Source organism: Phaeocystidibacter marisrubri (genome assembly GCF_008933165.1).
Lineage (GTDB): Bacteria > Bacteroidota > Bacteroidia > Flavobacteriales > Schleiferiaceae > Phaeocystidibacter > Phaeocystidibacter marisrubri.
Genome location: NZ_WBVQ01000003.1, coordinates 173,014 through 288,356, shown reverse-complemented (window position 1 = coordinate 288,356; position 115,343 = coordinate 173,014). Strand labels below are relative to the sequence as shown.

The window sequence follows — 115,343 nt, the reverse complement described above, 5'->3', positions numbered from 1 at the left end:
GACCGACAGAAATACATCGTTACCATCCGGGTTAACTATACCGATTTAAGTGCTATCATTGCCTCCTTTCGCAGATACGATTACACCATCGTTGACGCATGGCATGAAAACCGTTATGAACGCGACCTCAAACAAAAGTTTGATCAGTTCATGAACTATCTGAACATGTGAGTATGAAAATCGCTGTATACGGCAAATTAATTAGCCCCGAGGCTCGACCTTACATCGAGAAACTCTACCACATGCTCAAGGCCGAAGGAGTAGAACTCATCTTCTACGCTCCTTTCCATCAGCACTTAGTAGATCATTGTGATATTGAAATTGACTACCCCACCTATAGCAGTAGCATCGAATTGATTGCAAGTCAGTCTGACGTCATGCTTTCCATTGGTGGCGACGGTACAATTCTCGATGCGGCCACCTTGGTGCGCAACAGCGGCATTCCCATCTTAGGAGTCAACACGGGCCGACTTGGATTCTTGGCTGATGTGGCTAGAGAAGAAGTCAACAAAGCCGCCAAGGCACTTCTCAAGGGCAAGTACACCGTACAGAACAGGAATTTGATTTCCGTGAGCACCAGTTCACCCGATATCATTCCCGATCCGAATTTTGCATTGAATGAGATTGCCGTGAGCCGAAAGGACACCACGTCTATGATCACAGTTCACACCTGGATCAACGACGAATACCTTAATTCATATTGGGCAGACGGTTTGATCATCGCCACTCCAACGGGTTCCACGGGATACTCACTGAGTTGTGGTGGCCCCATCATCATGCCCGGAAGTGAAAACTTTGTAATCACCCCTATAGCTCCGCATAATTTGACTGTTCGACCGTTTGTAATTCCAAACCATTATAAAATACGGCTGAAGGTTGAAACTAGAGAAGATCGCTTCCTTACTTCGGTAGATTCTAGAATCTACGCTTGCGACAGTGAGGTTGAAATTTTCTTGGAAAGAGCGGACTTTAAAATCGGAACGATTCAAACCGAAGTTCAAAACTTCCCTAGCACATTACGCAACAAGCTGTTATGGGGCTTAGACAGAAGGAATTGAATCCCTCTCTTTCCACTTAGAAACACTATATTTGCGGCCGTCCAAAAGAGATGCATCAAAATGCGTAAACTAGCGCTATACGTATTGATTACACTTGGGCTTACTGCTCAAGCTCAACGCCACAATGGTTCCAATGAATTGGGACTCTTTATTGGTGGGACAAACTTTATCGGTGATGTGGGTAATTATGGCATTCACATTCCGAAAGGAGGAGTAATTGGCGTAAACTATCGACACCAGTTTGATATGCACTATTCCATTCGAGGCATGTTCAATTTTGGCTCCATTGCCAACGAAGATGCATCGAGTACAATGGAAGCACGTCAATTCAGGAATCTCAGCTTTAAGTCGAACCTCTACGAAGGAGGAATAATTGGAGAAGTGAACTTCTTGGAATACCGTCCGGGTAGCCGTAAATACAGTCACACTCCTTACATCTTCGCCGGATTCGCACTCACTTGGTTTAACCCTCGCGCAGAATACGAAGGTGAATGGTACGATCTTCAACCCTTGGGAACCGAAGGTCAACGTACAAGTGCCAACCCATCCAACTACTACCCGCTTGCCACCTGGTCAATTCCTTTTGGAATGGGCTACCGCTGGAATGTTGGCGACAGTTGGTCGATGGCCATTGAATGTGGCTTCCGCAGAACTTTCACGGACTACATGGACGACGTTAGTGGAACCTATGTAAATCCGGACATCATTCGAGCTGAACACGGCGATATAGCCGCAGCTCTCAGTAACCGAACCGACCGTCCTTACGAACTGATCGACTACGCACGTGGCAATGATCAAACCGACGACTGGTACGTTTTCACAGGCGTTCACCTCTATTTCGAGCTCACACCGTTTGTGGAAAAATGTGCAAATTTTTTAACTAGATGAGTTTGATCCCCGCGGATATCGACCAAAAGAACATTCCTACCCATGTGGCTATCATCATGGATGGCAATGGTCGCTGGGCTAAAAAGCAAGGATTTTTAACCCGTATGCGCGGACACGAAATTGGTGTAGAAGCACTGCGCAATATCGCAACTGCTAGTGCTGAATTGGGGATTAAGTACCTCACCGTATACGCCTTTTCGACGGAGAACTGGAACCGTCCAAAAGCTGAAGTAGGCGCGTTGATGCAACTCCTCGTTTCTACCTTAGGGAAGGAACTCGACACCCTTCAGAAAAATGAAATTCGCCTGAACGCCATTGGAAGAATTGAAGACCTTCCAGGCAAGTGCCATTCCGAACTTTTAGAAGTAATGGAAGCCACTAAGGGCAATAAGCAAATGACACTCACGTTAGCCCTCAATTACAGTGCTAAATCCGAGATTGTGTCAGCCGTTCAAACCATATCCGACAAAGTAGCTGCCGGAGAATTGAAAAGTGAAGAAATCAATGACCATGTCATTGACCAGCATATGTTTACAGCCGGAATTCCCGACCCTGACCTACTCATCAGAACCAGTGGTGAATTCCGCATTAGTAATTATCTCCTCTGGCAAATTGCCTACTCCGAACTCTACTTTACGCCGGTCCTTTGGCCCGAATTCAAAAAAGAAGACCTTTACGACGCTATTCGGAATTACCAAACCCGAGAACGTAGATTTGGTAAAACTAGCGAGCAGATCCAGAGCACTTGATGTACATGATTAAGAAAAGCCTCTCCCTCTTTATTGCCCTCATCGCCTTCACGGTGAACCTATCCGCCCAAATTGGAAATTCTGGTGACATTCAGTTGTTTCCAGGAACTAGGTATGAGATTGGAGGAATCACCGTAACAGGTGCAGACAACTTAGACCCAACCGTTATTCAACTTCTATCGGGACTTACCGTTGGAGATAAAATCACGATTCCGGGGAACGAACTCAGTGATGCGGTAAAAAAACTCTGGGATCAAAAACTCTTTGCAGATGTCCGCATTGTGGTGGTTCAGAAAACGGGTTCCGTTATCTTCTTGGAAATTCGTTTGATGGAACTCCCTCGACTCTCGCGCTTCTACTTTGTGGGGGTGAAAAAGAGCAAGCAAGATGACCTTCGGGAAGAATTGAAACTCTCCAGGGGAACCATCATCACCGACAACCTTATCATTACCTCGGAAAACCGCATTAACAAGTTGTTCCGGGACAAAGGGTACCTCAATGTCACTTCAAACATCGAAGTTGAATTGGATTCCAGCACCGTTGGAACCGCTACACTTCGCATCGAAGTCAATCCTGGGGAGCGCATCAAAATTGCGAACATCAACTTCTTCGGAAATGAGCACTTTGACGATGGTGATCTTCGTGGAGAAATGGAAGAGACCAAGCGCTATGCATGGTTCAACGTGTTCCGTTCTTCGAAGTTTATTCGTCATGATTACCAAGCCGACCTAAGAGCGGTTGTTGACTTTTACAACGCACAAGGGTACCGCGATGCCCGTGTGGTTACTGATTCCGTCTACCAGATTTCTCCAGATCGCGTCATGATTGACGTGACCATCGAGGAAGGTCCGAAATACTACTTCCGCAACATCACTTTCCTTGGAAACTCCAAGTATCCAACGGAACTCTTACGACGCGTTCTTCAGATTGAAAAAGGTGACGTTTACGATTCCGAGCGATTGAACGAACGCGTTTCATTTGACCCTGATGGAAACGACTTAGCGAGTATTTACCTCGACAATGGGTATCTCTTCTCGAATGTAACTCCAGTTGAAGTTCGCATCGAAAACGACTCTATCGATATCGAAATTCGAATTCGTGAAGGAAGACAAGCCACCATCAATTCCGTAAAAGTTTCGGGGAACGATCGCACGAATGACCATGTAATTTACCGCGAGCTCCGCACTCGTCCAGGTGACCTCTTCTCGCGTTCTGACATTCAGCGTACCATTCGAGAATTGGCGCAGCTAGGATACTTTGATGCACGATCTATCGGGGTAAACCCTGTTCCCGACCCACAGACAGGAACGGTAGACTTGGAATATACCGTTGTTGAACAGAGCACCTCTCAACTCGAACTTCAAGGAGGTTGGGGTGCTGGTCAAATTGTAGGTACCCTAGGTTTGAGCTTCAACAACTTCTCCGCTAGAAACATGTTCAAAGCGGATGAATGGGCTCCCCTTCCATCTGGTGACGGACAAACCATCAACCTAAGAGCACAAGCTTCGGGTAGATACTTCCAGAGCTACAGTGCCAGCTTTACTGAACCGTGGCTAGGCGGACAGAAGCCGAGATCACTTACGACCTCTATTTATCACAACATCAACCAGAGCATTGCGGTTGGTGGATACAAAATCAGTATTACCGGTGTAAACGTAGGAATGGGTACCCGCCTAAAATGGCCAGATGATTACTTCACAGCCTACGTGGGAGCAGAAATGCGAATCTTCAATTCCAGACAATACAACTTGCTGCCCGACGGTATTTCTAGAAACTTCAACATGAGCTTTACGTTGAAGCGTGACAACCGCGACATTCCTATCTTCCCTACTCGTGGTTCCAGCTTCAGCTTTACCTTAGAAGCAACTCCTTGGTTTAAATCTACCGAAGCAGGAATTGCAGATCAACCGGCAAGCGAGAAGTACGACTGGATTGAGTACCACAAGTGGAAATTCAATGCCGATTGGTACACAGAAATTGCCAAGAACACAGTATTCCGCGGGTATGCAGAATTCGGATTCTTGGGATCGTACACCGACGACTATGGCCTCTCTCCATTTGAACGCTTCTTTGTAGGGGGTGATGGACTCCAAAACTTCTCCATTGACGGTAGAGAAATTGTGGGCTTGAGAGGTTATCCAAACTTGTCGTTGAGCAGCTCTGGTGGTGATCCTCTCTTCAATAAGTTCACCTTCGAACTTCGTTATCTCATCTCTCCAAACCCAAGTGCACAGATTTTTGCATTGTCTTTCTTGGAAGCAGGTAACAGCTTTAGCAATTTTGAGGAATTCCGACCGTTCAATCTCAAGCGATCTGCAGGTGTGGGTGTTCGCATCTTCATGCCTATGTTTGGCCTCTTGGGTGTAGACCTCGGTTATGGATTTGACCCCGTTGGCAACGTAGGTTCACCTAGTGGATGGCAAACTCACTTTGTGATTGGTCAACAGTTCTAAAATTCCCTAAATTCGCCGGGCTTATGCGCACCAAATTATTGATACTGTTTTTCGCTTTGTTTACTGCCGTTTCGGCATACGGACAACGCTTTGGCTATGTGGACACCCAGTACATACTGGAACAGATCCCAGAATACGGTCAAGCACAGCGTGAAATTGATCGCCTTTCTACGCAATGGGCTGGTGAAATCGAAGCGCTTCAATCTGAAGCTGACGGTCTTCAGCAGGCTTTTGAAGCGGAACGCATTCTTTTAACTGAAGAAATGCAAACCGAAAGACAGGCGAACATCGATGCCAAACGAAAAGAGGCACGCGAATTGCAAATCAAGTATTTCGGTCCACAGGGTGAACTGTTTAAGAAGAGAGCTGAACTCGTTAAACCCATCCAAGACCAAGTGTATAATGCAGTAAGAGAGGTTTCCAGAAGGAGAAAATTAGACTTCATGTTCGACAAGAACGGATCGGTTACCATGCTCTACGCAAATGATGATAATGATTTCAGCGATGATGTGCTGAGAGAACTAGGCTACTAAAAAAAGAGAAAAATGAAACGCATTTTCAAAATGTTCGCTGTTGCGGCAATGTTCCTATCTACCACTGCAGTTTTCGGACAAGCCAAAATTGGACATTGTAACACAGACTCGCTAATTGTACTTATGCCCGAGTACAAAACAGCTATGGAGACTTTAGAAACTCAACAAGCTCAATATGAGTCGGAGTTGAAGCAAATGCAAACAGAGCTAACACAACTTAGCCAAACCTTCGAAGCTCAAAAGGCTACCTACAGCCAGCTTCGATTGGAGCGCGATTCACAAGACCTACAGAACCGCTACCAAAGAATGCAAGAGTTTGCACAAGACGCTCAGAAGAGATTGTCTGAACAAGAGCAACAGCTCCTTCTTCCTGTTATTGAGAAATTGCAAGAAGCTATCAATCAAGTAGCAAAAGACAAAGGATTAGACTACGTTCTAGATAGCTCACGCCGCAATGGTGTTGTCATCTTTAAGAACGATTCTAAAGATATCTCTACTGCTGTAAAGACAAAGTTGGGTCTAATCTAATTCGACACCACTACTTCTAGAAAACCTCGGTTCTACCGGGGTTTTTTTATGCACCATTTCCTCGTGCAATTAGCTATTCGCTATCTTTCCCAAGTGAAACAACCCATAGGAATATTCGACTCTGGAGTAGGCGGACTTACCGTTACTCGTGCCATTCGGCAATTGCTGCCCAATGAAGACTTGCTCTATTTTGGTGACACGGCACACCTCCCTTACGGAGAGAAATCACCTGAAGCCATCCGTAGTTATTCCAGAGGGATTGTTCAGTTTCTGCTAGAGCACAAAGCCAAGGCCATCGTGATTGCATGTAATTCGGCCAGCTCGGTAGCCACAGATATGCTCATAGAAATGGTAGGGGATAGAATTCCTATCATCAACGTGATTGATCCCATTGTTCAATCCATACCACTCGAATCGAAACACGTAGGGATCATCGGTACAAGAGCCACTATTTCATCCGGAGTATATCAAGAAAAGATCGCTGATCAATTCCCGCAGAAGTCCATCAGTGCTCTGGCAACACCGCTTTTGGTGCCCATCATTGAAGAAGGATTGGAAGAGACGGTCATTTCTGAAAATGCAGCTGTTCATTATTTATCTCTTCCCGAAATGAAAGAGATTGACACGTTAATTCCAGGCTGTACTCACTACCCTTTGCTCACGAAGCTGTTCTCTCAGATTTTGGGGGAAGATGTCGCCATACTCAACACACCACAAATTGTAGCATTGAATACGCAGCAGCGTTTGGGCGATTTAAATCTTCTAGAAAAGGGCACCAAACCTGGTATAGCGAAGTTCTACGTGAGTGATTACACTCCCACATTTGAACGCATTGCCAAACACTTCTTTGGAGCCGACATCTCCTTATCGGAATTGGATATCTGGAAGTGATCTACAGGTGGCTATTCTCCTTAAACCAACCTGAATACATTACGTAATTATTCGCAATTCGCTCCACTTCACCTTTGGTCAGTTCAGGAGTGATTTCCTTGATCTTGCGCGCAGGAATACCAGCGTAGATACTGCCCGAAGTTACATGCGTGCCCTCCGTGAGCACCGCTCCCGCAGCGATGATAGAATTGCTCTCTACCACACAGTTATCCATTACAATTGATCCCATACCGATTAGCACATTGTCGTGAATAGTACAACCGTGCACAATGGCATTATGACCAATACTCACGTTGTTTCCAATGGTAGTAGGTGCTTTCTGATAGGTGCAGTGAATCACCGCATTATCTTGAACATTCACCTTATCTCCCATGCGTATGGCATTCACATCACCTCGGACAACTGCATTAAACCAAATGCTACATTGATCCCCCATTTCCACATCTCCAATCAAGGTTGATGTTTCTGCGAGGTAGCAATCCGTTCCCATTTTTGGGTGCTTTCCGAGTACGTCTTTGATCAAGGCCATAGTTAGAATCTATTGAAAGTGGTCAACTTTATGTGGACAGTCAATGGTGTAACAAAGGTCGTGAATATCGACTATCTTTGCGGCAAACTAAGCTTCAAAAATGAGCACAGAAAAGGTTCCTGTAGAGATCTATGCTGAAATGACGCCCAATCCGGCTGTTATGAAGTTTGTTGCCAACATGAGATTGATTGATGGTGATAGCGTAGAATTTCACAATATAGAAGAGGCGAAGCCTTCACCCCTTGCTTCGCAGTTGTTCCACTTCCCCTTTGTAAAAGAGGTTTTTATCTCCACTAATTTCGTGGCGATTTCGAAGTTCGACATCATCGAATGGGAAGAGGTTACCCAAGAGATTAGAGGCTTCATTACTGAGTACGTTCGCGATGGTAAGCCCATCCTAACCGAAACAGTGGCTATTAAAGAGACTGCGCAAGAAACAGCTTCGAACATTACTCCAGATGTGAATCCAGAAGACTTGAACGAAGTAGAAACGCGCATCGTTGAAATCTTAGAAGAGTACGTTAAACCAGCCGTGGCACAAGACGGTGGAAATATTCGCTACGCGGGATACGACAATAAAATTGTACGTGTGCAACTCCAAGGTGCATGCTCCGGTTGTCCATCTTCTACCATGACCTTGAAAAACGGTATTCTGAGCCTTTTACAAAAAATGCTACCGACTCTGGTAGATGATGTAGAAGCAATTAATGGATAACAAAAAAAGCCGAATCTTGAGATTCGGCTTTTTTTTTTCGCTTCTGGCTGAAGCCTTCAGTCTAGCTTCAAGCCTAGTTTTCGGTTCTCGCGGCTAACCTCCGACTACTATCGTCTAGCTCACTCCCTGCTAAACCTCATCACATACTCTTCATCTCCTTTCACCACTCGTAGAGTGTAGGTTCCGGTTGGGAGTTCGTGAATTGTGATGACTTCATCTTTATAGGTCATAGATTTTCGCATCACTCCTGCGATATCAATGATCTCTACGCGAGCATCACTTAAGTCGACATCCTCGGATGACAGTTGAATGAAGTCCTTTGCTGGGTTGGGATACAGAACCAAATACTTCTTTCTCTCTTCTACACCGGCAGTAGGACAGAGCGAATTTCCATCAAGGGTATCTCGAGTGATTGCAGATTCACATCCTTTGAAATACTCAATGGTTACTATGTAATTACTCTTCAACGTATAGCCAACGGTGTCTATAAACGAAGAGGAATGAGTCCCATTCCCAAAATCAATGTATATACTATCCGCATTCTGTGTTCCGCGGCAATCTACCACCACGTAGCATGTGGTAGGAGTAGAATGACTGACGTACCAATTCATTTGAGGCACGATAGAGGTCGTGTCAATTCGCCAAGTAGAAACACTATCAAATACCGTCGTTTCAACCTGCGCTTGGATAAAGGCAACGTCCGCAGCACTCAAACCACTGGGCGACCACGCACCGACGGGACTCTTATGAAACATACTGGCATAGAAAGTACAAGCTGAAAGATAAGAACCTGCCAAGCTTGGGTGACTCTCATCTGAGGTATACAATTCTATAGCACTTGCTCCGCGCGTTTCTCTCCAAACGGCTCCAACTGGACTCACAGCGGCGTTGTTTTGCTGCGCCATGATCAAATAGGAACTGCGCAAGCGCGCTTGCATTCCTGCATACGTACAAAGCGGTGGATAGTTAGGACAATTGTTAGCATCGCCATTCTTACGCCCCCAAGTCATGTAGAACAAAGGGGTTACACAAGAGCTATATTCCCGTGCTGTATCCACCAACATCTCTGCATAAGGCAATACTGCGCTCGCTACTTGTGCAGGTGAAAAAGAAGGTCGCTGACTCTGTTCTTGTAGGACCACATAGTCCCATCCTCCGGCTCTCAGCTTTGTTTGGGTATTAGCATTCGTGGTGTGCGATTGCAGTGTATACCCCCCAGGCGTACTGCTCTCTGTATACAAACTGTCGCCCATCGACCTCGCGATGGAAGACACCATATTCGGCATGTTGTTGTAATACGTATAACTGTTTCCAATGAAAAGAGCACGCGCAGTGTCTTGGCCAAAAGACGCCATCGACGAGATCAATAACAGGAGAGTAAGAATACGTGTCATAGTAACCGATTTTGGTAAATATACGGTCTTTGTTATCAGGTGTTAGGCATCATAATCAGACTTCAGATTGTTGACCTCAGACTCCAAACACCAAACACCAACCCCCTAAAACTCCTCAAACTCCTCAAACTCCTCAAACTCCTCAAACTCCTAAAACTCCTAAAACTCCTAAAACCCCTAAAACGCCTAAAACATCTAAAACCCCTAAAACTCCCCCCAACAACCTCAAAACCCCAAAACCAATCCTAAGATCCGTTTTGGGGTTTATATAGGTGAGGCTGGCTTAATGCCGGTGCCTGATGTCTAGTGACTGATGTCAGTAGCCTAAGCTACCGCTGGAGCCTTGCCCATTTGGTTCAAGAACTTAATGTGAGCAATAATTGCTTCCAACATATAGGAGTGCTTGTGGTAAGGAAGTCCATGTTCTTTCGCCGTAGCTTCAACAATCTTAGAAAGTGCGGGATAGTGAACGTGGCTTACGTGTGGGAACAAGTGGTGTTCAACTTGGTGATTCAATCCACCTAAACTCCAAGTGATGATTGGATTCTTCATTGCGAAGTTAGAAGTGGTCAACAAGTTGTTAACCTGCCATGCGCCAGGTCCTGTAATCTCTTCTCCTACTGGGTGCTCTACTTCTGGAACTACGTGTGCCAATTGGAAGACGAAGCTCAAAACGAAACCAGCTAAGAAATGCATAATCACAAAGCCCAAGAGAACTTGATACCAAGGCAATCCCACGGCAATTGGGGTGATGATAAACACCGCAATGTAAATCGCTTTGATGAATGCGAGTTTGGTAAGCTCTTTCTTCACTTTCGTTTGGAACTTAGTGAGTAACCCCATCTTGTTATAGCGGGCAACCTGACTAAAGTCTTTAACCAAGACCCAATTCAAGGTGAGTAGGCCGTAAATAAACGGACCGTAGAACGCCTGATACTTGTGCATCTTCTTCCACTTATCACCTGGGTGCAAACGCAACAAACCACGTGTTTCAAGATCTTCATCTTGTCCGAGGTGATTTGTGTGATTGTGGTGAAGGTGATTGTGTTGAATCTGCCAAGTGAGAACATATCCACTCAACAAATACATACTTGCACCAAACAATTTATTCACTCCTGATTTCGGACTTACCGAACCATGGTTTGCGTCATGCATTACATTCATTCCAATTCCGGCCATGCCAAATCCCATAAGAATCCAAGCAATCCAGAACATAGGTGCTCCACCAATTCCCGCAAGCATTAATGCGAACGGAACCCAATAGAGTCCGGCCATAACTACAGCTTTGAAATAATATCTGAAGTCGGCATACTTTGATTTACCATCTTTATTAAGATAGTCGTGAACCCTTCTGTTTAGGTCCGAAGCGAAGGCTTTATTCCTTTCGGCAATAGAAGCCATTGTGTCTTTTGTCATACTCATCGCGCCAAAGTTAGTGATTCGACCAAAGGAAGTCGTTAACTTTGAGGTTCAATCTTCCAATTAGATGCTAGAAAGAACTGTACCTACCGAAACACAAGCGTGGAAAAAACTCGAGCAACACGCTCGTGAAATGCGCAGTTTCTCTATTCTTGAGAGTTTTAAAGCTCAATCAAACCGCTTTGAAAACATGTCGATTCAACATCCAAAAATGTTGGCTGACTTCTCTAAAAACAAGTGGACGGAAGAAACGATTTCCCTCTTTAAGCAACTTTTTGAAGAGGTCAATCTCTCAAAAGCTATCGATGCTCAATTCTCTGGTGACATCATTAATGAAACGGAGAAAAGAGCGGTTTTGCATACCGCCCTACGTCGCCCTTCTACCGATGAAGTGAAAGTAGACGGTATGAATGTGATTCCTGAGATTCACAAGGTACTCGCTAGTATGTACGCCTTTGCCAATAAAGTAAGAGGTGGTCAATGGAAGGGCTACACTGGAAAAAGCATCCAGCATGTGGTAAATATCGGAATTGGCGGATCAGACTTGGGGCCGAGAATGGTTTATGAAGCATTGGAACCCTTCTCTCGTCCTGATCTCACTTTCCACTTTGTATCGAATGTAGATGGAGCCGACATCTCTCACGTGCTTCGTGAAATAGATCCTTCTCGAACGTTGTTTATCATTGAATCGAAAACGTTCACTACCCAAGAGACCATGACCAACGCCCATACGGCGAGAACATGGTTCTTGACGTATGCGAAAGATGAGGCTCATATCGCAAAGCATTTCGTAGCCGTAAGCACCAATCATGAGAAAGTCACCGAATTCGGAATTGACGCCCAAAATATGTTTGGCTTCTGGGATTGGGTAGGTGGTAGATATTCTGTGTGGAGTGCTATTGGGCTTCCTGTTTGTCTCGCCATTGGTGAAGAGCACTTCGCTGCATTTTTGAAAGGGGCTCACGACATGGATGAGCACTTCCGAACGGCTCCATTTGAAGAAAACATCCCTCAATTGATGGCTGCTGCAGGAATATGGTACCGCAACTTCTTAGGTGCAGATAGCATGGCCGTATTGCCGTACAATCAAAAATTGAGTCGCTTTGCCGCTTACTTGCAGCAGGCAGACATGGAGAGCAACGGAAAGAGCATAGACAGAAATGGCAAGAACGTTGACTATATGACGGGGCCCATTGTTTGGGGAGAGCCCGGAACCAATGGTCAGCATGCCTTTTATCAGCTCATCCACCAGGGGACTTCACTTATCCCTTGTGATTTTATAGCCAGTGTAGAACCTCAGCACGCATTGAGCGATCATCACAGAAAACTACTTTCTAACTTCTTTGCTCAAACCGAAGCTTTGATGGCTGGAAAATCGGAAGCCGTTGTTCGGGCAGAATTGGAAAAAGCGGGGAAATCGGAGGATGAAATCAATCGTTTGACACCTTTCAAGATTTTTGAAGGCAACAAACCCACTACATCCTTCCTACTCAAAACCCTCGATCCAGAAACAATGGGTGCTCTCATCGCCATGTACGAACAAAAAATCTTCGCTCAAGGCGTAGTTTGGAACATCTTCAGTTTTGATCAATGGGGAGTAGAATTAGGCAAGCAATTGGCTAACGTCATTCTACCTGAATTGGAAAGTGGAAACGTAGGTCAGCACGACGAATCTACCGTAGGACTGATCAACTACTACTTAGAAAACAGAGCTTAACCTCTCATTTTATCGAGTAATTCACTGAGTTGAGCTGCCTCTTCGTCGGTGAGTCTATCGTTCATAGGATTGTACAAAGCAACTTCCTTTGCTCGGATGCGCTCAACGAGATCTCGCCCCTTCTCGGTAATCACCACTTTGACCAGTCTGCGATCATCTTTGTTTCGCTCTTTTGCCACCTTGCCGCATTTCTCCAAACGATCAACTAATCGAGATGCATCACTCATCTTATCGAGCATTCGTTCGCGAATTTCTCCGGTCGTAATACCATTGGGATACTGACCATTCAAGATGCGGAGCACGTTGAACTGTTGCGCCGTAATACCAAACTCCTTAATAAAGGAGGCGAACTCCTCTTTAAACCAGTTGTGAGTGAAGATTAAATTGATCACCGCCTTCTGCTGGTTGGTCTCAAATTTCTCCTGTTTTATCTCGTCACCGATTTTCATGTCTCTCTAAATTAGGGTGTAAATATATCATTGTTCTAACATAGGTGCGACATTTAAGGTTCATTACGTTTCAAAACATGATAAAAGTCATGTTGCGAAGTGATGGTAGTCATACATACAGCAAATAGCTCATGGTAGATTTGTTTCGGTATTAAGGACCACATATACCTTATGGAAATCATCTACCTACTCATCACAGTCAGTTTGCTTGTTGCTCTGGTATTCTTAGGTGCCTTCATCTGGTCGGTAAAATCCGGTCAGTTTGACGACTCCTATGGATCATCTGTGCGTTTGCTACACGACGATGATGAAGATCCCAAATCCCAATCCTAATGGAACTAGAGAAATTCCACTACGACAACCGCATCGTGCGGGACTTCACCTTCGCCACAATTGTATGGGCCATCGTGGCCTTCCTTGTGGGAATTACTATTGCCTCGCAGCTCTTTGCTCCGAGCTTAAATGCCAATTTGGAGTTCTTGACATTTGGTCGACTTCGCGCCATTCACACGAATGCTGCGATTTTTGCCTTTGTAGGTAACGCCATTTTTGCCGGTGTTTACTACTCGCTTCCGCGTTTGCTTAAAACGCCAATGGCCAGCAAAACACTTAGCAAAATTCACTTTTGGGGTTGGCAGTTAATCATCTTATTAGCGGCAGTTACGCTAGCGATGGGTCTCACTTCATCCAAAGAGTACGCCGAATTGGAATGGCCTATTGACATCTTGATTACGCTAATTTGGGTAGTCTTCGGTGTGAATATGTTCTGGACCATTCTCAAGAGAAGAGAGCGCCACTTGTATGTAGCCATTTGGTTCTACATCGCAACCTGGGTAACGGTAGCGGTTCTTCACATCGTAAACAACTTGGAAGTTCCAGTTGGTATGTGGAAGAGCTACTCGGTATTCGCTGGTGTTCAAGATGCTCTTGTTCAATGGTGGTATGGCCACAATGCGGTAGCCTTCTTCCTTACAACGCCTGTGCTCGGTTTGATGTACTACTTCGTACCGAAGGCAGTAAATCGTCCGGTTTATTCTTACCGCCTGTCCATCATCCACTTCTGGGCTCTTATCTTCATCTACATCTGGGCAGGTCCACACCACTTATTGTACACCTCATTGCCAGACTGGGCTCAGAGCTTAGGTACTGTCTTCTCTATTATGTTGATCGCTCCAAGCTGGGGTGGTATGTTGAACGGTCTACTCACCATGCGTGGTGCGTGGGATAGAGTTCGCGACTCTGCCATCTTGAAGTTCTTTGTAGTTGCCATTACTGCTTACGGTATGGCTACCTTGGAAGGTCCACTACTCTCTTTGAAAAACGTAAACGCCATTGCGCACTTTACCGATTGGATTCCAGCACACGTACACGTTGGAACACTCGGATGGAACGGCTTCATCATCTTCGGTATGATTTACTACCTCATTCCGAAGCTTTACAAAACCAAACTATACAGTGAGTCATTAGCGAATACTCACTTCTGGATTGGCACCCTAGGTATCTTGTTCTGGGCTATCCCAATGTACATTGCCGGTTTCACTCAAAGTTTGATGTGGAAACAGTTTGATGCCGATGGAGGTTTGGTTTACAACTTCCTCGATACAGTGACTGAGATCATGCCGTTCTACATCATGCGTGCTATTGGTGGTACACTTTACCTAATTGGTGCACTTCTAATGGTAGTGAACGTTTGGAAAACGGTTGCTACAGGTAAGCTGGAAGCGAATGAAGAAGCTGAAGCCGCTCCGCTACCTAAAGAATACAAGAAGCACAAAGGCGAATACTGGCACCGTTGGATCGAGCGTCGTCCAGTTCAATTGCTCATCTTCAGTACCGTTGTCATTCTCATCGGCGGTTTGGTGGAATTGGTTCCTACCATCTTGTCTAAAGGCGGTGTTGAGAACCACGATTACGTAAAACCATACACTGCTTTGGAATTGGAAGGTCGCGACCTCTACATACGCGAAGGTTGTAATGCTTGTCACTCTCAAATGGTAAGACCATTCCGTTCTGAAGTGGTACGTTACTCAACGGTAAGTCAGGAATACTCTAAGGCCAGCGAATTTGTGTACGATCACCCGTTCCTTTGGGGATCTAAACGAACAGGACCGGATCTACACCGCATTGGCGAACGTATGCCTGGCGCCTCTGGTGCAGCATGGCACTACAACCACATGTGGGATCCAGCAGCAACTTCTCCAGGTTCTATCATGCCGCGTTACCCTTGGCTATTTAGCTTGAGTGGAAACGACGCAACCCTTGATCGTTCACAAACCAAAGCTAAGCTTGAAGCAATGCAAGGTTTAGGTGTTCCATACACCGACGAATACATCGAAAACTGGGAAGCCGAAATGGATGCCCAAGCGAATGAGATTGCCGAAATGTTGAACAGTGATGCGAACATTGACGGCGTAGGTGCAGAAGAAGAAATCGTTGCCTTGATTGCATACTTGCAAAAGTTAGGTACCGATATCTCAAGAGATGAAACGGCTACAAACGAGTAATCATGATTAAGTTTCTAAAAGGCCCAATGGAAGCCATCGAGAACGTAGAGATCTTTCCGATCATCAGCTTCTTGATCTTCTTCACCTTCTTTATCGGCTTGTTGATTTACGTCATTCGCCAACCGAAGAAAACCATGGATGAAATAAGCTCCATCCCCCTAGAAAACGATGATGAACCATCTGTAAACTCAGCATCATGAACGTGAACCTATTCCTATCAACAACCACAGGTCAAGAGGAAGATCTATTCCAAGGCCTGTTCACCGATCCAGTTTTTTGGATGGCTCTATTCGTAGGTGTCTTCCTCCTCATCACCCTTTCTGTGGTAAACAACGCACTGAATGTGATGAAGGAAGTAAGCCTAAAAGCACAAGGCAGATGGAAGGAAGCTGAAGAAGCCGAAGAAAGTCCGAGTGCCCTATTACAAGCGCTTACTGCAGCCGTACCTGTAAGTCAGGAAGATGAGATCATGACCGATCACGATTACGATGGTATTCGCGAGTTGGACAACCGTTTACCGCCATGGTGGCTATGGGGATTCTATGCTTCTATCGTATTTGCTGTGGTTTACATCTTCCGCTTCCACATTTCTGAATCTGCTCCGTTGAGCGATGAAGAATACGCGATAGAAGTTCAAATGGCAGAAGAGGCCATCGCAGCACGCCAAAAAGCATCGGGAGGCCCTACCATTGACGAAAGCAATGTAACCTACCTCAGCGACGCAACCAGCTTGGCGGCAGGTGCTGAAGTTTACGCTTCTCGTTGTATCGCTTGTCACGCTGAAGGCGCTGCGGGTATGACCGGTCCAAACCTTACCGACGAGTATTGGATTAATGGCGGCGGCATTAAAAATGTGTTCAACACCATTAAAAATGGGGGGCGAAAAGGAACGGCAATGATTCCTTGGAAAACACAACTCTCCGCAGAGAAAATGCAGCAAGTAGCGAGTTACATCATCTCCCTACAGGGCACCAATCCACCGAATGCAAAAGAAGCAGAGGGCGATCTATGGGTAGAAGAAGCTGCGGCTGAAGAACCCGTAACAGATGAAATCACTGAAGAATCTGAAGAGGTAAGTTCCGAAGAATGAAAACCTATTCCCCCATGGATGATAAATTCCGCGATTCCATCGGCACAGTAGATGCCGATGGAAAGCGGAAATTCTTAAACCCAAAACGCATCACCGGTTATTGGATGAAGAGGCGTACATGGGTTGCCATGGGGCTTTTGGTGTTTTTCTTCGCCATTCCTTGGATTGAAATTGGCGGAAAACCCTTCCTTCTTCTAGATGTCTTAGGTAGAAAATTTGTGATTTTCGGATCTACTTTCTGGCCGCAAGACTCCTACCTCCTCGTTCTAGCCATGATTAGCGGGGTACTCTTTGTAGTGCTCTTCACCGTGGTATACGGACGAATTTTTTGTGGTTGGATCTGCCCTCAGACCATCTTTATGGAACACGTCTTCCGGCGAATTGAATACTGGATAGATGGAGATAGAGGTCAGCAAATACGATTGCGCAAACTCCCTTGGACTTCTTGGGAGAAAATCTGGAAAAGACTTCTAAAGAATACCCTCTTCTGGGGAATTTCTTTCCTCATTGGGAATACTTTCCTAATGATTCTCATCGGAACTGACCGTTGGTGGATCATGGTAGAACAAGGTCCAACCCAACACTGGGGGAACTTCATCAGTTTGGTGATATTCACCACTGTATTCTACCTTGTCTTTGCATGGTTCCGAGAACAAGTATGCTTAATGGTTTGTCCTTACGGCCGACTTCAAGGGGCCATGATTGATCGCAAGAGTATTGTGATTGCCTACGACAAAGTGCGCGGGGAACCACGAGGAAAGTTCAAGAAAAACGAAGACCGCGAAGAAGCGGGCAAAGGCGACTGCATCGATTGTAACCAGTGTGTGGACGTGTGTCCTACGGGTATTGATATTCGCAATGGGACGCAACTCGAGTGTATCAATTGTACGGCTTGTATCGATGCCTGTGATGTGATCATGGACAAAATCGAAAAGCCACGCGGACTCATCCGCTTTGCTTCGGAAGAAGAAATCACTTCTGGTGAAAAGTGGAAATTCACCACCAGAGCCAAAGCGTATACCGCCGTACTCGGTATCCTACTTATTGTCATGGGCTTCTTGGTGTCAGAACGCCCAATTGCCGAAGTAAAACTCTTCCGTGCGAAGGGACAACTCTTCACCCACGACAAAGCTACTGGTGAAGTTCAAAACGTGTTGAAGTACACGATTATCAACAAAGCAAATGAAACGCTCGACTTAGACATCGAGCTCGTTGAACCCGAAGGAACCGTTGTCTACATCGGAGCAGAACCAGACTCCATTGCCGTTGGAAGTTTTGTGGAGGGCATCCTCCTCGTCAAAATTCCAGCGAGCGAGTTGGTCACTGATCGCGATAAGGTTCACTTCCAGTTTAAGATCAACGGTGAAGTATTGGACGATCAAGACTTTACCTTCCTAGGACCACGTAAATAAAAGATTATGAAATTCAATTGGGGACACGGAATCACGCTAACGCTGATTGCCTTCATCGGTTTCATCGCATTCTTGGTGCGAGGAACCTTCATGGAGCGTGTGGACTTAACATCCGAAGACTATTACCAGCGTGAGGTAGATTTTGAAGATGAACGTCATGAACTCATGGCTGCCGACAAGCTCGGTGAAGTAACTCTAGAAGACAATGGTGAGTCCATTCAACTCAACATACCTGGCGAAAATTGGAATGATGTAAAAGTGAACTTCTACAGAAATGACAATGCCGAAATGGACTTTGAAATTGTATCCACTCCTGAAAATGGAAGTATCCACTTGGATAAACCCGATTCAGGAATGTGGAGTATTGAGATTATTGCGAACCGCGATAGCGAAGTGTATCGCTGGAAATTCTCACAATTTATCTGATGGACTTTTTACTACCCGGAATTATTATAGGCCTAATGGGCAGCTTACACTGTGCCGTCATGTGTGGTCCGATAGCACTGGCGCTGCCCATTGGCCGTTCGGGTAAATATACGAGTCATCTTTTGCACCAAGGTGGAAGAGTTATGACTTATGCGATTTTAGGGGCCATTGTGGGAACCTTGGGGGCGGGAATCTCCTTTGCGGGATGGCAGCAACCTTTGAGTATAGCCGTAGGCGTCATGCTCATTGCCGGACTACTCAGCAAGTGGCCTACGCTCCTCAACTGGAAACCTTATCGCAGGTTCTACGGCTCCCTCCAGAAAAACTTTACCACCAAATTGAAAGGAGCCAAAGCTCATCGCTTCTTGCTTACCGGTATGATCAATGGACTTCTTCCTTGTGGACTCGTTTACGCCGCATTGATTAGTTCTCTGGGAACAGGTAGCACCACAGATGGAGTCATGATGATGATCGGCTTTGGTTTGGGAACAGGACCACTTTTGCTCGTAATTGGATGGAGCGGTTCTTTCATTGTTGATAAATTGCGCGGCCATGTTCGTTTTGCTATTCCAGTAGTAGTGGGCGTAATGGCGACCTTCTTCATTTTGAGAGGAATGGGTTTGAGTATTCCATATATCAGTCCTGGTGACGATGCTCTTCAAACCGAAATGGTTTCAGAAAATCCTCCAAGCTGTCACTAAAACCCGCGGAAACACCCACGGCATTTCGTATCTTTAGTGTAATCAATGACCACATCATGAAACGCATCATATTCCCTACCGACTTTTCTGAAGCAGCTGATAAAGCGCTTGAGTTTGCTATTGAAATTTGCAAAAGAGCCAATCTGGAAATGCTCATTGTAAATGCTTACGACTTGCCTTACGCACAAAATGTAATGAGCACTTCTCTCATTGACATCATGCGTGAAAACAGCGAAAACAGCTTAAAAGAAATTGCGGATAAAGTGAAAGCAGCAGGAATTCCATGCAGCACCAGAAGCTTAATGGGGAACCCTATTCGCGTCATCAAGGAAATCACTAAAAAAGATCCAGAATCTGGTGTAGTGATGGGTACAAAAGGCGCGAGTGGAATTGAAGAAGTTCTCATTGGTTCCAATGCCGCAAGCGTTCTTCAGAGCATTGATGTGCCAGTATTGGCCATTCCATATAAGGCTGAATTCCGCAATATCAAGCGTATTGTTTATTGCACCGACTTCCGATCTAACAAAAACGATAGAGCACTTCGTCGCCTTGCTACTCTTGCAGGATTCTTTGGTGCTGAAATCATGATTCTACATGTTCAGTTAGAAGGACAGGCCGACCTTGCCACTGAGCAACGTCACAAATTCGACCATCACTTGAAGGATATTCCATACAGCTTCCACATCCTCAAGTCTAATAATGTAGAGCAGGCCATCTTGGATTTCACCAAGGAAAAAGACGCAGATATGCTGGCTCTTCTCACAAGGAAGTACGGTGTAATCCGCGGATTGTTCCACTCTAGTTTAACGAACAAAGTGGCCTTCCACAGTCAACTTCCAATTCTTGCACTACACGAATCCGAGTAATTCGAGGATTTATTTGCTTTTTCATTCGAAAGGTTCGAACTTCTAGTTCCTCTCTAGAGGGCTTTACACACGTACTATGAATGAAAGGGTCTCAGCTCTGAACGCAACCGATGTTGTGTTCCACAGAGTATCATTATATATCTCCAAAATTGGTTTCGCGCTCTTGGAACAACGAGGTGATCAATCCCAGAACAATGTGGGATGGAACATTGAGCGAAAACGTATTGAAGGTAGATGGGTTGAAGGGCAGGTGGGAGAATTCCGCTTGACCTTCGACCCTATCGACTATGAACTGAAGTGGGAAAATAGAAGTCGGCAGTTAGTAGACCGCATTGGCTTGAAGAATACCAGCATTGCCGACGTTGACCACTGGTGGCTTACAAGCACACATGCCATTTGTGGGGTGGAACTACACGAATTTAACTTCAGTAATCACACCCGTGATATCCACTTTGGATTTGACGTATTCCCCATCCTTCACCGCCAGGCAATACTCGACTGGATTCAGTTGCGAAGCAGAGGAGAACGTGCCTTACTTCAATTGAACAACCTCTTCACCGAAACAGTAAGAGTTCGTATTTGGCCGAACAATTTCCATTCTGAAATAACGGGACAAGTGGATGAATTCCTCTCTCTCAAAGGAGGAATAGCGCTCGCTGATGATCTAAACCGATCCCCCTACCTCTATTTAAATGGATACATCGCCAATCAACCTAAAGCCCTTCCAAAAATAGAAGCAAGCTTTGGACATTGGCTACAGGGCTCTCCATCGGGATACATCATTCCATTTGAAGAATACCTCAATGCACCTTTCCAACAGATTGTGGATTCCATTCTGAATGCGGCTGATCAAATTGTTAATAGTTAAGTGGAAATCGTTACCAAGAGTAAGGTGGCCTTATGCCCAAATTATTTATTTTGGAAGTAACTATTAATCCTTGCCGACTGTGTCTTTTTCTACCAACGACGAATTAAGCCGAATTAAACACGCTTTGAACAGTGTAAGTGTGGGGATTTGGCAATGGGATATCACAACCGGCAACGAGTGGTGGACAGACACATTCTTCACCATGTTAGGTTATGAAGTTGGCGACCTAGAACCCAGCTACCAAACTTTCATCAATGAACTGGCTCACCCGGATCACGTAGAACGTATCGAAAAGGCCATCGCCGCACATCTGGAACATGGAGTTGAATACCGACTCTCATTTCAAATGAAGAAGAAGTCGGGAGATTACCTCTGGGTACTTGCCTCTGGAGAAGCCATTCGAGATAAGTCGGGGAAGCCTGTATTCATGGCGGGAAGCAATGTCGACATTGAAAGAGAAGTTCAAATCCAACAAGAACTAGAGAAAAACCAGCTCTTCCTAGAGGAAACCGGAAGTCTTGCAAAAGTGGGTGGATGGGAAGTCGACCTCCAAAACATGACCACACAATGGTCGAAGGCGGTTTATGATATTCACGAAGTTCCCTATGACGAAGTAGTTCCAGTAGAGGATGCCATTAATTTCTTTCACGATGACGACAAAGAGCGCATTTCGACCGCTTTTGGCAAGGCCGTTAGTGAAAAGCTTCCCTACAGTGACACCTTTAGAATCATCACGAGAAGCAATAAAGAAGTTTATGTGCATGCCGTTGGAATCCCGGTTATGAATGAAGCCGGAGAGGTGGTTTCAGTGAGAGGCGTATTTCAAGACATTGACGATAGAGTTCGATCACAGTTGCTCACCGAAGACGCTCTTGCCACTTCAACTGAACAGAACCAACGGTTGGTCAACTTTGCGCACATTGTGAGTCACAACCTAAGGAATCATACCGGCAACCTGGAAATGTTGCTCTCTTTCCTAAAAGATTCCAAGGATGAACAAGATCGCGAAGACCTCATTGAAAAACTTCAAAATGTGGTTGAGAACTTATCCAATACACTCACCGATCTACACGACATCATCACAGTTCAGAATCAACAAGTGACCGACGTTGACGAAGTAGATTTCACCTCTATCGCTCACAAAATTGTCCAAATTTTAGCAGGAGATATTGATCGATTAGACGTTGATGTCCAAATCGATCTACCCCCTCAATTGTTGGGTAGGTTTTCCCAAATCTACGCCGATAGTGTCATGCTCAATTTGGTGAGCAATGCTATTCGCTACAGAAGTCCATCTAGGCGATTAGTCATTCATATTTACCATGATATCGATGAAAAATACATCAATATTCATGTGAAAGACAATGGATTAGGTATTGATCTAGAATTGCATAAAAATCGTATTTTTAGAATGTATGGAACCATACACACTCATCCGGATTCGAGAGGTGTGGGATTGTTCCTTATTAAGAACCAATTGGAATCTTCTGGAGGAGCAATCTCAGTGGAAAGCACTCCTGATGAAGGAACCACTTTTACCATTCATATTCCACGCACATGAGTGTAGTTGATTTAGCATATTTAATTGATGACGACGATATCTACGTATTCGGGATGAAACGTATGATTAAAGCAAATCAACTCTGCGATGAACTCTTGACCTTCACCAATGGAGCTGACGCAATTGATTTTATCAACGAAAGAATAGCTTCAAAGTCTTCTCTTCCCAAGGTCATCTTAATAGACATCAACATGCCCGTAATGGACGGATGGGGATTTATAGATGAATTCGCTAAAATTCCAGCGGAATTTACAGACGGCGTTACGGTTTATATGATTAGTTCGTCTGTACAAGAGGAAGATCGCATGAAAGCGGAATCCATCAATCTGATCAAGAGTTATCACGTCAAACCCATTGACAAAGAAGAATTGATCAGTATGTTTCAAGTTGCATAAATTAAAAAAGCCCCTTCACCAATTTTGGTAAGGGGCTTTTTTAATGCTGTATCCTATTAGATCTTCATGATATCCTCTTCCTTCTTGATGAGGTGATCATCTACTTTCTTATTGTAAGCGTTGGTAAGCTCTTGAATTTCATTTTCGAGATCCTTCGCTGTATCTTCCGGCAAGCCGTCTTTTTCGAGCTTCTTAATCTCGTCGTTGGCGTCCTTGCGAGCGCTGCGGATACCCACTCTACAGTCTTCCGCTTCGGCTTTGGCCATTTTCACCAAATCACGTCGACGTTCTTCGGTAAGAGGTGGAATATTGATAATAACCGCTTCGCCGTTATTCTGAGGGTTCAAACCAAGGTTAGCCACCATAATGGCGCGCTCGATGTCTTGAATAATAGACTTCTCCCAAGGTTGAACAGAAAGTGTACGCGCATCTGGAGTAGAGATATTACTCACCTGCGAAAGTGGAGTCATTGCACCGTAGTACTCAACTTTTACACTTTCCAACATCGCAGGATTGGCTCTACCCGCACGGATTTTCAATAGTTCTTTCTCCAAGTGAGTAATGCTGCGTTGCATACTCTCTTTGGCTGTATCCAGAATGAATTGTATCTCGTCTTCCATGGCGTGAAAATACTTCTTTTTCACATTTGTTGCTTTCAATATGAGAGAGAGTTATCTCGATATGATAATCTTTTCACTTCGTCGATCACCGTCAATGCTCGTAATCTCACAAATCCAAACGCCTGGCTCTAGTCTTGAAACATCGAGTATTACCCTATTTCCACGATCAGCCTTCACCATGACGGTTCTTCCCAAAACACTATACAGTCGAACATGTGAAATCCGTTGATATTCAGACTCTATGACAACTTCGTATGTGGCTGGATTGGGGAAAATCTTAAAATGAGGAATCTGTTCTTCAAGAGATACCTCTCGGTACGGGTAGCAATCTGAAGTATCCGTGCAATTACCCATAGTGATGATAACGGCATAAACGCCATTTGATGTAGGTCTAAAAGTTGAACTTGTTTGCCCCACGACAATGGGTATTCCGCTAGAATTACATCTAATCCATTGATAAGTGGCAGATGGCATGCTAGGAACGGTTAATGTTCCATTGATATTCAACAAGGAGGACTCCAAGTTATATGCATATAGAATTCCGATAGAATCAAGTCCAGAGCTACTAATCGCTTCCTCCCTATACACCCCTTGCTCGAAATAGGTATCGCCCCACCATTGAACCGAATCACAAAGCAGTACAGAATCAATTACTATGATAGCCCCTTCCGTAGCACCTATATCACGGACGCCAAGAATGGGACCATCCTGACAATGCGATGTATCATTGGGATTCCCAACGTCAATTAATACGCTCGATTTGCTCGGTCTCATTGTAGGAGTATTGCCTGAGCTTAATACGAGGGGATTCAAAGCGGCATCCTGCTTGGTCACACCTGTCCTATCTGATGCAACACCGAAGGAAGGAACTCCCTCAAAAGCATTAAACCCTACGGAGCTCATATATCCATTGGAAACCACTCCCGGCCCGAACTGGGACGTATTCTCCACAAACAAACACCCTGACAAATTTGACATTAAGGTTTGATGGAGATATAGAGCAGCGGCCGTAGAATCTGAATGATTCTCGTAAAACGTACAGTTAGTTATGTTAAGACTTTCATTAGCACCATAATTATCATATCCTCCTAAAGCTCCACCCACAACTGCAGAATTGCGAGTGAAAGTGCAGTTTCTTACTTGAGAATCATATCCGGTAATTCGGAAATATGCTCCGCCTCCCATCCATCCAGCAGTATTATTCTCAAACGTCGAGTTTGTGATATCAATACCGCCGAAGATCCACATAGCCCCACCTAATTCTGCGTTATTATTCGCGAAGTACAGTGACTCACATGTGAGTCGGCGAGTGTGACTAACTATTGCCCCACCTTCAGAAAAGTCGGAAGGATCTTGAGGGTGAAATTCTGCAACAACATTATCTATAAATCTCGTATTACTGATATAAGCAGAGTCTGAGACAATGAGTAAAGCCCCCCCATACGCAAAGTGCTTATGGTCAATCGTATTGGATATGTTTCTAAGGAAAGAACAATTCTCAATAGAAACATCAGCATCTCCACTTTGAGATTGAGAAACGTTTACAGCACCTCCAGCAAAAAGGGCTTCATTCTCGATGAAATCACATCCTTTAATAACGATACTGTCCGAAGCACCTACATGGAGCGCACCACCATTTGCCGCTCGGCATCCCACAAAACGACAATCTTCTATTCTCGAAGTAACACTCTCTCGAATGAACAATGCCCCTCCATTAATAAAAAACCGTTGATTCTGTTCTACGAAAGAATCCACCTTGCAGCTCACAAATGTGCACGACTCCACTACGACCTCACCTTCGGAAATCAAATAGATAGCTCCACCAAATCTCCCACCGTTGTTGCAGTTCAGAACACTCAGGTTCTTTAAATAATACGATCTAGGATAGGAATACGACCATGTATTGTACAAGAAGGAACTGTTTCCACCACCATCGATATGGATGGTATCTGTTGCGTTCATTGCACCGATAATAGTCAGGCTGTATCCAGCCTCAATGGGAGAATATAAGTGAATTGTATCACTACCATTCCATAGCAATTGAGGAGATAAAGCAACGGTATCACCATCACTGCTTTGGGCAATCATATACCGCAGACTCCCTGGTCCGGAATCATGGGTATTGGTCACCACGTAGGTATTGGCAAAAGAGCCAAGCGATAAGAAAAGAAAAAGGATGAGGAGGATATACCGCATGAGAGAGTGAATTACCCTCTCAAGTTAGTAAAAATGAAAAGCTTACTTCTCTACAAGTGTACCGATGTTCTCTCCTTTCACCACTCTCACCAAGTTACCACGTGTATTCATATCGAATACAACGATAGGTAGATTGTTCTCTTTAGAGAGTGTGAAAGCCGTAAGGTCCATCACATTCAGACCTCGTTTATACACCTCTTCAAACGAAAGCGTATCGAACTTGGTAGCTGTGCTATCCTTTTCAGGATCGGCCGTATAAATACCATCAACACGGGTACCTTTTAGGATCACATCGGCTTCAATCTCGATAGCGCGGAGAGTCGCTGCAGTATCAGTTGTAAAATAGGGGTTACCCGTTCCACCACCAAAGATGACTACTCGTCCTTTCTCCAGATGACGCACCGCTCTTCTGCGAATGAACGGTTCGGCAATTTGATCCATCTTGATTGCAGATTGCAGTCGCGTATAAACGCCTACTTCCTCCAAGGCCGACTGAAGTGCCAAACCGTTGATCATGGTTGCTAGCATCCCCATGTGGTCGCCTTGAACGCGATCCATACCCTCACTTGCTCCTTGAACACCACGGAAGATATTTCCTCCACCAATTACAATCCCAACTTGAGCACCAGCTTCTACCACTTCCTTCACTTCCATCGCATATTCGCGTATACGATCGCCAGAAATGCCATACTGTTGATCACCCATGAGGGCTTCACCGCTTAACTTGAGTAGAATTCGTTGGTACTTCATGGAGTCTATTTGTAGAGTTGGGCAAATATAGCAAGGATGCCCGAACGAAAGCAGATAAAAAACCCTTCTTTGCAATGATTTTTGCAGACTTCAGTCCAATGAGTGTTGACATTAGACAAAAGCAAAAAACCCCTCCAACTTTCGTCGGAGGGGTTTCTATATCGAGGCATTCAGAATTACATACCCAAACCTACGCGCTTGAATCCAGTCACAGTAAGACCTTTTTCAACGCCGTCCAAGTACTTAGATACTGAAAGCTTGCTGTCTTTGATGAAGTCTTGGTCAACCAACGTGTTCTCTTTAAAGAACTTGTTCAATTTACCTTGAGCAATCTTCTCAACCATATCCTCAGGCTTACCTTCTTGACGAATTTGATCGCGGATGATATCCATTTCACGGTCAATCGCCTCTTGAGTAACGCTTGAGCGGTCAAGAGCAACTGGGTTCATTGCAGCAGCTTGCATGGCTACGTCTTTAGCAGCTTCAGCAGCTTCGCCAGACAATGAAACAACAGAAGCAAGTTTGTTACCTGCGTGGATGTAAGAACCGATGAATTCACCTTCGATCTTCTCGAAAGCACCCAATTCAAGTTTCTCACCAATCACACCAGTTTGTTCTGTCAACTTATCAGCAACAGTCATAGAACCGTCGAAAGTTGAAGACAAAAGATCTTCCAAGGTAGCAGGGAAGTTCTCAAGTGCGATATCGGCCATTCTGTTAGCCAATTCAACGAAAGAATCGTTTTTAGCAACGAAGTCAGTTTCGCAATTCAAGCTGATGATAACACCACGCTTGTTATCGGCAGAAGCCTTAGCGATAACTGCACCTTCAGTAGCTTCGCGGTCAGCACGCTTAGCAGCGATTTTTTGACCTTTTTTGCGAAGGATGTCGATAGCTGCTTCGAAGTCACCGTTTGCTTCAACGAGTGCGTTCTTACAATCCATCATACCTGCGCCAGTCTGCTTGCGCAATTTATTTACGTCTGCGGCAGTGATTTTAGACATTTCTCAGAAATTTAAATCGGTCTTGAAACAAAAGTAGAGAAGAGACGAATCTCGGTTCATCTCTTCTCTTTTCATTCATCTGATTGTAAAGCTTCGGTAAAGCTTAGTCGTTGCTAGCTACTTTAGCAGCTTTCTTCGCAACTTTCTCGTTACCTGCCTTTTCTTTATCATTCTTGCGTTGTGCCAAACCGCCTTTGATAGCAGTAGTCACTTCAGACATGATGATAGAGATAGACTTAGAAGCGTCATCGTTTGCAGGGATAGGGAAGTCCACAAGAAGTGGGTCGCTATTTGTATCCACCATTGCGAAAACAGGGATATTCAATTTGCGAGCTTCCTCAACTGCGATGTGCTCACGAAGAACGTCAACAACAAAGATTGCTGCTGGAAGACGGCTCATATCTGCGATAGAACCCAAAGTCTTCTCAAGTTTAGCACGTTGACGATCCACTTGTAAGCGCTCACGCTTAGAAAGGGTGTTGAACGTACCGTCAGCCTTCATCTTGTCGATGTTAGACATCTTCTTGATGGCTTTGCGGATGGTTACGAAGTTCGTAAGCATACCACCAGCCCAACGCTCGGTAATGTATGGCATGTTCGCTTCTTTCGCGAATTCAGCCACAATGTCTTTACCTTGCTTCTTCGTAGCTACGAAGAGAATTTTACGACCTGAAGCAGCAATCTTGGCAAGAGCAGCATTTGCTTCGTCCAATTTTGCCTGGGTCTTTTGCAGGTCAATGATGTGGATACCATTGCGCTCCATAAAAATATAAGGAGCCATGTTTGGATGCCATTTTCTGGTCAGGTGACCAAAATGCACGCCGGCATCGAGCAGTGCTTTAACTTTATCTTGTGCCATATTATGGTTCGTTTACATTCGCTGAATGCAACTTTTAAGTAGCGGCTAGCGATCTTAAAAGTTTGGATCCTAAACGAAAAATTAGCGCTTGGAGAACTGGAACTTCTTGCGGGCTTTCTTTTGACCAAACTTCTTGCGTTCCACCATACGTGGGTCGCGAGTCAAAAGTCCTTCCGGCTTCAAAGCCGTTCTGTGCTCCGGATTGATTTCACAAAGTGCACGAGACAAACCAAGACGAATTGCTTCAGCTTGACCGGTGATACCACCGCCGTCAACGTTCACTTTCACGTCGTACTGACCTGTAGTTTCCGTAAGAGCAAATGCTTGCTCAATCTTGTAAACCAAGGTTGATACGGTGAAGTACTCTTTGTAGTCTTTACCATTAATAGTAATGGCGCCAGTACCTTCTTTAAGGTATACGCGGGCAACAGACGTCTTTCTTCTTCCGATTGTGTGCGTTACTGCCATGATCACTTAAATTCATTGAGGTTGATCACCGTAGGCTGCTGAGCTTCGTGCACGTGCTCTGAACCTTCGTATACATAAAGGTTTTTGAACATTGCACGTCCCAAGCGGTTCTTAGGAAGCATACCACGAACGGCATTCTCCACCAAACGGCGGACATTCTTTTCTTTAAGGTCGTTATAGCTGATACGGCGCTGTCCACCAGGGTAACCAGTGTACCAAATATGGTCACGGTCGGCACCCTTGTTACCAGACATTACTACTTTCTCAGCGTTGATGATGATAACGTTATCACCACAATCAACGTGAGGAGTAAAGTTTGGCTTGTGTTTGCCGCGGATCAGTTTAGCAACCTTGGAGGCGAGGCGACCCAGTGCCTGGCCTTCAGCATCAACAACAACCCACTGCTTGTCTACAGTAGCTGCGTTTGCTGAAACGGTTTTGTAACTCAAAGTATCCACAACTTTGTCAACTTTAATTATTGAATAAAACATACCCCTCCCAAAAGGGGCTGCGAAGTTACAATGTTTTTTGGAGTTTTAGCAAAACAAGGGTAACAATTTGAATTAAAAGCTATTGGTTTCATTATCTTTGACCCCCTGCCAACTATTTGAACGACTAACCTCGTATTATTTCGAACGACTAACCTCGTCTATATACTATAATCTAAAGGATGATTAAATGAGGTACTTGGCTATTTTAGCAATCGCTACACTTCTGAGCAATAACGCTCAATCACAACATCAACACGAGTCCCACTTCTGTGGATCGGACATCTACTTTGAACAACAAGCTCAGGCTCACCCTGAACTTCTCCTTCAACGAGAACGCGAAGTTAATGACTTCGTGGAGAACCCAAACATGTACGAATACAATTCGGAAAGTGCTATTCACACTATTCCCGTTGTTGTACACGTGATGTACTACAACTTTGAAGACAGCATCAGCGTAGCTCAGATTGAAGACGCTATTGATGTGGTCAACGAAGATTACAGTTTGACAAACTCAGACGCGGGTAATCTCCGCGCTCAATTCCAAAGCGTACAAGCGAACATGGAGTTCCGCTTTGAACTCGCTAAAGTTGACCCAAATGGAAAGGCAACAAATGGTATTACCTACCACCAAAGCGACCGCTCTTTAGGCGCCAACGACGCGATCAAAACGGAGTACAGCTGGAACAATACGAAGTACCTCAACATTTGGGTGGTTAACGCCATCGACCTTGGACTCCCCCCTTCTCAAGGAACCATCCTAGGGTATGCCGCATTCCCATACCAAGGTCAACCTGTTAACGATGATGGCATTGTGATTCGTCATGACCAAATGGGTAGAATCGGAACGGCACGTTCTAACGGTAGAACACTCACCCACGAAATTGGTCACTGGATTAACCTCCTCCACCCGTTTAACTATGGTTGTTCTAATGGTGGTGACCTCGTTGGCGACACGCCACCTGTAGCTAGTGCATCGTATGGATGTGACTTGAACAAAGTGAGTTGTGGTCAAACTACCATGATCGAGAATTTCATGGATTACGCAGATGATGTTTGTGCCAACACGTTTACCGCAGGCCAAAAAGCACGAGCAAAAGCATGTATGAACAATACTGCTTTTAACCGCGACAATATCGCTGCACCCGCTAACTTGATAGCTACCGGCGTGAACGGAGCAACGGTTACTGCCGCACCTACGGCTAACTTCACATTGGATCAACACATGGTTTGTGTGAATGATGCAGTTGACTTTACCAACTTGTCGGTTAGCTACATCAACGCCACTTACAACTGGTCTTTCTCTTCAGGTGGCACAACGGTAACTTCAACTCAAGAGAACCCAAGCATGACGTTCACTACCCCAGGAACGTATTCGGTTACTCTTACTGTGACGAATAGCTCTGGCACAGACACCAAGACGAAAACCGCGTACTTCCGAGTGGTTGATCCAAATGCTACTCCGTACGACAATAACTTCACAGCGACGTTTGAGAACAACATCCCGAACTTTACCTGGATGGTGATTGACGACGGTGACGGTAGACATTGGCAAACGACTACTCTCGCTTCTTATGGAGGAAGCAAATCAGCCCAAATGCCAACTTTCCTTTCTCTTGCTGGTGGAACGGATATCCTTCAAAGCACTCCAATGATGATGGATCAAACCGCTTCAGCAACACTTTCATTCCGTTACGCTTGGGCGAAAAGAGATAATTCCAACCAAGACCGACTCACCGTAACGGTCTCCACCGACTGTGGCGCAACTTGGTCTGTGGCTCGAATCTTCTCCTCATTCAGTTTGAACACCATCGGAAGCGGAGTGGCTACTTCTAACTTTGTTCCGAACAGCTCCCAATGGGCAGAGGGTACAGTCAACTTGAACAACTTCATCGGCGCTGATCCCATCATGATTCGTTTCAACTATATCTCTGACGGAGGTAACAACTTGTACTTGGACGAAATCAGAACGGCAGTTACTGTTGGTGTGGCAGAGAATGAGAACGGAATTCTTCGCGTTTACCCGAACCCAGCGAATGACTTGGTAACGGTAGACATGACTTCTGCCAACGAAGCAGATTGGACACTGATCAATATGAATGGCCAAACCGTAAAAGTGGGCAAACTTGAAAACGGAACAGGTACTATTGATATCACTGAACTGCCAAGCGGCATGTACATGCTACATCTCGTATCTAACGGAAAGACAACTACAGAAAGAGTCGTTGTTGAATAAGTTCGATATCTCTTATAAATAGAAAGGGCGTCCATAGTGGACGCCCTTTCTTATTTTAATCACTCTTGAATATTCATTCCTTCCAAGGGTTTAAAGAGCGGCAACTCCCTTTCTCTTATGTAGGTTTCAAACGCCTTCCAATCTTCTTCAAAAAAGGATTGGCCTTTGGCTAGAACACTTTCCGATGAAGATTCAAACAGTGCGGCCACGTTTCGCATATTGCCAGCAACGCGACCTCTATTCATCCATTTGTAATACCCTAGCATCCCCATTTTGAACGTCCAAGTGTTGGATTCATCGATGTAGCCTTCCGCATTTTCGGGACCGAATATGGCAGCGCGAACAACTTCTAACGAATCACTTACTGCCTTTATCTTCTCTTTCATTTCCGCTACCACACTATCGCCAAGTTCATCTTCTTGCATTTCCATGATTTTTTGAACCAGGGCGATGGATTTCTTCGCATCTCTCAAATTAGAGGACAGATTCGATACGGCTTCCACATACGGCATAGACTCTTTCATAAAGGCATAGTTCTCCTCCAAATCTGCTCGGCTTAAATTCAAGCGAGGATCTTGATCTACCTTTATCTGAACGTTAGATATGTAATCTGCTATTCGTAAATGAACGGTATACATGCCAGGCAGAACTGGAATAGACCCCGGATCAGAATGCTCTTGTTTAGGATTGGGTTCACTCATACTCGGCGCGCGCACCCCCTTCTCCATCATATCCCATGAAACGCGATTTAACCCATCCGTATACTCGCGCTCAATGTGACGAATGGTATCTCCGTTTGCGTCCACGATATCCCACTTGATGCGCTCATTCTTAGAAAAGGCCTCGTCTGTACTATCCACATTCACCCAGTATGAAAAGCGTGCATTATCGGTTCGGTTTTCTCCTGAATACACGGTTGATCCGGCAAAGCGGATTCCCAGCGCCTGACGATTAACCACGCGAAAGGCATCGGGAGCTTGAAAAGCGGTGAGAGGATCATCGCCAACCGTATTCCCTTCGGTAGCTAGAACTCGCAAAGGTCGAATGTCATCCAAAACCCAAGCTGAACGACCAAATGTTCCCAGCACCAAATCTCCATCTCTCTCTTGTATAGCCATGTCTGCTACAGGCACGGTTGGAAGGTCTTCTCCCCACTTCTGCCAATTCTCACCCGCATCAAACGATACGTATAACCCATTCTCCGTTCCCGCAAACACCAAACGCGGTTGAACCGGATCTGGCATCACAGACAAGACGTAGCCATCTACATCTTCCTCATCAATCACACGCGTAAAGGATGAACCATAATCAGTCGTGTGATAGAGGTACGGTGTCCAGTTATTGCGACGATAATCGTTCACTACAACATAAGCCTCACCCGCATTGGTAGGGCTTGAAACAACTTGAGGGATCCAAGCCCCTTTTGGCATTTCCTTTAGCTTCTTCTCCAGTGACTTACAATTTGCACCTCCATCAGTTGTAATAGAAAGTCGGCCATCGTCTGTACTTACCCAAATGACCTTTTCATTCACAGAACTGGGCTCGATGGCCAAAATGGTGGTGTAATTTTCAGCTCCGGTAACATCCATGGTTAAGCCACCACTGGTCTTTGCCTTTTGAAAGGCAGTGTCATTTGTGGTTAGGTCGGGAGAAATAATGGTCCAAGAATCTCCCATGTCGTCTGACTTATGGACGTATTGCGAACCGAAATAGATGGAGCTTGGATTGAACGGATTCTGTGCGATAGCGGCATTCCAATTGAAGCGCAATTCTTCTTGTTCGGGATGAACCGGACGAATAAACACGTTGTAGCCTGTCTCTAAATCGATTCTAGTCACATATCCCTCTTGCGCCATGGCGTAGGCAATAGTGGGATCGGTGGGATGGGGAACCACATCAAAACCATCTCCAAAGAAAAGCTCCTCCCATAGATCGTTTCGAATGCCTCCCGCTCTGTATGTATAAGCTGGCCCCATCCATGAGCCATTGTCCTGCATACCTCCATAGATATGGTAAGGCATTTCGTTATCCACATTAATATGATAGAACTGCGCAAGTGGCAGATTATCTACAAACCTCCAAGTAATTCCACCGTCGTAGGAAATATTCAGGCCGCCATCATTTCCGTCAATCACGTGGTCTGGGTTCTTTGGATTGATCCAAAAAGCGTGGTGATCTGGATGAATGAAACTGTATGGGCCTATGGTTTTCCACGACTTCCCTCCATCGTCTGAACGCGTAAGCACCGACCAAAGTGAGTAGATACGATCTGGTCGTTGAGGATCCACATAAATATCAGCGTAGTAAAAGGGACGATTGCCTATCTCATCGCCATCACTCACTTTATGCCAATTTCTCCCTCCATCTTCCGAGCGATACAGCGCATTCTTTTCGGTCGATTCTACCAGTGAGTACACAATGTTGGGGTCGCTTGCCGAAATCGCCAATCCACATCGTCCCAAATTCCCTTTAGGCAGGCCGTCTTCATCTGTCCGTTGCGTCCAATTTTCCCCACCGTCGTACGTCACATAAATACCACTGCCTTCTCCTCCACTTTTCAATTCCCATGGCCAGCGGCGATACTCCCACATAGCCACAATGAGTTTGTTGGGATTCTGAGGATCCATCACCATATCAGCCACACCTGTTCGGTTGTTCACATAGAGAATCTTCTCCCAAGTAGCACCTCCATCGGTAGTTTTGTACAAACCTCGCTCTTCACTATCTCCCCAAGCAACACCAATAGCGGCAACATAAACGGTATTCGGATGGGTGGGGTCAATAATCACACGATGGATATTCTTGGTTGCTTCTAAACCCAAATGCATCCAGGTCTCACCTCCGTCAATACTCTTAAAAACACCGTCGCCCGAACTTTGAGAATTGCGAGGATTTCCCTCGCCTGTTCCTACCCAAATCACGTCTGGATTGGTAGGATCAACCGCCACCGCTCCGATGGATGACGTGGACTCATGCTCAAAAATCGGTTTCCAAGATTGTCCGAAGTTTTCACTCTCCCACAAGCCACCTGAAGCGGACCCCACGTAAAGGGTATTGGTCAGCAAATCCATATCAATCGTCGTAATGCGCCCCGACATTCCAGCCGGACCTACATTTCGAAACTTCATGTTTTCAAGATCTTTCGGATCCACGGATTGAGCAGAAAGAGTCGCGGAAAAGAGCAAACTCGCCACGGCAAGTAGGTAGATTTTCATCAATGGTCAATTTTGAAGAGTGAATACCGAAAATACTAATCTGAATCAGTTTATCAGGGATTTGGTGATTCATAAGTTTGATTCAACATCAATTCGAGGAACCATGGAAACTCTAAAAACCAGTCTTTTAACCATTCATATCATATCTGGAACCCTGGCATTAATTGCCGGAACGATGGCTGCATTTGCCAGAAAGAGAAGAGGACTTCATTCCACTTTGGGAACCCTATTCACCAAGACCATGTACGCTGTAGGATTCACAGGATTGCCCATGGCTTTCTTCATGCACTCGTACTTTCTCCTCGGCCTGTCGGTATTTACTCTATTCATGGTTTACACAGGCAGCAGGGCCTTTGTAGGAATCAAAAAAGACAATCGCATAATTCTGTCTATTATCGGATTCATTGCCGCACTTTCACTTATAGCGATTGGCGCGCTAGCCCTGCGAAATTCCAACATGATGGGCATTGCCTCCCTTGTCTTTGGCGGAATTCTCTTCTCCATGAGTCTGCGTGAATGGGCCACTGGAAGGGGGAAAATAGCACACAATCCACTCGTTGTTCACATCAACCATATGGGAGGTTCACTCATCGCGGCTTACACCGCCTTCTTCACCATTGGCGCTCAAAGGATGTTTGATGCCATGAGCTTAGATGTCTCTCAGATCAGCATTGTTTTTTGGATGCTGCCAACCATTGTAGGTAGCATCTTTCTCACTATAGCAAATTTGAGAATTCGAAAACCCTGATCAACATCATGTTTTTGTGTGACTTAGATCATTGAAGCTCCCAATTGCATGTTAGAACTTTGAAGTAGAGAAAAACTCGTAAAACTGCTCTGCTATGAAATCTAACATGTCCAATATCGATCGATTGATCCGCTTGATTGCGGCAGTCGCAATGGCATACGCCGTATTCACTAACGCCGTAACTGGCACATTGTCTATTGTGTTCTTGATACTTGCCGCGGTGTTTGCACTCACAGCACTGGTTAAATTCTGTCCGCTTTATTTGCCGTTCGGAATTCACACCAACAAGAGAAAGAAAGCCGCTTAATCTGGTTCTTGAATCATTAACTTATTGCCATGAATTCATCATGGCTAATTGCTGCACTACTGGCTTGGGTAGGAGGATTGGGAATCCCAATGGGTGGGTTTCTCAATTCTTCTATTTCTGCAGTACTGAAGAAAAACAGAACCGTCTTTAATCACTTCATGACCGCCCTAGGTGGAGGAGCACTTCTTTCAGCTGTGGCTTTGGTCTTAGTGCCCGACGGGATGGAAAAACAGAACGATTACGTCGGAGTTTCAACCTTCGTACTCGGTGGATTCCTCTTCCTTCTGCTCGATCGCCGAATGGCACGTTCCAAAGGCGGCGGCCCCCAAGTGGTAGCCATGGTAAGTGACTTCATCCCCGAAGCGATAGCACTTGGCGCTGTCTTTTTGCAATCGGTTGAACAGGCGTATCTGCTAGCAGGCATTATGATGATTCAGAACATTCCAGAAGGATATAACGCATTTGACGAATTCCCGAGCGAAGGCTCCAAAAAACGACGAAATAAACACACCCTAAAAGTCTTCATAGCCATTAGCATCCTTGGACCGATTTGCGCCATGGTAGGTGCGCTTGCCTTAGCAGAGCACGAATCGCTTTTAGGCGCCCTGATGACCACCTCTGCCGGCGGGATCACCTACTTAATTTTCCGAGATATTGCGCCTGCTGCTAACCTGAGAAACAACTTCTACCCTTCTTTCGGCAGTATTCTAGGTTTTGCTGTTGGCCTATTGGGATGGAGTTTAGTTCATTAGTCGTACGGTTGTTGATGGGAATGAGAGGTCAGAGTGTTCGTTAAAACGCGGAGTATTCCCGATATTTGCAACCCTTATAGACTCAGAAAACATGACGACCCGTTTGAATCGCCACTGGAAGAAACTCACTCACGAAGAAATCTCAGATCGCGTGTTTGGGGCTTTGGAAAAGAACATAGACTACAGAAGTCGCAAAGCACTTGGCGTTCCGGCATCACACCTAGACGAAAAGGTGTTTTACAACAACCCTATGATGTTGAAGGACGCACCTTACTTATCTACCCTTCTACAGAATCCAAATCACATTGGTTGTCATACCCTAGGCGATTCCGAGCCTTTCTTTGCAGGAACACAAGCCATCGAAAAAGAACTGGTTGAACTCTGTGCTGAAGACATCCTTCTAGGAGAAAAAGATGCACAAGATGGATACATTGCGGCAGGAGGAACGGAAGCGAACATTCAAGCCATTTGGATTTTCCGCAATTACTTCATGAGCGAGCTCAATCTTCCCGTTGAAAAAGTTGCTCTGCTCTTTAGTGAAGATTCGCATTATTCCATGTTCAAAGCGGCCAACTTACTTCAAATGCCGCACTATGTAGCTTCTGTGGTAGATTCAGATCGAACCATTGACCGAGAGGCTTTGGAGGCTACCATTCATCGAATGAAAGAAGACGGAATTGAAGCCGTTGCAGTGGTTGCGAACATGATGACAACCATGTTTGGCTCTGCCGACCATCCCGATATTTATACGGATGCCTTGAAAAAGGCGAACATGCCTTACAAGCTTCACCTCGACGGAGCCTATGGTGGATTTGTATTCCCCTTTGTTTCAAAAGATCAAAAATGGTCTTTTGCCAACCCGGAGGTAAGCAGCATTACTTTGGACGCTCATAAAATGGTGCAAGCACCCTATGGAACGGGAATTTATTTGGCTAGAAAAGGCCTTATCCCTTATGCAACCACCGGAGAAGCGCAATACGTAGCGGGTTTGGATGCTACCCTAAGCGGATCTCGTTCTGGGGCCAACGCCATCAGTGTTTGGATGATTCTTCAAACCTATGGCCCCAACGGCTGGTTTGAAAAAATCCACCTGCTTTCATTCAGAGCCGACTGGTTAAGCAAAGAACTCGACGCACTGAATATAGATTATTACCGTTACCCGGGTAGCAATATTGTAACCATGCGAGCTGGACAATTTCCAGAGGAATTGGTGGACAAATATGGACTTGTTCCCGATTCTCACGAGGGGTCCGCTAAATGGTACAAAGTTGTCATTATGGACCACGTAAATGTGGATGATATGGTACCTTTCGTAAATGATCTTAAAGAATTGCTCAAAGCTTAAACTGCTCCTTAGCCTTCTCCTCTTCTTCACTTTTGGAAGGAAGAGCGTTGCACAGGATTGGCCTGTGGTGATGCGCATCACCGACAGCGCTGAATTTGTTGCCATGGAACCCATGGTGGATAGCGCTATTTCTTACCTGAGAAACACTCTACCGCAAGATGATGTAATAGGTAGAATGAAGGCGGTTGACTTTTTAGACAAGTGGATATCAGGGGTTCCCTACATCATCATTAACCAGTTGGATTACTTGTTGAAACACTCTGAGAAGAATCACGAGTTGATGACCCAGCACGTCGCTGGAAAACTCGCCTACCTCAGAGCCCACCCCAACACCCCTCCTGACTCCTATGCTTCTGAACTAAATGGGTTGATATGGATGATTGACCTCTATGAACGTGGCAGCTTCCCTACCATGGAAAACATGGACGAACTTGTTGAGCTGAGAAAGAACGGAGAAATTGAGACTTGGCTTGCGCGAAAAATCCCCTCTGATTGGGAGCCTCGAGCGGAAGAGTGAATCGATTCGGTGAATTGATACAAAATATCGACCTTTAACGAATCATAAATGAATCAACATGAAATTTAAACACATTCTACCTGTCTTTGCTGCACTAGCACTTGTTAGCTGTGGAGCTTTTAAATCTTCTGAACCAAAACCAGTAGTTGGGAAAATCACTTACTCAATGAAAGTGGAGTCAGTTGACGGCCAAGACAACCCAATGATTGAAGCCATGCAACAGTTCCTTCCATCAAGAGTGGAACAAGCTTCTAACGGTGTAGATTACGCCATGAGAATGGACGGTATGCAAGCCATGCACATCGTTGCTAAGTCTGCCGACAGCATGGTGTACGTTGCCGCTGGCGGTGAATTCATCAAGACTTCCATCTCTAACTTGAACAATCAAGCAGATTCTGAGCAAGGTGAAATTGAAACCGTTGTAGAAGAATTGGGAGACACCAAAGAGGTGTTGGGAATGACTTGTAAAGGTTACCGTGTAACTGCGGGTGAAACCGTTTCTACACTTTACGTAAACAGTGATTTCACGCTAAACTCACCATCGGGAATGCCGAACATGATGAACGGAGCTCAAGCTACCGGAAACGTTGAAGGCACTCCACTCTACGTTGAAGTAATCATGAATCAAGGTGGACAAGAGTTCAAAATGATCATGGAAGCAACCGAATTTGTGGAAGGCGAGGAAGCCATTAAAGATATCCTTACCCCTTCGAAAGGCGAATACGTTTACCAAGAGGAAATGTAATTCGATTGCCCAATCCAAAAAAAGCCCTCCATCTTCCGATGGAGGGCTTTTTTTGGATTACAGCGAAGACTTAGGCGCGTTCCTCAATCCACTTGCTCAGCAAGGCCGACCAATCATCGCGATCGTTCAAACAGTCGACAACATCGATTGATTTCCCTCCTGCAGCAATGAACTCTTCGGCCCCTTCTACCTGAATTTCTTCTAGCGTCTCAAGGCAATCAGACACAAACGCTGGGCAAACCACAATGAGTTTCTCCATTCCAGATTTGCCATACTCTTCCAGCGTTGCATCCGTAAACGGTGTGAGCCATGGGTCTCTGCCCAGTCTACTCTGAAAACTCACACTGTACTGATCCGTTGTGAGTCCGAGTTTCTCAGCCACCAAACGTGTAGTTTCAAAACACTGGTGACGATAACACTGCGCATGAGCAGGCGAAGGTGTACTGCAACAATTCTCTGTCTTCAAGCAATGACAGCCCGTCACATCCCCCTTTAAAATGTGACGCTCAGGAACCCCGTGGTAACTGAATAGCACCTTGTTGAAAGGCTCCTGCAATGATGGACGAATAGACTCCGCTAGGATATTGATATAGTCTTCATCGTTGTAAAAAGGATCTTGAAAATCCAGCTCAACACCTGGACAAATCACAGCTGCTTCCTCCTTAACCTTTTCAACCACCGTTTCAAAACTCGACATGGCGTAGTGCGGGTACAGCGGCAAAACATACACCTTCTTCAAGTCACTATTTCTCTCCATCAACTTCTTTAAGGAAGAAGCAATGGATGGATTCCCGTAACGCATGGCAATTTCCACGGGTAATGAAGTCCCATTCTGCACCTTCTTTTGAAGGCGCTTCGTCAATACAATTAAAGGCGAACCTTCATCCCACCAAATGGACTTATACGCTTCCGCCGATTTCTTTGGACGTGTGTTCAAGATGATGCCTCGAACCAATAGCGCTCGGAACAAGAATGGATAATCGATCACGCGTTTATCCATCAGGAATTCATCCAAATACTTCTTTACGTCTTTCACTTCCGTAGAATCCGGAGATCCTAGGTTTACGAGTAAGGCTGCTGTCTTCATTCGTTAGACAAGTATTTTTTAGGTGTTATGCCAAATTTCTTTTTAAAAGCGGTGATGAAATGGCTCGGGTTGGTGTACCCCAAGGCATACGCCACTTCATTCACTTTGTATTTTCCCGAATCTAAGAGAGATCTCGAATGATCCATCTTGTGATCGAGCAAGTAACCATATACCGTATTTCCATACACTTCCTTGAAGCCCACCTTGAGTCGGTACTCATTCAAGCCCACTTCTCTAGCAAGGTCTTTAATGCTCGGTGGATTGGCCATGTTCTTCATCAAGAACTCTTTTGCCAATTTGATCTTGCGAACATTGTCCTCATCATTCAAAAAAGGACAGCTCACCGTATCTACTTCTCGGGCACTGAAGTAAAAACTCAAAAGTTCATACACTTTCCCCTTGTAGAAAAGTTTTTGAGCTTGCGGAGACAGATGTGTGTTAAACAACTGATTTAGAACCACTATGGTTTGAGATGCAATCTGCCTTTCGTCGTAAAACTTGCGATTGATATTCTCGCTCGACAAAAAAGGTAGCTCTGCGGCGTCTTCCACAAACAACTCATGCACACGATCTATCGTAAGGAAGAGGAACACGTGCTTTGCGCCCGGGTTAACAGTGATATTCACTGGCAATTCCTTCTCCGGATTGTAGAAGAAAAAGTTCTTCCCCTCTTGGAGTTGTAGTTGATATGTAGGACCAAACTTGAACGTACTTTGACCCTCCAATGCAAAATAGAATTGAATGACACTTTTGGGCATATCCCTCTGAATCACAAAGGGTTCACTCCCGTCATTCTCAATCTTCACCAAGGTTATCCCCTCCGATACGCGAATGAGTTCTCTACTTCGTTCAGCGATATTTTCTGGATCCTCCGTACTTTTGAATTCAGTGGCACCTACTTTCATAATCAGCGGTATTTTCAACTCAAAACCTCGACTATTCAAGGCATTGAGCAAAATTACCTCACGGAAGATTTAGAACGATTCTAAATTAATCACATCATTCTATGAGGGTATTTATTTTACTTCTAGAGGTATTTTCCAATTACTCTCATAGGTATTTTTGTCACCGTTCAGAAAGAACTTAGTTTGAAAAGGACCACAGACCATTTTGAGGAAATGACCGTGTTCGGTGTAAGTTACCGGACAGCCAACGTTCACCAACGTCAAGCCTACAGCTTGAGTGAGGTAGAGCAAGCCTCCTTGTTGTCCGAACTCACTGAACAAACCGATTTCAAAGGCTTCATCATTTCTACCTGCAACCGCACAGAAATCATCGGCCTGACTCATCAACCGGAGTCTGTTCTCGCCCTTTATCTAGATCACACCAATGGCAATGCCGAAGAGTTTGCGGATTTAGGGTACTCGCTTCGAGGGATGGATGCACTTTCACATCTCTTCAAAGTAAGTGTGGGGATGGAAAGTCAAATCCCGGGTGATTTTGAAATCATAATGCAGGTTCGCAAAGGCTTCCGTTGGGCTCACAAGGCAAATGCCGTAAATGGTTACCTCGAAAAAATCATCAATCACGTTATCCATGCTAGCAAGCGCGTGAAATCTGAAACAGGCTACTCCACTGGAGCAACTTCTGTTTCCTACGCTGCTGCGCGTTATTTGAAGGATGAATTCGAAGATTTGTCGGATGTAAAAATCACGCTTTATGGCTTGGGTAAATTTGGTCGAATTACACTTGATCACCTCTTGGGCCTTACTGCTCCAAAAAACATCACCTTGGTGAACCGTTCGGACGAAAAAGCGGAAAAATACGCTAACGAGTCTGGCGCCGTCTACTGTCCACACGAGAGCCTACAATCTGCCATCGACCAAACCGACATCTTGATTGTGGCGACAGGTGCAGATCGACCGATTCTTACCGTAAACGAACTCGACCGTCCTAAGCTCACCACAGTGATTGACATGGCTGTTCCTTCGAACGTAGCCACTGAAGTTGGAGATTTACCTCAGCTTCGTCTTCTAGATGTGGATGAGCTATCACAGATGACGCGCAATGCACTTCAGAAACGATTGGATGAACTTCCTGCTGTGGAAGCCATAGTTGCTGAAGAAATTGACGAATTAATGGATTGGCACACCATGCGTGGACACGCTCCACAAATTGAAACCGCCATCGATTTCATCCTTTCTAAGGGAACTGAACTTCTCGACCTGGTGTCGGAAGCCTATGAAACCGCTATGATGCCCACTTCTGAAGAGGCATTCCTCAAACAAAAAATGCAACGTTACTTCTGCTACCACATTCGTAGAGGACAAAGCGTAGAATTCATTCGAACCGACTTATCTTCGAGGTTGTCGGTAACAAGTTCAAAATGAGCAACTCCCCAATTCGGATTGGCACAAGAGACAGCAAGCTTGCCATGTGGCAAGCACACACCGTAGCTCGTCTTCTTCGTGTTCAAAATATAGAGGTCGAAATTATCCCTGTGAAGTCACAAGGCGATATTGATACCACCCGCCCGCTTCACGAGCTAGGCACTACAGGCGTTTTTACGAAAGTTTTAGACGATGCCCTTTTCAATAATGAAATTGACATCGCCGTTCACTCGCTTAAGGACTACCCTACTCAGCCACCTGCGGGCATTGTGCTTTCGGCACATTTAGAAAGAGAAGACCCCATGGATCTCTTCATTCCAAAAGGCGACACTTCTTTTTTGAATGACAGAGAAAGTGTTTCTACCATCGGCACTGGGAGCATTCGCAGAGTAGCGCAATGGCTACATCACTTTCCAAACCACACCACGGAGAATTTGAGAGGAAACGTACAAACGCGTTTGATCAAACTCAAAGAAAGCAATTGGAGTGGGATAATTATGGCATCTGCGGGATTGCGAAGAATGGAGTTAGTTCCAGAAAATGCTGTGGCATTGGATTGGATGATTCCAGCACCCGCACAGGGCGTAGTGGGAATTACTCACAGAGAAGGCGATGTAATTGCACTCGATGCTTGTAAACTTCTCGACGTAGAACTCTCCCGAATTACAAGCACCGTAGAACGACAGTTCCTTCGCACCTTAGAAGGAGGATGTTCAGCTCCGATTGGAGCACTTGCGCGAGTATCAGGACAAAAAATATTCTTTGTTGGAACCCTTCACTCCTTAGATGGCAAATCTGAAGTGAAGGTGGAAGACTCTGCTAATCTTGAAGATTGGCCAACGCTCGGCGAAAAATTCGCTCTGCGTGCAAAGCAAAATGGCGGAGATGCCATTCTAAGCACATTGAAATGAGCGCCAATCAACAACGTATTCTCTTTACAAAGCCCCTAAGTGAACACCGCAAGGCTTTGCTGGAACAGATGGTAGAAGTAACAGAAGTGAAAGCTCTTGAGCCCGTACTACTTCCCATCAGTGAACTTCCAGAACCCAAAGAGTGGATTATCGTGACCAGTCCAAATGCACTCGAAAGCATTCGTATCCTGCTTGAACAAGGATGGGGTAAGAACTCTAAATGGGCAACGGTTGGCTTTCGATCTCAAGAAAAGATTGCCGAATTCGGTATCACAACAACGATCAAAGCGAACCATGGAAAAGACTTGGTGAGCAAGCTTCCAGAATCGGGCAGTGCACAGTACTTATGTGGAAAAGACCGGACTCCAGCAGTTGAGAATTACCTCTCGTCCAATGACTGGGATTTCGAAACCATAGAAACGTACTGGACACAGGCCACTCACCCACATGTGAATTTCAACAACTTTGACGCGGTCTGCTTTTTTAGTCCGCGCAATGTAACCTCCGTCCTTCGTCACAACGAATGGCCAACATCGGGCACCGACGCACTAGCGATTGGCCCAACCACAGCCGAAGCATTGATAAAACAAGGCATCACTCCATTGGTTGTACCAGAAACACCCGATGTACTCTTATTGACACAACACTATTTAGAATTAAAAGCTCATGGCTCTTCAAAATGATCTTTTGCTTCGTGCATTGCGCGGAGAGGAACTTTCTCGTCCACCTGTATGGATGATGCGTCAAGCTGGTAGATACTTGCCAGACTTTATGAAGTTGAAAGAGAAATATCCATTCTTTGAACGAATTGGGAACCCAGAAATGGCCACCGAAATCACCCTTCAACCCGTAGATCAGGTAGGTGTAGATGCGGCGATTCTCTTCTCTGACATCTTGGTAATTCCTCAGGCCATGGGCATCGAAGTTCAGATGATCCCAGGCAAAGGGCCCTACCTTCCCAATCCTATTCGCGAAGAAAAAGACTTTCTTCGTCTCGTAAAGCCAGACGTTGAAGAGAGCTTGGGTTATGTTTATGAAGCCATCAAGCTAACCAAACAAGCGCTGAACAACCGCGTTCCGCTCATTGGTTTTGCAGGATCTCCATGGACCATCCTTTGTTACATGGTAGAAGGACAAGGTTCGAAAGAATTTTCAACGGCCAAGAGTTTCTGCTTCCATCGTCCTGATTTAGCACATAAACTTCTCGATGCCATTACAGATGCGACCATCGCTTACCTCAAAGGAAAAATTCGCGCTGGTGTGGATGTGATTCAGCTTTTCGACTCTTGGGGTGGTATGCTCGGTCAGGCTGATTACTCGGAATTCTCCCTTCCTTACCTCGATAAAATCACAAAGGCATTGAAAGATGAAGTTCCAGTCGTACTCTTCGGCAAAGGCTGTTGGTATGCACTGGGCGACTTGGCTAAAACAGGCGCATCAGCACTAGGTGTAGACTGGACCGTAACGCCACAGCAGGCACGTCAATTTGCGGGTGAAAACATCACCCTTCAAGGCAACTTTGACCCAAGCCGACTTCTAAGTCCTATCCCTGTCATCGAAAAGATGGTGAAGGAAATGATTGATGGTTTTGGAACCCAGCGATACATCGCAAACTTGGGACATGGTATTCTTCCTACCATTCCGGTAGACCACGCTATAGCCTTTGTAAACGCAGTAAAGAATTACGAGAAGTAAGCAAGATGAAAGAGCGTTTCGCACAACTTGTCAGAGATATTCAAGATGAGATTTGCAACGCCCTCGAGAATCTCGATGGGGGTGCAAAATTCGAAGAAGACCTTTGGGAACGACCTGGAGGAGGAGGCGGTAGGACCCGTGTTATCCGCGATGGCAAAGTGTTCGAAAAAGGAGGTGTCAACACCTCTGAAGTATATGGTGAGTTGCCCGAGATCATGCAAAAAAGATTGGGTGTAGAAGGTGCTGAATTTTATGCCACTGGAGTTTCATTGGTGATTCACCCCGTCAACCCTATGGTGCCCACCGTTCATCTCAACTATCGTTATTTTGAGATGTACAACGAGGATGGGTCCGTGAAAGATGCATGGTTTGGTGGCGGTGCTGATCTCACTCCTTACTATCTCTTTGAAGATGATTGTGTTCACTTTCATCAAATGCACAAAGACGCATGCGATAGCATTGACGCCAACTTCTACCCGCGCTTCAAGCAACAATGTGACGATTACTTTGTCAACACGCATAGGAATGAAAATCGCGGTATTGGCGGTATCTTCTACGATTATATGCGTGTGGATGAAAAACACTCGGCAGAAGACTACTACTCCTTAGCTTCCGCCTGTGGCAAGGCCTTTCTCAACGCCTATTTACCAATTGTAGAAAAGCGAATGGAATTGCCCTATTCCGAAGAAAATACCTTTTGGCAAGAAATCCGCCGAGGCCGTTATGTTGAGTTCAATTTGGTACACGATAGAGGCACCACCTTCGGACTCAAAACGAACGGAAGAACAGAAAGTATATTGATGAGTCTTCCAGCTCGTGCTCGTTGGGAATACGACTACCACCCTAAGCCCGGCACACCCGAGGCAGAAATGGTAGCTGCACTCCAACCACGCAACTGGTTAAATCTATAAGTTATGATCGTACGTCCTAGAATTCTTCGTGCATCTGGAGCCGTACGTGAGTTGGTTCAAGAGACACGAATTCACGTATCAGACTTCATGGTTCCTCTTTTCATTGTAGAAGGAACCGGGATTAAAGAACCCATCGCCTCCATGCCTGGGTACTATCGCTACAGCCTAGATCTGTTGGTCGATGAAATCCGTGAGATTTCAGATCTCGGCTTGAAAAGCGTACTCCTTTTTGTGAAGGTGGAAGACGCCCTCAAAGACAATGCTGGGACGGAAGCCTTGAACCCAAATGGATTAATGCAACGCGCCATTCGAACAGTGAAGGACGTCAATCCAGAATTGCTGGTTCTTACGGATGTTGCTTTAGATCCATACTCCAGCTACGGCCACGACGGCATTGTAGAAAACGGCCAAATCATCAATGATCCTACGGTAGAAGTTCTCGCCCAAATGGCCGTAAGTCATATCAAGGCTGGTGCCGATTGGGTAGCTCCAAGTGATATGATGGATGGCAGAATTGGGGCAATCCGACTCGCTTTTGAAGAAGCCGGATACACCAATGCTGGAATCATGGCCTATAGCGCCAAATACGCATCCTGTTTCTACGGCCCATTCCGTGACGCTCTCGACAGCGCACCAGGTTTTGGCGACAAGAAGACCTATCAGATGAACCCTGCAAATATTCGCGAGGGATTGAAAGAGGCTATCTTAGATATGGAAGAGGGCGCTGATATGCTGATGGTGAAACCCGCCATTTCTTATCTAGATGTCATCAAGACCCTTAAAGAAGAACTGCTGTTGCCCGTGAGTGCCTATCACGTAAGTGGTGAATACGCCATGATAAAAGCCGCGGCAGAAAGAGGATGGCTAAACGAAGAACAAGCTGTCATTGAATCTATGTTGGGACTCAAGCGCGCAGGTGCAGATATTATTGCTACCTACTTTGCGAAAGACGTTGCCCGACTCATTGAAAAATACAAGTTATGATCAATCCTACTGAAAGAAAGAGAAGTGAATCCCTGTTTGAACGCGCTAACAAGCACATTCCAGGCGGTGTAAACTCTCCTGTCCGCGCATTTAAATCTGTAGGAGGAACCCCAATCTTCTTCAAAAAAGCAGAGGGTGCGTACTTATTTGACGAAGACGAAAATAGGTACATTGACTTCATCAATTCATGGGGTCCTATGATCTTAGGACACGGTTTTCCAGAAGTTGTTTCTGCGATACAAAAGCAAGCAGAAACAGCCATGAGCTTTGGCGCTCCGACAGAGTTGGAAATTGAACTTGCGGAAACCATATGCGAAATGACGGGCATCGACATGGTGCGCATGGTAAATAGTGGAACAGAAGCCTGCATGAGCGCGATACGCTTGGCACGTGGCTACACTGGCCGCAATAAGGTTATCAAATTTGAAGGCTGTTACCACGGTCATGCAGACAGCTTTCTCATCAAAGCAGGATCTGGCGTTTCTACCCTTGGCCTACCTAACAGTCCAGGTGTAACTTCTGGCACAGCCCAAGACACACTCACTGCACCATTCAACAACTTGGCCGCTGTAGAGAAATTGATTGAAGAAAATCCAGGTGAAATTGCTGCAATCATCACTGAACCCGTAGCGGGCAACATGGGATGTATTCCTCCACTAGAAGGATACATGGAAGGCCTTCGCGCCCTTTGTGACGAACATGGTATTGTTTTCATCATGGATGAAGTAATGACCGGATTTCGCTTAGCTCCAGGGGGCGCACAAGAACGCTTAGGAGTTAAAGCCGACTTAGTTTGCTACGGCAAAGTGATTGGCGGCGGCATGCCTGTTGGAGCTTTTGGCGGAAAGCGTGAAATCTTCGACCATATTGCACCAAATGGTCCCGTTTATCAAGCGGGAACTCTAAGCGGCAACCCGCTCGCAGTAGTAAGTGGATTGACTACCCTCAACTATTTGAAGGATCATCCAGAAACATACGCTCAGATCGATCACATGACCGAGCGTATTGAAACGGGGATGAGAGAATTGCTGGATAAACACGGGTTTGAATATCGAATCAACCGTTTAGGCAGCATGATTAGCATTCACTTTTGCGACACTGATGTCGTTGATTTTAATTCAGCTATGGAAGGCAATAACGACAAGTTCAAGCAGTTCTTCCACGGCATGTTGAACGAAGGAGTCTACCTTCCACCAAGCGCTTTCGAAACTTGGTTCATCAGCATGACCATTGGGGAAAGTGAACTTGAGCACACCCTCTACGCAGCAGACAGAGTCTTACAAGAGATGAAAAAATAAAGTCTCGAAATAGTTTAAAAGGCAGTGATCTCACTGTCTTTTTTCTTTTTGGAGGGGCTTATTATTAAATTGGATGTCTAGTGGCTAAACCTAGCTCCAAACTCCTCAAACCCCTCAAACCCCTTAAACCCCTCACCCCCCCCCCTAAACATGTCACCTCCCATCAACCATCACCTATTAAAAAGACGCATTCTAAGAGATTCCATACGGCTCTTGGCAGCGCAAACGGGAGGAAATCTGATTGCTGTCCTTTTTCTCGACATCCATCTAGATAAAGCGATCGCCTTTAACGCGGGCATTCTCATAGGCACTCTATCCATTTGGATATATAGACTATACACTCTATCTAAAAAGTGCTACATCCCTGATATGTCGGTAGAAAGCGATGCCCTACACGCGAGAGTGTACTCGCAACTTTACGGGGAAAACGAATTAACCATCCCGATTGAGGACATCTCAAAAATTACAGTCTCTCCAAGGCAAAAAAGGAAGCGCGACTATTATCTCTATCGTTGTACGGTTAGATATATAACTTCAGAAAAATTGTGGGCAGAGGAGAAATTCTATGTACGATCTTGGGAAGAAGCTCAAAAATTTGCGGCTTTAAAAGTGAGAGTATCCTCCAAGTGACTTTAAGCGTTTGAGATTCCCCGGGGACTAACGTCCACCCCTCCCCGTTCTCAATTTCGTGATAATTTTCGTCTTATCTTAAAAACTCAAAATAAGATGCAAGGTGTTATATACTAATCGTTTACACTCGTTTATCGTACGACTAATGAAAAAATAACGCTTACCTTGATAGCGGGGCAGCGGGTACTGCCCCCGGGCATGCGCCCACCCCATCATCAATCCCAAATCGCACTTTGTATTCAAAGTATTCACTCTAAGCTCCACTCTTTCGAACATAAACCCCATGCTTCCTCAATTCTCAACTCTCCTCTAACCTTACTTCATATGAAATACCACCTCTACTTCTATTTCTTCGCTCTACTACTATTCTCATGTCAAGTATCAAATGATCAAAACTCTAGTAGACCTATCTCTACTAACCTTGCAGACACAACTTCACAAATCCCGAGCGACGTCGAAACTATTCACAGGTATACTTCAGAGAATCTACGAGTTTATGCAGATTACAATGTGGGCATTGAGGATGGGCAGCGCTATATCTCCTTTACACCGCTTTCAGATAGTTACAACTGGCATTGGCATAGAGAAGTGGACTTAGACTCCGCCATCATCGATAGAAAATACTTAGGGAAAATTAATGCTAACAATAACTATCACACGCTTGCGCCCAGGAATAGACGAGCATTCTTAGATTCTATACAAGTGTCTGAGACAGATTCCGTGTTTACCTATGTCTATGGCTCGAACCGGATAAAACGTTCGCAGGTTGCCGACCTGAAAGTTGTTGCCTGGGTGAGTTACTACGAGAGCAGCTCCGCTCATAGCTCGTCACAGTTTATGGTAGGTTTTGAAATTGACTCCTCACCGTCTCGGAACGATCTGGAAACAGGAATAACCGCAGTTGACACTCGTAATCCATATAGTACGACAGGACTTCATCCTGTCCATTGGCGGAAGAGTGATACCCTTTTATTCGATCTAGACATGACCATCATGGGACCCAATCGATGTTATCGGGTAGATTCAGCAGGAACTCCATTGGAATTCACATATCAGAACTACCATCTCATCGTCCAAGACTTCTATCAGGAGTTCCGCAGAAAGCGAAGAGATGAGTATATCTCCTATTACAACCACATCTTGCGGAAACTAGTCGTTATTGATAACAAAACAAAAGAGCTCATCTGTGAGAAATTCTACTTTGACACCGAAGGCTCTTCTCCGGCCTTTATCACAGAATCGAGCAGTGATGAAAATGGTGTAGCCAATCAATGGATAGGTACTCTATTCAACGGGTATCCCCCCATCCTTTCCGATATGGAATATCAGAGCTTTGGCTGTTCTGACCTCCAGTTTATAGACAGGAATCAGGGAGGCATTACCTTGCGCTGTGACAACAGGCATTAAAAAACGTTCCCAACAAAGGAGTGCTGGGAACGCTTAACCAAAACACCTGAAGTTACCACGCTTCAGGTGACACCAGTGGGAGCAAGCTGAAGAGGTCATCATTCAAAGCCGCATCCTATCTTCAATTTAGTAAAATATTATTACACATCACGACAAATCAATCGGACATTATTCCAATCTGTCGTAAAACAAAACTGGACATGTTTGTTAAAGCACTTTTTACGTGTTAATAACAACCTTGTTCATGTCGGATACTCTTAAAATAGGAGAACTCATTAAAGCGAGAACGGAAGAAATTGGATTGAAGCCTTCCGAGTTTGCACGCATGATCCACAAGACGAGGCAGAACGTTCACAACATCTTTAAGAGAGACACCATTGACACGCAACTTTTGTTGGAAATTTCAAGGTGTTTGAACTACGACTTCTTCACAGAATATTCCTTAATCCTCCGTTCTGAATCGGAACTAGAAGTCTCGCTAGAGTCCGAGTCTCCCTACCTCGGGAAAGACAAACAAGTACACATCCACGTCCATCTCGAGAAGGTTGATCAGTTAACTGAGGACACAAAAAGCGCAATTATCGAGTCGATTAAGAAAGGCTTGAAATAAAAAAAGGCCGATTCTAGGTGAAATCGGCCTTGAGAGACGGGGTACTAGATTCCCCCTGCGCAAGAGAAATTAATAACTATCAGGAATTGCGTTTCGCTTAATACTGACTGACCAGCGAACACTCCGAACGAGTACAGGATGCTTTATTCTGTACCTAGTTTGGTTGGACTGTCTAATCGGAGTGCTCATCTGATATTATCCCAATAGCATTATTTGACTGATTCAAATGTACCAATGGATAAAACATGAATTTCCACCCCCACTAAAGCAGGTGCTGAATTTGAGCAACTTAGAAAATTAAAATACGTAGAAATACGTACGGAAAGGGGTAGAAAATGTACTTGTACTACATTTCAATCTGGATGATACCCTCACGAATAGCACATAAGACTAGCCCAATGGTCTTCTTGGTTTCAAACTTCTGATGCAAATGAGAAATGTGCTTCTCTACCGTTCTAGATGAAATGTTCAGCTTCTCCGCCATTTCAACCGCGGTGTGTTCCTTGCTTAGAAGATTGAGAATCTCCACCTCTCTTTCGGTAACACCACTCAATAATGAAGACTTACGACGGCGACGAGCTCTGAAGCTATTTTGAAACAGCGACTGACTGACTTTTTGATTCAGGTACTGACCGGTTTCATGAACCTTCTCAATGGCTAGCTCAACTTCTGTAGGATCTGCATTCTTAAGTAAGAACGCGCGACCACCAGCTCGAATGAATTCTACAATGATATCATTGTCGTCATACTGAGAAAGGCCAATCACACCGAGTTCAGGATGATATTCAGCAATTTTCCCAACCGCTTCAATACCGTCCATTTTTGGCATTCGAATATCTGTGATTACAATATCACAAGGGGTGGTATCCAGAATATTTAGTAATTCAACGCCATCGGAAGCTTCCGCCACCACGACAACTCCAATCAAACTGTTGATCAAATTGACCAACGCAGCACGAATCAACTGTTGATCTTCGGCTAAAACCACGCGAATTTTTTCCTTGCTCATGTCTAAAGTCAATCTTCTAATGGAACGGTCATTTGTAAAGATACGCCCTTGCCTGGCTCCGACCACAATTTGTAGGATCCGTTGAGGTACTCCACTCTCGACTTGATATTTCGTGTACCAAGACCAGCGTCAACTGCATTCATGTCAAAGCCTACACCATCATCCGTTATGGAGAAATTTACTGTGTTATCCACAATGTCAACTTTCACACAAATCTGTTTGGCCTGACCGTATTTTAAGGTGTTCTGGATAAACTCTTGAAGAATTCTGTACAACGCCAAATCGCGGTTTACCTTGAACTCTACCCATTCTTCAGGAGCTTCAAATTCTATCGCAAGTCCGGTTTGCGATTCAACACGATCAAACAAATCGTCCAAAGCATCTAACAAACCAAATCGCTCTAAAACAGGAGGCATTAATTCCCTACTGATGGAACGCAGGTCTTGAATGGTGGCATCTAGGGTTTCCAGCGCGCTAGAATTGTCCCCACCGTTTTGGGCAACAGCCATTCTAACTACCGTAAGTTGCGCATTGATCTGATCGTGTAACTCCTCAGATATCATCTTCCTTTCGCGCTCACTTCCCTCAATGGTAGCTCGCAATAGCTTGTTCTGCTCTTCTACCAGAATCCGAGCCTTTTCCTGTTCGGTTTCCACGACCTTTCTTCTGGAATGACTGAGCGCATAGATACTGCCAATCATCACAATAAGGATGGTAATTAAACCGCCCCCAAAAAGGAAAAGGACTTTTATCAGTTCATCGTCTTCCACTCTTTTTTCAAATTGAATTTAAAGGCAGCGTAGATTCCGATAACAGTCAAAACCGCATAGCCCATCGCCAATGAGATAAGCCTGAATAAGCGAAACTGAGATTCATAGTCTTCGTCGCTCACCATCAGGCCAAACCCTTGCATGCCCCAACCTAAATATCCCAAAGCAAAGTAGAGCATCCAAGCTCTATTCAACCACACCATGCCTCTCACATCTCGATTGCTCGGACGATCACTTAGCAGTATGTCCAAATCGAACAAGAGCCCCATAGAAATGATCACTGGAGTGGTGACAGCATAAGGAATAATACTCGTCCATAAACCCGTTCGATGTATTCCATACACAAAGAACGTATGTCCGATGATGATGAAACATCCAAGAAAAGCGAGAATGGTTGTGATGGCAAACCGCTTTTTGTGCTGAATAGAAACACCAAAGGCGATATAGTAGGCGAGAATAGCTCCTGGACCGTAAAGAAATCGGATAACAAAGGAAAAAATACCATAATACCCCATCCAAAAGGACGCCATGTCACAGATAGAAATCCAGAGGAAAGTGCCTAATACAGGCCAACTAACTGTGCGATGGCGTATCCATTGGATAGGAAGAATCACCAACATTGCAAATAAGCAAAATTGGATACTAGAAGATAGAAACGATATAGTTTCTTTAATCTCCAAGATTCGTTTTAAAGCTGGTGGTTACCGCAATCTGGAGGACAACAAACACCTTGATCTAAACACGGATTCGTACCTCCACCAAAGAGGTTATTTCCATGAGAGTCAACAGCCACAATGATGGTCTTCATGTGGTTATTCGAATCAAGTCCAGTGTAAACACGAATCCCGGTTGCTGTAGGATTGTCTTCAAACAACTGATCGACCATTGATCGGTCGTACCAAAAACCATAAGGGGTGTTTACAACGGTTGTTGTATTGTTCTTGAATCGATTCACCATTTCAGCGGCTTCATCTTTAGAAATAAATGCTCCGTTAGCCATAGGGGTTAAGTTTTATGTTATATGGTAACCGAACTTATGAAAAAACAACGAAACCGCCCGCCAATTCTAGGATACAGATGAAATAAAAAAAGAAATCCCCCGCATCTTATTCGATACGAGGGATGTACTTCTGTGGGCCCAGCAGGACTTGAACCCGCGACCAATTGATTATGAGTCAACTGCTCTAACCAGCTGAGCTATGGGCCCAATCATGCCGGCAAAAATAGGCCTTTCATCATTAATTCCTAATAGAAATCAACTTTCAACTTTACCTAAAACCATAAGCTGCTCTAAAGTAGGCGACTCCGAGCCTCCACGCGGTTCTAAAGTAATTGCAAAAGCATCTGCAGCATTCGCACTTATCATCTTTTGAAGTCCCGATTTCTCTTCAAGGGAAAGCATACCTCTATTGATCGGCTGACCTCCTTCAAGGGTCCATAACTGATATTGAGACCCTTCAGGCGCACGAGGTAGAGCAATGTCATTCAACATCACTTCCTGACTTTCTGGATTCCAAAACACAATGACTGGAGCACCTTGAACGGACTGAGCCAAATCATCATTGACCGCACCCAATTCAATCTTCATCGTCTTGGGATTCGACACCATATCAAACTCCGCTGCCAATTGAGCATTTGACTCTTCCAATGCTTCGTATCGCTGATTGGCCAAGGTTGCACGAGTTTGAGTTTGAATCAACTCCTCGGTTAGAGCGCCAACGCGATTTCTCGAACTTAAGTAACCCGTGCCCAAAGCGATGATAACCGCAAAGGAAGCCGCTATCCCATATGGGAATTTCCGCTTAACAGGTTCTTCTTTCTTCTCTTCTGGACGAGTATCAACCAACGAAATAATTGGAGTTTCACGAACGTCCTCTTCGTCGTCGTCTCGTTCAGGTAAATTGTCAAGGATCTTGGATTTCAGATCCATAGGAGGCGTAACACCATTTTCTAAAACCGCTTCGGCAAGCTCGTCCTCTATCTCAGCAAGATAAGAGGCGATCTCCGGATAGATCTTAGAAAGGCACTCAACCTCTCTCTTCTCTTGATCGGATACCATACCGAGGATGTAGTCCTCCAGTATGCCAGACCCAATGTATTGCTTAGTATCCACCGTTTGTGCCTATCAGTTTTCTTAAATCCGTTAACGCTCGTCGAGCTCTTGTTTTAACCGTCCCTAACGGGATTTTGAGCTCTTTTGAAATCTCATCTTGCGTGTATCCACCAAAATAGGAGAGTTCAATAATTTCTCTTTCTTCTTTTCTCAATTGCAAAAGATGTTTCCGCAATCCAATACCATCAACCGACATCTCCTGAGAGCTGTTGGTTTCAATAATATGTGATACGCGCTCGTTTCCGTTGATCTCATACTTTACAGCCTTAGACCTTAAGTAATCAATAGCCGTATTGCGCACTACATTCAACATCCAAGTGAAGAGCTTACCCTTGGTAGGGTCGTATTTTGCTCCTCGCTTCCAGATCTTGACGAAGCCTTCTTGCAACACGTCTTGCGCAGCAGTTTCATCCTGCACGACCTTGAGACATACTCCATACAGGGCAGCAGAATAATGGTCGTATAAATACTCCATTACACTCCTGTCCCCCGCTTGAAGCAATGCCACGATCTCTTCTTCAGATTTTCGGGGTGTGTTGGCCATTGCCTGTGACGAATATTCGTTGTTTCGCAAAGCACTCATAACTGGAATAGATACGAGTGAAATGTGTTAGTTGGATTCAAGGAAAGGAATTTCTTTTAAAAAAGTTGCAGAACCTACTACTTTTGTATCACCTTCGAAGTGCATTCTATCAATACTCGAACGCTCTATACTATGGATCAACCAAAGGCTCTATTACTCGATTTCGGCGGAGTTATCATCCCCATCAATCCAGACTACACGAAGGATGCGATGATTTCACTAGGAGTAAAAGACTCCCTCCCTTCGGTAGATTTCGAGGACTTTGAAACGGGGAAAATATCTGCGGATGAATTTATTTCGAAGTGGCCTGCCGCAACATGGACCATGAAAAGTGATGTTGTAAATGCTTGGAATGCTCTACTTGAACCCATTCCAGAAGAAACCCTGGCCTACCTCAAACGATTAAAGAAAGACTACAAACTCTATTTGGTGAGCAACACCAACCCTATCCATATAGAGGCTATCCAAAAACAATTAGGTCTTTTTGGATGGAAGCAGTTCTGCTCGCTTTTCGAAAAGATGTACTTCAGCTATGAAATTGGCGAGCGCAAACCGAATGCTGCATTTTACGAGCACGTTTTGAAGGACGCAAAGCTGAAAGCCGAAGATTGTCTATTTGTAGATGACACCCCTGCCAATATCGAAGCTGCTGAAAAACTCGGAATCCCTTCTATGTTTCACGACGCCGATGAAATGTCTATCCTCGATCTTGACAAAGCTCTATAAGTACACCATTGGTGGATTTAGGATGCAAGAAGGCCACTAACTTATTGTCGGCCCCTTCTTTTGGTTCCTCACTCAACAACTGAAACCCCTCCGACTTAAGTCGGGCCATTTCAGCGCGAATATCATTCACCGCAAAGGCAACGTGATGCAAACCCTCGCCTTTCTTCTCTACATACTTCGCAATCGGAGAATCCGGATTGGTGGCTTCCAATAATTCAACTTTGTTGGGTCCCGTTTGGAAAAAGGATGTAATCACTCCTTCTCGCTCTACTTCCTCCCGTTTGTAGGGCGCCACACCTAATAGCGCTTCAAACAACTTTTCAGATGCACCTAGGTCTTTTACCGCGATGCCTAAGTGTTCAATTTTATCTAGTCCCATGGATGGTGGTTTTTGGTGTTTGGAGATGGGTGATGAGTGACGGGTGATGGGTGATGGGTGACTAAGCAAACGACTGCATATTTACCAAGTTTGCATAGGCGCCATTCGCCGCCAAAAGTTGATCATGTGTTCCTCGCTCAACAACAACCCCATCTTGCATGACCAATATTTCATCGGCGTGCTGAATAGTGCTCAAACGGTGAGCGATGATCAGCGATGTTCGATTGGTCATCAGTTTGTTGAGAGCATCTTGAACCACGCGTTCACTTTCGGTATCGAGTGCCGATGTGGCTTCGTCTAAGATCAAAATCGGCGGATCTTCCAATACAGCTCTGGCAATGCTCATACGCTGACGTTGACCACCACTGAGTTTTCCACCGCCTTCACCAATATTCGACTCAAAGCCGTTCTCCATTTTCTCGATAAACTCCAGTGCATTGGCTACTTCGGCGGCCTTTCGAACCTCTTCGTCGGTCGCATCCATTTTCCCCAATGCAATGTTATTTCGAATGGTATCATTAAAGAGAATTGACTCCTGATTCACAATTCCCATCAAACCTCGCACACTCGCTAGCTTCGCATCACGAATATCTATTCCATCTATGCGGATAGATCCTTCCGTCACATCCCAATATCGAGGAATCAAATTGGACACGGTGGTTTTACCTGAACCGGAAGAACCTACTAGAGCGATAGTTTTGCCTTTCTCGATATCAAAACTAACGTTCTTCAATACTGCCGGACCATCAGGATCGTATCTGAAGGTCACATTATTCAGACTGATCTTGTCCTTAAACGAATCGATCGCAACGGCATTCTTCGCTTCTGTAATGGGGTTCTCCGCATCCAATATCTCGAGAATTCGCTCGGCTGAAGCAGTACCTTTCTGAATGTTGTTGATGGCTCCCGTAAGACTCCTAAAAGCAGGGATGATTTGGTAGAACAAGGCGATGTACAACATGAGCTGCGCACCAGTGAGTCCGATGGAATTTGAATCAGCAGGATTATCCAAAATGATGATGCCACCGTACCACATGATCATGAAAATCACAGAGGCACCGATGAACTCATTCACAGGTGAACTCAAATCACGAGTGCGAAGTGTGGAATTCATAGAGCGCGTGTAATCTCCACTTGCCTTGTCAAACCGACCTTCCTGAGTACGCTCCGCACGGAATGCTTTGATGATTCGCAATCCCGTTAAGGTCTCCTCAAAAATGGAAAGTAAGAATCCTAATTGAGCTTGTGCTCTACCCGATGCGCGTTTCAAAAACTTTCCGATGAAAGCGATGAGCAAACCGGTAAGTGGAAAAACAATAATTACAAATATGGTGAGCTTCGTACTCAAGGTGAACAACAGAACGATAGTTCCGATAATCATCAACGGATCGCGAACCACCATCTCCAAAGATGTGAGGAAACTCCACTGCAATTCAGTAACATCGGAACTCATTCGCGTTAGAACATCTCCTTTTCTCTTCTCGCTGAAGTAAGAAATAGGCAATTCCAGACACTTCTTGTGCACCGCGCGGCGCATGTCGTGAATAACGCCGTTGCGAAGTGGCGCTAGAGACCAAAGTGCCAAATAGCGGAACAGGTTCTTGAAAAAGAACATGACAGCACCGGCCACTGCAACATAGCCCAGCATCTTTATTTCGCCATATTGATCAATCAATTGCCCGAACTGAAAGTATACCCAATCTTTGGCGTGGGTTGTAAAGCTGAAATCTTCTGGGAGTTCTTCTATGCGACTCGTATTCTCGAAAAGCATTTCCAAAAGAGGAAGCGCTGTACCGATGGAGGCAAAAGAAAAGATAACCATCAACAGGTTAAAGAAACCGTTGGCAACTGCATTCAGAGCGTATGGCTTGGCGAAACGAAGAACGCGTAGATACTTTTTCATTGCAGCAAAGGTAATAACCTATATTCGATTAATGGATAGACCATTGCTAACGTCCAATCCGTACCTTTGTGCACTATGGAAAGTACAAGACAGAAAAAAATAGCGCGCCTTCTCGAGCGCGATTTTGGAGAAATCTTCCAACGTTTGGGCAAAGACCACTTCCCTGGCGCTATGCTTTCAGTTACCAAAGTTCGCGTAACACCCGATTTGGGAATTGCTCGTGTGTACATTTCTATGTTCCCAGTAAAAGACAAGAACGAATTGCTCGTTTGGGTTCGTCACAATTCGGCTGCCATTCGCAATGACTTAGCTCAACGCGTGCGCCATCAATTGCGCATTGTACCCGAGTTGGAATTCTACGTAGACGACTCCTTAGATTATCAAGAAAACATCGATCGTCTTCTTCGAGGTGAAGGAGAGAATCCTATTAAGTGAGGCTCCCTTTCCACATAGCTCGTCGCTACCTGTTTGCGAAAAAATCGACAAATGCGGTAAACTGGATTACGGGCATTTCTTCTCTTGGCGTAATGGTAGGAACAGCTGCTATGGTAGTCGTTCTGTCGGCCTTCGCCGGATTAGACACCTTGGTAAGAAGCGTCTATGTTTCGTTTGATCCCGACATCAAGGTAGTTCCCGCCACTGGGAAATTTGCAGCTTGGACTCCCGACCAACAGGATGTGCTCCTATCGATGGACGGAGTGAAGCACTATTCAAAAGTGGTAGAAGACAAGGCCCTCTTTCGTCATCATGAAAGAGAATACATTGCCACGGTAAAAGGGGTAGATACAAAGTATGAATCGATCACAGACATTGATTCTTCGCTTACCAGAGGTCATTTTTTGAGTTTCAACAAAGAGAAACATGGTGCCGTACTCGGCTATGGCGTCTCCGTTTATCTCGGCGTTAGTAACCTGGCTTCACCTGCTCCCATTCATGTGTATGTTCCCCGAGCGGGCAAAGTAGACCAGTTTAACCCCATGGGTAATGTTCGATTTAAACTGCTTTATCCAGAAGGCATCTTTCAAGTTCAGCCCGAATTTGATGCTAAGTATGTGTTTACATCCATCGACTTTGCACAGCAACTCTTTGATGTGGACACCTTGATTTCTGGGATGGAAATCGCCCTCGATTCACAAACCCATCTTGCTGATTTTAAGGATGAATTGAGCGAGAAACTCGGTGAAGATTGGAAAGTTTTAGATCGAGATGACCTACAAGTGGCCATTTTCAAAGTACTGAAATCGGAAGGCTTAATCACCTACTTAGTACTCACTTTCATTCTACTCGTCGCGAGTTTTGGCATCCTTTCCTCGGTGAACATCTTGATTCTCGAAAAGAAGAAAGACCTCATTACACTTTGGAGCATGGGGGCATCCGAAAAATTACTCCGAAGGATTTTTATGGCTGAGGGATTACTCATTTCCATAGGAGGAGCGGGAATAGGCTTTCTGCTCGGGGTGATTATCGTTTTTCTCCAACAACAATTTGGACTCGTTTCCATTGGCGCCGGCTACATCGTTGAATACTATCCCGTGGAGTTTCGGGCAGGGGATATTCTGCAAGTCATCCTAACCATTTTAGCGGTAGGAATTAGCATCTCGTGGTTGGCGGTTCGCCGATTAAAGATTGAGAAACTAAAGCTCAGTTAAAGAATTGCTTCCCCTACGTAGGTCTCCTCTATTTCGTTCAAGATCTCAAATACCTGCTCCGCATAGTCTTCTGTCACTAGGCGAGTTCTGTATTCCTTGAAGTTGGGTAGACCTTTAAAATAGCTGGTATAATGGCGACGTGTTTCATTGATCGCCAACCGCTCACCTTTCCACTCAAGTGCCATCTCGAAATGCTTGCGCGCCGCTTCTACACGTTCTTTGATGGTGGGTTTAGTGAGGTGTTCGCCCGTTTTCATGTAGTGCTTAATCTCATTGAAAACCCAAGGATATCCAATGGAAGCCCTACCGATCATAATGCCATCAACCCCATAGCGATCACGGTATTCCACAGCTTTCTCAGGAGTGTCTATATCACCATTCCCAAAGATCGGAATGTGCATGCGAGGATTGTTCTTCACGTCTCCGATGAGCGTCCAATCGGCTTCGCCTTTGTACATTTGCTTGCGGGTTCGGCCGTGGATAGATAGTCCTTGAATACCCACATCCTGAAGGCGTTCGGCTACTTCAACAATATACTTGGAGTTCTCATCCCAGCCCAAACGAGTTTTCACGGTAACGGGCTTATTTACAGCCTTGACGATTTCCTCCGTCATGGAAACCATTTTTGGGATATCGCGCAAGATACCCGCACCTGCACCTTTGCACGAAACCTTCTTCACCGGACAACCATAATTGATGTCGATGATGTCGGGATTAGCCTCTTCACAGATGGCCGCCGCTTCGCGCATACTGTCGATATCGTACCCAAAAATCTGGATACCAATAGGTCGTTCGTACTCGAAAATATCCAGTTTTTGGACACTCTTCGCCGCATCGCGAATAAGGCCCTCACTTGAGATGAATTCCGTGTACATCACATCAGCTCCATGCTGCTTACACAAGGCACGAAAAGGAGGATCACTAACATCCTCCATAGGAGCCAACAACAATGGGAAATCTCCCACTTCTACATTCCCTATTTTTACGCTCTCGCTCATGGGAGCAAAAGTACGAAACATCAAAGGACTTAAATGCAGAGAGGTATTTTCACTCAATTATCGATAGGTAGCCAAATCTTACTGGCCATCTTAATCGGAATGGTGTCGCAGTTCATCGTCTTGGCCGGACTTTCCAGCTTCCCTTCCACGTTGGAATGGACCGTTGTTCGTCAGGTTCTAAACATGACAATGGTATTCCTTATGCCCCCACTTCTCTTGCTGAAATGGCGAGGAGAAGATGCGGTTCACACTTGGAATCTCATACCGACTAAAAGTCCACGCGATTGGATGGTTGCTCTCCTAGGAATCGCGCTTTTGCTTCCATTAGGAGAATATATTTCACTACTCTTCCACTCATGGGAAAGCGCTCCAGATTGGTGGTTAGAACAACGAGAACTCCAAGCTAGCTCTGAGAGCTTCATTGAAGAAATGTTGGCTTCAAAAGCACTCACTCAGGCAGCGGTATTCTTCGCCTTAGTACTTCTTCCACCTTTTGCTGAGGAATTCTTTTTCCGTGGAACGGTTCAACGACTCCTCTATCGATCTATGCCTTCGTGGGCTGCGATCACTTTAACGGCTGTCTTCTTTTCTTTTGCACACCTACAAATTGACAACGCCGTGAGCATCTTCCTTTTGGCCCTAGGCATGGGATTGATCTATCACCGCACCCACAAGCTATGGATGACCATTGTCGCCCACATGGTATTTAACGGGATCACCTATTTCTCTTCCTTGGGCTACTTTGATATTCCTCAGAATGAACTGACTATTACTGTATGTGCTGTGGTGGGACTCGCGCTAATACTAACAGCTAAGAAGAGTTCCTTTACGTGGCGTCCGCTTCAGCAGAATGACCCCATGAAAGACTAGTTCTTCGACCATCTTTCTACAAAACAAAAAGGCCACTACGTTGTAGTGGCCTTTTCTTCCTATATGTATGAGAAGAGTTCTTACATATTCGATTCGAACATCTTTTCGGCGTCTACCACCGGCTGAGTCGAATAGTTAATCAATAAGGCATTCACCTGACGGAGTTCTTGTTTGATATCCGAGATGAGGCCCATCTTCACGTTGCCATCAGCTTTGATGGAAACGGTCATTTTTGATTGTTCCGCTTCTGCAATGTCAGAACGAACTTGAGTTACAAAGAACCCAACTTCACTCACTGCTGCAATTTGATCGTCTAGCTGAACACGAGGCTCAGTACCGAACTTTGCTTGGTAATCCGTTTTAGGAGCACCAACGTAAACGTAACAAACCAAATCTTTACGTTCTAGCTTCTGAATTTCTGTTGCGCTAGGCTTACCTACCGTCACTTTCAATTCAACCTCACGCATGGTAGTAGCCACCATGAAGAAGAACAAAAGCATGAACACGATATCCGGAAGGGACGCGGTAGAAACCGCAGGGGTTTCTCTGGCTTTTTCTTTCTTAATGTGTGACATTATCCTACGCTTTTAGGTTCTGCTTCTGAAAGGAGCAATGGATAAACTTCTTGAACGTACTTGTAGCGGTCTTTTGCCTCTGAGTCGTCCTCAGCGTCTTTTGCCTCTTCCTTAATGGTATCATAGTCTTTACCCCATTTGCGCATGCATAAGTCATCGCGCAATTCGTGGTAAGCTGCCATGAGCTCATTGGTTACAGAAACGTACATATCATAAGAAGTACCACGGTCACTCGAAATAGAGATAATCGCCTTCTTAGGATTGTCTGACGAGGTTGGACTCTGATCTCCGCCACATTCCATACAACTTCCATCACCGTTGTTGTCGATGAATTCCATTGCACTTTCACGCAACTCTGAAATTTCCATGTATTCGTTCTCCACCAACAATTGGTTGTTGGCGTTGATTACCACGACGAAGATATTCTTCTCTTTGATTTGATCTTGAATTTCCGGCTTATCTTCCTCAATTGGAGGCAAGAGACGATTCAAACCCTTATCAATATCCATCGTAGTCGTAACGAGGAAGAAGATCAGAAGCAAGAACGCGATATCGGCCATCGAGCCGGCGTTGATCTCTGCTATTTCGCGTTTTTTTCTTGCCATGATACTTACTTAATAATTCTCGCTACAGCTGAATACAATACAGATAGAACAGCCAAAAGTCCTGTAATGTAGAAGGCATTCATACCTGCCGACACGTAATATGCAGTTTCTTCTGTTGTGTTCTTGTAATTCGCGTAATCACTTCCATCAGCCAAGCCGAGAGAAATAACCACGATTAATCCGAGTGCTCCGACTCCGATGAGAGCATTCTTCATTCCTACCGGGTTTACTACCATACCTCTCAATGAAGAGGCAAGTGCAGCAATCACACCGAGTACGAGAATGCCGATGGTAACGTAAATCGCCATTTCAACAGCTGCTCCCTCTTCCTCTGCTAAAAAAATGCTGAGAACGGAGATAGCTCCTACGAGGCCAATTACCAACGCTGCAATCATCGAAATCATTTTGATGTTTGATTTCATGATTACTTATTTTTCTTTTCGAATTCGATGATAAGATCAAGGAATGAAATGGAAGCGTCTTCCATTTTGTTAACGATATTGTCGATCATCGCTACAATCAAGTTGTAGAAGATCTGAAGGATGATGGCTACGATCAAACCGAATACGGTTGTCAAAAGTGCCACCTTAATACCACCCGCTACTAGGGATGGGTTGATATCACCCGCTGCTTCAATCGCGTCGAACGCCTGGATCATACCGATTACCGTACCCATGAAACCAAGCATTGGAGCCAAGGCGATAAACAATGAAATCCAAGATACACCCTTGTCGAGTTTACCTTGTTCAACGGAACCTACAGAGATGATTGATTTATCAACCATTTCGATGCCTTCGTCGTAGTGATCCAAACCTTCGTAGAAGATGGTTGCAACTGGTCCTCGTTCGCCACGGCAAACTTCTTTAGCTGCTTCAACACCACCTGAGTTCAAAGCCTCTTCTACTTTGCGAAGTAGACGGTCGTTGTTAGAAATAGAGAATGTCAAGTAAAGGATACGCTCGATTACGATCGCAAGACCAAGAATCAAGGCTACCAATACGATTCCCATAAAGCCAGCGCCACCTTCGATGAAGTAACGACGCAATACTTGCGTGTATTCTTCTTCTTGTGCAGGAGCTGGGGCAGAAGTTTCAGCTGGGGCTGCCGCTTCTTCCATAGGTGCTTCAGCAGCTTCTGCAGATGAGGAGCTATCCCCAGATGCCATAGATGCGTCAGCTTGTTCTGTTTGCTCTTGTGATGATGACATTTCATCTTGAGCATTGGCCGTACCGAAACTCAACATTCCGGCTAGAACCAACAAAGAAAGTACTCTTCTCATTTTCAACGTTGCTTAATTAATCGTTTAAAGTACCGTACAATTAGGGTTTTTAAAAAGAACTCAGCGGAGAGAGAGGGATTCGAACCCTCGATACGCGTTAACGTATACGCACTTTCCAGGCGCGCTCCTTCAGCCACTCGGACACCTCTCCGTATTTCAACGACAAATCCGCAAGCTTATGGGCTGCGGAAAATCGGCGGCAAAATACAAAAAATACTACTGCCTCAAACCTTAATTTGAACGTTCTCCACAAAGAGAACTCTCAAATTTTACGCGGAATTCCGCTGCGGTCCATCCTTCACCTAACAATACCATTGTTTTAGTGATAGCAGCTTCTAGTGTCATATCGCCAGCACTGATTACCCCTAATCGTGCTAGATGCGCACCTGCAGCGTATTTCCATTGATCTACGCCTCCTGCCTTACACTGTGTTACGTTTACCACAACGGTACCGTTGGCAATGGCTTGACGAATAGCCTCATCCAACCACGGATCCATAGGAGCGTTCCCTGCTCCAAAGGTGTGCAAAATGACCCCTTTCCTATTCCCTCTTAACAGGGTGTGCTCAATGATATCTCGCTCAATACCAGGATAAAAGTGAAGCACAGATATGTTTGTTTCGAGATTTCGATGCACTTTCATCGGGGCGTCTGCTCCCTTGCAAATTTTATCTTTAAAAATGTGAAGATCGACACCCGACTCAGCCAAAATGGGGTGATTCGGACTATCAAAAGCATCAAAACTTTGAGAGGAATACTTATACACACGATTGCCTCGGTGCAATACATATTCAAAATAAACAGCAACTTCTGGCACCATCGGCTTGCCTTCTTCGGTCCGTGCCGTTGCAATTTCCATGGCCGTAATGATGTTCTCGCGAGCATCGCTACGCAACATTCCTATTGGCAATTGCGATCCTGTTAATATGACTGGTTTTGCCAAATTCTCCAATATGAAGCTCAAAGCTGAGGAAGTATACGCCATGGTATCGCTTCCGTGAAGAATCACAAATCCATCAAAATCATCGTATGACTTTTCAATGATATCGGCCATTTCAACCCAATGACTGGGCTTCATCACGCTGGAGTCAACCGGATGCTCAAACGATGTGGTTTCAATTTCACAGTTGAGCTGAGACAGTTCCGGCACTTGCTCTAACAAATGCTCAAAGTTGAACGGCTTGAGCTCTCCACCCGCACCTCGCACCATTCCTATGGTACCTCCTGTATAGAACAATAAGATTCTAGGCTTATCTGCACTCATTTCTGCTGGGGAAGGTTAAAGAGTTTCTCTGCATTCTCCGTTGTAATGGCTGCCACCTCGGTCAGTTTTAACCCCGTGAGTTCGGCCACTCGTTGAGCTACTATGGGAACATAGCTACTTTCGTTGCGCTTGCCGCGATAGGGAACGGGTGCCAAATACGGACTGTCAGTTTCCAACACGAGCTTGTCGGTAGGCATATGCGGTAAAACCGCATCCAACCCTCCATTCTTGAAGGTTGCCACTCCTCCAATACCCAAGTGTAATCCCAATTGCAAACAACGTTGGGCCTGTTCTAAATTCCCAGTAAAACAATGAAGCACCCCTTTCAGTTCACCGTTTTGTTTCTCCTCAACAATTTCAAATATCTCGTTGAAGGAATCTCTAGCATGAATAACAATGGGCTTATCGTGCTTGAGGGCGACATCAATCTGACGGGCAAAGGCCTCTTGCTGCCAAGCTAGTTTATCCTTTTCCCAATAAAGGTCAATTCCAATTTCACCCACGGCAACGAAGGCTTCAGGATTCTGATCAAAAGCAACCTCAACCGCTTGAAGTTGCTCTTCTCTATCTTCTCCAACATGTGTGGGATGTATCCCCATCATTGGGAAGGCCACACCGGGATAGTCACGCACCATCGCCATCATCTGATCGTACGTGCTGACATCGATGTTGGGCAATAATACACGCTTCACACCACTTTGTATGGCGCGTTGCATCACCTCTTTTCTATCACCGTCAAATTGCGAGTGAAAAAGGTGGGTATGGGTATCGATAAACTGCATGGGCGCAAAGGTCGACTTTCCTACAAACTGAACAAAAAGACCAAGGTGAATTCAAACTGTTCACCAATTACTAAATAAATAGGCCTATTCAAGAGAAACTGTAATCCAAACCAACCGAAAGAAACTACATTAGTACTAAATGAACCTCGCTAGCTTACGCATTCTTTTATTGTGGCTGTTTTTCAGCTCCCTCTCCTCTCATGGCCAGGTGGTGGAATTCGAAATTCAAAATGACAACATCGGATTCATCAGCAAGCTCGCGTATGGCCACAACCGACTTTGGCTTGTTTCTGAAGACAACATCTGGTTTCACAACGGAAATGACTTCTCCGTTTTTGAAGGAGATAGCGTTCTTCGTGGCATTACGGTATTAGATGTAGCTCCCTCTGATAGTGGAATATGGATAGGCACATTAAAGTCAGGATTGGGCTTTTATCATTTACAAAAGGGAAAATTGAGTTGGCCTTTTGCCACGGAACGAGGATATCCAGAAATCCCTTACCCAAGAACTGGAATAATCCTCAGTGTATCGGACACGGGAGTCTGGGCACAGATTCATCACTTCGGATTGGGTTTCTTTGACCTTAGAAAAACTGAAATCACCTTCTTTGAGACGGACAACATTAATGGTGTAAGCCAAAGAGGAAATCACATTGTTTCTGGGATGTTTGATTATCCCAATCAACCCCGACAGAAAATCATTACCACGTTAGGGGGAGTTCTAATTCTCGATTTACACACCCAGACCTTTTTTCGATATCTCCCCACAGACCGCGATCACTTAGTAGGCCACGCGAACTATTCTGGTGATGAATCTAGAATCAGGGATGCTATCGTTTCGGACGATTCCATCTATCTCGCAACCTGGGGAGGAGGCCTCCTGCACATGGACTTAAAAAGTGGTTTCTATCACAAATACACTCACTCCCTAGATCTTCCTTCCACCGGACTTAAGCACAACATCGCTCGGATCTATCCTGAGTCTGATTCCACCTTTCTCCTTTCACATATTTATGCAGGAGTCTTCCGGTTCAATAAAGCGAGCAAGTCGTTTCATCTCTTGACAGACCCTCTTGCTAACCCCTTGTTTGGAGAAGCTAAGGATTGGACATATATACCAGGTGGAATTGCGTGGAGTGAAAACAACAAATTCTATGTGCTAGACACGACTCACACCAATAATTGGGATATCCTTCACGCTGAAGGCAAGGTAGATGCGCTGTGGAAATCACCACACTTCCCACTTCAGTCGCTCCTTAGCATTAATGACACCTTGATATGGAAGGATGGGATTCAAGTTATTCCCGTAGAGCGATATTCCGATATCATTTCTGGAGTATACCGAATAGACTCGTCTCGAGTTCTCTTGATCCGACCAAACATGATTCGCCTCTACACGGGAAACCAACTCTCTTTGCTGGAGTTTCCTTCCAGTAAATTTGGAACTGCTGGTGAAATTGTAACCACTCATTTTGAAGCGGTCACCCAAAAGTTGACACTGGGGACCAAAGGAACGGGAATACATCAATTCGATTTCCGCACCAATGAATGGCGTTCCTATCAAAATCCTTCACTTTTAGAATTCTGGATTAAATGCATGGACAGGCATGGAGATAGATGGTGCGTTGTAACTGAAAATTCCATCCTACTTACCAATAGTGAGTTCGCACCTCTTCAATCTGTCAACTTTAAAGAAATAGCCGAACTCCCTGCTGGCATGATTCCCAATGGTGTAGAGTGGGTGGATGAATCGCACATAAGACTGTTTGGTAAAGAAGACGGCATTTACGTCATTCAACTCCACAACTTACAGATTAGTGAAAAGTACATACCAACGGATTACCACTCTACACGATTCAACCAGTACTGCTTTTGGAACGACACCTATTTAATCGGCACCGACAATGGATTGCTGAAAATTGGTCGAGATTCTTCACCTGTACTTTTTGGTCCGTCCTACCAATTACAGAATGTAAATCACCTAGTTCAAGACGGCAACGTGCTACACTTTGTGAATGGGAGAAAGCACTACCGTTGGACTTCTCCATTTACCATTTCAAGATCTCCTCTACTCTCTTCGCCCATCATTCAATCTTTTAGAGCTATGGGCAAATCCATTCATCCCATCAATGAAATAACACTCCAGCCCTCCCAAAACTGGCTTGAATGGCAAATCGTTGCATCCAATTTCCACAATCCCAATAAGGGCGACGTATATGTTCAACTAAAAGGCATATCGGATAACTGGAGAAAATTGAATGGCGAAGAAAATTTCTCTATTTCCAATTTGGATCCAGGCACCTACATTCTCAATGCCAAAACATACCAATCTGACTTGGGCTTTAGTCCCGTTTATAATTTGATGTCCGTTCGGATTCTTCCTGAATGGTACCAAAGGTGGTGGTTCTACCTTCTCATGATGATTACTGTGGGTGCCGCTGCCTATTCTATTTATAGATATCGAATTGCGCAAATTGAGCGAGAGCAACGTATCGAATTTGAATACAAGGATCAGTTGAGAAGTTTGGAAATGCGAATGCTTCGCGTTCAAATGAACCCACACTTTATTTTCAATGCTCTTAATTCGGTTCGATATTACATCTTAAAGGAAGACAAGAATACAGCCTCAGATTACCTTGCAAAGTTCTCTAAACTCCTTCGGTTCATTCTCAACTTAAGCAATCAAGAGAATGTGAGTCTACATGAAGAAATTCAGGGTGTGAAGAACTATATAGAATTTGAACAAATCCGATTCAACAAGAAGTTCACCTTTGAAATTGAAATAGGTACAGATCTGAACACTCAGCAGATTGTAATTCAACCTATGATTATTCAGCCGTTTATTGAAAATGCCATTTGGCACGGCCTCATGCCCCTTGAAACCAACGGGCATTTGAAACTATCGGTTCAAAAAGAAGGCAATCACCTTATCATTACCATTTCAGATAATGGTGTGGGTAGGGAAAGTGCTTTGAGCAAGAACAGTAAAGCACACAAATCTTTTGGATTGAGCATTACAGCTGAGCGACTCAAATCGCTGTCAGAAATGAAAAAACGGGAGGCCAAGTTTGAAATCACCGATCTATTTGAAGACGGAGAACCGAGCGGAACCCGAGTTAAAATCACCATGCCATATGAAAGCTCTCATAGTTGACGACGAAGTTCACAGCTCAGAAATCACTGAGATGTTAGTTGCCGAAAATTGTCCAGACATCCTTCAAATAGACCGCACCAACAAACCTGATGAAGCGGTAACCATGTTGAAGAATATGGGCTACGATATACTTTTCTTGGACATTGAAATGCCAGGCATGAATGGTTTTGAATTGCTGAAGAAAGTAGATTCTCCACTTCCCAGCGTCATATTCACAACGGCATATGATCAATTCGCGCTTGAAGCATTTAGAGCGCATGCCATTGATTACCTCGTAAAGCCCATTGTAGTTGAGGACTTAATTACGGCCGTTCAAAAAGCAATCCGTTCTAGAAAGTCGGAAAAAGAGCAACATTTAGTTGAACTTCTTCAGTCAACTTTAGGCGCACCCCAGTTACAAAAGCTCGCCATTGGCAGCATGGGCGGAATTGATTGGGTTCCCTACAGCAAAGTAATTCGTTGCACCAGCGATTCCAACTACACTACAGTAGTAACCGAAGATGGGCAGCATATTCTATCCAAAACCTTAAAACAGGTAGAAGAGCAATTGCCAGATTCCATTTTCATGCGCGTTCACGCTTCACATGTAGTCAACCTTAACCACATTAACAGTTACAGGAGGGGGGCTGGCGGAACATTAGTGATGAGTAATAAAGAGAACATCCCCGTATCTCGTCAACACAAATCGGAATTGCTCCGAAAAATGGGCGCCTAACCAAGTACTAACAAATCCGTTGTGATTACTCGAAACAGCATGGTCATGCTCAGCTGTGTCTCTAGGTTTACGATTCAAATCAAATCGCAAACCTATACCGATGAAAAAAATTACCACCTTTTTCGCCATGCTTCCACTTCTACTTTTTGGAAGCAACATTCAAGTTACGAACGTACAAGTCACCCCAAACACAAGCACCAACGAGGCTGTCATCACTTTTGACCTAAGCTGGGACAACGGTTGGAGAATTGCTGGAGGTACTGAATTTATGGATGGAGCCTGGGTGTTTATCAAATACCGAACTATGGCAATGCCTGAATGGAAGCATGGATTTGTTTCGTCTTCCAATATCGTTTCAGGCATATTGGGTTATGAGGCTGATCCGCGTCAATTAGGAGTAAAATTCATGCCATCAGTAGATACAGTAGGAACCATTAACGGTTCTGTCGGAATAACCATCAGCAATCTGCTCTCTACTCCTTACGGATTGGAAGTTCAAGTACATGCTGTGGAGATGGTAAAAATCCCGTCAAGCCCTTACTATGTTGGCGATTATGGCGATTACAGTTGGCACCAATACGGCTCCAACAACGATGAGCCGTATCATGTAACCCAATCAGACACCATTTACCGCACTCAAGGAGGAATAGACCACCTAAACAACTCCTCTGTTCCTTATGTGGTAGCCTCAACCGAAGAATTCTGGGTAATGAAATACGAAGTGAGCCAAGATCAGTTTGTGAGCTTCTTGAACAGCTTGAGCCGAACGCAACAAGACAACGCAGTTCCTCTTGACTTAAGCACGAGCAGTAACAACGTATTCGCCCTTTCTGAAACAGCAACGCCATCTTTTAGAAATGGAATTAGAATTGACGCAGGTTTTGACACTGTTTCAGGACCACTCACTTTCTACTGTGACCTTAACAACAACAGCGTAGCAAACGAAAACACCGATGGACTAAACATCGCATGTAACTACTTGAGCCCTGATCAACTTTACGACTATCTCCATTGGGCAGGTCTTCAGGCTATGACAGAATTCGACTATGAAAAATGCTCAAGAGGCCCGTTGTTTCCAAATGCAGATGAATTTGCATGGGGCACATCAGACATTGCTCCTATAGACTTCACCAGTAGTAGCATGCTGCAAAACTCAGGTGCACCAAACGAAACCGTTCAAGTTAAAATGAACTACCGCGCTCATTTGCACACCAACACCTCTTCACCATTTACAGGCCCAATCCGTTGTGGGGTACTTGCCGAATCGAATACCACAACTAGAATAGGAGCCAGTGCTTCTTACTATGGCCTCCAGGATTTAACCGGAAATGTAGGCGAGTACGTTCTTATACAATATGGCTATGCCGAAATACTCGGTGTCACATTTAATCCAGACACCTTGAATGGGGAACATGGTTTCAATTTCAACGCAAGGGATTATTCATTGGTAAAAGGAGGAAGTAACATCTATGCTCTCAGTTCAACTGCAACGGTATCCATTTGCGTGAGTGCGACTACCAATGACATCCCTGTGTACATGAATGGAGGAAGAGGAAGGCTTTAAGCTCACCGTAATCTCAAAATACTGTGATTATGAGAAAGCTACTTTTGGCAATAGTAACGATTGCACTGGCTACTTTACAGACCTTTGCTCAGTTGTGTTCAGTACCTGGTGATGACGCCCAATGGAGCCCCAATTTTGGGTATCCTGGTTTGCAACAAGGCCAAGTAAATGACATGATAGAAGGTGATGACGGCCTTTTGTATGTGTGCGGCTATGGTGCGCAAAACTTTGGTGGAGATTCCAGAGTGAAATTTGTAGGAGCTTGGGATGGTACAAGATGGCACATTGTGCCTGGAATTGGATGTTCACAATGTGGATTTGGAACATCACATGTTACAGCCATTACCAAAGGAAAAAACGGAGACTTGTACTTCGCTGGAATCTTCAAAGCAGCGGAAAATCCAAACGGCTCAATTGTTTACTCGAAAAACATTATTCGTTACAACGTTTTCACCAAAACATATTCTCCCGTTGGAACAGGCATAGGCGGCTCGGGATCCTTGAGTTTTGAAGATCTAGAATGGAGGAGAGATACGCTATTTGTGGGTGGGAAATTCACAGAAGGCTATACCGCAACCGACACTGTTCAACTCACCAATGTAGCCCTGTTTGATGAGGTTTCGAATACATGGAACAATCTGAATGGCGGTGTATACAGTTCTGTTGGCTATCAGAATGGCACAGTACACGACATTGAAATAGGTCCAAATAACTCTGTCTTCATTGGAGGACAGTTTGATGTTTCCGGTGATTTACACAGCTTGAATGGAATTGGAAAATGGAGCGCCAGTTCTGGTTGGGACAGTTTAGCTGGAGGTGTTCACCAAACCACTTCCTATAGCATAAGTCCCGGCTCCGTACAATCTATGCAATACGATCATGCCAACAACAAGCTGTACGTAGGTGGAGTGTTTGGGGATTTCATTGCTTCGGCAGGAGTTTACCAACAAAGAGGATTGGCCGTATTTGATGGTCTTAGCTGGACAAAAATACGATCCATTGGTGTACCTGTATCAACGACCGCGTTCTCGGTTAGAGGTATGCATCTAGATACAGCAAACGCCGAACTCTACATTGCGGGCGACTTTAGAAAATACAGCAATTATGGAGGCGTAAATCCTTCTCCTGGAAATGGTATTGTCAAATTAAACCTGAGCACATTGTTGTTTGATGAGTTGGAAGATGGAGTAACCGAAGGTCTCATGGTCCATTGCGTGGCTCCCTACAACGGACACCTCTATCTAGGCGGCACCTTCAATTCAGTAAACGATACCGTTAGCGCTTTTGGCTTCGCCTCATGGGATGGAAGCCATTTACACTCTTATGGCAATGGGGTATCCGGCGGATCGAACACCATATATGCCATGGAAAAATATGGCAGCGGAACCATTGTGGCCGGTTACTTCACCAATGCCGGCCCGTTACAAAACCTAAATAGCGTTGCTTTCTGGAATGGAAATGAATGGGAAGACCTCGGAATTCGATTCAACACACCCTACGCAAAACAAGTAAAAGCGCTCAAACTTCAAGGCAATGAACTATGGGTTGGAGGTAGAATTGATGGGATAATTGATGACAACAGTGATGGAATTGGCAGATTCAATTTGAACACCCGTACTTGGACGGTATTTGGCACTGGTATTAGCGGAAACAACCGTAGAATTAATGCTATTGAAGTATTCCAAGGAGAAGTGTACATCGCCGGTTCATTCACGTCAATTGATGGGACACCTGCCAATAACATGGCTAAGTTCAACGGAACATCCTGGGTAGCAATTGGCAACTTTACTCACTATTCGGATGAGATTATGGCATTAGAAAATCAGGGCGATTCTCTTTTGTTCATAGGTGGGGAAATCTACTCACACAACGGCGACGCGAGTCAGTCGGATTTAGTGGTGTATGATGGCTCTCAATTCTCCTCTATCTGGCCAACATTTAATGGTTACAGGGTGGTCCGAGCTTTAGCGCAAGACACTGCTAGAGGCGTGATGTACGTTGTAGGCAATGGCCTTGAGACGGTGAACTCAAGTAGTTCTGTATTTAATAACAACGTGGCGGCTGTTGTAGCTATCTCTAGTCAGAAAGTAATAACGGGTTATGATTTAGGGATGACAGCTCAAGAGCGATACAACACTTACACACATGCTGTAGATGTAGACTCCAGTGGAAATATCATTCTTGGAGGAAGAATTCCAACTGCAAATGGCTTTGAAATTTACCACGTGGCACGTGTGAGTCCTAGTGGAACCGCAGGCTTCTTTGGATCTGGTGTAGACGTTCAAATGAACTCCGACCGTGTTTACGCCATCTCAGCTGCAGACAATGGCTACTTCTTTGGAGGAACATTCACAACAGCGGGCAGTATGCCTTCATATAAAATTGGATTCTACGGACGTGACTCCTTCATTCCTGTTTTACCGAACGCGGATATTTCAATGGATACAATTACATCAACCGGTCAATATGTAATCCGTCCTGATGAGTTCAACTCGAACAACTCGTACTATTGGACTAATGGCGATTCTACCGCTAGCGCAACTATATTCTCCAGTGGGATGTACACCCTGTTTGTGACGACACCCAATGGATGTAATGCGGAAGATTCTATCTACGTGCAAATTCTACCTACTCCTTTCATGGTTGGCGGTAATGATGATGGATATAGCAGCACGATTAGGGCTGTAAATGATCCTAGTTTTTACACAGGAACAACAAGTGATGGCCACGCTTTACAACAAGTCCTCGTACTAGAACCATCCTTCTTTGCAGGTCAGCAAAGCGATGGATTCACGCTGGCTAAGCTGAAACTAACTTCTCCTGCATTCTTTAGAGGTGGCATAGGGGATGGATTCAACCAAGCAGAAACGAATTTCATCGATATCAACCTCTCGAATTTTAGCTTGAGTGGGAGCTCAGGTGCCAATCCACAAGTGGTAACTGCGGAGTTTACCAATCTGTCATTTGATCCTGTTTACGACTTCGACCTTTCCTTGTTTGAGAATGGTCAGTATATGTGGACAGAGACCATAAACGACACCTTATACCCCGGACAACCAAAATCAATTGCACTTCAAAACACCTATTCACCAACGATTTCTGGACCACTAAGCATTTGCGGGGTGATTGAACACCCTAATGATGTCATTGCTGCAAATGATACCTCTTGTGTCAACTTTACTTCCACTATATCCATAGAAGAAGATGAAAACGACGGCATGGTCATTTATCCTAATCCTGCGGATGCAAGTGTGTCCGTCTATCTGGGAACAGCGCAAGATTTTCACACCTTACTATTGATGGACAGTAGAGGCAAAATCCTCCGAGAAAGAAATGTGAACCACGAAGAAGAGGTTCAAATCAACACCATGCACCTTCCGTCAGGCATCTACATGATCCGCCTGATAGGCCAAAGCTCACAAAGAGTGAGTAGGGTGATGATTGTGCATTAGATTCCAATCCAATCAACCTAGCCCCTGTACGCAGAAATGTGTACAGGGGCTTTTTCATATTGGCTAGTAATATGACATATATGGATTGCTTGTAGACGCCCTTTCCCTATCATATAAGCGAATATCATCCAGCGCATCTTCGATGATTTCATCAAGGATACCGTGACTTTCATTATAGGTCTCCGCTTCTTCGATGATCACATATTCTGTATCCATTACTTCTTTGTCTTCTACCACCACATAGAACAGCCTCCACAGTTGATCATCATCGTTCTTTGCGCGGAAGAAGAAGACTTCAGCTGCACAAGGCTTGATATCAATTTTCTCACTCTGAATGAAAGAGATGCTGTCGTAATTTCTGTAATTTCTATTCGCTAGAATACTCTTGGCCAATGCATCGCGAGACTGGTATTGGTCTTCTAACAAATCGAGTTTATCATTCTCTTGTAAGTATGGATAGACTTTGTAGAATGCTTTGGGATCAGACGCTACGAAACTCCAAGTAGAATCCTCCACCTCTTCATGTGGATCGGTCACCACTAACAGCTCCGCTAAAACACGCTTGCTTCGAATACTCGCAATTTTTCTAAAATGATCTTGAACTTCGTCTTCCTCCTTATATGGGGTGAGTAGCTTGGTATAAATCGAAAGTGCTCTATTGGTAGAGGAGCTGCTTCCATACAATCCTCTCTGCACTTCATCCTTTGCGTGTTGCTTCTTGAGCTCAACCTTGGCAAATAGCAGAAGGGTTTCGTACTTCAATTGATAGTCGGATCCTTCTACCAAGCCACTGTCCAGCAAGTCAGCCAACAAATCATATATCTGAAGTCGATAATCTTCAAAATCAGCTAACGTTAGAATATCTGGATAGATAGATGGAGCCAATTCCAAAGAATCATTAAACTCGTGAAACAAGGAAGAATATGTATATTCATTGGTGGTAAATGGTGGTTCATCTAAGATTAACTTATTGAAACTCTCCACCGCTTCTTTCGTATCGAACTCCAGTAGAGTTTCAAGAATCTCGAATTGGTACGATGAAGAGTCTAGCTTCTCGTAGTACAAGTCTTCCAAATATGGAATATTGGCGTTGACATTATCCATAGTGCTCAATTTATGAATCAATGCCAATCGAGTTCTCCTCGTAAATCCGTCTTCTACATAATTACTCAAGTACTCTTTAATCCGCTCAGAATCGTCGGCCCCAAACCATACATCCCGAACAGACTTACTCGCTTGATACACCTGAGTGCTATCATGGCTGTCTAAGGCTTCAAAGAACAAATCCGCCTTGCTCATGGTAATCGGAAGTCCAATAATGGTATCGTCAGAAGGGCGGAAACTTGCGAAAGCTCTATCGACAAATTCTGAGTGGTAATCGGCAGATTGAACGTTTGCATAAATCCCGTACAATGCTGCGTTTTCTACAATAAGCTTAGCTTTAATCACTCTTTCAGTATTGGGAGCAGTGAAGGTGTAGGCCTTCGCTTGACTGAAATAACCATCTTTCTCAATGGTGTATAAAGTGCTATCGCTAGCGATGGTAAGTTTCTTTTCGGATAGTAAATCGCTCAAAGCAAACTCCCAGAATTCTTCTACACTATGCATCGACGCATACTTCGGCAGTGTAGTAAACTCAATGAGCAAATCCTCGCCTGTAGGGATGTATTCTAAAACACTGGTTTTATGTTCTCCCTCAAAATCGGAATTGCCGGCACCGCGCACTGCCCCTCCCATTAAACCTTCGAAGAAAGAATCGTAGTTGTTCAAATCTACAGGCGACTCCATCACAATGTGATACACGCTATCCTTGTACTCCACAAATTCGTCGCTATAAACGAAGGGGGTAAATTGAAAAGATGAGAAGAAATCATTTCGCTTTGCCTTCTTCTCTGCGGTGGTAATCAGCATCACATACTTTGGTCCTTGAATGTGAACCTCCCCGTAATACGTGCCTTTCTTCGTACTCAGTTCAAAACGGCTGAAAGCCAACTCGCCTCCTTCAACCGTCAATTCATCGATCTCTAAATCACGCTCATCGGCCCACTTCTCTACCATGTAAGTGAGCTCAAAGTCGTCTTCTTCCAAATAGGAGAAATCATAGTACTGACGAACACCTACAGCATAATAATCCCCTTCGTCATACGACTGTGCCCAAAAGGTATTGTTCGCTTCTTCAAAAACGCCTGGGTACAATTCTGTCCTCAGTCTTCCTGGCAAGTTCACCTCCAATCCACCTGAGTTAGGTTGGTATTTCTCCGTCGATTCAACGGCTCTCAATTCAATATTTTTAAAGAAGGCCTCGGGAAGTTCTGAATTCGCAAACTCTTTGTGCCCTCCTACCTTGAAAATTAATATCTCCAATGGGGTGCATACAATTTGGTAATGTTGATGATCTCCAGTTCGGGTCTCGTTTCGAATTTCTAAGGCCGGATATCCCGACACTTCAATGGTGTCCTTACTCAGAATTTTACCAGGGATATTCTCGAAGAGCATGCTGTCCAACTTCCCAAAGTAGAAGTTCTCATCTTTCCCATTCAACATTCCAAAAGTGTTGATTCTTCGGAGACTGTAGTATCCACCGTTCACCATATCTGCAAATACATATTCCTGGAACGGCTTACTCAGTAATTTGGTCATTTCTCCCGGTACTCGAGTACGGACAAAATGGTCATCAGATTCGAATGAACGCAATTCCGTCGTGTGAATCACTTCATCAATTCCATCCTTGCGACTAATACTGGTTGCGGTTACTGCGCGATCTACTGGCTCTACAGTATACCCCTTTTGGCGAAGTAGGTTAATCACTCCTTGATCGCCAGGAAGGTGAGCTGCACCCACTCCTGTAAAAAGAACGCCTTCATTCATCAATGAATCCATTCCTTCTACCATGATGGCATTACGCACGTGAAGCATATACTTCTTGTAGTATTTACCCGGATAGAGAAGCGTGTAAGTCGTATCTAGTAAGTCTAAATCCCCACGGCGATAGGCATCATCCAACAACATCTGCCAGTCGGAATAGTCTCCCAACATATCTTCAGCCTGTCGAGGCGTGATGTACACGGCATCCTTGTCCCTGCGGCTCGACATCATCACTTGCTTAAACGACTCTTCGTAATCTTCCAATGGAACGATCTTCTTTCCGCTCTTCATCCCCGCTTGGAAAATGAAAAGATCGAGGTAGGTGTTTTCCGAGAAGTCTTGCTCATACGTATTGAGTCGATACAAAAGGTTGTTCAAGAGGTCTTGATCTCTTGACAAGTAATACTCCAACTCCTGCTGTTGAGGTTCATTGGGGATGAAAGACTCATAGAGTGGAACCCCTGGCCCAGAAAACTGAAATGAAATCCCTACATAATCACGGTAGAGTGAGGATGACGTCATGTCTTTCACCCAAGTATCCGGATTGGTTTCTAGAGCAATGATATCTGCATTGTCGATTGCATCAAAGAATGTTTCACTCAGGTGGAAAGCAACGCGATTGCTCACGTGCATCGTTCCGTACAAATAGGAAGGTTCATCCAGTCCATTTCCAGAAATCTTCCAGAGTAGGCCTTGGTAATCTTTATTAATTTGAGAAAATCCGCAAAGGGGAAAGAGGGCGATGAGCAGCAAAAATCTGAACATAGAGGAATGTTTGAACATAGAAGGCAATACATGTGAACACATCACAGCATGAAATCACAAACTGAGTATAGATTTTCGAGGAGACCTGTTACCCAATGTGGAATGTCCATGGTTGAGAGATGCGATAACGGTTGTTAAGTTCGGTAAAAGAATTGAAATTGGGAACTCCTTTCAAACACCGACGTGAGACGTAAGGCCGTAAAACAAAAAACCCCGACAAATGCCGGGGTTTTGATATCGATAATTGGAATTTACAATCCGAGAGCTTTCTTCGGATCTCCACCCATCAGGATTTCAGCTGGATTCTCTAGTGCTTCTTTCATAGCCACCAAACAACCTACCGATTCACGACCGTCAATTACGCGGTGATCGTAGCTCAATGCCACGTACATAATTGGGCGAATCTCAACCTTTCCATCCACAGCCACTGGACGCTCAACGATGTTGTGCATTCCCAAGATGGCACTTTGAGGAGGGTTGATAATTGGTGTAGACATCATAGAACCAAATACACCACCGTTGGTGATGGTAAATGTACCACCCGTCATTTCGTCTACAGTAATCTCACCGTCACGAACACGAATTGCCAAGCGCTTCACTTCTTTTTCCACACCTGCAAAGCTCAAGTTCTCCGCGTTGCGAATCACTGGAACCATCAGACCTTTTGGACCTGAAACGGCGATAGAAATATCCTTGTAATCAAAAGTAACGAGCTCGTCACCGTCGATCATACTATTCACTTGCGGGAACTCATTTAGAGCATGAACCATGGCAAGGGTAAAGAAGCTCATGAAGCCAAGACCCACTCCATGCTTTTCTTTAAAGGCATCCTTGTACTCAGCACGCAAATCGAAGATTGGCTTCATGTCCACTTCGTTGAAAGTGGTCAACATCGCCGTTTCATTCTTCACGCTTACCAAGCGCTGAGCGAGCTTGCGACGAAGCGAACTCATTCTCTTGCGCTCTGAACCGCGGTTTCCAAGACCTGGTGAACCCATAGAAGCCTCTGCTTTCACAGCATCGTCTTTGGTAATTCTTCCACCTTTTCCGGTGCCTGATACGCTCTTTGGATCTACTCCTTTTTCGTCGAGGATTTTCTTAGCTGCTGGAGAAGGAGTTCCGGCAGCGTATGATTTCTCATCGGCCTTTGGAGCTTCGGCAACTGGACCTGGATTTGGTGCAGCTTCCTTCTTCTCCTCTTTCGGTGTAGAAGCACCTTCTGGAGCAGCGGCAGAAGTGTCAATCTTGGCAATTACTTGACCCACTTGAACGACTTCACCATCACCTACAACGAGTTCAATCACACCGCTCTCTTCTGAAGGAAGTGCAAGTGTGGCTTTGTCTGAGTCAATCTCAGCGATTTCCTGATCCTTTTCCACGTAGTCACCAGAAGCAACTAGCCAAGAAGCGATTTCTACTTCAGAAATAGATTCTCCGGGAGAAGGGACTTTAATTTCTACGATCATCGTATTGAGAACTTTACGGGGTCTTGTTTATGCGTTGAAAACGGATTCAATTAATTGGCGGTGACGAGCATGTGCCGTCTTAGAGGAACCTGCCGCTGGAGCTGCGCTCGCCGCTGGAGCACACAATTCCAAACGCTCTGGGAATCTCCACAAAATATGTGTCCATGCCCCCATGTTTGCCGGTTCTTCTTGCGCCCAAATCTTCTTGTCAATGTGAGCGTACTTCGCAAGTACATCTTTGATTTGCTTTTCTGGCAATGGATAAAGCTGCTCTAGGCGAACCAATGCAGTGGTTTCGTCGTTGCGCTCTTCGCGTTCTGCCAACAAATCATAGTACAATTTACCAGATACAAATACGACCTTCTCGGCTTTCTTCGCATCAATTTGGGTATCGTCAATTACTTCTTGGAACCTTCCTGAGCTGAATTCCTCTAAACTCGACACCACTTTTGGATGTCGAAGGAGGCTCTTTGGACTCATTACCACAAGTGGCTTGCGGAATGGGCGGTGCATTTGTCTGCGCAACGCGTGATAGAAGTTCGCCGGAGTAGTAATGTTTGCTACCTGCATGTTGTACTGCGCACACAATTGAAGGAATCGCTCCAAACGCGCGCTAGAGTGCTCTGCACCCTGACCTTCATAACCGTGCGGAAGAAGCATGACAAGTCCGTTTTGAACTTTCCACTTATCTTCTGCAGCGGCCAAGAATTGGTCGATGATAATTTGAGCGCCATTGGCAAAGTCACCAAACTGGGCTTCCCAAATGGTCAATGTTTTCGGACTAGCCATAGCGTAACCATAGTCAAATCCGAGAACGGCATATTCTGAAAGAAGAGAGTTGTAAATCGCAAAGCGACCTTCTCTTCCTGGAATCTCATCAAGTCGACAAACGCGTTGCTCGCTATCTTCCACCTTCACAATTGCATGACGGTGAGAGAAAGTTCCGCGTTCTACGTCTTCCCCAGAAATTCGAACGTTGAAACCTTCAACTATCAAACTTCCATAAGCCATCAACTCTCCCATACCCCAATCGAGACTGTTGCGCTCGAATACTTGGGCATTTCTATCCTTGAATAGGCGTTTGATCTTATTGATAAACTTCAAGTCGTTCGGAAGCGTAGTGATGGTCTCCGCAATTTTCTTGAGCGTTTCTACCTTCAAACCTGTTTCTGGTGAAAGCTCGAAATCTTCTGGAACACTCTGGCGATATTCACTCCAATCAGACTCCATGAATGGAGTGATGAAGTTCTTCTCGATTTTCTTCGATTCGTCGAAATCCTCTTCCAACATAGCCTTGAACTCCTTCTCCATTTCGGTGAGGACTGACTCTTGCAGGTCGTGGAATTCCATCAACTTCTTACTGTAAATCTCACGCGGATTTGGATGGCGAGAGATCTCCTTGTACAACAAGGGTTGTGTGAAACGCGGTTCATCTCCTTCATTGTGACCGTACTTACGGTAACACAACAAATCAATGAAGACGTCTTTGTTGAATTTCTGACGGTATTCTACGGCGAAACGCATAGCGTGTACCAATGCCTCAGGATCATCGCCGTTCACGTGAAGAACAGGAGCGAGAATTACCTTGGCGATATCGGTACAGTAGGTACTGCTTCGCGCATCGAGATAGTTGGTGGTAAAACCAACTTGGTTGTTAATCACAATGTGAAGTGTTCCACCGGTTGCATAACCGCTCAAACCCTCCATTTGGATCACCTCATAAACCACGCCCTGAGCTGCAACAGCCGCATCGCCGTGAATGAGGATAGGCATCACTTTAGATTGATCGCCATTGTAATCGTTGTTGATTTTCGCACGGGCGATACCTTCAACAACTGGGTCCACCGCTTCCAAGTGAGAAGGGTTTGGTGCAAGGTTTAACTTCACCTCGTGACCCGCTAATTGCTTCGTGGTTGAGTAACCCAAGTGGTACTTAACGTCGCCGTCAAATTCATCCTCCACAAAGGCTTTCCCTTCAAATTCTGAAAAGATCTGCTTGCGCGGCTTTCCGAAAATATTAGAGAGAACGTTAAGACGCCCGCGGTGAGCCATCCCCACTACGAACTCCTCCACTCCACCTTGTGCAGCGTAATCGATGGTGAATTCCATTGCGGGAATCAACGACTCAGCCCCTTCAATAGAGAAGCGCTTTTGTCCTACGAACTTTGTGTTCAAGAACGATTCAAAAGCTACTGCCTCGTTCAATTTATGAAGAATGCGAACCTTCTCATCTTGATTAAAGACGGTAGAATTCTCATTCTGATGTAGCCATGATTTAACCCAATTGGTAACCTCTGGATTTCTGATGTACATGTACTCCACACCGATAGAGCGGCAGTACATGTTTTGAAGATGCTTAACAATAACGCTAAGCTTTGCTGGACCCGGAAGTCCAACTTCTGTAGCGGCCATGAACTCGCGATCCATATCTGCTTCCTCCAAACCGAAGTTCTGGATATCCAGCGTTGGCGAGTACTTGCGTCGAGCGCGTACAGGGTTGGTCTCGGTAAACAAGTGACCGCGTGAACGGTATCCTTGAATAAGATCGAGAACTAAAAACTCTCTTCGTACATCATCAAGAGCCTGACTATCGACTGCCCCCATCGGGTCGTCACCGTACACCTCTCTCGAAAAGTCGTAACCTTGAAAGAAAGAGCGCCAGCTCGGCTCAATCGAATCGGGATCCTTCAGGTACTTTTCGTACAAGTCGTCAATAAAACCAATATGTACACTACCTAAGAAGGAGAATCTGTCCATGGGATTTCTCTACAAAAAATTTCCGCCAAAATTACAACAAATAATTTGCAAACCTCTTCCTGCGTTTCATCTTCTAATGACGTAAATTCGTTGATAATCTATTATGATGAAGAGTACTGTTCTAACCGCCATTTTACTGAGTTGTTCATTCTGGGCCTCCGCCCAATATGGCCCGATCTCCAAAAGAGCAGAAACAGAGGAGGAAGGGGACACTCAAACTACCCAATCCCAATCATCGGATGTGAGCTCACAAACGTTCTTCCAACGCTTGGTTTACGGGGGTAACTTCGCCCTGAGTTTTGGATCAACCACCTACATTGAAGTGAGTCCACGCGTAGGATACCGCGTAACCAACGACCTTACTGCTGGATTGGGTGTGAATTTCATCTACAGCAAAATTCCACGAAACTTCTACGGACAAGGTTATCCCGGCTACGAAACATACGTGTACGGTATGCACGAGTACACCACCTACAACCTACCTATCCAACTTCCGATTGCCTTGCATCAAGAATTCGAAATGTTGAATTATGAGTTATTCAACTATCGCGATTACGAATACCAAAGACAATGGGTACCGGGCTGGCACATTGGCGCGGCGCTTTATCAGCAGGTGAATAGCAGAGGGGGCGGAGTTTACTTCATGGCGCTGTATAACGTCCTTTATGATCCCGACCGAAGTCTGTATGCGAGTCCGTGGAGCCTTCGACTCTCCTTTATGCTCTAGAGCTTACCGCTGAAGCGAAATCGAAAGATCACTTTTAAAGCTTCTCGTTCAGCGATGGAATGCGCCAACAACTCGTGCCATGAATTCCACTTACCAGACATCATCTCGCGGCGCAGTTTTGCTTCGGAAATATCAATGCGATAAAGCAATTCAGGGACTCTTCCTTGGCTAATGTCAAACTGGGATTGAAGCACTCTCAAGATGACCTCACACACTTTCTTCCAAGAAGCCTGTGGTGAAGTTAATGGCAACTGTTCGCCCAAGTCCTTCTCTATTTGCTCTATCCACGCTCGATGCAATTCAGCGTTGGAAGCAACGAGTTCCGACTCATATTTGGACAATTCGCCGTTCAAAACGAATATCCTAGAGATACGCCAATAAGTACATGCGGATAAACGTGTTCAAACAATCCACTTTGTGAAGTATTCGGTGGATCCTTGAGTGAATTGGTTTCAAAGGCACGGTACACTACGGCGCCTGCAGTAGCATAAACCATCACATTCATCCCGCTCTCAATGCGACGAAGTCCCAAGGTGTAGGTCAGATACCAATTCTGTTGATCGCGCCAAATAACATAAGTGACTGCGTCTTCATCTGTGTACTCCCAGTCTGCAAAAGTAACGGCCTTGAGCGCGAAACGCGGACCGTGAAACGCAACTGTATGTGTTTCGATATACAATTGAACGTCCCATAGATAGCCCTTTGCATCTGTCAATTTCACATCGAGCGGGGCAAATTCTGGCGACATGAAATCGCGGTTATAATTCTGGAAGGTGAAACCAATCAGAACTCGATCTGATAATCGGACATCAACTCCGGCATTCAATCCATAGATGAAACGAAGAGGGTGAGTTCGCAAAGTCAACCACGACTTTTCGATAGGGCCTCCACGTTCCGACGCTGTAGAATCCTGGGTTTGGCTCGATGCAACCCAGGGCAGAAGTACAAGGAAGAGAATGAACAAACTGCGCATAAACCGGAAGGTACAGCCGTATCGGTTAATAGACAAGGTTGTTAGTGAGAATCAGTGGTCGCGATGATATAGATACTCGGCAAAGTTCTTTAACTCCGTAATATTTGCTCCGTGCTGCGAACACTCGTCTAAGGCATTAAGCGCCTTGCGGTAGTATGATTCCATTCGCTCTTCGGCATAGCGTACAGAACCCACACGCTGATAGATCTCCATAACGGCCTTTACTTTCTCTGCTGGAAGATGGTCTTCTTTTAACCAGGCCAAGAGTTCATCTCTATCTTCTCCTGTGGCGTGACGCAGTGCGTGAATCAGCAAGATGGTCTTCTTGTTGGAAAGAATATCCCCTCCTACTTGTTTCCCTACTTTCTCTGGATCGCCAAAGGCATCTAAAAGGTCATCCTTAATCTGAAAGGATGTCCCTAGGTTCAATCCGAATTGATAGGACTGCTCTGCTCCCACCTCATCTGCCCCGCCAATCAAGGCGCCAATCTCCAGAGATGCACCGAGCAAAACTGAGGTTTTATATTGAATCATTCGAATGTATTCCGCTTCGGTAACATCCATTCTCAATTCAAAATCCATATCCCACTGCTGACCTTCGCAGATCTCCAAAACGGTTCGTGAAAAAACGTCAAACACCTTTCTAAAGATGCGATCATCGACCATAGAAATGTAGCGGAAAGATGCCCCTAACATGGCATCTCCCGAAAGAATACCCACGCTTAGGTTCCACTTTTCATGGACGGTTTGCCGACCTCTTCGAAGAGGCGCATTGTCCATAATATCATCGTGAATCAGTGAAAAATTGTGCAAGAGTTCAATACCCATGGCAGCATCCATAGCCTCTTCGGCTTTTGTGCCAAAGGACTCACAGGCCAGCAGTGCGAGAACGGGACGGAGTCGCTTGCCTCCTAAGTTCAAGATATAGTGAAACGGTTCGTATAAGTTCTTGGGTTCTTCTCCAAAATTCTTTTCGGAAATAGCCTTGATAAACAGCTCTTGAAGTTGCGTTAAGTCTCGCATTCAGTATGGGTTGTAAAAGACAGTTGCCCGCCTATTTTGCTGGGAGTTCGTTCTTCTCTTCGTCTTCATCGTCTTCATCGAAGCCTTCGTAAACTTCGATAATATTTTCATTGAAAGACTTCGCATTGATCCACTTTTCTACACTCATCAAAAACGCAGGTAGAATCAATAAGTTGGCGAACATGGCAAAAAAGAGCGTAATGGACACCAAGATTCCCAAGGAAACGGTTCCTCCAAAATCGGAAGCAATGAAGATGGTAAAGCCAAAGAACAACACAATGGAGGTGTAGAACATGCTGATCCCTGTTTCGTGGATTGCAGCGAGAACCGCCTTGCCTATTCTCCAGCCATTCGACTTCAACTCTTGTCGGTATTTAGCCAAGAAGTGAAGGGTATCATCCACCGAAATACCAAAGGCAATACTGAACACCAAGATGGTAGAAGGCTTGAGTGGAATACCGAAGAATCCCATAATACCAGCCGTCATCACTAGTGGAATCAAGTTGGGAACAATGGAAACAATCACCATTCTCGCCGAACCAAAGAGGAAGGCCATGATGATAGAAATCACCGCAATGGCCAACAGCAAACTCTGAATCAAATTCTTAATCAAATAGCTCGTACCAGCTAAGAATACTACGCTGGCACCTGTAATGGTTGTCGTGTATTCATCGGTATCAAAAACTGTGGCAATGCGCTTCTGAACCTCCGCCTCGAGTTCCTCCATTAAAGGAGTTGGAAGATCTGGAACTTGCAGAGTGATACGGGCTTTAGAACCCAAGGAATCCACCATGCTTCGCAAAAGAGGGTTCTCCGTTTGATCTTGTGGTAGATATTCGGCAATCCAATTGCGCTCTGTGCTGCTCGGGAATTTGTACATATTGGGATTACCTCCCATAAAAGCCTGTCGGCTAAACTTGAGGAAATCGATAATGGATACGCTTCGAGAGGTCTCTGGAATACTGTCCAACGACTCCTGAAGTCGGTCTACCTTCTTTAAAAATGAGCCGCGCTCCACTCCATGATCTTCATGAGTATCAATGATAATTTCCATAGGAACTACACCATGGAAAGCCGACTCTAAATATTTGAGATCGATATATAGTGGATCGTCTTCGCCAAAATCTTCGGTCAAGTTCCCAGTAGTGTGAACCATTCCCATCCCCCAAATACCAAGGGATACAAAAACTACGGTACCGATATATATCAACCTTCTGTGATGGACGACGGCTCCTTGAAGGAACTCCACCATGCCAATCACCCACTTTCTATCCAAGTGCTTGTAGTGACGCTCTTTTGGAGGCGCCAAGAAAGTGTACATAATTGGAATAATGATAATGCTCAAGAAGAACACTACCATGATATTCACCGAGGCTACAACGCCGAACTGAACCAGCGTAATACTGTCGGTTAAAATAAACGCAGCAAATCCCAACGCCGTAGTGGTATTGGTGAGCATGGTTACGTTTCCAATCTTTCGGATCACCCTTTGAAGGGCCAAGATCTTGTTGCCGTGCTCCCGGTATTCCGAGTGGTACTTATTGATCAAGAAAATGGCATTCGGCACACCAATTACAATAACCAATGGAGGGATCAAGGAGCTGAGAAGTGAGATTTCATAGTTGAAGGAGGAAATCAATCCAAAGGACCAAATCACACCAATGACTACCACAATGAGCGAAACCCCCACTGCACGAAGACTTTTCAAGAAGAGCCCAAGGATAACGGCCGTTACCAAGAAAGTGAGGAAGATGAAGAGGTAAACCTCTTTCTTCACCTTTTCGGTGTTGGCCATTCGGATATAAGGAAGACCTGAAACGCGAACCTGAATTCCCGTGGCCTCCTCAAAGTGCGTCGACACTTTTCGAATTCGATCTACAATTCGGATAATTTCGGCATTGTACAGTTTATCCGATGCGATTCGCGCAATCATCAACTCTACTTTCCCATCCTCAGAATAGAGCATGCCCTTGTAAAAAGGCAAGTTGTAGAAAACACTTTTGATGGAATCCACTCCCTCCTGCGTGGTTGGAACTTTGTCCATCACCGTAGAGGCCGCAAACTCCCCTTTCTGCTCATCTACTTTAAGATTGTATGCATTCGCTAAGGAGAGAACATTCTCAACGCCCTCAATACTCAAGATAGAATCAGATAGTCGCTTCCAAGTATCCAGACCTTCAGGTGTCCAAAACCCGTCATTGGCCACGCCAAGCACCACAGCATTTCCCGCTTCACCGAACTGATCACGGAATTCATCGTAGGCTATACTTATCGGATTATCGACAGGTAGAATCCTCGAAAACTTGTACGAGATTCTAATATCTAAAGCCTGATAAGCCATAAATGCAGTAGCGAGCACTACAAGACTTAAGAGCAGAGCTTTTTTTCGAAGTATTAGTCGAGCAATTTTTGTCCACATTGCCTATTGGGGCTTGTGGCGGCAAAGGTAGATAAATTCATTCAGCAGCTTAGAAAACGGATGTGCGATAGGTCAACTTCACTGCGGCGTTATCCCCATAAGCCCCTGAATAGTAAGCTCCAAAGCGTTGATAAAAACCTATACCTAAACCATTAATTAGTTCATTGACCTCTAACCCCACTTCGTGATATCCGTGTTCAAGGCTCTGAAGCTCAAAACCTGTGTGAAGTTCAGGGTTGGAAAGTGTACCGATCGTTGAACGCCATAACACATCAATTTTCGGCGCCCAAGAACCAATGGTAAAGAGTCGATCTTCAAAACTGTGACGAATATCCAAAGCCACATAGGCATCTGCTGCGAACTGATTGAATGGCATGGTTTCAAAACTTCGAGCACTGGAAATCGCATTTGTAAAAGTAAAATCACTCAATGCGCCAACGCCATTGGCTTGCGGTCCACTCAAGAACGTATATGGAACATCACCACTCACGTAAGAACCCGAAAGCGTAAGCGTAGTGATGCCAGTGTACACGCGCTTTATTTGATGCGCGGCCTCCGCATTGATCTTATGATATGGGAAGCTTCGATCAAACACATTGTCAAAACTCTCTTCGTAGGCCAGTCGGAATCTCGGATAAGTGATCTCAATCGGCCGCAATCCAAAGGGGCCCGACATGTATCGATCATTGGGAGCATACTCCAACTCTAATCTAGCAAAGAGCACATTAAATCCATTGAGATTGATGTCGCCTTGCTCATCTGAGTACCGATAGGCATAATCACTCATAGTGAGGCGGTTCTGACGATGCAAACTGACATCCATTTGCAAGTTCGGCCAAATTCGATAGCGGAACCCTCCATAAACATCACTGATTTCATCAAAGGTTGGAATGTTCAAGAAGCGATAATCCGAGCTTCCAAAAATGGTCTTCCGTTGAAGTTTGTAGCTCGTACCAGCGATTTCATAAATGTCGTAATCATAGCCACCATATAACGTGGCTTCTGTGGATTTATCGAGATAGATCTCTCCAAAATATCCGTACTTCCAGACCTTGTCTTTGAATCCGTATCCAAAATGTCCCCCAATTGAGAACCAATTGGACAACTTCGGACTGGTCTGAACACCCGCTCCTAACCGGAACCCTTCGTACACATTGTATCGAACGATGCGATCGATGTTAAAATCAAAGTAGCCCCAACGCAATTTGCCGGTAGTTAAGGCCATTAACCATTTGATTTTACGCTCGATATCGAGTTCCTGACCTACGCTATCCATGAACTCGTATGTACGCTTTTCGCGAGCGTCAAGAGAATCCCCTCGGTACTGATACCAAAACGCATCGTCCTTTTCGGTTGCGTCATAATCCACAGCCACTGAAACGCGGTCAATATCGGATCGACTCAAATCTGGATTGATTTCGATGTTCTTGATCAGTGTCCTTCCAAAACCAACTAGGTCTACATCTGCATTGGATTCTGCAATCGTACTCGCTCCAAAATCATCTTGGGCAAACTGACGGAAATTGAGCATCATCTCACGCGGAAACCAATGCCCTTCTACCAAATCATAGGTTTGATGAATCTCAACACCGAACACCGTACCGCTTGTATCGGTCACTACCCCAAGAATATCCTGGTGCGTGGGACGAGCAATAACTTCCGTTACCGCCCAATTATTCGATGTGATATAAAGCTCTCCATCAACCCCCTTGAATCGGTGGCCTTTCACGGGGAAGTACTTGATCACGAAAATGGTATCCGACCCTTCGTAAAGCGTATCTTTTGGAATGTAGGCATATCGACCTATCGCACCGGGTGCAATGGGACTCACTCGATCTGATCCCAAAATATTGATATAGTTATCGTAGAAGGAAAAGGATTGCATTTCGCTTGAGATCAAAACGAAGAGAGGAGTTTTCAACCCACTCACTCGAGAAGCCAAAACGCGCTCGTTATCTCTAGGCGATTTGAACTTGCGTTCCGTCACCGATTCCATCATAAAGATGTGCTGTTGCGAAGCAAACTGTCGAGCAAAGAACCCCGAAGAATCCACCTTCTGGACGCTATCCGTATCCCACCCCGAATCTGGATTGGCCGTGTCGAGAGGAGCAAATGCGGTATCAAAATCTGGCATAGCAGAATCTATGGCGATCGTAAATAAAACCTTAGAATAGGTTTGATACTTGAAGGCATCTAGCTCCGTAGGATTGTTCTCATCTCTGTGATCAATCACTTTTCGGATAATCTTGTGCAGCGGGTTCTCACCTGCAATCACTTCCACTTCATTCAATTCATCTGAGGCAGTAGATATACGTACCACAATGTCACGCGTGGCTGGATCGATCTCTACTCGCTTGCGATTGTACCCAAAAGCTCTCACATAGATGTGGGTTATGGGTGCATTCCAACGGATCTCAAAAACGCCATCGGCATCTGCCGTGAAGCCAGATCGAGAGTCGTTGACATTAATTCCCGCGAAGGGAACAGATTGACCGTTTTCTGCATCGACCACGCGACCGCGTAGCACGACTTGAGCCGAAAGGGCCACAGAGAAGAGGACGAGAGTAAGTGCGAGAAAATTCCTCATACGAAGGGGGTTTTAATAGGCGAAGAGTTCGTCAGGTATCTCGAAAAAAAATTAAACTTTACGAACGGGGTAAATGACGGGTCTACTCGGCGCAGCATCGTTTACAAATGGACCAATTTGCAGATTGAGGAGGTATATATCATCTGCTACCTCAGCGGGAACATAAATCAGTTCTGTAATGGTAGCGTTGTATCGAGTTGAATTTGGGATTTGCCAATAGGCCTTGTGAGCAGCCAACTTTCCGCCATCGCTTTCGCGATCAACAGAAGGCAAATCGAGCAATAAATGCAGGATTCCCAGCTCAGCCATTTTAGCGGCAGCATGGGCATCCAAATAAGGGGGATTGGTATTCGACCAATTCGTATGTCTTCGATCTTCTGAACTTGTTCTGAGAATCACAGCTTTTGCATTAGAACCCGTCACGACTGATTCCAATTGATCCCAAAAAATAACCCGATCGCCGTTTTCAGTAACGCGAGGCTCAACACTCACCAAAACGGCCAGTTCATGATAACTTTTCACGGCTCTGTCGATGGAATGAACTTCCGATTCTACGTGACCTGGACCTTCCGTATGTGTTCCGTGTCCGTGCGGATTAAAGTGAATATTTCTAAAATTCACCGATCCACCTTCAGCCACCACTCCTACCCAATTTTCATCACGAACCGCTTCAATCTGAGCTTCATCTAGATACCATGCCAATGGTCCAGTAGTGTCTATGGGTATGCTTAAATCATAAAATATTTCAGAATCAAATCGATACGTTATTCCATTAAGGTGAGCATCCAATTGCATTGAATTCGATTTTTGAGTTTGAGGGTCGCCTGAACAGGCTATTATTGTGATGAAAAGTAGTATTCTTAATTGTCTCATACTAGGAATAAATCCGCCGCTATGCCATCGGCAAAAAACAAGCCATCAGAGGTAAGACACAGTCGATCACCGTTCCAAGCCAACCAACCATTTTCGATATATCTCTCCGCTTCAGACTGAAGATGAGCACTATACTCTTCTCCAAAACGAACTCGAACTTCTTCCAGAGAGATTCCAGCACTTCTTCGAACACCCGTCATCACAAATTCATTGTATCGATCTCGAACACTCAACTGTTCGATTTCGAACCAATTTACGCTATTCTGAATCGCGCGTGCGTATTTCACGTTGTTCCGAATATTCCATCGTCGAATGTCTCCATCAAAGCTATGTGCTCCAGGACCAATTCCGAGATAGGGAACGCCGTTCCAGTAATTGCTATTGTGTACGCTGTGCCAACCCGGTTTGCCGTAATTCGAAATCTCATATGCCTCAAATCCCGCTTCATTTAAAGCGGAGCGGAGATATACAAACTGTGCGTGCGCTTCTCCTTCGCTGGGTTCAGTCACCTTTCCTACTTTCACCGAATGCGCCAACGCTGTTTTAGGCTCCACGGTTAGGGCATATGCGGAAATATGAGGCACCTCAAGCTCAAGGGCCATCTTTACATTCTCCTTCCAACGTTCCATACTCGAAGCGGGAACGCCGTAAATCAAATCAATGGTGATATTATCGATGCCGTGCTTCTGGGCCAATCGAACGGATTCAATCGATTTGGAAGCCTTGTGGTTTCGATTCATCCACTCCAACTCATCATCAAAAAAGGACTGAACTCCAATACTCAGTCGATTGACTCCAGCTTCTTTCCAAGCCGATAGACGCTCACCTGAAATGTCTTCTGGATTAGCCTCAAGAGTAATCTCGGCCCCTTGTTCCACATCAAATTCAGAACGAATAATGTCGAGAAGCTCTCTCAAATCTTGCTCGTTCAACATACTGGGTGTTCCTCCTCCAAAATAAATCGTTTGAACCTTGGCCTCCCAAGCTGGAGCCCAATAGCGCAATTCAGCCTTCATGGACGCCAGTACATCTGCATACGACTTTGTAGATGTACTAAAGTGGAAATCGCAGTAATGACAAGCTTTTCGGCAGAATGGGATATGGAGATAAATTCCACTCATTCCTTAGAAATTGGAAGTGAGAGTCGGAAGGTTGTACCCACTCCAGGTTCAGAGCGAAGTACGAAAATCTGGCCGTTGTGATAGTCTTCAATAATGCGGCGAGCCAAGCTCAAGCCAAGGCCCCACCCCCTCGTTTTGGTAGTATACCCCGGACGGAAAATAGCCTTGAATTGATTTCTCGTCAGACCTTTTCCACTATCCTCCACCTCAATGCGAACATTTCGACCTGCTTCCACTACTGTTACTTGAATATAGCCAGGCCCCTCAATCGCATCAATCGCATTTCGTATCAAGTTTTCAATCACCCAACTAAAGAGCTGTCGATTGATAGGAATCACAATTTCAGTATCGGGCGCTTTGAAGCGAATGTCGATTTTATTGCTTGTTCTTCTCCTGAGATAATCCAGCGAATCTTCAATTTCGGTGATAATATCCAAGAGCTCCAATTGTGGCACAGAGCCAATTTTAGAGAATCGGGAAGTAATGGTTTCAAGGCGATCCACATCTTTACTCATTTCCGAAAGCGCATCTTCATCTGCACCTTGAACCCTCAGCAACTCTATCCACCCCATTAGAGAACTCAGAGGTGTTCCAATTTGATGAGCTGTTTCCTTAGCCATACCACTCCAAACGCGGTCTTGCTCCGTTCTTCGAGCACTGGAGAATGCTGCGTAAGCAATCCCCACAAACACACCAATCACACCCAGAAGTACGAACGGGTAGATCCGGAGTTTCTTGAGTAGAATCGACTCTTGATAGTAAATGATATTCTTCTTTCCTGCAGCGAACTCCACCTCGATAGGTTCATTTTCTTCCGCCATCACAGGAATGAGATTTTTAATGTAATCTGGATTTCTGGTTTTAGATGAATCGAGATTTCTGTAGGTAATCACATTGCCATCCCCATCGGTCATTATGATTGGAATGGTGTTGTTCTCTTGCATGATAATCCCGTAAATACTCAAGTCGCCCGTGGCCGTACCTGTCATAAACACCTTCAGTGCATGGGCCCAAATCTTCACCGATTTCTCCTCTTCTTTTCGGAGATCCTTCAAGAAAGTCTCTGTATACCAAAGCGTTCCCGCCCCAATCAACAGGGCAAAAATGAACAAAATGAGCTTCCAAGCATTCTTATTTCTATAGAAATCGGGCTGACGCATGGCCGAAAATTACGCGATTAAGTTGAGTTGCCCTACAAACGAAGAGTTAGCGAAACAATTGCCCTACTTTCGCGTTGCAGGTTCGAACAAAGAAATCAAATGACTCCAGGTTTAGTTTTCACACTCACTCTAGCCCTCTTTTTTGGGATTGATTACTATGTCTACCAAAGTGTGAAGCGAGCATACACCAATGTATGGGTTCGCCGAATATATTGGTTGATCTGTATCGTCGGATACCTCTATATGCTAACGAGTTTTCTGGGCTTCGACAGGGCAAATGAGTCTAGAAAAGTAGTGAATGGATTTGCCACACTGATCATGATTTGGTACGTCCCTAAGTTTTTGATTATTGCCATATTGCTCTTGGAAGACTTCACTCGACTTCTCTTTGGATTGTACCGAAGAGTTGCCAAGCCCGAAGTAAAAGAATTGGGCGAGAGCTTTGTGCCGGGACGAAGAAAGTTCGTTCAAAATGTCGCTTTAGGTCTTGCTTCTATTCCATTCCTTGGTGTACTCCATGGCATTTGGAAGGGGAAGTACAACTATAGAGTGATCAAAGAAACCCTGTTTTACGACGACTTACCAGAGGCATTCGACGGTTTCACCATTCTACAAATCAGCGACATTCACACCGGCTCCTTTGATGATAAAGAAAAGATCCAATACGGTGTTGATCTAATAAAAGCGCAGAAAGCCGACCTCATCCTCTTCACGGGAGACATGGTTAACAACCAATCTTCCGAGTGTATTCCCTGGCTCGATGTTTTTAAGGGAATCGAAGCCCCGCATGGACAGTTCTGTGTATTGGGCAATCACGATTATGGCGATTACATGACCTGGGATTCTGAGGCTGATAAAGCGGCCGATGTAGAAGCCTTAGTTCGTATGGAAAGTGAAATCGGCTTTCGAAACTTGCGAAATGAGAACGTGAAGATTGAAAAAGACGGTCAGTCCATTGATCTCGTAGGGGTCGAAAACTGGGGACTCCGTTTCAAGCAACGAGGAGATTTGGACCTAGCGATGAAAGATCTTGAAAAAGATTCCTTCAAAATTCTCATGAGTCATGATCCCACTCACTTTGACGAAGTGGTTATTCACCATGAAAAGAAAGTTCACCTCACCTTATCAGGACATACACACGGTTGGCAATTTGGAATTGAAATACCCGGTTTTGTAAAATGGAGCCCGTCTTCTTTCGCCTATCCAAAGTGGGCTGGACTTTATCAAGAAAAAGGAAGAAAACTATACGTCAACCGTGGATTTGGCTACTTGGCATTTCCGGGAAGGGTGGGCATTTGGCCAGAGATTACCCTTCTTGAGTTGCGCAGAAAGGCGTGATAGCCAAAATCTTATATTTGCTAAAATTAGAACTCGTCCTATGAAAACTTCTTTCTCTCTTTGGATTGCTCTACTCGCATTGGGAATCACTTTCACCGGTTGCAAAAAAGATGATGACAAAGGTGGCAGCAGCACTCCTAGCAATGAGGAGCGCATATCTGGAGTTTGGTATCTAACCGACATGGACGCGAGTGGTACTGTAGACTTTATGGGAACGACCCTTCCTTTTGTAACCACAGGTGCCACAATTTCTCCAGGAAGCTACTTCGATTTCCGCACCTCTCCTTCTCAGTCGGTAAACTACAGCGTAGATGCAGACATTGACATCAGTGCAGGCACGAATATAACCGTTCCTTATCAGCGATCTGGAACAGGAACCTGGGAATTTAAAGGAAACGACAGTCTGATTATCACCGAAAGCGGATCTACCACGCGTTACGGTATTCTAAGTTGGAACGACACTCGAATGATACTTCGCTCTAATCAGCAAATCAGCTTTGGCGGTCAATCAGCGAACGCACAAATTGAAGCGACTATCGAGCGTTAAGCCAATAGTCCCAACTTCACCTTTAAGTTCGCAAGCATATCCTCCGTCATACGATCGAGGTCGAATTCGTGCGCCCATCCCCAATCTTCTCTAGCGGCCGTATCGTCAATCAAGCTAGGCCAAGAATCGGCAATCGCCTGACGAAAATCTGGATCGTACGACAGTTCAAAGGAAGGAATGTGTTTCTGGATAGAAGCTGCAACATCTTCTGGAGCAAAAGAGATTCCAGCCAAGTTATAGCTCGTGCGCAATTTCACTTTATCAGCAGGAGCTTCCATCAAACTAATAGTCGCGCGGATTGCGTCAGGCATGTACATCATTGGAAGCATGGTTCCCTTATCTAGGAAACTCGTGTACTTGCCATCTTGCAGTGCTTTATAGTAGATATCTACCGCGTAGTCCGTCGTTCCCCCACCCGGTTCACTCTTCCATGAAATCAAACCTGGGTAGCGAATAGAGCGCACATCTACACCATACTTTGAATAGTAGTAATTACACCATTGTTCACCCGCTTGTTTACTGATACCGTAAACCGTACTCGGCTCCATGATGGTGTGCTGTGGCGTGTTCATCTTTGGCGTATTCGGGCCAAAACAAGCAATTGAGCTCGGCCAATAGACCTTCTTAACACCGCCATCTTTTGCCAAATTCAAAACGTGGAAAAGACTCTCCATATTCAAGGCCCAGCCTTTCTCTGGCATTCGCTCTGCCACGGCAGAAAGCATAGCCACGAGATGATAGATCTGAGTCACTTTATACTTCTTCACTACCTCTGCCATTCGCTCACCGTCCATGGCATTGATATTCTCAAACGGACCAGAGTTCATCACGTCTGGATGCGCGTCTTTAATGTCGGATGCAACTACATTGTCGTTGCCATACATTTCGCGCAATGTCATTACCAATTCGGTTCCAATCTGTCCAGAAGCACCGAGAACTAGAACTACATCTTTCATGGGGTGGGGAATTAAGCGCGGCAAAGATAAATACAAGTTGTGAGACTAGAGATAAAGATGGGTGACGGGTGATGGGTGACGGGTGACGGGTGTTGGATGTCAGCAGTTAAAAGCCAGCCCCTTAAACCATTCTTATTTAGACGTGTTCTACTTTGTGGTTAACATTTACGACCTTTGCAGAGCAATGACAGAAAAGACTTCTACCGGATTCTCGGTAACCGAAATACGCAAGCAATTTCCAGTCCTTGAAAGAGAGGTAAACGGAAGGCCATTGGTATACATGGACAACGGCGCAACCACGCATAAGCCAAAGGCCATGACCGATGCTATTACCGCTTATTACGAAACGATTAATAGCAACGTTCATCGCGGTGTTCATCACCTGAGTCAACTTGCCACAGATGCCTTTGAACTTACACGTGAAAAACTTCGCGCTCACCTGAACGCCGAGCACAGTTACGAAGTGATTTTCACCAAGGGAACAACGGATAGCATTAATACCATTGCGTCTAGTTTTGCTGATTTTGTGAATGAAGGCGATGAGATTATCATCTCTACCCTAGAGCACCACAGCAATATTGTTCCTTGGCAAATGATGTGTGCACGCAAAAAGGCTACCTTGAAGGTTATTCCCATGGACGACCGAGGTGTACTGGATTTGGAAGCCTATGCTTCACTCCTCTCACCGAAGACCAAACTGGTAGCTTTCAATCACATTTCGAACGCTTTGGGAATCATCAACCCGGTGAAAGAGATGACCAAAATGGCGCACGAAGTGGGTGCTGCTGTATTGGTAGACGGAGCGCAAAGCATGCCCCACCTCAAGGTAGATGTCCGCGATCTGGATGTTGATTTCTATGCCATAAGCGCCCACAAAATGTACGGTCCTACAGGAATTGGTGCACTTTACGGCAAAGAAGAGTGGTTGAACAAACTTCCCCCGTATCAAGGTGGAGGTGAAATGATTGCCACTGTGACCTTTGAGGAAACGACCTATGCCGATCTTCCTCATAAATTTGAAGCAGGAACACCGCACATTGAAGGAGTGATTGCATGGGCCGCATCCATCGACTGGATGAATGAAATTGGTCTCGAAAATATCACGACTTACGAAGCAGAGCTACTTGCTTATGGCACTGAAGCCCTCTCTTCTGTAGAAGGACTGCAACTGTATGGCACGGGGCCCGAGAAATCTGCTTTGTTCAGTTTTAATATTGAAGGATTACACCCGTACGACGTGGGAACCCTGTTAGACCAACTGGGCATTGCCGTTCGTACGGGACATCATTGTACACAACCATTGATGAATCGCCTTGACGTTCCAGGAACCATTCGCGCTTCGTTGGCGGTGTACAATACAAAAGATGAAATTGATCAATTGGTGGCGGCGTTAAACCGCGTTATTCCAATGTTGAGATAGAATTATGAGTGAGAGTATAGCAGTTATTTCCGAAGAGATCGTCGATGAATTCGACATGTTCGAGGATTGGATGGACAAGTATGACTACATCATTTCATTGGGAAAAGAACTCCCCTTGATTGATGAAGAGTACAAGGTTGATGATAACCTCATTAAAGGCTGTCAAAGTAGAGTTTGGCTTCACGCCGAATTCAAAGATGGAACTGTACAGTTTACTGCCGATAGTGACGCTATCATCACCAAAGGGATTATTGCCCTTATGATCCGTGCATTGAGCGGACAAAAACCAGAAGACATTATCAATGCCGACTTGACCTTTGTGGATCAAATTGGCTTGAAAGAACATTTATCACCCACAAGAGCGAACGGATTGGTGAGTATGATTAAACAAATGAAGTTTTACGCTCTTGCTTTTCAGTCCAAAACAGCATGACCACAGCTATGGCATTGAACGAAGACCAAATGCAGAAATTAGGCGCCGACACCGTTGATGTCTTGCGATCTATTTACGACCCGGAAATTCCGGTGGACATTTACGAACTCGGACTTGTTTACGATGTACAGGTTTCGGAAGACGGAGACGTTCACATCTTAATGACACTCACTTCTCCCAATTGCCCTGTCGCCGAATCTCTTCCCGTAGAAGTAGAGGAAAAGGTGAAGTGCATTGACGAAGCAAAAGATGTTGAAGTTGAAATCACCTTCGATCCGCCTTGGACGAAAGATATGATGAGCGAAGAAGCTCGTCTTGAGCTCGGAATGTTTTAATAGAATTTTAGTTAGTGTGAATTGTACAATTTCGTAGGTTCACCCCTTCTAAATTACTTCCGATGATCCAGAAAAGCGTAGGCATTGACGCCCTTCAATTCGCCATTCCTTCCCTTTACCTTCCCATCCCTGAATTGGCGGTGAAGAGAAACATTGAACCAGCCAAACTCGTTAAAGGTTTGGGTTTGATGGAAATGGCCGTGTGTGATTACAATCAAGATGCAACTACACTTGCAGCCGATGCAGCCTGGAAGGTCATTGAAGAAAACGACATTCAACCTGGTGAAATTGGTCGGCTTTATCTGGGAACCGAAAGTGCTGTAGATGCAGCCAAACCCACAGCCACTTATGTGCTGGGAATTTTAGAGAGTCGATTTGAAGCGAAGTTTGGGAAACGCTCCATGATGCACTGCGATGCGGTAGACATGACATTCGCCTGTGTTGGCGGGGTGGATGCCTTTCAAAACGCTTTAGACTGGATCCGTCTAGGTGAAAATAGAAAGGCCCTTGTCATTGCTTCCGATGTTGCCAAATACGACCCGAACTCAGCGGGTGAATACACCCAAGGAGCGGGTGCCGTGACACTTTGGCTTACCGAAAATCCACGTGTAGCCGAAGTGAGCACACATTGGGGAGTTGCAATTGAGAGCGTGAGCGACTTCTTTAAGCCGAGAAGAACTTTTGCGAAAGCATATCTGCTTAAAGAAGCTGCAAAACTATTGGGAAAGGAAATCTCTCAATCAGATGCCGAACAACTTGTAGCAAGTGCTTCCGACGATTTTTGGGGAACCCCAGAAGCCTATATCGACCAATTTAGAGAAGCCCCTGTCTTTGATGGCCCCTATTCGAATTCATGTTACCAAAATCGCGTTCGCGAAGCTCTTGGGATGTACATGAATCTAACAGGAGAGCATCCCACTAAAGATTGGAATGCGTTGATATTTCATTTACCCTACGCATTCCAAGGAAGACGTATGTGGCCAGATATTGCACTCGATCTATGGAGCGAGAGAGGCGCAATCGCCGAAATTGAAACAGCCATAGGATTGAGTTATACGGAGGAAAATCGAGTAGAATTCGTTCGAGCCTGGAGTAAATCGGATCACTACCGAAGCTATGTTTCAAACAACATTGCAGACGGCGAATACGCTAGTGGCCGAATTGGAAACATGTATACAGCCTCCATCTTCATGGCGCTGATTAGCACCCTAGACCGAGCGGCTCAGAAGGAAACGGATATCACGGGTTCAAAAATCGGAGCCCTATCTTACGGCAGTGGCAGTAAATCCAAAGTTTTCCACTTCATCGTACGTGAAGGATGGAAAGACGCAGCAAACAAATGTCAACTCGATGCTGTTTTGAGCAGCAGAACTCCCATTGATTTTTCGATGTACGAGAAACTCCATCAACGTGCAGTGAATCAATCGGTGGTTAAATCCGATACGACCATTCTTTCCGCGGTAGAAACCGATGGCAACAGAAAGGGATATCGACTGTATCAATAAATATGGCAGACGAAATAGTAAATAAGATTGCGAATAGCGGTTTGGTGAACATCGACCTTCAGGAGTTCTATCCTAGAGGAAATCGATTTGAACTGGACATCGCACCGTGGTTGTACGAGCAACAAATACTTCGCGAGAAGGACTTTCGCAACTACATCGCAGAACACGATTGGTCTCAGTACAACGATAGCTATGTTGCTGTGTACTGCAGTGTCGATGCCATCATTCCTCAATGGGCATGGATACTCGTAGCCAACGCTTTAAATGGTCATTCCGTTCGAACCGTGTTTGGTTCCCTCGAACAGCTCGAAGCGGTTCTATTTGAGTCAATTTTAGATGATCTTGACATCGATCAATACCACGGAAAACGCGTGATCGTTAAGGGTTGTTCCGATTGTCCGGTTCCTATTCAAGCTTTCATCCGACTCACTGAAAAACTCACCCCCGTCGTTCAGAGTTTGATGTACGGCGAGGCTTGTTCAACCGTTCCCGTGTACAAGAAACCAAAGTAGGGTGCATTGACTTTTGGAAAGAGTGAGGGATGAAGGAAGAGTGATCAACACCTACCAACACCACAACCCCTCAAACTCCTTAAACCTCTCAAACCCCTCAAACCCCTCAAACTTTAAACTCCTCACCCCCCAATGAAAAACTCCCACCTCACTGCAATAGAACATCGCATTGAGCCCTTGAGAAAGCGTATTCTCGAGCATTCCCTGTACGACTCATTGAACACCATGGACGACCTTCGTCGGTTCATGGAGAGTCACATATTTGCTGTTTGGGATTTCATGAGTTTATTGAAAGGGCTTCAAAAACAACTCACTTCCGTTGATGAAGCTTGGGTTCCAACTGAAAGCAAACTGGCCAGAAGGTTAGTGAATGAGATTGTTCTGGCGGAAGAAAGCGACGAAGATCCAGAGGGAAATCCGGCTTCACACTATGAACTCTATCTCGACGCGATGCGTCAGGCTGGTGCAAATACACGACCGGTTAACCACTTCATCCAAACACTGCAGCGAAGCTTCAAAGTGAAGGACATTTTGAAGTACAATTTAGCGGAACTCGACGAAGCCATTTTGCATTATTTAAGAGCCAATTACGCTATTATTAAGCGCGGAAAGGTCCATGAAATGGCAGCGGCATTCACCTATGGAAGAGAAGATCTAATTCCCGACATGTTCACGGAAATTGTCAAAGAACTTCACAACAAATTCCCAAACCAACTGGACGCTTTCGTTTACTATCTCGATCGTCACATTGAATTAGACGGCGACGAACACGGTCCGATGGCTTTGAGAATGATCACCGAACTCTGTGGCAATGACGAGCAAAAGTGGATGGAAGCTGAAGACGCCTCTGTGGAAGCATTGGAGGCAAGGTTAATGTTGTGGAACTCTATTGAGAAGACCATCCATCAACGTTCCAAAGCTGGAGTGGAGCGCGCATAATCCCACCTAAACCCTATCAGAAATAGCTACAACACCCACAGAAGCTGGGCTAGGATAGCTATATTTGCGCAACATGAGTAAATCAAGATAATTTTCCCACAATGATGAAGAAATACATCTTAGCACTCGGCACTTTCATGATTACCCTCAGCGCATTTGCGGGTGAAGGTATGTGGTTGCCGATGATGCTGAATCGTACGTACGAAGACATGCAAGAGCACGGTCTCAACTTGTCTGAAGAACAATTGTACAGCATTAACCACAGCAGTCTTAAAGACGCTATCGTTTCTTTCGGTGGATTCTGTACGGGTGAAATCATTTCAAGCGAAGGACTTATCCTTACGAACCACCACTGTGGCTACGATGCAATCCGCAGCCATTCTACCGTTGAAGCCAACTACTTGAGAGATGGTTTCTGGGCGATGAACAGAAATGAAGAATTGGGTAACCCAGGTCTTTTCGTTCGTTTCCTCATTCGCATGGACGACGTTACAGAGCAAATCACAAATGAGCTCAACGAGGCTATGTCTGAAGAAGAACGAGCTGCGAAAATCGCCGAGATTTCTGAGCAAATTGTAGAGAATGTAGGTTCTGAAGGCAAAGGCTACGAAGCTGAAGTGAAGTCGTTCTACCACGGTAACGAGTTCTACCTTTTTATCTACCAAAAGTTCAATGACGTTCGTCTAGTAGGTGCTCCCCCTAGCAGCGTAGGTAAATTTGGTGGCGATACTGACAACTGGATGTGGCCACGTCACACTGGTGACTTCTCTATGTTCCGCGTATACACGGACGCAGAAGGAAATCCTGCCGAATTCAGCGCAGACAACGTTCCAATGAAGCCTAAGCACCACCTTCCAATCTCCATGAAGGAGCGCAAAGAAGGTGACTACGCAATGATCTTCGGTTATCCAGGTTCTACCGACCGTTACCTAAGTTCATTCGGTGTGAAAGAAGCCATTGAGCTTCACCACCCGGCTGTTGTTGAAGTACGCGACCTCAAGCTTGCCATCATGCGCGAAGCAATGGACGCAGACGAAGCAGTGGACATCATGTTGGCTTCCAGCTTTGCTCAAACGGCAAACTACTGGAAGTACTTCATTGGTCAGACTGAGCAGTTGATCAACAACCACGTATTCGACAAGAAGAAGGCGCAAGAAGAGGCCTTCCGCTCTTGGGTGAATGCAGATGAAAGTCGCAAGGCTAAGTATGGTCAAACCCTTGACCTACTCGAGAAAGGGTACGCCGCACAACGCGAAAATGTAGTGGGTAATGTATACGTACTTGAAGCTGGCCTTCTTGGAGCTAACACAACTCTTTACGCTTTCCGCGGATACTTCGGTCTTCAGCGCTACATGACTCTTGAAGCTGAAGATCAAGCCTCGGCTAAAGAAGGTATCCTTGCAAAAGCAGATGAGCACTACTCTGAAATGCACTTGCCTACCGACAAGAAGTTGATGGCATCACTTTTCGCATTGTACGCTAAAAACGTTCCAGCAGATCAACAACCCGAATTCTTCGCAACGGTTGCAGAAGACTACAACGGTGATTTTGCAGCATGGACTGAAGAAGCTTACAACACATCACTCTTCACTAGTAAAGAACGTCTAGCTGATTGGTTAGACAATCCAGTGGATTCAATCTTGAAGTCGGATATGCTTGGAAGCGCTGGTGCAGATTTATTCAAAATCTACCAAAGCGGAGGCAACCCAGAAGCGGACGAAATGCTCGAAAAAGGTTACCGTTTGTGGACGGCTGGTATTCGCGAAATGAATCCAGACAAGATGTACGCTCCTGATGCGAACTCTACTATGCGCGTGACTTACGGAAACGTATTGTCGTACGACCCTCGCGATGCTGTAGAGTACAATTTCTACACAACGCTAGAAGGTGTCATGCAAAAAATGGACAACGATGATCGTGAGTTTATCGTTCCAGATCGTTTGGTAGAGCTTTACAACAACAAAGATTATGGTCAGTATGCCAATGCGAATGGCGAACTTCCAGTAGGCTTTATCAGCAACAACGACATCACTGGTGGTAACTCCGGTTCTCCTGTAATCAATGGCGACGGCGAGTTGATCGGTTGTGCGTTTGATGGAAACTGGGAAGCAATGAGCGGAGATATCTTCTTTGAGAAAGATTTGCAACGCACTATTTCAGTAGATATCCGTTACGTTCTCTTCATCGTTGACAAGTACGCAGGTGCGGGTCACCTTGTTGAAGAAATGGATTTGGTATATCCTCGTAAAAAATTCTTGGGCATCTTCTAATAGATCTTCCCCATAGATATAGGAAAGCCCTCCGAGTTTCGGAGGGCTTTTTTTATGTCCATTTCAGGCATAGACATCTGCAAACGTTTGTATCCGTTTAAAGTTGGCGTGCTATCACTGAGCGCTGTAACTTGTTCGTGAAGGGAGGTGGGGCATTATATTTACCCACACAAAATTTTCTTCAAACCTTCCTTCATCTCACAGCAAAACTTTTCGAAAATCAGAATTTCATCTTAGTTTGCCACTTCTAGTAAAGAGGTGTTGGCAAGGACTTTATCAGCCTGCAATCGATGCCTTTCGTTATGATAAATAACTACCCTAAACGTGTCTCCAAGTCGCAGCTTGATCAACTTCGAAATACTTATACTCGTCTTGACTTTGGATAAGTTTACACTTCGTGCATTGTGCAGCAATCGAAGCATTTGATGCTGTTGCTCGATGAATTTATTCAAGGTGGCGATAGTGAGTGAACTCCCAATTGGGTTCATGCTCTTAAAGGTTTTCATCGCGTTTAATTTCTCCTTCGCAATCATACTATCTGCAAAGTATTCCCCCAACCAAGAGCTTTTAAACTGTGCACTGGGAATCTTGGCCGCAGCCTCCATCCGAGATTGTATTTCTGGGAGGTAAAAATCACCATAGCGATTCAAGTGTTCCAAGCACTCTAACACACTCCATCGTCCCTCTTCTTCCTTGCGGTTTAATGCTGATTCATCCATTGATTGTAAAGACTCAGCCCACGAAATGAGTTGGCGTGTTCTCTTTTCTAAGTCATTGATTAGTTGCGAAGATGTCCCTTTCATAGCAGTGATATTTGAAGCAAAGATTCAACACATCCTCGGCATTGGTCTTGATTGAAATCAAGATTTCATGACACGCGAAAGGGTTTCCGGAGTCATCCTCAAATACGATGCGATGTACTTCAATGGAACTTCCTGAAAGAGTTTAGGACTCCGCTTCAACACTCGTTCATAGCGTTCCTGAGGAGCTGGAATCAGCAGATCCACTTCGCGTTCCATTTGTTGAAAAACCAAATTGGAGAGCAAGGTATTCCATACATCGTGAAGTTGAGGCGATGATTTGATAAAGGATCGGTAGGCTTCCACTCTCCCCTTTCTAATAACCGAGCTCCGAAGTGCCTCAATGTAATACGTCGTGGGTTCCCCAGTAATGAAGCTATCGAGGGAAGTGATGAGTTCATCAGAATATGCTAAACGTGTGATGTACTCTTCATCACCATGCTCAAAGAAGATTTTGAACGCGCCACTTTCAATAAAATAGATGTGACGTTCCGTTTCACCCGGCTGTATCAAACGTTGTCCACGGCCTACATCAATAGGACTTCCCAAAACACCTTCGCGTTTCAGTAGCCCTACGAGATCTAAATCTTCTGGTAATTCAGCCATCACATTCTAACTCCTGTTATTCTCTCAAAGGTAAATGTATATGGAGAATGTTGGAAGCCGCCATCTGTTGAAAACCAAATCTTGCGATACGACTCATAAGCCTTATCATCAAAATACAAGTTAAAGGTTGCGGTCTCTCCAGGAGTAAGAACGCGGAGTCCAACTAAGTCGCTGTAGTATTCTACATTGGGATCGTAAACTCCAAAACGACCAGTAGTCAAGGCTTGAGGTGGGCCGAGACTACCCAACACAATGAAGATGGAAGAAATAGTGAGGGTCATCATACTCACGTTCCAATTGGACGCTCGCGATCGCGCTTGATCCAGTTCCCAAACATCGTTATTGTCCCAAGCGAGACTGTGTTCACTCCAGAGAACAGGTAATTCATCACTGTGTGTAATGGCGAAAAAATGAGGAGCAAGCATCTGATCCTCTTCTGTTCTATTGGTTACGGTTAAGCAGTAGGCTTCATATCTCGTAGTGGATTCACAAGCACTCATAGCCATGCTGAAAATGGGTGTAGAAACGATATTGACACCATTCCAGGAGGGGGAAATCAGTTGATATGAGGTGTCATTGGAGGTCGTTTCAGGCAAAGCTCGCCACGAAGAAGTGACTGTATTATTCACCGTATAACACGAGGTTAGACCAAAAACTAGGACAAGTAGAGAGAGAATTCTAGACATGGCGAAATGTTTTTCCATCCCGATACAACCATCATGCCGAACGGACTTTAAAAGACAGTAGTTTAGGGTGTTGAAAAACCGTACTTTTGCCGACCATAGTACGCTGAAGGAATACGATGAAGAACATTCGCAATTTTTGCATTATCGCTCATATTGACCATGGTAAGAGCACCTTGGCCGATAGAATGCTTGACCTGACTCAAACCGTGACAGCTCGTGAAGCACAAGCTCAGTTGTTGGACAACATGGACTTGGAGCGCGAGCGCGGGATCACTATTAAGAGTCACGCTATTCAAATGGACTACGTTTTGAATGGCAACCCCTACAAGTTCAACCTAATTGACACTCCGGGTCACGTTGACTTTAGCTACGAAGTATCAAGATCAATTGCCGCCTGTGAAGGTGCTCTTTTGATTGTTGATGCAACTCAGGGTATTCAAGCTCAAACGATTTCCAACCTCTACCTCGCGCTAGAACACGATTTGGAGATCATTCCTATCCTGAACAAAATCGACCTTCCTAGCTCTAACCCAGAAGAAGTAGGTGATCAAATCATCGACTTAATTGGTTGTGAGCGTGAAGATATCCTTCTTGCTTCTGCGAAAACAGGAGAAGGAGTAGACAAGATTCTCGAAGCAATTGTCGATCGAATTCCCGCTCCAGATGGAGACGATGACGCTCCTCTTCAAGCATTGATCTTCGACTCCGTATTCAACTCCTTTAGAGGAATTGAAGCCATTTTCCGTGTGAAGAATGGAACTATCAAGAAAGGTGACCGTGTGAAATTCATGAACACGGGGAAAGAATACGATGCCGACGAGATTGGTACGCTCAAATTGACCAAATTCCCTCAAAAGGAAATCAAGTCGGGCGACGTAGGCTACATCATTTCCGGGATTAAAGAAGCTAAAGAGGTGAAGGTAGGTGATACTATCACCACTAAGGCAAACCCTGCCTCCAGCGCCATCGAAGGTTTTGAAGAAGTAAAACCGATGGTTTTTGCCGGCATCTATCCCGTAGACACCGAAGAGTTTGAAGAACTTCGTGCTTCTCTAGAAAAACTTCAGTTGAACGATGCCTCCCTCACCTTTGAAGCAGAGACTTCTGCAGCCCTAGGTTTTGGTTTCCGTTGTGGTTTCTTGGGAATGCTTCACATGGAAATCATCCAGGAAAGACTGGAGCGCGAATTCAATATGACCGTGATAACTACGGTTCCAAACGTGTCGTACTACGCTTATACAAAGAAGGACAAGGAACAACGAATCATCGTAAACAACCCTTCTGACTACCCAGATCCAGCTATTCTCGACCGAATTGAGGAACCATACATCAAGGCACAAATCATTACAAAAAGTGACTTTGTTGGTGCAGTGATGACCTTGTGTATTGAAAAGCGTGGTGAAATTGTAGGTCAGACTTACCTAACTTCTGATCGTGTTGAACTCACGTTTGACATGCCTTTGGCAGAAATCGTCTTTGACTTCTACGATAGATTGAAGACCATTTCTAAGGGATATGCTTCATTTGATTACCATCCTGTTGGCTACCGTCAATCGGATTTGGTGAAAGTCGACATCCTTCTCAATTCAGAACCGATTGATGCCTTGAGCGCTTTGATCCACCGCGGCAAGTCGCAAGACATTGGACGAAAGCTCTGTATGAAACTGAGAGAACTCATCCCACGCCAACAGTTCGTCATAGCCATTCAAGCGGCAATCGGTGCTAAGATTGTGGCTCGCGAAACGCTTTCTGCCTTGAGAAAAGACGTTACAGCCAAGTGTTATGGTGGTGACATCTCGCGTAAGCGTAAGCTACTCGAAAAGCAAAAGGCAGGTAAGAAGAGAATGCGTCAACTTGGAAACGTGGAAATTCCGCAGCAAGCCTTTTTGGCCGTATTGAAACTGAATGACTAAACTCTGATCCTATACTTCAGAGATGAAACACAATAAAAGGCCTGGGATTCACCCGGGCCTTTTCTTTTCACGGCCACCCCTTTATCTCACATATTCACTCACGTCCCCATCTAACAAGAATTCAGGGATGGGAATAGGGTGTGCAGTGACAGCAGACTTCCTACGAGCTAACCCAATTACCCAAAAATTTGTGATTCAACAACTTGAAGAGCAGTATCGCTCCATATCACCGAGTGAATCGCAGCAAAAATCCTCCGCCCATTCACCTCCTATTTGACTGGACAAGATTCCCAAAAAACCCCTTCTCACCCTGCGCTTCAATGCTTATCTTGCGTTTCCAATTGCAATACCATGAGTGAGAAGTTTGATACATTAAAGGAAATCCGCGAAGAGTCACTCCAAGGCGGTGGTCCCAAGAGAGTACAATCACAACACGATAAAGGAAAGCTTACTGCTCGCGAGAGAATTCAACTTCTCCTTGACGACGGTTCTTTCGAAGAAATAGGTTCACTAGTGCTACATCGCTCCAATCTTTTTGGATTGGATAAAATGAAATTTTACGGTGATGGGGTAGTGACCGGATACGGAACCTTAAACGGACGATTAACCTACGTTTTTGCTCAAGATTTCACCGTTCTTGGTGGATCATTGGCAGAAGCTCACGCCGAAAAAATTTGCCGAATCATGGATCTCGCCATGGAGAATGGTGCACCAGTAATCGGATTGAATGATTCGGGTGGAGCTCGTATCCAAGAGGGTGTGGTTTCACTCGGTGGATATGCAGATATTTTCTACAGAAATACTCAAGCCTCTGGCGTTATTCCTCAACTCAGCGCCATTATGGGTCCTTGTGCCGGTGGCGCAGTTTATTCGCCAGCGTTAACCGACTTCATCATGATGGTGGAGAACACGAGCTACATGTTCGTAACTGGACCTAACGTGGTGAAAACTGTAACCCACGAAGAAGTAACGAGTGAAGAACTCGGAGGAGCTTCTGCTCACGCTTCTAAATCTGGAGTTACTCACCTCACCTACCCGAACGAAGTAGCCTGTATTGAAGGGATCAAAACCATGCTCTCCTACATGCCGCAGAACTGTGAGGAACAAGCTCCAGCTCTTGCCTATACTCCAGGCGACGAGAAGCGTCCGGCATTGAACAACATTGTTCCTGACAACAGCAACCAACCTTACGATATGCGTGAGGTAATCAGCGAGGTTGTGGACGAGGGTACCTTTGCTGAAATTCACAAAGACTTTGCTGAGAACATCGTAGTGGGATTCGCTCGCATTGGCGGAAGATCCATCGGGGTGGTTGCCAATCAACCTGCCTTCTTAGCAGGTGTACTCGACATCAAATCGTCTCAAAAAGGTGCTCGCTTTGTGCGTTTCTGCGACAGCTTCAACATTCCACTTTTGGTATTTGAAGATGTTCCAGGATTCCTTCCAGGTACCGATCAAGAATGGAACGCCATCATTACCAACGGCGCTAAACTACTGTACGCCTTTAGTGAAGCAACCGTTCCTCGCATCACGGTCATCACCCGTAAAGCATACGGAGGTGCATACGACGTGATGAACTCCAAGCACATTGGAGCGGATATGAACTATGCTTGCCCAAGTGCAGAAATCGCTGTAATGGGAGCTAAAGGTGCAGCCGAAATCATCTTTAAAAAGGAGATTTCTAGCGCAGATGATCCAGAGGCGAAGTTGGCAGAGAAAGAAGCCGAATACGCTGAAAACTTCGCTAATCCTTACAGAGCAGCCGCTCGCGGTTATGTAGATGAAGTGATCCTTCCAGAACAAACTCGCGAAAAACTCATCAAGGCATTTAAGATGCTTGAGAATAAAGCAGTTAAACTTCCACGCAAGAAACACGGCAACATTCCACTATAAGTAGAATTTGCTACCTATTCCATAAGTTCCGTTCTTAGTCCATTCTACTGAACGGAACTTATGGCTTCTTCCTTAACCGAACTCGATAGTTTAGAGCTCAACCTCAGCTCGGAAAACCTCACGCTGCTCAATATTATTCTCGGCATTGTGATGTTTGGTGTCGCTATCGGCATCGGTGCAAATGACTTCAAACAGGTCATCAGAAAACCCAAATCTATCGTCGTAGGCTTAGTAGGCCAACTCCTGCTCCTCCCCATTCTCACGACGATTCTCATTTACTTGTTCAACGACTTCATTTCTCCAGGCATTGCCATGGGAATGATACTCGTAGCCTCTTGCCCAGGCGGAAACATTTCGAACTTTATGGTTCACCTGGCCAAGGGAAACACTGCCTTAAGCGTGAGCATGACGGCCTTCAGCACCTTATTCGCCATTGTGCTCACCCCATTTAACTTCTATTTCTGGGGGAAAGTCTACACCGATTGGATAATGGGATCCGCAGAGAACCCCCTTTTGCAAAGTCTACAAATTGACGTCCTTGAAGTGGGTAAATCCGTCTTCTTGCTGCTAGGGCTTCCGTTACTATTAGGCATGCTATTCGCGAAATACTATCCCGTGGCCAAGGCTAAAATCGAAGACCCATTGCGAAAGTTTAGCATACTGGCCTTCATCGCGATCGTTGTCATTGCGTTTAGCAAAAATACCGGAGCCTTTCTGGAGCATATTTCGGCCATCTTCACCGTAGTTCTCATCCACAATGCCGTGGTAATCTCAGGAGGATGGATATGGTCAGGTATGAACCGTTTACCCTACTCCGACCGAAAATCCGTCTCCATCGAAATGGGTATACAAAACAGTGGACTCGGCCTTGTGCTGCTCCTCAATCCCAACATCTTTCCTGCACATTTACCCATCGGGGGAATGGCCGCTATAACGGCATGGTGGGGCATCTGGCATATTGTAGCAGGACTCATCTTGGCGTATTACTGGAGACGACGTCCGTCTACATTAACAGAATTAACATGACCCCCTTGGGAAAGCCCGCGTGGGCATACACCACTCTCTATCGCTATGTGCGGTGGATGTACATCAAACTGTACTGTAGAACCTACTCGGTTCACGGATTAGAGAATGTACCTCACAAAGGTTCCGTTCTATTCGTCACCACCCATCAAAACAACCTACCCGATGCGCTCTCATTGGGCTTTGCAACCGATCGTCGACCGGCCTTTGTAGCCAGAGCCGATCTCTTCAAGAATCCGAAAGTCGCCGTACTTCTCCGGTTCTTGAAAATTCTCCCCATGCACAGAGCCGACCACGGTAGAAAGGCCATTACTGATGAGCTCCCAGAAACCATGCACATGTTGCGCGACTATCTCGCTGCTGGCCAATCGTGCACCATTATGGCCGAGGGAAGTAGCGCGCCTCTCCGCTCACTACGTCCGTTAAAGAAGGGATGGGCACGCTTAGTGCTCGATGCTCAGTCCATAGGCATCCAACCCGCCGTAATCCCCGTGGTTATGGAGTACTCCGATTGGCAGGACTGGGGACCTGATGTACGAGTTGTATTTGGCAAACCCCTGAATTTAGAGGTAGATGGAGATACCATGGCCGTCCGACTCAACCACATGAACCGAATTGCATTTGATGCCATATCCTCTTTGATTGCCTCCGATGAAGAGATTCAATCGTGGTCGAATGCTATCTCGCGAAAAAGAAAGTGGAAGGATCTAATGTGGAAAATCGCAGGCACTCCCTTCTATATCGGGTTCTCTGTCATCAACGCTCCGGTGTTCTGGTTGACGAAACATCGCGTTGCCAAGCATCACCGGGTTGACTTCAAATCCACCCTTCAAGTGGGCTTTATTGGATTAGGCACCCCCCTTTGGTTGATGCTTCTCCACCTAATAGCCACATTCTTCACAACGCCTGTAAACATCGCATTTTCAGCACTTATCACTCCTATCATTGCCTACATCGCTGCACGAACTCACATCGCTTGGAAAAAATCCTAAAAATTCCTCCCAAAAATTCTTTTAGGTAAAAACAGATTTACCTTATATTTGCCGTCCCAAATGAGGATGCCCGATCGTCTAATGGCAGGACAGCGGTTTTTGGTACCGTCAGTCTAGGTTCGAGTCCTAGTCGGGCAACAAAGAAGAAAAAACCCTGATTATCGAAATGATAGTCAGGGTTTTTCATTTCAGAACAGTTTTCATCATGTCATATTTGTGTCAAATATTTGAATCAACTTGACACAATCATAACTACGATATCACTAAATCAGGTTAGAAAAATAAAACTCCCTAGTACTTGAATAAGGAACTACATCCACTACTTCATCATATTCAGTATTCATACTTATAAGTCTTTCATTAATCTTCTCCGCTATCTCATCAGAAGCAACTCCGCACTGCACCATAATCCTTTTACCTTTCTCACCGGCAAATCGAGCAAATTCGTTTAGAAGGTGATTATCCACTTCTCAATTAAAAGCAGGGAATGAATATTCAATTATCACAAGCTCACCGGCTTCATTTCATGGGATAGAAATTAATACACAATCCCCATTGTCATACCTACCTCTTAAACAACTAAACTGTTTAACCCCCTCAGCTTTCTTCATACCCGAGTAACAAATCTGCGTCATACTTTTTAGCATGCCAATGCAGAAATTGTAGAATTGCATTCTCCTTAGTTTGGACGTTCTCCCAGCCATCCCATTTCACATTGTCAAGGTTAGAATCATATTTGGCAGCTAATATTGCTTTCACTATTATCCGCCCATCAACGTATGACGTTAAATGAATATAACTCTCCTGAGAAAAATCAGATTTGTAAGGCTCTGGGCTTCGACCACCAATAGCTATTGGTGCAAATGCCAAAATGAGGTCTCCAACACGCTTAGGGTTATCCTTAATAAATGAGGTAACATGTTTCAAAAGCCCTTCGGGGTCTACCCGATACCAATTGCGAAAAAGAAACCCCAATTCATTACCATCATGTTTTTCGAAAATGGCATTTGAATCTAGACTCCCTTGTGCTCTTTTCAATAAAACATCTCCCAATCTATCATATTCTTCCTTCGTGAACAATTGATTACCCGATTCATATTTTGCCCTTAATTCATTGTTCAGAGCGTACGCGTATCCAAAAGGATTTGCTTCATTCATCATCCGAACAGCTATTGAAAAGACATCAACACCAAGTGATTGCAATTTCCGCATTGAATTACTGATGAAAGCAGCCAATCTTGATCGACCTAGCATAATAGGCCCATGTTGAGCTAGACCTTCTGAATTATCCCTTTTAATGAAGGCATAAATAATTCTCTCAAGCTCATTAGACTTGATCTCTCTTTCCTCTAACCTATCAATTACTTCTGAAAGAGACGATTTCGCAATTAACTTATCAAGTTCAACTTTCAATTCTGCCATATTAAAAGCTTCCAAAGCAGAGAGCATATGACTAAGCTCCACTTCAGAAATTTGCTTCTCACCTATTGCAAACGAAAAATATCTCATTATATAATCTCTGTTCACTATACCTCTAGGCTTGACATACTCATTAACTTCTCCATGCAGGAATGGGAGATTTCTATGAGGTTTTTCAACCCAAGGAAATAGAGAATAAAGTGCGTTGCAAACAATGATACAGTCCGGCTCGCTAATTTTTGCCAATAGAGACTCAATAGCGGAATTTATATTATCACGAAACTCTTTCTCCGGAGAATTCTCCCCTGAAATAAACAAAGGCTCCGTTAGAAGATTTGCATTACTCCAAATCCAAGAGTAAACTTCAAACTGCTGCACTTTCAAAGCTTCCAGAAGGCAAAGGTCAAGCACATTCAATTCCTCTGGCATTAGCCGAATTGAGAATCCAATTGCATTCGAAACTCGTACTACATCTCTTGGTGTCTCAACCAAAGGCAAGAGTATCTCCGTAGCTAGTCTGTCAAAGTTTCGATACTCCTCCTCTGTAAAAACAACACCTGAGTCCTTGATAGTGGCTGTAAGTTGCTCTAAAAAAAATGCTGATAATTGAAATTCTTGAATAGAGGGGATAATCAATGGAACTTGAATAATCTTATCAAGAAACTCATTCCCAACCTTGATGTTTGAATCACCATAATCTTCAGAAATAGCATTAGCTACCACCTCCTTATCAAATGATAGGAGATATGTAGTATTTTCAAAGTCAGCGTTCATTCGCACCAGCTTGAAAAGTTGTTTTAGCTCCTCTTTGTTGAGCCTGTCGATGTCATCAGTTATGATAACAACTTGTTTATTCGAGGCTTTAATAAGTTCATTAACCTTATCCTTTTGGAGTATAATATTTTGACTCTTAGAGTTGCCAAATAATTTCGATGCATCAATCGTGACTCCTAAAACACTAAAAGCCTGTGTTACTCCTCCATAATCCTTCGTGAAATTTGAAATTCTCACTCCCCACTTCTTGAATAATTTCTTGTATCTAGTCTTATCCTTATTAATATCATTAGAGATGGCTTGCTTTAATGAGGCTAAAAAACCTAACGTTAAAGAATCTGCATCTTTAAACATCCAAGGATTATACTCTACAAGAATTACATTCTCATCATCCATGGTTAGTCGCTCTTTAACTATCCTAAGTAGTGAAGTTTTCCCATACCCCCAGACTCCATATAAGCCTATAGTCATTGGACTGGATGAGGAACGATTTAAAATTGAATCAGCAAGATTATATGCAAAAAGTTTCCTCTCAAATTTATCTTCCGTGGATTGAGAGATTGGAGCATCAGGATTATTCATTCTTTAGAGAAGTAAT

104 protein-coding genes and 3 tRNA genes (1 of these 107 running past the window's edge) are annotated in these 115,343 nt (G+C 45.0%); 60 read left to right on the top strand and 47 right to left on the bottom strand.

From position 1 onward, the window contains the following. The 8 genes from F8C82_RS14415 to murI form a co-directional block, all read left to right on the top strand. A protein-coding gene (locus tag F8C82_RS14415) for a CBS domain-containing protein (protein WP_151694320.1) crosses the window boundary here: on the top strand, window positions 1-171 show its 3' portion. The gene continues 489 nt to the left of window position 1, outside the view; the window shows 171 of its 660 coding nt (coding positions 490-660); its start codon lies off the left edge, out of view; its stop codon occupies window positions 169-171. 2 nt (window positions 172-173) lie between these two features. Continuing rightward, window positions 174-1,058, top strand: a complete 885-nt coding sequence (locus F8C82_RS14410) for an NAD kinase (protein WP_151694319.1) — start codon at window positions 174-176, stop codon at window positions 1,056-1,058. 60 nt (window positions 1,059-1,118) lie between these two features. After that, window positions 1,119-1,946 carry a type IX secretion system protein PorG gene (porG, locus tag F8C82_RS14405; protein WP_151694318.1) on the top strand — a complete coding sequence of 276 codons (828 nt, stop codon included), beginning with the start codon at window positions 1,119-1,121 and terminating at the stop codon, window positions 1,944-1,946. Continuing rightward, complete coding sequence (locus tag F8C82_RS14400; protein ID WP_151694317.1) at window positions 1,943-2,695, top strand: isoprenyl transferase; 753 nt, start codon at window positions 1,943-1,945, stop codon at window positions 2,693-2,695. The genes porG and F8C82_RS14400 overlap by 4 nt, the downstream gene beginning before the upstream one ends. A gap of 5 nt (window positions 2,696-2,700) precedes the next feature. Continuing rightward, window positions 2,701-5,148 (top strand): outer membrane protein assembly factor BamA, encoded by a 2,448-nt coding sequence (gene bamA / locus F8C82_RS14395; protein WP_170266285.1) that lies wholly within the window; start codon window positions 2,701-2,703, stop codon window positions 5,146-5,148. Window positions 5,149-5,171: 23 nt separating this feature from the next. Next, window positions 5,172-5,681, top strand: a complete 510-nt coding sequence (locus tag F8C82_RS14390; RefSeq protein ID WP_151694315.1) for an OmpH family outer membrane protein — start codon at window positions 5,172-5,174, stop codon at window positions 5,679-5,681. 12 nt (window positions 5,682-5,693) lie between these two features. Further along, on the top strand, window positions 5,694-6,209 hold the full coding sequence (locus F8C82_RS14385; protein WP_151694314.1) for an OmpH family outer membrane protein: 516 nt from the start codon (window positions 5,694-5,696) through the stop codon (window positions 6,207-6,209). Window positions 6,210-6,302: 93 nt separating this feature from the next. Then, window positions 6,303-7,100 carry a glutamate racemase gene (murI, locus tag F8C82_RS14380; protein WP_223279606.1) on the top strand — a complete coding sequence of 266 codons (798 nt, stop codon included), beginning with the start codon at window positions 6,303-6,305 and terminating at the stop codon, window positions 7,098-7,100. Between the two features lies 1 nt (window position 7,101). Here the strand turns inward: murI and F8C82_RS14375 are convergent, their stop codons facing one another. Continuing rightward, window positions 7,102-7,629 carry a gamma carbonic anhydrase family protein gene (locus F8C82_RS14375; protein WP_151694312.1) on the bottom strand — a complete coding sequence of 176 codons (528 nt, stop codon included), beginning with the start codon at window positions 7,627-7,629 and terminating at the stop codon, window positions 7,102-7,104. 100 nt (window positions 7,630-7,729) lie between these two features. Between F8C82_RS14375 and F8C82_RS14370 the strand changes: the two genes are divergently transcribed. Then, window positions 7,730-8,344: a NifU family protein gene (locus tag F8C82_RS14370; RefSeq protein WP_151694311.1), complete on the top strand. Its 615-nt coding sequence runs from the start codon at window positions 7,730-7,732 to the stop codon at window positions 8,342-8,344. A gap of 119 nt (window positions 8,345-8,463) precedes the next feature. On the opposite strand, the gene F8C82_RS14365 is transcribed toward F8C82_RS14370, so the two are convergent. Together F8C82_RS14365 and F8C82_RS14360 are read right to left on the bottom strand one after the other, a co-directional pair. Beyond that, complete coding sequence (locus F8C82_RS14365) at window positions 8,464-9,738, bottom strand: T9SS type A sorting domain-containing protein (RefSeq protein WP_151694310.1); 1,275 nt, start codon at window positions 9,736-9,738, stop codon at window positions 8,464-8,466. Window positions 9,739-10,062: 324 nt separating this feature from the next. Continuing rightward, window positions 10,063-11,160 carry a fatty acid desaturase family protein gene (locus tag F8C82_RS14360; RefSeq protein WP_151694309.1) on the bottom strand — a complete coding sequence of 366 codons (1,098 nt, stop codon included), beginning with the start codon at window positions 11,158-11,160 and terminating at the stop codon, window positions 10,063-10,065. Window positions 11,161-11,224: 64 nt separating this feature from the next. On the opposite strand from F8C82_RS14360, the gene pgi reads away from it, so the two are divergent. Further along, window positions 11,225-12,874, top strand: a complete 1,650-nt coding sequence (gene pgi, locus F8C82_RS14355) for a glucose-6-phosphate isomerase (RefSeq protein WP_151694308.1) — start codon at window positions 11,225-11,227, stop codon at window positions 12,872-12,874. On the opposite strand, the gene F8C82_RS14350 is transcribed toward pgi, so the two are convergent. Beyond that, a complete protein-coding gene (locus F8C82_RS14350; protein ID WP_151694307.1) occupies window positions 12,871-13,323 on the bottom strand; it encodes a MarR family winged helix-turn-helix transcriptional regulator in 453 nt (150 codons plus the stop codon). The two genes, pgi and F8C82_RS14350, sit on opposite strands and share 4 nt — an antisense overlap. A gap of 171 nt (window positions 13,324-13,494) precedes the next feature. Here F8C82_RS14350 and ccoS point away from each other — a divergent pair, with 171 nt between their 5' ends. The 11 genes from ccoS to F8C82_RS14295 all read left to right on the top strand — a co-directional run bounded on the left by ccoS (window position 13,495) and on the right by F8C82_RS14295 (window position 23,146). Continuing rightward, a complete protein-coding gene (gene ccoS / locus F8C82_RS14345) occupies window positions 13,495-13,656 on the top strand; it encodes a cbb3-type cytochrome oxidase assembly protein CcoS (RefSeq protein ID WP_151694306.1) in 162 nt (53 codons plus the stop codon). After that, entirely contained in the window at window positions 13,656-15,827 is a 2,172-nt protein-coding gene (gene ccoN / locus F8C82_RS14340; RefSeq protein ID WP_151694305.1) for a cytochrome-c oxidase, cbb3-type subunit I, read from the top strand. The genes ccoS and ccoN overlap by 1 nt, the downstream gene beginning before the upstream one ends. A gap of 2 nt (window positions 15,828-15,829) precedes the next feature. Next, window positions 15,830-16,027 carry a cbb3-type cytochrome c oxidase subunit 3 gene (locus F8C82_RS14335; RefSeq protein WP_151694304.1) on the top strand — a complete coding sequence of 66 codons (198 nt, stop codon included), beginning with the start codon at window positions 15,830-15,832 and terminating at the stop codon, window positions 16,025-16,027. Then, the gene (locus tag F8C82_RS14330; protein ID WP_151694303.1) at window positions 16,024-16,917 is read left to right on the top strand and encodes a cbb3-type cytochrome c oxidase N-terminal domain-containing protein; all 894 of its coding nucleotides are present in this window, start codon (window positions 16,024-16,026) and stop codon (window positions 16,915-16,917) included. The genes F8C82_RS14335 and F8C82_RS14330 overlap by 4 nt, the downstream gene beginning before the upstream one ends. Next, on the top strand, window positions 16,914-18,329 hold the full coding sequence (ccoG, locus tag F8C82_RS14325; protein WP_151694302.1) for a cytochrome c oxidase accessory protein CcoG: 1,416 nt from the start codon (window positions 16,914-16,916) through the stop codon (window positions 18,327-18,329). The genes F8C82_RS14330 and ccoG overlap by 4 nt, the downstream gene beginning before the upstream one ends. 6 nt (window positions 18,330-18,335) lie before the next feature. Further along, the gene (locus F8C82_RS14320) at window positions 18,336-18,755 is read left to right on the top strand and encodes a FixH family protein (RefSeq protein WP_151694301.1); all 420 of its coding nucleotides are present in this window, start codon (window positions 18,336-18,338) and stop codon (window positions 18,753-18,755) included. Continuing rightward, entirely contained in the window at window positions 18,755-19,456 is a 702-nt protein-coding gene (locus F8C82_RS14315; protein ID WP_151694300.1) for a sulfite exporter TauE/SafE family protein, read from the top strand. The genes F8C82_RS14320 and F8C82_RS14315 overlap by 1 nt, the downstream gene beginning before the upstream one ends. 56 nt (window positions 19,457-19,512) lie before the next feature. Beyond that, entirely contained in the window at window positions 19,513-20,322 is an 810-nt protein-coding gene (locus F8C82_RS14310; protein ID WP_151694299.1) for a universal stress protein, read from the top strand. A 76-nt stretch (window positions 20,323-20,398) separates the two neighbouring features. After that, a complete protein-coding gene (locus tag F8C82_RS14305; RefSeq protein ID WP_151694298.1) occupies window positions 20,399-21,190 on the top strand; it encodes a hypothetical protein in 792 nt (263 codons plus the stop codon). 79 nt (window positions 21,191-21,269) lie between these two features. Beyond that, window positions 21,270-22,751: a sensor histidine kinase gene (locus F8C82_RS14300; RefSeq protein ID WP_170266283.1), complete on the top strand. Its 1,482-nt coding sequence runs from the start codon at window positions 21,270-21,272 to the stop codon at window positions 22,749-22,751. Further along, the gene (locus F8C82_RS14295; RefSeq protein WP_151694296.1) at window positions 22,748-23,146 is read left to right on the top strand and encodes a response regulator; all 399 of its coding nucleotides are present in this window, start codon (window positions 22,748-22,750) and stop codon (window positions 23,144-23,146) included. The genes F8C82_RS14300 and F8C82_RS14295 overlap by 4 nt, the downstream gene beginning before the upstream one ends. Before the next feature lie 56 nt (window positions 23,147-23,202). Here the strand turns inward: F8C82_RS14295 and frr are convergent, their stop codons facing one another. The 7 genes from frr to rplM form a co-directional block, all read right to left on the bottom strand. Further along, on the bottom strand, window positions 23,203-23,766 hold the full coding sequence (gene frr, locus F8C82_RS14290; RefSeq protein ID WP_151694350.1) for a ribosome recycling factor: 564 nt from the start codon (window positions 23,764-23,766) through the stop codon (window positions 23,203-23,205). Window positions 23,767-23,817: 51 nt separating this feature from the next. Continuing rightward, a complete protein-coding gene (locus tag F8C82_RS14285; protein ID WP_151694295.1) occupies window positions 23,818-25,962 on the bottom strand; it encodes a T9SS type A sorting domain-containing protein in 2,145 nt (714 codons plus the stop codon). A gap of 42 nt (window positions 25,963-26,004) precedes the next feature. Next, the gene (pyrH, locus tag F8C82_RS14280; RefSeq protein ID WP_151694294.1) at window positions 26,005-26,712 is read right to left on the bottom strand and encodes a UMP kinase; all 708 of its coding nucleotides are present in this window, start codon (window positions 26,710-26,712) and stop codon (window positions 26,005-26,007) included. A 176-nt stretch (window positions 26,713-26,888) separates the two neighbouring features. Then, window positions 26,889-27,716: a translation elongation factor Ts gene (gene tsf / locus F8C82_RS14275; protein ID WP_151694293.1), complete on the bottom strand. Its 828-nt coding sequence runs from the start codon at window positions 27,714-27,716 to the stop codon at window positions 26,889-26,891. 103 nt (window positions 27,717-27,819) lie between these two features. After that, the gene (rpsB, locus tag F8C82_RS14270) at window positions 27,820-28,575 is read right to left on the bottom strand and encodes a 30S ribosomal protein S2 (protein WP_151694292.1); all 756 of its coding nucleotides are present in this window, start codon (window positions 28,573-28,575) and stop codon (window positions 27,820-27,822) included. An 81-nt stretch (window positions 28,576-28,656) separates the two neighbouring features. Beyond that, window positions 28,657-29,043: a 30S ribosomal protein S9 gene (rpsI, locus tag F8C82_RS14265; protein WP_151694291.1), complete on the bottom strand. Its 387-nt coding sequence runs from the start codon at window positions 29,041-29,043 to the stop codon at window positions 28,657-28,659. A 2-nt stretch (window positions 29,044-29,045) separates the two neighbouring features. Continuing rightward, complete coding sequence (rplM, locus tag F8C82_RS14260; RefSeq protein WP_151694349.1) at window positions 29,046-29,501, bottom strand: 50S ribosomal protein L13; 456 nt, start codon at window positions 29,499-29,501, stop codon at window positions 29,046-29,048. Window positions 29,502-29,730: 229 nt separating this feature from the next. Between rplM and F8C82_RS14255 the strand changes: the two genes are divergently transcribed. Beyond that, window positions 29,731-31,767 (top strand): M43 family zinc metalloprotease, encoded by a 2,037-nt coding sequence (locus F8C82_RS14255; RefSeq protein WP_170266282.1) that lies wholly within the window; start codon window positions 29,731-29,733, stop codon window positions 31,765-31,767. 59 nt (window positions 31,768-31,826) lie between these two features. Here F8C82_RS14255 and F8C82_RS14250 read toward each other — a convergent pair whose 3' ends face one another. Then, a complete protein-coding gene (locus F8C82_RS14250; protein ID WP_151694289.1) occupies window positions 31,827-34,982 on the bottom strand; it encodes a WD40/YVTN/BNR-like repeat-containing protein in 3,156 nt (1,051 codons plus the stop codon). Window positions 34,983-35,085: 103 nt separating this feature from the next. Between F8C82_RS14250 and F8C82_RS14245 the strand changes: the two genes are divergently transcribed. The 6 genes from F8C82_RS14245 (at window position 35,086) to F8C82_RS14220 (ending at window position 39,396) form a co-directional block, all read left to right on the top strand. After that, window positions 35,086-35,730, top strand: coding sequence for a DUF2306 domain-containing protein (locus tag F8C82_RS14245; RefSeq protein ID WP_151694288.1), 645 nt, complete (start codon window positions 35,086-35,088; stop codon window positions 35,728-35,730). A 94-nt stretch (window positions 35,731-35,824) separates the two neighbouring features. After that, window positions 35,825-36,037: a YgaP family membrane protein gene (locus tag F8C82_RS14240; RefSeq protein WP_151694287.1), complete on the top strand. Its 213-nt coding sequence runs from the start codon at window positions 35,825-35,827 to the stop codon at window positions 36,035-36,037. 29 nt (window positions 36,038-36,066) lie between these two features. Further along, window positions 36,067-36,789: a ZIP family metal transporter gene (locus F8C82_RS14235; protein WP_151694286.1), complete on the top strand. Its 723-nt coding sequence runs from the start codon at window positions 36,067-36,069 to the stop codon at window positions 36,787-36,789. A gap of 91 nt (window positions 36,790-36,880) precedes the next feature. Next, window positions 36,881-38,134 carry a pyridoxal-dependent decarboxylase gene (locus F8C82_RS14230; RefSeq protein WP_151694285.1) on the top strand — a complete coding sequence of 418 codons (1,254 nt, stop codon included), beginning with the start codon at window positions 36,881-36,883 and terminating at the stop codon, window positions 38,132-38,134. Continuing rightward, window positions 38,106-38,651 (top strand): hypothetical protein, encoded by a 546-nt coding sequence (locus F8C82_RS14225; RefSeq protein WP_151694284.1) that lies wholly within the window; start codon window positions 38,106-38,108, stop codon window positions 38,649-38,651. The genes F8C82_RS14230 and F8C82_RS14225 overlap by 29 nt, the downstream gene beginning before the upstream one ends. Window positions 38,652-38,709: 58 nt before the next feature. Then, window positions 38,710-39,396, top strand: a complete 687-nt coding sequence (locus tag F8C82_RS14220) for a hypothetical protein (RefSeq protein WP_151694283.1) — start codon at window positions 38,710-38,712, stop codon at window positions 39,394-39,396. Between the two features lie 70 nt (window positions 39,397-39,466). On the opposite strand, the gene hemH is transcribed toward F8C82_RS14220, so the two are convergent. Together hemH and F8C82_RS14210 are read right to left on the bottom strand one after the other, a co-directional pair. Continuing rightward, complete coding sequence (hemH, locus tag F8C82_RS14215) at window positions 39,467-40,483, bottom strand: ferrochelatase (RefSeq protein WP_151694282.1); 1,017 nt, start codon at window positions 40,481-40,483, stop codon at window positions 39,467-39,469. Beyond that, window positions 40,480-41,388, bottom strand: a complete 909-nt coding sequence (locus F8C82_RS14210) for a helix-turn-helix transcriptional regulator (RefSeq protein ID WP_151694281.1) — start codon at window positions 41,386-41,388, stop codon at window positions 40,480-40,482. Before F8C82_RS14210 ends, hemH begins: the two co-directional genes overlap by 4 nt. Window positions 41,389-41,571: 183 nt before the next feature. On the opposite strand from F8C82_RS14210, the gene hemA reads away from it, so the two are divergent. The 9 genes from hemA to F8C82_RS14165 all read left to right on the top strand — a co-directional run bounded on the left by hemA (window position 41,572) and on the right by F8C82_RS14165 (window position 51,259). Then, window positions 41,572-42,813 (top strand): glutamyl-tRNA reductase, encoded by a 1,242-nt coding sequence (gene hemA, locus F8C82_RS14205; RefSeq protein WP_151694280.1) that lies wholly within the window; start codon window positions 41,572-41,574, stop codon window positions 42,811-42,813. Then, window positions 42,810-43,724: a hydroxymethylbilane synthase gene (gene hemC / locus F8C82_RS14200; protein WP_151694279.1), complete on the top strand. Its 915-nt coding sequence runs from the start codon at window positions 42,810-42,812 to the stop codon at window positions 43,722-43,724. Before hemA ends, hemC begins: the two co-directional genes overlap by 4 nt. Next, complete coding sequence (locus F8C82_RS14195; RefSeq protein WP_151694278.1) at window positions 43,721-44,407, top strand: uroporphyrinogen-III synthase; 687 nt, start codon at window positions 43,721-43,723, stop codon at window positions 44,405-44,407. Before hemC ends, F8C82_RS14195 begins: the two co-directional genes overlap by 4 nt. After that, window positions 44,391-45,419, top strand: coding sequence for a uroporphyrinogen decarboxylase (gene hemE / locus F8C82_RS14190; protein WP_151694277.1), 1,029 nt, complete (start codon window positions 44,391-44,393; stop codon window positions 45,417-45,419). The genes F8C82_RS14195 and hemE overlap by 17 nt, the downstream gene beginning before the upstream one ends. Window positions 45,420-45,424: 5 nt before the next feature. Next, window positions 45,425-46,330 carry an oxygen-dependent coproporphyrinogen oxidase gene (gene hemF, locus F8C82_RS14185; RefSeq protein ID WP_151694276.1) on the top strand — a complete coding sequence of 302 codons (906 nt, stop codon included), beginning with the start codon at window positions 45,425-45,427 and terminating at the stop codon, window positions 46,328-46,330. Between the two features lie 3 nt (window positions 46,331-46,333). Next, window positions 46,334-47,314: a porphobilinogen synthase gene (hemB, locus tag F8C82_RS14180; protein ID WP_151694275.1), complete on the top strand. Its 981-nt coding sequence runs from the start codon at window positions 46,334-46,336 to the stop codon at window positions 47,312-47,314. Then, window positions 47,311-48,612: a glutamate-1-semialdehyde 2,1-aminomutase gene (gene hemL / locus F8C82_RS14175; protein ID WP_151694274.1), complete on the top strand. Its 1,302-nt coding sequence runs from the start codon at window positions 47,311-47,313 to the stop codon at window positions 48,610-48,612. The genes hemB and hemL overlap by 4 nt, the downstream gene beginning before the upstream one ends. A gap of 954 nt (window positions 48,613-49,566) precedes the next feature. After that, window positions 49,567-50,649: a hypothetical protein gene (locus tag F8C82_RS14170; RefSeq protein WP_151694273.1), complete on the top strand. Its 1,083-nt coding sequence runs from the start codon at window positions 49,567-49,569 to the stop codon at window positions 50,647-50,649. A 244-nt stretch (window positions 50,650-50,893) separates the two neighbouring features. Beyond that, window positions 50,894-51,259: a hypothetical protein gene (locus tag F8C82_RS14165; RefSeq protein WP_151694272.1), complete on the top strand. Its 366-nt coding sequence runs from the start codon at window positions 50,894-50,896 to the stop codon at window positions 51,257-51,259. Window positions 51,260-51,605: 346 nt separating this feature from the next. Here F8C82_RS14165 and F8C82_RS14160 read toward each other — a convergent pair whose 3' ends face one another. From F8C82_RS14160 to F8C82_RS14130, 7 genes are all read right to left on the bottom strand, one after another. Next, window positions 51,606-52,268 carry a response regulator transcription factor gene (locus F8C82_RS14160; RefSeq protein WP_151694271.1) on the bottom strand — a complete coding sequence of 221 codons (663 nt, stop codon included), beginning with the start codon at window positions 52,266-52,268 and terminating at the stop codon, window positions 51,606-51,608. Between the two features lie 8 nt (window positions 52,269-52,276). Continuing rightward, window positions 52,277-52,969, bottom strand: a complete 693-nt coding sequence (locus F8C82_RS14155; RefSeq protein ID WP_151694270.1) for a sensor histidine kinase — start codon at window positions 52,967-52,969, stop codon at window positions 52,277-52,279. A 50-nt stretch (window positions 52,970-53,019) separates the two neighbouring features. Next, window positions 53,020-53,658 (bottom strand): hypothetical protein, encoded by a 639-nt coding sequence (locus tag F8C82_RS14150; protein ID WP_151694269.1) that lies wholly within the window; start codon window positions 53,656-53,658, stop codon window positions 53,020-53,022. A 68-nt stretch (window positions 53,659-53,726) separates the two neighbouring features. Further along, window positions 53,727-54,038 (bottom strand): hypothetical protein, encoded by a 312-nt coding sequence (locus F8C82_RS14145; RefSeq protein WP_151694268.1) that lies wholly within the window; start codon window positions 54,036-54,038, stop codon window positions 53,727-53,729. Window positions 54,039-54,171: 133 nt separating this feature from the next. Beyond that, window positions 54,172-54,245 (bottom strand) — tRNA-Ile (locus F8C82_RS14140). Between the two features lie 48 nt (window positions 54,246-54,293). Next, window positions 54,294-55,151 carry an anti-sigma factor gene (locus F8C82_RS14135; protein WP_151694267.1) on the bottom strand — a complete coding sequence of 286 codons (858 nt, stop codon included), beginning with the start codon at window positions 55,149-55,151 and terminating at the stop codon, window positions 54,294-54,296. After that, window positions 55,141-55,734, bottom strand: coding sequence for an RNA polymerase sigma factor (locus F8C82_RS14130; RefSeq protein ID WP_223279604.1), 594 nt, complete (start codon window positions 55,732-55,734; stop codon window positions 55,141-55,143). The genes F8C82_RS14135 and F8C82_RS14130 overlap by 11 nt, the downstream gene beginning before the upstream one ends. Window positions 55,735-55,866: 132 nt before the next feature. Here F8C82_RS14130 and F8C82_RS14125 point away from each other — a divergent pair, with 132 nt between their 5' ends. Continuing rightward, on the top strand, window positions 55,867-56,460 hold the full coding sequence (locus tag F8C82_RS14125; RefSeq protein ID WP_151694266.1) for an HAD family hydrolase: 594 nt from the start codon (window positions 55,867-55,869) through the stop codon (window positions 56,458-56,460). Here F8C82_RS14125 and mce read toward each other — a convergent pair. Together mce and F8C82_RS14115 are read right to left on the bottom strand one after the other, a co-directional pair. Next, entirely contained in the window at window positions 56,432-56,839 is a 408-nt protein-coding gene (mce, locus tag F8C82_RS14120; RefSeq protein WP_151694265.1) for a methylmalonyl-CoA epimerase, read from the bottom strand. The two genes, F8C82_RS14125 and mce, sit on opposite strands and share 29 nt — an antisense overlap. 61 nt (window positions 56,840-56,900) lie before the next feature. After that, on the bottom strand, window positions 56,901-58,742 hold the full coding sequence (locus F8C82_RS14115) for an ABC transporter ATP-binding protein (protein WP_151694264.1): 1,842 nt from the start codon (window positions 58,740-58,742) through the stop codon (window positions 56,901-56,903). Between the two features lie 75 nt (window positions 58,743-58,817). Here F8C82_RS14115 and rbfA point away from each other — a divergent pair, with 75 nt between their 5' ends. Together rbfA and F8C82_RS14105 are read left to right on the top strand one after the other, a co-directional pair. Further along, window positions 58,818-59,177 carry a 30S ribosome-binding factor RbfA gene (rbfA, locus tag F8C82_RS14110; protein WP_151694263.1) on the top strand — a complete coding sequence of 120 codons (360 nt, stop codon included), beginning with the start codon at window positions 58,818-58,820 and terminating at the stop codon, window positions 59,175-59,177. After that, window positions 59,174-60,391, top strand: coding sequence for an ABC transporter permease (locus tag F8C82_RS14105; protein WP_151694262.1), 1,218 nt, complete (start codon window positions 59,174-59,176; stop codon window positions 60,389-60,391). The genes rbfA and F8C82_RS14105 overlap by 4 nt, the downstream gene beginning before the upstream one ends. On the opposite strand, the gene dusB is transcribed toward F8C82_RS14105, so the two are convergent. Next, window positions 60,388-61,389 (bottom strand): tRNA dihydrouridine synthase DusB, encoded by a 1,002-nt coding sequence (dusB, locus tag F8C82_RS14100; protein WP_151694261.1) that lies wholly within the window; start codon window positions 61,387-61,389, stop codon window positions 60,388-60,390. The two genes, F8C82_RS14105 and dusB, sit on opposite strands and share 4 nt — an antisense overlap. Before the next feature lie 33 nt (window positions 61,390-61,422). Between dusB and F8C82_RS14095 the strand changes: the two genes are divergently transcribed. Continuing rightward, window positions 61,423-62,259, top strand: coding sequence for a CPBP family intramembrane glutamic endopeptidase (locus F8C82_RS14095; protein WP_151694260.1), 837 nt, complete (start codon window positions 61,423-61,425; stop codon window positions 62,257-62,259). A gap of 80 nt (window positions 62,260-62,339) precedes the next feature. Here F8C82_RS14095 and F8C82_RS14090 read toward each other — a convergent pair whose 3' ends face one another. From F8C82_RS14090 to F8C82_RS14060, 7 genes are all read right to left on the bottom strand, one after another. Then, the gene (locus tag F8C82_RS14090; RefSeq protein WP_151694259.1) at window positions 62,340-62,834 is read right to left on the bottom strand and encodes an ExbD/TolR family protein; all 495 of its coding nucleotides are present in this window, start codon (window positions 62,832-62,834) and stop codon (window positions 62,340-62,342) included. Beyond that, a complete protein-coding gene (locus tag F8C82_RS14085) occupies window positions 62,834-63,439 on the bottom strand; it encodes an ExbD/TolR family protein (RefSeq protein WP_151694258.1) in 606 nt (201 codons plus the stop codon). The genes F8C82_RS14090 and F8C82_RS14085 overlap by 1 nt, the downstream gene beginning before the upstream one ends. A gap of 5 nt (window positions 63,440-63,444) precedes the next feature. Further along, window positions 63,445-63,861 carry a hypothetical protein gene (locus tag F8C82_RS14080; RefSeq protein ID WP_151694257.1) on the bottom strand — a complete coding sequence of 139 codons (417 nt, stop codon included), beginning with the start codon at window positions 63,859-63,861 and terminating at the stop codon, window positions 63,445-63,447. Window positions 63,862-63,863: 2 nt separating this feature from the next. After that, on the bottom strand, window positions 63,864-64,718 hold the full coding sequence (locus F8C82_RS14075) for a MotA/TolQ/ExbB proton channel family protein (protein WP_151694256.1): 855 nt from the start codon (window positions 64,716-64,718) through the stop codon (window positions 63,864-63,866). 64 nt (window positions 64,719-64,782) lie between these two features. After that, window positions 64,783-64,869 (bottom strand) — tRNA-Ser (locus F8C82_RS14070). 80 nt (window positions 64,870-64,949) lie between these two features. Next, a complete protein-coding gene (locus F8C82_RS14065; RefSeq protein ID WP_151694255.1) occupies window positions 64,950-65,981 on the bottom strand; it encodes an asparaginase in 1,032 nt (343 codons plus the stop codon). Next, window positions 65,978-66,763, bottom strand: coding sequence for a TatD family hydrolase (locus tag F8C82_RS14060; protein WP_151694254.1), 786 nt, complete (start codon window positions 66,761-66,763; stop codon window positions 65,978-65,980). The genes F8C82_RS14065 and F8C82_RS14060 overlap by 4 nt, the downstream gene beginning before the upstream one ends. 139 nt (window positions 66,764-66,902) lie before the next feature. On the opposite strand from F8C82_RS14060, the gene F8C82_RS14055 reads away from it, so the two are divergent. The 4 genes from F8C82_RS14055 (at window position 66,903) to F8C82_RS14040 (ending at window position 75,648) form a co-directional block, all read left to right on the top strand. After that, entirely contained in the window at window positions 66,903-69,917 is a 3,015-nt protein-coding gene (locus tag F8C82_RS14055) for a sensor histidine kinase (protein ID WP_151694253.1), read from the top strand. After that, window positions 69,898-70,632 (top strand): LytR/AlgR family response regulator transcription factor, encoded by a 735-nt coding sequence (locus tag F8C82_RS14050; protein WP_151694252.1) that lies wholly within the window; start codon window positions 69,898-69,900, stop codon window positions 70,630-70,632. The genes F8C82_RS14055 and F8C82_RS14050 overlap by 20 nt, the downstream gene beginning before the upstream one ends. Window positions 70,633-70,732: 100 nt before the next feature. Then, the gene (locus F8C82_RS14045) at window positions 70,733-72,196 is read left to right on the top strand and encodes a hypothetical protein (RefSeq protein ID WP_151694251.1); all 1,464 of its coding nucleotides are present in this window, start codon (window positions 70,733-70,735) and stop codon (window positions 72,194-72,196) included. 29 nt (window positions 72,197-72,225) lie between these two features. Beyond that, window positions 72,226-75,648 carry a T9SS type A sorting domain-containing protein gene (locus F8C82_RS14040; RefSeq protein WP_151694250.1) on the top strand — a complete coding sequence of 1,141 codons (3,423 nt, stop codon included), beginning with the start codon at window positions 72,226-72,228 and terminating at the stop codon, window positions 75,646-75,648. A gap of 63 nt (window positions 75,649-75,711) precedes the next feature. Here the strand turns inward: F8C82_RS14040 and F8C82_RS14035 are convergent, their stop codons facing one another. From F8C82_RS14035 to F8C82_RS14025, 3 genes are all read right to left on the bottom strand, one after another. Next, window positions 75,712-79,278, bottom strand: coding sequence for a TraB/GumN family protein (locus tag F8C82_RS14035; RefSeq protein WP_170266281.1), 3,567 nt, complete (start codon window positions 79,276-79,278; stop codon window positions 75,712-75,714). A gap of 251 nt (window positions 79,279-79,529) precedes the next feature. After that, window positions 79,530-80,744, bottom strand: coding sequence for a 2-oxoglutarate dehydrogenase complex dihydrolipoyllysine-residue succinyltransferase (gene odhB, locus F8C82_RS14030; RefSeq protein WP_151694248.1), 1,215 nt, complete (start codon window positions 80,742-80,744; stop codon window positions 79,530-79,532). A gap of 27 nt (window positions 80,745-80,771) precedes the next feature. Next, on the bottom strand, window positions 80,772-83,501 hold the full coding sequence (locus tag F8C82_RS14025) for a 2-oxoglutarate dehydrogenase E1 component (protein WP_151694247.1): 2,730 nt from the start codon (window positions 83,499-83,501) through the stop codon (window positions 80,772-80,774). Window positions 83,502-83,604: 103 nt separating this feature from the next. Between F8C82_RS14025 and F8C82_RS14020 the strand changes: the two genes are divergently transcribed. Continuing rightward, window positions 83,605-84,228 (top strand): hypothetical protein, encoded by a 624-nt coding sequence (locus F8C82_RS14020; protein ID WP_151694246.1) that lies wholly within the window; start codon window positions 83,605-83,607, stop codon window positions 84,226-84,228. On the opposite strand, the gene F8C82_RS14015 is transcribed toward F8C82_RS14020, so the two are convergent. From F8C82_RS14015 to F8C82_RS13980, 8 genes are all read right to left on the bottom strand, one after another. Next, entirely contained in the window at window positions 84,225-84,581 is a 357-nt protein-coding gene (locus F8C82_RS14015) for a hypothetical protein (RefSeq protein WP_151694245.1), read from the bottom strand. The two genes, F8C82_RS14020 and F8C82_RS14015, sit on opposite strands and share 4 nt — an antisense overlap. Next, window positions 84,578-85,201, bottom strand: coding sequence for a hypothetical protein (locus F8C82_RS14010; protein ID WP_151694244.1), 624 nt, complete (start codon window positions 85,199-85,201; stop codon window positions 84,578-84,580). Before F8C82_RS14010 ends, F8C82_RS14015 begins: the two co-directional genes overlap by 4 nt. Window positions 85,202-85,252: 51 nt before the next feature. Next, window positions 85,253-86,224 carry a polyprenyl synthetase family protein gene (locus F8C82_RS14005; RefSeq protein ID WP_151694243.1) on the bottom strand — a complete coding sequence of 324 codons (972 nt, stop codon included), beginning with the start codon at window positions 86,222-86,224 and terminating at the stop codon, window positions 85,253-85,255. Between the two features lie 31 nt (window positions 86,225-86,255). After that, window positions 86,256-88,643 (bottom strand): efflux RND transporter permease subunit, encoded by a 2,388-nt coding sequence (locus F8C82_RS14000; protein ID WP_151694242.1) that lies wholly within the window; start codon window positions 88,641-88,643, stop codon window positions 86,256-86,258. Window positions 88,644-88,692: 49 nt separating this feature from the next. Beyond that, complete coding sequence (locus F8C82_RS13995) at window positions 88,693-91,230, bottom strand: DUF5686 family protein (protein ID WP_151694241.1); 2,538 nt, start codon at window positions 91,228-91,230, stop codon at window positions 88,693-88,695. 51 nt (window positions 91,231-91,281) lie between these two features. Beyond that, the gene (locus F8C82_RS13990) at window positions 91,282-92,025 is read right to left on the bottom strand and encodes a cyclase family protein (protein WP_151694347.1); all 744 of its coding nucleotides are present in this window, start codon (window positions 92,023-92,025) and stop codon (window positions 91,282-91,284) included. Window positions 92,026-92,099: 74 nt separating this feature from the next. Continuing rightward, window positions 92,100-93,224: a radical SAM family heme chaperone HemW gene (hemW, locus tag F8C82_RS13985; RefSeq protein ID WP_151694240.1), complete on the bottom strand. Its 1,125-nt coding sequence runs from the start codon at window positions 93,222-93,224 to the stop codon at window positions 92,100-92,102. Further along, window positions 93,221-94,384, bottom strand: a complete 1,164-nt coding sequence (locus F8C82_RS13980; protein WP_151694239.1) for a sensor histidine kinase — start codon at window positions 94,382-94,384, stop codon at window positions 93,221-93,223. The genes hemW and F8C82_RS13980 overlap by 4 nt, the downstream gene beginning before the upstream one ends. Before the next feature lie 99 nt (window positions 94,385-94,483). Here F8C82_RS13980 and F8C82_RS13975 point away from each other — a divergent pair, with 99 nt between their 5' ends. Both F8C82_RS13975 and F8C82_RS13970 read left to right on the top strand, forming a co-directional pair. Then, on the top strand, window positions 94,484-95,722 hold the full coding sequence (locus tag F8C82_RS13975) for a metallophosphoesterase (RefSeq protein ID WP_151694238.1): 1,239 nt from the start codon (window positions 94,484-94,486) through the stop codon (window positions 95,720-95,722). Between the two features lie 40 nt (window positions 95,723-95,762). After that, window positions 95,763-96,269: a lipocalin family protein gene (locus F8C82_RS13970; RefSeq protein ID WP_151694237.1), complete on the top strand. Its 507-nt coding sequence runs from the start codon at window positions 95,763-95,765 to the stop codon at window positions 96,267-96,269. On the opposite strand, the gene F8C82_RS13965 is transcribed toward F8C82_RS13970, so the two are convergent. Then, window positions 96,266-97,225: an NAD-dependent epimerase/dehydratase family protein gene (locus F8C82_RS13965; protein ID WP_151694236.1), complete on the bottom strand. Its 960-nt coding sequence runs from the start codon at window positions 97,223-97,225 to the stop codon at window positions 96,266-96,268. The two genes, F8C82_RS13970 and F8C82_RS13965, sit on opposite strands and share 4 nt — an antisense overlap. Before the next feature lie 184 nt (window positions 97,226-97,409). Between F8C82_RS13965 and F8C82_RS13960 the strand changes: the two genes are divergently transcribed. From F8C82_RS13960 to F8C82_RS13930, 7 genes are all read left to right on the top strand, one after another. After that, window positions 97,410-98,645: an aminotransferase class V-fold PLP-dependent enzyme gene (locus F8C82_RS13960; RefSeq protein WP_151694235.1), complete on the top strand. Its 1,236-nt coding sequence runs from the start codon at window positions 97,410-97,412 to the stop codon at window positions 98,643-98,645. A 4-nt stretch (window positions 98,646-98,649) separates the two neighbouring features. Beyond that, window positions 98,650-99,078 carry a SufE family protein gene (locus F8C82_RS13955; RefSeq protein ID WP_151694234.1) on the top strand — a complete coding sequence of 143 codons (429 nt, stop codon included), beginning with the start codon at window positions 98,650-98,652 and terminating at the stop codon, window positions 99,076-99,078. Further along, the gene (locus tag F8C82_RS13950; protein ID WP_407675827.1) at window positions 99,075-99,413 is read left to right on the top strand and encodes an SUF system Fe-S cluster assembly protein; all 339 of its coding nucleotides are present in this window, start codon (window positions 99,075-99,077) and stop codon (window positions 99,411-99,413) included. The genes F8C82_RS13955 and F8C82_RS13950 overlap by 4 nt, the downstream gene beginning before the upstream one ends. A gap of 62 nt (window positions 99,414-99,475) precedes the next feature. Then, window positions 99,476-100,918 carry a hydroxymethylglutaryl-CoA synthase family protein gene (locus F8C82_RS13945; protein WP_151694233.1) on the top strand — a complete coding sequence of 481 codons (1,443 nt, stop codon included), beginning with the start codon at window positions 99,476-99,478 and terminating at the stop codon, window positions 100,916-100,918. Between the two features lie 2 nt (window positions 100,919-100,920). Next, window positions 100,921-101,430, top strand: coding sequence for a DUF2480 family protein (locus tag F8C82_RS13940; RefSeq protein WP_151694232.1), 510 nt, complete (start codon window positions 100,921-100,923; stop codon window positions 101,428-101,430). 225 nt (window positions 101,431-101,655) lie between these two features. Beyond that, complete coding sequence (locus F8C82_RS13935; protein ID WP_407675828.1) at window positions 101,656-102,369, top strand: DUF3050 domain-containing protein; 714 nt, start codon at window positions 101,656-101,658, stop codon at window positions 102,367-102,369. A gap of 101 nt (window positions 102,370-102,470) precedes the next feature. Next, the gene (locus F8C82_RS13930) at window positions 102,471-104,639 is read left to right on the top strand and encodes a S46 family peptidase (RefSeq protein WP_151694230.1); all 2,169 of its coding nucleotides are present in this window, start codon (window positions 102,471-102,473) and stop codon (window positions 104,637-104,639) included. A 233-nt stretch (window positions 104,640-104,872) separates the two neighbouring features. Here the strand turns inward: F8C82_RS13930 and F8C82_RS13925 are convergent, their stop codons facing one another. The 3 genes from F8C82_RS13925 to F8C82_RS13915 are packed head-to-tail and all read right to left on the bottom strand — an operon-like array spanning window position 104,873 to window position 106,731. Next, window positions 104,873-105,442 carry a DinB family protein gene (locus tag F8C82_RS13925; RefSeq protein ID WP_151694229.1) on the bottom strand — a complete coding sequence of 190 codons (570 nt, stop codon included), beginning with the start codon at window positions 105,440-105,442 and terminating at the stop codon, window positions 104,873-104,875. Between the two features lie 57 nt (window positions 105,443-105,499). Next, window positions 105,500-106,045 (bottom strand): Crp/Fnr family transcriptional regulator, encoded by a 546-nt coding sequence (locus tag F8C82_RS13920; RefSeq protein WP_151694228.1) that lies wholly within the window; start codon window positions 106,043-106,045, stop codon window positions 105,500-105,502. Further along, window positions 106,045-106,731, bottom strand: coding sequence for a hypothetical protein (locus tag F8C82_RS13915; protein WP_151694227.1), 687 nt, complete (start codon window positions 106,729-106,731; stop codon window positions 106,045-106,047). Before F8C82_RS13915 ends, F8C82_RS13920 begins: the two co-directional genes overlap by 1 nt. A gap of 116 nt (window positions 106,732-106,847) precedes the next feature. On the opposite strand from F8C82_RS13915, the gene lepA reads away from it, so the two are divergent. The 5 genes from lepA (at window position 106,848) to F8C82_RS13890 (ending at window position 112,690) form a co-directional block, all read left to right on the top strand. After that, a complete protein-coding gene (lepA, locus tag F8C82_RS13910; RefSeq protein ID WP_151694226.1) occupies window positions 106,848-108,644 on the top strand; it encodes a translation elongation factor 4 in 1,797 nt (598 codons plus the stop codon). 351 nt (window positions 108,645-108,995) lie between these two features. Continuing rightward, window positions 108,996-110,537 (top strand): acyl-CoA carboxylase subunit beta, encoded by a 1,542-nt coding sequence (locus F8C82_RS13905; protein WP_151694225.1) that lies wholly within the window; start codon window positions 108,996-108,998, stop codon window positions 110,535-110,537. Window positions 110,538-110,597: 60 nt separating this feature from the next. Next, on the top strand, window positions 110,598-111,563 hold the full coding sequence (locus F8C82_RS13900) for a bile acid:sodium symporter family protein (RefSeq protein ID WP_151694224.1): 966 nt from the start codon (window positions 110,598-110,600) through the stop codon (window positions 111,561-111,563). Between the two features lie 5 nt (window positions 111,564-111,568). After that, window positions 111,569-112,552, top strand: coding sequence for a 1-acyl-sn-glycerol-3-phosphate acyltransferase (locus F8C82_RS13895; RefSeq protein ID WP_170266280.1), 984 nt, complete (start codon window positions 111,569-111,571; stop codon window positions 112,550-112,552). Between the two features lie 67 nt (window positions 112,553-112,619). Beyond that, window positions 112,620-112,690 (top strand) — tRNA-Gln (locus tag F8C82_RS13890). Window positions 112,691-113,149: 459 nt separating this feature from the next. On the opposite strand, the gene F8C82_RS13885 is transcribed toward F8C82_RS13890, so the two are convergent. Further along, window positions 113,150-115,327 carry a KAP family P-loop NTPase fold protein gene (locus F8C82_RS13885; protein ID WP_151694222.1) on the bottom strand — a complete coding sequence of 726 codons (2,178 nt, stop codon included), beginning with the start codon at window positions 115,325-115,327 and terminating at the stop codon, window positions 113,150-113,152. Window positions 115,328-115,343 lie beyond the last annotated feature (16 nt).

What these genes read in the sequence shown, in the direction of transcription:
- F8C82_RS14305 (WP_151694298.1), top strand. Translation starts at nt 20,399, where the DNA reads ATGAATGAAAGGGTCTCAGCTCTGAACGCAACCGATGTTGTGTTCCAC.
- F8C82_RS14220 (WP_151694283.1), top strand. Translation starts at nt 38,710, where the DNA reads ATGAAATTTAAACACATTCTACCTGTCTTTGCTGCACTAGCACTTGTT.
- F8C82_RS14350 (WP_151694307.1), bottom strand. Translation starts at nt 13,323, where the DNA reads ATGAAAATCGGTGACGAGATAAAACAGGAGAAATTTGAGACCAACCAG.
- F8C82_RS14150 (WP_151694269.1), bottom strand. Translation starts at nt 53,658, where the DNA reads ATGTTGGTGATTCTTCCTATCCAATGGATACGCCATCGCACAGTTAGT.
- F8C82_RS14155 (WP_151694270.1), bottom strand. Translation starts at nt 52,969, where the DNA reads ATGATTGGCAGTATCTATGCGCTCAGTCATTCCAGAAGAAAGGTCGTG.
- F8C82_RS14365 (WP_151694310.1), bottom strand. Translation starts at nt 9,738, where the DNA reads ATGACACGTATTCTTACTCTCCTGTTATTGATCTCGTCGATGGCGTCT.
- F8C82_RS14245 (WP_151694288.1), top strand. Translation starts at nt 35,086, where the DNA reads ATGGAAACTCTAAAAACCAGTCTTTTAACCATTCATATCATATCTGGA.
- F8C82_RS14065 (WP_151694255.1), bottom strand. Translation starts at nt 65,981, where the DNA reads ATGAGTGCAGATAAGCCTAGAATCTTATTGTTCTATACAGGAGGTACC.
- hemW (WP_151694240.1), bottom strand. Translation starts at nt 93,224, where the DNA reads ATGAGTGGAATTTATCTCCATATCCCATTCTGCCGAAAAGCTTGTCAT.
- rpsI (WP_151694291.1), bottom strand. Translation starts at nt 29,043, where the DNA reads ATGGCAGTAACGCACACAATCGGAAGAAGAAAGACGTCTGTTGCCCGC.
- F8C82_RS14170 (WP_151694273.1), top strand. Translation starts at nt 49,567, where the DNA reads ATGAAATACCACCTCTACTTCTATTTCTTCGCTCTACTACTATTCTCA.
- F8C82_RS13965 (WP_151694236.1), bottom strand. Translation starts at nt 97,225, where the DNA reads ATGAAAGATGTAGTTCTAGTTCTCGGTGCTTCTGGACAGATTGGAACC.
- F8C82_RS13960 (WP_151694235.1), top strand. Translation starts at nt 97,410, where the DNA reads ATGACAGAAAAGACTTCTACCGGATTCTCGGTAACCGAAATACGCAAG.
- F8C82_RS14010 (WP_151694244.1), bottom strand. Translation starts at nt 85,201, where the DNA reads ATGCGCAGTTTGTTCATTCTCTTCCTTGTACTTCTGCCCTGGGTTGCA.
- F8C82_RS14195 (WP_151694278.1), top strand. Translation starts at nt 43,721, where the DNA reads ATGAGCGCCAATCAACAACGTATTCTCTTTACAAAGCCCCTAAGTGAA.
- F8C82_RS13980 (WP_151694239.1), bottom strand. Translation starts at nt 94,384, where the DNA reads ATGCGTCAGCCCGATTTCTATAGAAATAAGAATGCTTGGAAGCTCATT.
- F8C82_RS13925 (WP_151694229.1), bottom strand. Translation starts at nt 105,442, where the DNA reads ATGAAAGGGACATCTTCGCAACTAATCAATGACTTAGAAAAGAGAACA.
- F8C82_RS14320 (WP_151694301.1), top strand. Translation starts at nt 18,336, where the DNA reads ATGAAATTCAATTGGGGACACGGAATCACGCTAACGCTGATTGCCTTC.
- F8C82_RS13945 (WP_151694233.1), top strand. Translation starts at nt 99,476, where the DNA reads ATGATCCAGAAAAGCGTAGGCATTGACGCCCTTCAATTCGCCATTCCT.
- tsf (WP_151694293.1), bottom strand. Translation starts at nt 27,716, where the DNA reads ATGTCTAAAATCACTGCCGCAGACGTAAATAAATTGCGCAAGCAGACT.
- F8C82_RS14020 (WP_151694246.1), top strand. Translation starts at nt 83,605, where the DNA reads ATGATGAAGAGTACTGTTCTAACCGCCATTTTACTGAGTTGTTCATTC.
- F8C82_RS14025 (WP_151694247.1), bottom strand. Translation starts at nt 83,501, where the DNA reads ATGGACAGATTCTCCTTCTTAGGTAGTGTACATATTGGTTTTATTGAC.
- F8C82_RS13915 (WP_151694227.1), bottom strand. Translation starts at nt 106,731, where the DNA reads ATGTCTAGAATTCTCTCTCTACTTGTCCTAGTTTTTGGTCTAACCTCG.
- F8C82_RS14295 (WP_151694296.1), top strand. Translation starts at nt 22,748, where the DNA reads ATGAGTGTAGTTGATTTAGCATATTTAATTGATGACGACGATATCTAC.
- F8C82_RS13930 (WP_151694230.1), top strand. Translation starts at nt 102,471, where the DNA reads ATGATGAAGAAATACATCTTAGCACTCGGCACTTTCATGATTACCCTC.
- F8C82_RS13900 (WP_151694224.1), top strand. Translation starts at nt 110,598, where the DNA reads ATGGCTTCTTCCTTAACCGAACTCGATAGTTTAGAGCTCAACCTCAGC.
- bamA (WP_170266285.1), top strand. Translation starts at nt 2,701, where the DNA reads ATGATTAAGAAAAGCCTCTCCCTCTTTATTGCCCTCATCGCCTTCACG.
- F8C82_RS14375 (WP_151694312.1), bottom strand. Translation starts at nt 7,629, where the DNA reads ATGGCCTTGATCAAAGACGTACTCGGAAAGCACCCAAAAATGGGAACG.
- F8C82_RS13940 (WP_151694232.1), top strand. Translation starts at nt 100,921, where the DNA reads ATGGCAGACGAAATAGTAAATAAGATTGCGAATAGCGGTTTGGTGAAC.
- ccoS (WP_151694306.1), top strand. Translation starts at nt 13,495, where the DNA reads ATGGAAATCATCTACCTACTCATCACAGTCAGTTTGCTTGTTGCTCTG.
- pyrH (WP_151694294.1), bottom strand. Translation starts at nt 26,712, where the DNA reads ATGAAGTACCAACGAATTCTACTCAAGTTAAGCGGTGAAGCCCTCATG.
- F8C82_RS13975 (WP_151694238.1), top strand. Translation starts at nt 94,484, where the DNA reads ATGACTCCAGGTTTAGTTTTCACACTCACTCTAGCCCTCTTTTTTGGG.
- F8C82_RS13970 (WP_151694237.1), top strand. Translation starts at nt 95,763, where the DNA reads ATGAAAACTTCTTTCTCTCTTTGGATTGCTCTACTCGCATTGGGAATC.
- hemH (WP_151694282.1), bottom strand. Translation starts at nt 40,483, where the DNA reads ATGAAGACAGCAGCCTTACTCGTAAACCTAGGATCTCCGGATTCTACG.
- F8C82_RS14250 (WP_151694289.1), bottom strand. Translation starts at nt 34,982, where the DNA reads ATGAAAATCTACCTACTTGCCGTGGCGAGTTTGCTCTTTTCCGCGACT.
- F8C82_RS14160 (WP_151694271.1), bottom strand. Translation starts at nt 52,268, where the DNA reads ATGAGCAAGGAAAAAATTCGCGTGGTTTTAGCCGAAGATCAACAGTTG.
- F8C82_RS14225 (WP_151694284.1), top strand. Translation starts at nt 38,106, where the DNA reads ATGATCTTAAAGAATTGCTCAAAGCTTAAACTGCTCCTTAGCCTTCTC.
- F8C82_RS13955 (WP_151694234.1), top strand. Translation starts at nt 98,650, where the DNA reads ATGAGTGAGAGTATAGCAGTTATTTCCGAAGAGATCGTCGATGAATTC.
- F8C82_RS14035 (WP_170266281.1), bottom strand. Translation starts at nt 79,278, where the DNA reads ATGTTCAGATTTTTGCTGCTCATCGCCCTCTTTCCCCTTTGCGGATTT.
- F8C82_RS14080 (WP_151694257.1), bottom strand. Translation starts at nt 63,861, where the DNA reads ATGAAATCAAACATCAAAATGATTTCGATGATTGCAGCGTTGGTAATT.
- hemB (WP_151694275.1), top strand. Translation starts at nt 46,334, where the DNA reads ATGATCGTACGTCCTAGAATTCTTCGTGCATCTGGAGCCGTACGTGAG.
- F8C82_RS14235 (WP_151694286.1), top strand. Translation starts at nt 36,067, where the DNA reads ATGAATTCATCATGGCTAATTGCTGCACTACTGGCTTGGGTAGGAGGA.
- F8C82_RS14000 (WP_151694242.1), bottom strand. Translation starts at nt 88,643, where the DNA reads ATGTGGACAAAAATTGCTCGACTAATACTTCGAAAAAAAGCTCTGCTC.
- F8C82_RS14360 (WP_151694309.1), bottom strand. Translation starts at nt 11,160, where the DNA reads ATGAGTATGACAAAAGACACAATGGCTTCTATTGCCGAAAGGAATAAA.
- F8C82_RS14060 (WP_151694254.1), bottom strand. Translation starts at nt 66,763, where the DNA reads ATGCAGTTTATCGATACCCATACCCACCTTTTTCACTCGCAATTTGAC.
- F8C82_RS13950 (WP_407675827.1), top strand. Translation starts at nt 99,075, where the DNA reads ATGACCACAGCTATGGCATTGAACGAAGACCAAATGCAGAAATTAGGC.
- F8C82_RS14055 (WP_151694253.1), top strand. Translation starts at nt 66,903, where the DNA reads ATGAACCTCGCTAGCTTACGCATTCTTTTATTGTGGCTGTTTTTCAGC.
- F8C82_RS14045 (WP_151694251.1), top strand. Translation starts at nt 70,733, where the DNA reads ATGAAAAAAATTACCACCTTTTTCGCCATGCTTCCACTTCTACTTTTT.
- dusB (WP_151694261.1), bottom strand. Translation starts at nt 61,389, where the DNA reads ATGAGCGAGAGCGTAAAAATAGGGAATGTAGAAGTGGGAGATTTCCCA.
- F8C82_RS13905 (WP_151694225.1), top strand. Translation starts at nt 108,996, where the DNA reads ATGAGTGAGAAGTTTGATACATTAAAGGAAATCCGCGAAGAGTCACTC.
- F8C82_RS14090 (WP_151694259.1), bottom strand. Translation starts at nt 62,834, where the DNA reads ATGTCACACATTAAGAAAGAAAAAGCCAGAGAAACCCCTGCGGTTTCT.
- ccoG (WP_151694302.1), top strand. Translation starts at nt 16,914, where the DNA reads ATGAAAACCTATTCCCCCATGGATGATAAATTCCGCGATTCCATCGGC.
- frr (WP_151694350.1), bottom strand. Translation starts at nt 23,766, where the DNA reads ATGGAAGACGAGATACAATTCATTCTGGATACAGCCAAAGAGAGTATG.
- pgi (WP_151694308.1), top strand. Translation starts at nt 11,225, where the DNA reads ATGCTAGAAAGAACTGTACCTACCGAAACACAAGCGTGGAAAAAACTC.
- F8C82_RS14210 (WP_151694281.1), bottom strand. Translation starts at nt 41,388, where the DNA reads ATGAAAGTAGGTGCCACTGAATTCAAAAGTACGGAGGATCCAGAAAAT.
- odhB (WP_151694248.1), bottom strand. Translation starts at nt 80,744, where the DNA reads ATGATCGTAGAAATTAAAGTCCCTTCTCCCGGAGAATCTATTTCTGAA.
- F8C82_RS13990 (WP_151694347.1), bottom strand. Translation starts at nt 92,025, where the DNA reads ATGCAATTGGATGCTCACCTTAATGGAATAACGTATCGATTTGATTCT.
- F8C82_RS14130 (WP_223279604.1), bottom strand. Translation starts at nt 55,734, where the DNA reads ATGAGTGCTTTGCGAAACAACGAATATTCGTCACAGGCAATGGCCAAC.
- F8C82_RS14085 (WP_151694258.1), bottom strand. Translation starts at nt 63,439, where the DNA reads ATGGCAAGAAAAAAACGCGAAATAGCAGAGATCAACGCCGGCTCGATG.
- F8C82_RS14145 (WP_151694268.1), bottom strand. Translation starts at nt 54,038, where the DNA reads ATGGCTAACGGAGCATTTATTTCTAAAGATGAAGCCGCTGAAATGGTG.
- F8C82_RS14230 (WP_151694285.1), top strand. Translation starts at nt 36,881, where the DNA reads ATGACGACCCGTTTGAATCGCCACTGGAAGAAACTCACTCACGAAGAA.
- F8C82_RS13920 (WP_151694228.1), bottom strand. Translation starts at nt 106,045, where the DNA reads ATGGCTGAATTACCAGAAGATTTAGATCTCGTAGGGCTACTGAAACGC.
- F8C82_RS13995 (WP_151694241.1), bottom strand. Translation starts at nt 91,230, where the DNA reads ATGAGGAATTTTCTCGCACTTACTCTCGTCCTCTTCTCTGTGGCCCTT.
- F8C82_RS14315 (WP_151694300.1), top strand. Translation starts at nt 18,755, where the DNA reads ATGGACTTTTTACTACCCGGAATTATTATAGGCCTAATGGGCAGCTTA.
- F8C82_RS14390 (WP_151694315.1), top strand. Translation starts at nt 5,172, where the DNA reads ATGCGCACCAAATTATTGATACTGTTTTTCGCTTTGTTTACTGCCGTT.
- F8C82_RS14330 (WP_151694303.1), top strand. Translation starts at nt 16,024, where the DNA reads ATGAACGTGAACCTATTCCTATCAACAACCACAGGTCAAGAGGAAGAT.
- hemC (WP_151694279.1), top strand. Translation starts at nt 42,810, where the DNA reads ATGAGCAACTCCCCAATTCGGATTGGCACAAGAGACAGCAAGCTTGCC.
- hemE (WP_151694277.1), top strand. Translation starts at nt 44,391, where the DNA reads ATGGCTCTTCAAAATGATCTTTTGCTTCGTGCATTGCGCGGAGAGGAA.
- mce (WP_151694265.1), bottom strand. Translation starts at nt 56,839, where the DNA reads ATGGGACTAGATAAAATTGAACACTTAGGCATCGCGGTAAAAGACCTA.
- F8C82_RS14115 (WP_151694264.1), bottom strand. Translation starts at nt 58,742, where the DNA reads ATGAAAAAGTATCTACGCGTTCTTCGTTTCGCCAAGCCATACGCTCTG.
- F8C82_RS13935 (WP_407675828.1), top strand. Translation starts at nt 101,656, where the DNA reads ATGGACGACCTTCGTCGGTTCATGGAGAGTCACATATTTGCTGTTTGG.
- lepA (WP_151694226.1), top strand. Translation starts at nt 106,848, where the DNA reads ATGAAGAACATTCGCAATTTTTGCATTATCGCTCATATTGACCATGGT.
- F8C82_RS14335 (WP_151694304.1), top strand. Translation starts at nt 15,830, where the DNA reads ATGATTAAGTTTCTAAAAGGCCCAATGGAAGCCATCGAGAACGTAGAG.
- F8C82_RS14285 (WP_151694295.1), bottom strand. Translation starts at nt 25,962, where the DNA reads ATGCGGTATATCCTCCTCATCCTTTTTCTTTTCTTATCGCTTGGCTCT.
- F8C82_RS14410 (WP_151694319.1), top strand. Translation starts at nt 174, where the DNA reads ATGAAAATCGCTGTATACGGCAAATTAATTAGCCCCGAGGCTCGACCT.
- F8C82_RS14370 (WP_151694311.1), top strand. Translation starts at nt 7,730, where the DNA reads ATGAGCACAGAAAAGGTTCCTGTAGAGATCTATGCTGAAATGACGCCC.
- F8C82_RS13885 (WP_151694222.1), bottom strand. Translation starts at nt 115,327, where the DNA reads ATGAATAATCCTGATGCTCCAATCTCTCAATCCACGGAAGATAAATTT.
- F8C82_RS14005 (WP_151694243.1), bottom strand. Translation starts at nt 86,224, where the DNA reads ATGCGAGACTTAACGCAACTTCAAGAGCTGTTTATCAAGGCTATTTCC.
- rpsB (WP_151694292.1), bottom strand. Translation starts at nt 28,575, where the DNA reads ATGGCACAAGATAAAGTTAAAGCACTGCTCGATGCCGGCGTGCATTTT.
- hemL (WP_151694274.1), top strand. Translation starts at nt 47,311, where the DNA reads ATGATCAATCCTACTGAAAGAAAGAGAAGTGAATCCCTGTTTGAACGC.
- F8C82_RS14400 (WP_151694317.1), top strand. Translation starts at nt 1,943, where the DNA reads ATGAGTTTGATCCCCGCGGATATCGACCAAAAGAACATTCCTACCCAT.
- rbfA (WP_151694263.1), top strand. Translation starts at nt 58,818, where the DNA reads ATGGAAAGTACAAGACAGAAAAAAATAGCGCGCCTTCTCGAGCGCGAT.
- F8C82_RS14125 (WP_151694266.1), top strand. Translation starts at nt 55,867, where the DNA reads ATGGATCAACCAAAGGCTCTATTACTCGATTTCGGCGGAGTTATCATC.
- ccoN (WP_151694305.1), top strand. Translation starts at nt 13,656, where the DNA reads ATGGAACTAGAGAAATTCCACTACGACAACCGCATCGTGCGGGACTTC.
- F8C82_RS14240 (WP_151694287.1), top strand. Translation starts at nt 35,825, where the DNA reads ATGAAATCTAACATGTCCAATATCGATCGATTGATCCGCTTGATTGCG.
- F8C82_RS14040 (WP_151694250.1), top strand. Translation starts at nt 72,226, where the DNA reads ATGAGAAAGCTACTTTTGGCAATAGTAACGATTGCACTGGCTACTTTA.
- F8C82_RS14095 (WP_151694260.1), top strand. Translation starts at nt 61,423, where the DNA reads ATGCAGAGAGGTATTTTCACTCAATTATCGATAGGTAGCCAAATCTTA.
- hemF (WP_151694276.1), top strand. Translation starts at nt 45,425, where the DNA reads ATGAAAGAGCGTTTCGCACAACTTGTCAGAGATATTCAAGATGAGATT.
- F8C82_RS14310 (WP_151694299.1), top strand. Translation starts at nt 19,513, where the DNA reads ATGAAACGCATCATATTCCCTACCGACTTTTCTGAAGCAGCTGATAAA.
- porG (WP_151694318.1), top strand. Translation starts at nt 1,119, where the DNA reads ATGCGTAAACTAGCGCTATACGTATTGATTACACTTGGGCTTACTGCT.
- F8C82_RS14165 (WP_151694272.1), top strand. Translation starts at nt 50,894, where the DNA reads ATGTCGGATACTCTTAAAATAGGAGAACTCATTAAAGCGAGAACGGAA.
- F8C82_RS14075 (WP_151694256.1), bottom strand. Translation starts at nt 64,718, where the DNA reads ATGAGAAGAGTACTTTCTTTGTTGGTTCTAGCCGGAATGTTGAGTTTC.
- F8C82_RS14385 (WP_151694314.1), top strand. Translation starts at nt 5,694, where the DNA reads ATGAAACGCATTTTCAAAATGTTCGCTGTTGCGGCAATGTTCCTATCT.
- F8C82_RS14050 (WP_151694252.1), top strand. Translation starts at nt 69,898, where the DNA reads ATGAAAGCTCTCATAGTTGACGACGAAGTTCACAGCTCAGAAATCACT.